The sequence below is a fragment of the Mesorhizobium sp. WSM4306 genome, from assembly GCF_007003975.1.
GTDB lineage: Bacteria > Pseudomonadota > Alphaproteobacteria > Rhizobiales > Rhizobiaceae > Mesorhizobium.
In genome coordinates this window covers 109,425-202,563 of sequence record NZ_VFTC01000009.1, presented here as the reverse complement: position 1 = coordinate 202,563, position 93,139 = coordinate 109,425, and the positions used below count along the sequence as shown (strand labels likewise).

The following is a 93,139-nucleotide window of genomic DNA, read 5'->3' as shown; positions in this document are numbered from 1 at the left end:
AACTGTGGATGTCGCTCAGGCACGAAAAGACAGGCATCTGGCACAAGCTGATAGCGAGTGGGTATTGCCTACTCACTATTCCCTACTGCCTAATCCCTAACCCAGCTTCTCGAATAACGTGCGTTTTGCCGACCTGGTGGTTATGGCGGAGCGGCTGCACCCGATCCCATTCCGAACTCGGCCGTGAAACGCTCCAGCGCTGATGGTACTTCGTCTCAAGACGCGGGAGAGTAGGTCGCTGCCAGGTCTGCCAAACGCACGTTGAACTCACATCCAGAAATTGGATGAAGTGAAATCTTCTCATTACGATTTTTGTGATGCATGTCGTCGTCCCAAAACCGCTACCCACTTTTGGGCGACATGCATAAGGCCCGCCAACGGGAACCCGGGCCGCGCAAGCGGCCCTTTCATTTGGTGAGCCATCTACATATCTATAGGGCCATCCTATTTGTAGGCATCGGCCTACACAAAGTTGACGCGGGGTGGAGCAGCCCGGTAGCTCGTCAGGCTCATAACCTGAAGGTCACAGGTTCAAATCCTGTCCCCGCAACCAACATCAAAAAAGCCCGCCACAAGCGGGCTTTTTTGTATTTTGCTGTGGGGGCCGGCCGGGTTGGTTCAACCACCGCCGCCTGCTCGAGCCTGTCGGTAACATTCCGTCTGGCGGAAGATCCATGCTGCGCCATGCTCGACGCGGAGTGCATGGCAGCCTAACTTAACCCTTGGGTTCCGACGAACCTAGGGCGGTTCAGTGCGCGGCGATGCTCACATGCGGACGCTTGCGGTTGTATAAGTGAGTTTGTGACGGAGCGCTCGCTTCGGCGACAATGCCGTAGATCCGCAAATAGACCCTCGTATTTTGATCTGCGCGAAGCAACCCGTCAGTCATAGCAGGAGACCTATTCAATGCCGCTCGAATGCATAAATCCCAGTGATCTGCCGATTCCGGAAATGTACAGCCAGGTCGTCGTCGCGACAGGAACCAAGCTGGTGTTCGTCTCGGGCCAGCAGCCGGAAGACATACACGGCAAGCTCGTTGGCCATGGTGATTTCGCAGCCCAGGCGCGCCTGGCATTCGGGAATCTTGGCCGTGCGCTTGCTGCCGCCGGCGCTCGGCCTGAGCAGGTCTGCAAGATCACAATTTACATCGTCGATTACAAACGCGACGAACACGTGCCGATCATCGAACAGGCCCAGATCGAGCTGTTCGGGGATCACAAGCCAGCAAACGTCGTGGTCGGGATAGCTGTGATGTCTCCCGGCTACCTGATAGAGATCGATGCGATCGCAGTCATCGGCTAAGCGAGGACGAGCCAAGTCGCCAAACCAATCCCGGACCCCTGATTTCTTGACCGAGATCGGGTCGGTCTACTCTCTCGATGAAATTGGCGCGATCAGCGAGATCTGCCGGCCCGGCCAGCTGATATCGGAGGGGTCAGGTACTCAGGTCGTTGGGCCAAGCGGCTGCAAACTTCGGCGATAGCGATCAGGCGGGTGAAAGCCTGCGACAACGAAGGCGCCGATTCATAGCCGACCGCTCGTCCGATCTCGTCAATAGTGCGATTGGTTTCCCTGAGCGCCTTGGCCGCGAGATTCATCCGCCATCGCGCGACATAGGCCAGCGGTGGCTCTCCAACCAGTCGCGTGAACCGCCGCGCGAACGTAGCCCGTGATTGGCTGGCAAGGCAGTCCATTCAAGGCGAGCGAGCGGCGTCGGCTGACGCAAAGCTCTGCCGGATCATCTCATACGTGCTTGCGGCCGCCGGTCTCGCGGAACCAGCTGTCGGAGTAGGGGTACCACCAGTCCTGGATCGCCGGCTTGTGGTCGATGATGACCATCTTCGAGCGCCGGAAGGCGTCGAGCCCCTGCCGGCCGAGCTCGCGGCCAAGGCCTGATGCCTTCCAGCCGCCGAAGGGCAGGGCGTCATTGTCGATCAGCGGATTGTTGACCCAGACCATGCCGGCTTCGAGCCGCTCGGCAGCCTCATGCGCTTCGGCGAGGTCTGTGGTGAACACCGACGCGCCAAGCCCGAACGGGCTGTCATTGGCAAGCCGGATCGCCTCGTCGAAATCCCTCACGCGGCAGATCGCGGCGACCGGCCCGAAACACTCTTCGCGCACGATCGCCATATCGGGGGTGACGTCGGTCAGGATCGTCGGTTCGTAGAACCAGCCGGTATTGTGCGCCGGCGGGATGCGCCCTCCCGTCACTGCCTTGGCGCCGCTACGGATAGCATCGTTGACCAGCCGCATCACCTTTGCCCTCGCGGCCTCGCTGACCAGCGGGCCGATCTCGGTCTTGTCCATGCCGTTGCCGATGCGCAGCGCTCGCGTCTTCTCGGCGAACAGCTCAACGAAGCGATCGTGCACCGAGTCCACGACAAAGAAGCGCTCGGCCGAGGTGCAGACCTGGCCGGTCAGGTGAAAGGCAGCGGTGACGCTGCCGGCCGCCGCCACGTCGAGCGGCGCGTGTTCGCTGATGATCAGCGGATCGCTGCCGCCGGCCTCGATGACGCAAGGCTTCATGCGTTCGGCGCAGGCGACCGCCACTGCCTTGCCGGCAGCGACCGAGCCGGTGAAGGCCACCGCATGGGTGCGGTCTGACGCGATCAGCGCCTGCGCGGTGGCGGCTGCGCCGGGCAGGCAGGAGACAAGCCCCTCCGGCAGCGAGCGGAATACGCTCATATAGTCGAGCGTCGACAGCGTCGTCGCCTCGGCCGGCTTGATGATGCAGGCATTGCCGGCGGCAAGCGAAGCCGCCACCGTCCAGCACATTAGCAGGATCGGGAAATTGTAGGGCATGATGTGGACCGAGACGCCGTACGGCTCGTAGCGCGCATATTGGAACGAGCCGGCCTGCGTCGTGCCGGCCACCTTGCCGGCATCATCACGCGCCATCTCGGCATAGTAGCGGAAGATCGGCGCACAATTGGCGATCTCGCCGATCGCCTCCGGATAAGGCTTGCCCATCTCGCGGACCATCACTTCGGCGCATCGGGTGAAGTCGGCCGCCTCGATGGCATTGGCGACCGCATGCAGGTGCTTGGCCCGGCTCTTGGCGTCGAGTTTTTTCCAGGCGGCCTGCGCCTTGGTTGCAGCACGCAGCACGGCATCGATCTCGCTATCGCTGGCCGCAGCGATCGCGCCGACCGTTTCCAACGTCGCCGGATCGATCACCGGTTTTGCCGCCCCGGTCATCGGCCGGTAGTCCGGGTTGACGAAGAAGGTCGGCCGGTCGGCGGAGAAATGCATGGACATCCTCTCAGATCCGCTCAGCGAATCATGTAGACCTTCTTGATCGTCTCATGGACGGTGCAGACGCCTTTCCAGTCCTGCGGGAAGAAGGCAGCCGTGTCCGGCTCGATCTCGATGACCTCGCCGGATTCATGGACATAGGTGCAGCGTCCCTCGAGGAAGTGGCAGAACTCGTCGCGGGTGACGTGGCAATGCCATTTGCCCGGGGTGCAGACCCACAGCCCGCATTCGGAGCGGCCTTCCGGCCCCTTGTAGAGCAGCTTGCCCGAGGTGCGGGACTCACCCTCGATCATCGTCGGGATGACGCCCCAGTCGACCAGGTCGGTAATGGCAAGCGGGGATTGCATGGTGGGCGTGGTCATAGCGATTTCCTTGGAGGTCAGCGGCACATGAAGGCCTTGGTCAGGGTATCAGTGATTCTGGAAGTACCGGTCCAGCCGGCGGGGAAGAACACTAGCGTGCCGGCCTCGACCGGGATCTCTTCGCCATGATCGTGGATATAGCTGCCGTGGCCCGACAGGAAATGGCAGAACTCGTCGGCGGCAAAGATGACTTTTCGCGAGCCCGGCGTGCACGACCACAGGCCGCATTCGCTCGAACCGTCAGGGTTCTGCGACAGGATCTTGCCCGAAGCGCGCGGCGATCCCGATATCGTGTTGCTGCCCACGCCCCAATCCTCCAAGTCCACGGCCGAGGCCTTTGGCCAGTGCGGTGTCGACATGTCGTGTAGCTCCGTTGCTGTGGTCTTGCTTGAGCATGATCTCTGGACAAAACGGTTCCCGTTTGTCGGAGAAAACCGGCTTCCACTTTTCGGGATCATGCTTTCAGGCCAGCATATAGACGTTGCGCATAGTCTCATGCACCGTGCATTCGCCCGTCCAGCCGGCGGGGAACATGACCACGGTCCCGGCCGCGATTTCTATCACCTCGCCGACATCCGAGCGGTAGGTCGCGCGGCCGGAAACGAAATGGCACAATTCGTCGCGCGGAATGCTCAGGCGCCAACGGCCGGGCGTGCACACCCAGATGCCGGATTCCGGCTGGTTGTTCGGCCCTTTGTGCACCAGCCTGCCGGTCGAGTGCGAAGCACCGTCCAGCGCATCGGCTTGCGTGCCCCAGTCGACGAGATCAGTGCGGGTGGAGGCCTGGTAGAGGTGCGGGGCAGACGAGGTCACAACAGCGCCTCCAGCAAGCCGGCAGCCTTCTCCGGGCCGTTCTGCGCCTGCATCTGCGCCGAGGTCTTCGCCAGCTTGGCCCTCATCTTCGGGTCGGTCAGGCACGTCTCGATCCTGCTGATCAGCTGGGCATCGCTCCAGTCGTAGCGCGGCATGCCGAAGCCATGGCCGGTTTCCTGGACCCGGGTGGCATTGTCGTGGCCGTCCCAGACATAGGGCATGATGATTGCCGGCTTGCCGAAATAGAGGCACTCGGTGAACGAGTTGTTGCCGCCATGGTGGATGACGGCATCGACCTGCGGAATGACCGACGGCTGCGGGAACCAGCTCTCGACGATGACGTTGCGCGGCACATCCGTATACTGGTCCTTGTAGCCGCCGACATTGACCAGTGCGCGGTAGCGGGTCTTGGCCAGCGTTGCGATGATGCGCTTCAACAGATCGACATCGCCGGCGCCCAGGCTGCCGAAAGAGACATAGAGCAGCGGCCCGTCATTGCTCTCGGCAAAGGTCGGCACGGTGTACGGCTTTTCCTGCCGCACGCAGCCTTCGAGATACTGGAACTTCGCCGGGTCGAGTGGATGGCGGCGCTTGAATTTCGCCGCCTCGGGATAGAGCAGCAGATTGAGATAGGGCGAGGCCTCGAAGAACTGGCCGATCGGATAGGGCGCCTCATTGTTGGCGGTAAGGAAAGCGTTGAAGTCGTCATGGATCGGCTTGATCACCGCGTTGAAGTGATCGCGGTAGCGCTGGTGGCCGACGTGGTCGTTCTCGCCGCAGCCTGAGAGATGCGGCGGGATGTCCTCATCCTCGATCTCGTTTTCCGAGCAGGAGATGACGCGCACCCACGGCTTGCCATACTGCTTGATCGCCGGGAACAGGATGACGTTGTCGACGCAGATCACATCCGGCTTGATCGCGGCCAGCACGCGCGGCAGATCCTTCTGCGCCCACTTGGCGCTATCGACGATCGCGGTCCAGCAATCCTTCACATAATTGTCGACCTGATCGTAGGGCGATTTGCGGAAGTTCGGGATGTGGCCGTTGATGAAGTCTTCCCAGAACTTCGCCATTTGCTCTGGCGGCATCGGCTCGGACAGGTTTACCGGATGCGCTTCGAAGCCATAACCCTTGTAGACCTCGACGAAGCCGGGATCGGACAGGAACACGGCCTTGTGGCCGCGTGCCTCGACGGCCTGGGCGATGCCGACGGAATTGAGCGCCGGGCCGTAGGCGGCTTCCGGAAAAAACGCGATCGTCTTCTGCGCCATCAGGCTTCTCCTCTATTCCCCAAAAATTCTGACATCGGCTGCATCCCAGCCGAGCTCGACCTCGTCGCCCGCCGAGACCGGCCGACGGTCGGCGGCATCGGCGGTGACGCGTACCAGAAACGGTTTCGGCGACAGCGGCGTGCGGACATGCAACTGCAGGTCGAGGCCCTGATAGGCCAGCGCCTCGACCGTGCCGGTGGTGCGGTTGGCGGCGTCGGCCGACGGAAACAGCCGGATGCGTTCGGGCCGCACCGAAGCGACGGCGGAAGCGCCAGGCGCAAGCGTGGCGGGTACCTTGCCGGCGATGCGCACGCCGTTCGCCGCGATCACGCCATCGGCTGATACCTTGCCCGGCACGAAATTCATGACGCCGATGAAGTCGGCAACGAAACGGCCGGCGGGGTGTTCATAGATCGCATGCGGCGTGTCGCATTGCAGCAGCCTGCCGTCCTTCAGCACCGCCATGCGGTCGGCCATGACCAGCGATTCTTCCTGGTCGTGGGTGACGATGACGAAGGTGATGCCGACTTCGTGCTGCAGGCGCTTCAGTTCCAGCTGCATGGCGCCGCGCAGCTTCTTGTCGAGGGCGCCGAGCGGTTCGTCGAGCAACAGCAGCCGCGGCCGCTTGACCAGCGCGCGGGCGAGCGCCACGCGTTGCTTCTGGCCGCCCGACAATTGCTCCGGCTTGCGGTCGGCGAAGGGGCCGAGCTCGGTGGTGGCCAGGATGGCATCGACGCGGGAGCGAATCTCAGCCTTCTGCAGATGCTCCATCTCCAGCCCATAGGAGACGTTGGCGCGCACGCTCATATGCGGGAACAGCGCGTAGGACTGGAACATCAGATTGACCGGGCGCTTGTTGGGCGGGGTTCTCGCGATGTCGCGGCCGTCGAGCAGGATGCGCCCGTCCGTGGGCGTCTCGAAGCCGGCGAGCATGCGCAGCAGCGTGGTCTTGCCGCAGCCGGAAGGGCCGAGCAGCGCGAAGAATTCGTTTTCCCGGATGTCGAGCGAGATGCCGTCGACTGCGGTGACGCGGCCGAAATTCTTCGACACATGATCAATGGCCAGCAGCGTGCGCGGTTCGCTCATTGGCCGATGATCCCACGGTTGAGCCGCTGCGACAGGGTGAGCGCAGTGATCGAGACCGCCATGACGATGGTCGCCAGCGCATTGATCTCCGGCGTGATGCCGAAGCGGATCATGGCGTAGATCTGCATCGGCAGCGTGGTCGAGGCGCGGCCGGCGCCGGCGGTGAAGAAGGCGATGATGAATTCGTCGACCGATAGCGTGAAGGCAAGCAGCGCGCCGGCGATCACTGCTGGCGCGATCACCGGCAAGGTCACGCGCCGGAAAGTGGTGACGGCCGAGGCGCCGAGATCGGCGGAAGCCTCGACGATCGACCAGTCGAAACTCTTCAGCCTGGCGCGCACCACCGAGCAGACGAAGGCGAGGTTGAAGACGACATGGGCGAGGATGATGGTGTGCAGGCCCATGGTCAAATTGAGCATGGAGAAGAACGACAAGAGCGCGATCGCCAGCACGATGTCGGGGATGATCATCGGTGCGAAGATCAGGGCCTCCAGGCCCTTGCCGTATTGCCGGCGCATTTCGACGCCGATCGCCAGCAACGTGCCGAGCAGCGTAGCGATGGCGGTCGAGACCAGCGCCACGATCAGCGTGTTGAGCGCGGCGGACAGGATGGCGGAATTGCCGGCCAGCGAGGCATACCATTTCAGCGAAAAGCCCGACCATGCCGTCGGCAAGCCGCCTTCGTTGAAGGACAACGCTACGAGCACGGCGATCGGGATGTATAGGAAGGCGAAGACGAGAACGAGGATCGTCCGCATGCCGAGAGTGCGGGTCAAGGATTGGTTCATCGCGAGCCTCCGATAGTTTGGAGCCGCGTGAACGGGGAGAAGGCAAGGAAGGTGTACTTAGCCATCGGCGCCACCGTTTGCCTCAGCTGCCCGCCCCGCGGCGCGGTCGGCGGCGAGCGCCTGCGCCATCAGCACCAGCAGCATGATGGCGATCAGCGCCATGGCCAGCGCTGCGCCGAACGGCCAGTCATTGGCGGTCAGGAACTGGTCGTAGACGAGGTTGCCGATCATCTGGAAACGGCCGCCGCCCAGCAGCGCCGGGGTGACAAAATTGCCGATCGACAGCACGAAGACGAAGACAGCACCCGCCGCGATGCCCGGCACCGTCAACGGCAGGATGACTCGGCGAAATGTCGTGGCGGCCGAAGCGCCGAGGTCGCGCGAGGCCTCGGCGAGCTCCGGGTTGAGGCGTGACAGCGGCGCGTAGCAGGCGAGGATGACAAAGGGCAGATAGTTGTAGACCAGGCCGGCGATGACGGCGCCTTCGGTGTAGAGCATCGACGGCGGCTCGCCTGTGTAACCGAACCAGCGCAAGAGCTGCGTGATCAGCCCTTCGCGGTTGAGCAGCACGATCCAGGCATAGGTGCGGATCAGATAGTTGGACCAAAACGGCAGCACGGCGAAGAACAGGAACACCGGCTGCCACCGGCGCGGCGCGGCCGCGATGGCGTAGGCAGCGGCATAGCCGATCACCACGGCAATCAGCGTCGCCGTGCCGGCGATGCGCGCCGATTTGAGGAAGATGCCGGCATAGAGCGGGTCGAAGACCAGTCCGAAATTTTCCAGCGTGAAGGTGTAGTCGATGCCGCCATAGATGCCGCGCCGGAAAAAGGCGAGCGCCAGCACCAGTGCGCACGGCACCACCATCAGCGCGGTCAGCCAGACCAGCGCCGGAGCCATCAGCAACGAAGAGCGAAGTCGGGTCTGGGACAATTTCTCGGGTACCGCTCAAGGCCGGCAGCAGAAGCGCCGCCGGCCGTGATGTCTGGGCTTACTGCGCTGCCTTGATCTCGCTGACGATCTTGGAATAGTCGCGCTGGGCTTCGCCGACGTCGCGCAACTGCTCGAACTTGACGAGGTCGGCCACCGGCATCGCCATGTTGGGGAATTTGGCCAGGAAATCGGCCGGCAGGCTTTCCATCGCCGGCTTGTTCGGCACCTTGTAATCGATGTTCTGTGCCGCCCAGGCGTGGTTCTTGGCGTCGAGCATGAAGTTGATGAACTTGAAGGCGTCGTCCTTGTGCTCGGAAGCCTTCATTACCACCATCGTGTCGACCCAGAGGTCCGAGCCTTCCTTGGGGATGACGTATTTGATCTCGGGCTTGTCGGCGATGCCGTAATTGCACCAGCCGTCCCAGGCCTGCACCATCAGCGCCTCGCCGGAAACCAGCTTGGAGTAGAAGGTGGTGTCGTCATAGGCGAGCAGGGTCTTCTTGGCCGAGATCAAGAGGTCCTTGACCTCGGCCATCTTGGCCGGGTCGGTCTCGTTGACCGAATAGCCCTTGTCGAGCTGCCCGGCCGCCAGCAGCCAGCGATCCGTCGCCAGCATGGTGGTCTTGCCCTTCAACTCGTCGGCGGGCGCGAGCAGGTCGCTCCAGCTTGTGGGCGCCGTCTTGACCAGGTCGGAGCGGTAGCACAGGCCCGTCGTGCCCCAGGTGTAGGGGACGGAAAAAGTGTTGCCGACATCATGCGGCAGCTTTGTCGCTTCGGGGTAGAGGTTGGCAAGGTTGGGGATCTTGGCGGGATCGACCGGCTCGGTCAGGCCGAGCTTGTTCAGCACTTCGGCGAAGGGCGAGGAGACGAAGACCACGTCATAGCCCTTGCCGCCGGCGGCAATCAGCTTGCCCATGATCTCTTCATTGGTGGCGTGCACCACCACTTCGCCGGAAACGCCGGTCGCGGTCTTGAAGGCGGCCATGGCGTCGGGCGCCATGTAGCCGTCCCAGTTGGAGATGACGAGGTTGGCGGCGGCAGCCGGCGCCGACAGCGCCAGAGCAAGGCCGAGAGCGATTGAGGATATTTTGAGCGCACGGCGCCGCAGGCTGGTAGCGGTCATGGCAGACTCCCATTCGGTTTGATCGTCGAATTTCATTCGCCGGACCAAGGCCGGCGACCCGTGCCGCTGGCTCGATCCTGTTCCCTCGGTCTTTTCTCGCCGATTGTGCTGACAGTACTATTGCAGAAAAAAGTACGTCAATCCATAATCTGCCAACCGACCGAGGAATCTGACCGATTGCGTTCGCTCGGCGATCGGCCAAACCAAATGCAGTCACTTCCGTCCGCCGGGACCAGTCATGCAAGCCGCAGCCAGACGACCTCGCACCAACCATCTCGATCTGGCGCAGCGCATCCTCGATGTCGCGCGCCAGCGCGGCTTCGAGCCCGGCGCCCGCCTGCCCGAGCAGCAGATCGCCTCGCTGTGCAATGTCTCGCGCACACCGGTGCGCGCCGCACTCAGCCTGCTTGCCGGGCAGGGCGTGGTGCGCTGGGAGGCCGACACGGGTTATCACCTGGCGATCGATCTCGCCGCGCAGCCGGCGATCGCCGCCGAGCTTCCCAGTGCCGAGGAAGACGAGCTTGCCGAAGCGATCCTGCGCGATCGCTCGGCGCGAAGGCTGGACCAGACTGTGACCGTCGCGGGGCTGATGCGACGATACGATGCCGATCGCAAGACGGTACTAAAAGCGCTGAATAAACTGACGGACGAGAATCTGCTCGACCGTGCGCCCGGCCAGTCCTGGCTGTTCCGTCGCACACCGGACGATCCGGAAGCGCAAGGCGAAAGCTATGAATTCCGGCTGCTGATGGAGCCGGCGGCGATCCTGGCGCCTGGCTTCCGGCTGGATGGTGCGCGGGCGGCGGCGTTGCGCCAGGGTATGGAGGTGCTGTCGGCGTTGCCAGACGCAAACTTCGACACGCGCGAGTTCCAGCGACTGGACATGGATTTCCACGGCATGATCGCCGAGGGCTGCGCCAACCGCTTTGTCTCAGATGCGCTGGCCGATCATCTCCGGTTGCGCCGGCTGCCGGGCATCTATGCCGGCGTCAACGTCTTCCGGCTGCGGCAATCGCTGCGCGAACACTTAGGCATACTCGACTATCTTGAAAGCCGGCAGTATGAGGTGGCTGCCGATCTGCTTCGCATCCACCTGCGGCTCTCCCGCAACCAGCGACCGCAAGCGGCCAGCCGCGGAGCTCCCGCACTGTTCGGCATGATCCGCCGGCCGGACTGAAGAGGAATAATTGACGCGTAAAGCCAGCCCGACCATCGCGCTGTTTCCCGAAGCCAGTTTCGGCGCCGCGTTGAATTGCGTCGGTATCGCACAGGCATTGCGCGCACGGGGCGCCCGGCCCGTCTTCATCTGCCATGCCGGTTTCTCCGGTGTCTTTGCCGACTACGGGTTCCAGGAATACCAGCTGCCGACCAACGAGCCGCTGAGCGACAGTGACCGCCAGAGCTACTGGCAGGCGTTCGTGCGCCGGCATCTGCCGCATTTCCGGCTGAGCCCGATCGACCAGCTCGAAACCTATGTCGCGCCGACCTGGCAGGCGATCGTCGACACCGCGGTTAATGCCGAGGCGCCGCTGCGCCAATTGCTGGCGCGGCTGAAGCCCGACGCGGTGGTGCTCGACAACGTCATCATGTTCCCGGCGATCGCAGCGGCCGGCTGTCCGTGGGTGCGTGTCGTCTCCTGCGCCGAGACGGAACTGCCTGATGCCGAAGTGCCGCCTTATCTCTCGGGGATGGCTGCCGACGACCCGCAACGCGAGGCGTTCGAGGCGCGCTATCTGTCGGCCTCGGCGCCGGCGCATGATCGCTTCAACCGTTTTCGCGCGGATTCCGGTCTCGCGCCTTTGCCCAAAGGCCTTTTTCTCGAGACGTCACCCGATCTCAACCTGCTGCTGACGCCGACGATCGTGCGGCGCGAGCGCGCTGAGCCGCTCGACCCGGATCGCTTCGTTTATCTCGAAGGCTGTGTGCGGTCGGAAGGGCCGTTCGAGGTGCCGGTGTTTCCGCGCAATGGCGGGCCGCTGGTCTATGTCAGCTTCGGCAGCCTCGGCGCCATGGATGTCGGGCTGATCGAGCGCATGCTCGCCGTCTTCGACAGGATGCAGGCGCGCTTCATCGTCAATGCCGGCGGACTGCGCGACGCCTATCGCGCGGTGCCGGACAATGTCTATCTCGACGCCTGGTTTCCGCAGCCTTCGGTGGTGGCGAAGTCCGACCTGTTTATTCATCACGGAGGAAACAACAGCTTTTGCGAGGCGCTGCGCTTCGGCGTGCCGTCGCTGATCATGCCCTATTGCTGGGACGGACATGACAATGCGCAACGCGCGGGAGAGACGGGCGTCGGCGACCATATCGGCCGCGACGCCTGGACCGAAGGGGGATTGGAGAGAGCCATTCTCGGCCTGCTGGCCGACGATGTGATGCGCGCCCGCCTCAGGGAGAATGCAGCCCGGATGGCGCTGACCCCTGGAACGAATGTGGCCGCGCAAGCCATACTCTCTCTCATAGGTACGTGAACCAAAATGCAGGACAAAAATACCAACACCACTCTCTTCACCGGCAACGATCCCAAGAGCTGGCTTAACCAGCACGGCATCACGGAAGTCGAGTGTCTTGTGCCCGACATGAACGGCGTGCTGCGCGGCAAGGCGCTGCCGACGGCCAAATTCCTCAAGGCGCTGGAGGACCGCGCGCTCTATCTGCCGAGCAGCGCTTTCCTGGTCAGCATCGACGGCCGCTATTCCGGCTCGATCGATGAGGGCTTTGCCTATCAGGATCCGGACATGCGCATGGTGCCTGACGTCGAGACGCTGTGCTTGGCGCCGGGTGGCGGCGCCGGCAAAGCCTATGTCTTTGCCGACGCCTTCCACATGGACGGCAGGCCATGGATGGCCTCGCCGCGCCACGTGCTGCGCGCCGTGCTCGATCTCTACCGGAAGCGCGGCTGGCGCGCGGTGGTGGCGCCGGAGGTCGAATTCTATCTGACCGCGCCCAACCCCAACCCCGACCAGCCGCTGGTCGCACCGCTTGGCGCCAATGGCCGTGCCGAAGGCTCACAGCATCCTTATGACATGGTGGCGCTGGAGGAATTCGAGCCGGTGATCCGCCGCGTCTATGACTATGCCGCGGCCGCCGGCCTGCCGCTCGACACGCTGATCCATGAATCGGGACCGGGGCAACTGGAGATCAATCTCCTGCATGGCGACGCGGTGTCGCTCGCCGACCAGGTGCTGCTGTTCAAAAGGCTGACGCGCCAGGCCGCGCAACAGAGCGGCATCCATGCCACCTTCATGGCCAAGCCGATCGCCGCGCAAGCCGGCAGCTCGATGCATCTGCACATGTCTGTCATCGATGAGAAGACGGGCACCGCGCTGTTTGCCGACAGCGATGATGCCGACACCGAAATGTTCGGCCATTTCATTGGCGGCCTGCAGAAATACGTCCCGGAAATCATGCCGCTGTTTGCGCCGAACGTGAATTCGTATCGTCGCATCAGGCCGAACCACAGCGCGCCGGCCAACATCGAATGGTCGCATGACAACCGCTCCTGCGGCCTGCGGGTGCCGGCCGGTGGCCGCGCCGCAAGGCGGGTGGAAAACCGGCTGCCGGGTGCGGATTGCAATCCCTATCTGGCGATCGCCGGTTCGCTGCTTGCCGGCTATCTCGGCGTCGTGCAGAAACTGGCGCGCTCGGTGGAAGCATCGGGCAATGCCTACAAGATCAAAAGCACGCTGCCGAAAACCATGGAGGAGGCGCTTGATCGTTTCACCGCTTGCGAGCCGGTGCGGGCATTGCTCGGCGAGGATTTCTTCCAGACCTATCTGCGCGTAAAGAGCGTTGAACTCGACCTGTTCCAGAGCGTGGTGACGAGTTGGGAACGCGACCATTTGTTGCTGAAGGTGTGATCATGGCCTCCAGCTCAACGGGTTTCAATTCCGGTCTCGATATCGGCAAATCCTACTATGTCGCCACCGCCAATCCGGCGCCGGACCATCCGGCGCTGGTGGGCGACGTCGACGCCGATCTGGTGGTGGTCGGCGGCGGCTGCACCGGCCTGTCGGCCGCCCTTCATGCCGCCGAGCGCGGCCTGAAGGTGGTGTTGCTCGAAGGCGGCAAGATCGGCTGGGGGGCATCGGGCCGCAATGGCGGCCAGATGATCCCCGGCCTGCGCAAGGGCGCCAAGGGGCTGGTCAAGCTCTACGGCCCCGAGCGGGCGAAGGCGCTGTTCGACCTCGCCTTCGAGGCGCGCGGCCTGGTGCTCGACGTCATCGAGCGCCATACCATCGATTGCGACCTGAGACTGACCGGTCATCTGGTCGGTGCGATCAACGGCTCCGATCTTAGAGATCTCGAAGAAGAGGCGAAATGCCTCGAAAGCGTGATGAAGTTTCGCGACGTCGAGATCCTGTCGGCGGCGGAAGCGCGGGCCAAGGTCGACACGCCTTACCACGGGGCCATGTATGAGCCGCTTGGCGGCCACATGCACCCACTGAACTACACGCTCGGGCTTGCCCGTGCCGCTGTGGCGGCAGGCGTCACCATCCATGAGAATTCGGTGGCGGTGAAGCTGGAGCGCGAGCCTTCGATCCGGGTCTCGACATCAAAGGGATCAGTGCGGGCCAAACATGTCGTGTTGGCCGGCGATGCGTTGCTGCATGGGCTGGAGCCGCGCGTCAACAGCCGCATCATGCCGGTCGGCAACTACATCGTCGCCACCGAGCCGCTGGAGGGCAAGCGCAACGTCATCCCGGCCAATGTCGCGGTGTCCGACACGCGTTTCGTCGTCAACTACTACCGCATGTCGGCCGACGGACGGTTGCTGTTCGGTGGCGGCGAGCGCTACACGCCGTCGCCGCCGGCCGACATTGCCGGCTTCGTGCGGCCGCATATGGAGGCCACTTTCCCGCAACTGAAGAGCTGCCGCATCGACCATGCCTGGGGCGGGCTGGTCTCAGTGACGACGTCGCGGCTGCCGCATGTCGGGCACTATGGCGAGGTCTATTTCGCGCATGGCTATTCCGGCAAGGGCGTCATCCTGTCGACGCTGTCGGGCAAGCTGCTCGCCGAAGCAATCACCGGCGATGCCTCGCGGCTCGATCTGTTCTCGACGCTGACCCCGATGCCGTTCCCGGGCGGCACGGCGCTGCGTGGTCCGCTCTATGTGCTCGGCATGTTGTGGTACGCCATGCGCGACCGCATCAAGCATTGAGGTTGCTGCTGGCGGGCGGGGACTGGTCTGCGTATTCAGAACCAGATTAGCCAGACAAGCTGTAGGATGACCAGTGCGATGGCGTCCCAGAAAACCAGCTCGCCGGTCGAGAACCAGCGCCGCGACTGGTTGAAGCTGTAGAACAGCCGCCAGACTACTGCGGCGGCCGCCAGCGGCACCAGAGCGAGCAGCGTGCTCACGGCAGCCGTGCTCCCGACATCGCATCGAACACATGCAGCGCTGCCGGCGGAAAGCGCAGGTGCAGCGGCTGGCCGGGATCGTAGGCGCGATCGTCATTCACTGTCCTGACGATCAGTGCGTTTGCCTCGCTCTTGGCGAAGATCAGCACATCGGGTTCGACCGGTTCGACGACGTCGATGGCAAACCGGATCGCATCGCCGGCAGAGGCGTCGACGAGCTGGATCTGCTCCGGGCGGATGCCGAGCACGATGGGACCGTCAGGCTTTCCCGGCAGCGGGCAGCTAAAGCCGTTGGCGTGGAAGACGCCGTTGCGGACATCGCCGTCGAAGGTGTTCATCGCCGGACGGCCGATGAATTCGGCGATGAAGCGGTTGGCCGGCCGCCGATAGATCTCGCGCGGATCGTCATACTGGATCAGCGCGCCTTCGCGCAGCACCGCGACCCTGGTCGCCAGCGTCATCGCCTCCTCCTGGTCGTGGGTGACGAAGACGAAGGTCTTCTTCAGCTCGCGATGCAGCCGCTTCAGCTCGGTGCGCATGTGCAGGCGCAGCAAGGCGTCGAGATTGGACAGCGGCTCGTCCATCAGGCACAGGCTCGGCTGCCAGACCAGGGCGCGGGCGACCGCTACGCGCTGCGCCTGGCCGCCCGACAATTGCGAGGGCCGGCGATCGAGATAGCGGGTGATTTCGAGCAGCCCGGCCATGGCGCGCACGCAACGGTCGAGTTCGGCTGCCGGCATCTTCCGGATGCGCAAGGGATAGGCGATGTTCTCGTAGACGCTCTTGTGGCTGTAAAGCGCGTAGTTCTGGAACACCATGCCCATGCCGCGCAGGCGAGGCGGCAGATCGGTGACATCGCGACCCTCGACCATGATGCGGCCGGCGGTCGGACGTTCGAGGCCGGCAAGCAGCCGGCAGGCTGTCGTCTTGCCGGAGCCCGAGGGGCCGAGCAGGACGAGGAATTCGCCGGGCTCGAAAGCAAGGTCGAGCGCCTGCAGCGCCACCGTCCCGTCCGGGAAGGCCTTGGTGACGCCGTCGAAAACAATTGCCATGCAAGATCCCTTCAACCCTTGACCGCGCCGAAGGTGAGGCCACGGACAAGCTGTTTCTGGACAAGGAACGTGAAAAGCACGATCGGCAGCGTCGCCACGATGGCGACCGCCGCAACCTGTCCCCACAGCGTGCCGTGCGGCGTCACCAGCCCGGGTATGCCGACGGTCAGCGGTCGCCCGTCGAAGGCGACGAGGATGAAAGCGTAGAGGAATTCGTTCCACGACAGGATGAAGCAGAGCACGGCAGTCGCGCCAATACCGGGTGCGGCGAGCGGCGCGACGACGAAGAAGAACGCACCGAGCCGCGAGCGGCCGTCCATCATCGCCGCCTCGTCGATCTCCCGGGGAATTTCGGCGAAGAAACCGCGCATCATCCAGACGACGAGCGACAGGTTGAAGGAGGTGTGGGCGATCACAACGGCATAGATGGTGTCGATCAGGCCGAGCGAGGTGAAGAACAGGAACAGCGGCACGGCAATCGAGATCGGCGGCGCCATGCGCGTGGTCAGGAAGAAGAAGAACAGGTCTTCCTTCCCCGGAAAATCGGAGCGGGCAAAGCCATAGGCGGCCGGCGCACCGATAACGATGCACAGCACCGTTGACGACACCGAGATCAGCACCGAATTGATCGCCAGCGGCCAGTATTCCTTGTCGATGAAGACAGCTGGATAGTTGGCGAGCGTCGGCGCGAAGCTCCATTTCGGCACCGACGACAACAGGTCGACACGGTTCTTGAATGATGCCAGCACCATCCAGACGTAAGGCGTCAAGGCGACCACGACGGCGACCAGCAGCACGGCCCAGGCAAGGCTTTTCCAGGCGCGGTTTGTGGACTGGTCGATCATCGCCGCGCCCTCAAAACGCAGCCGCCGGTTTGCGGCTCGACCAGTACACAGCTTTGTAGAAGACCGAGCACAGGATCAGCACCACAAGATAGATCATGAAGGCGACCGCCGCGCCGTAGCCGAGGTCCCAGTTGCGAAAGTTGACGCGGTAGGCATAGATCGAGACCAGCTCGGTCAGCGTTCCCGGGCCGCCGCCGGTCATCAGGAAGACCTTGTCGAATTCCTTGAAGGCGTCGATGCCGCGCAAGAGCAGCACCAGCGCGATGACGGGCCGCAGCAGCGGCAGCATGACATCGCGAAAGATCTGGAACGGTTTGGCGCCATCCATCATCGCCGCCTCGAACGGCGCGCGCGGCAAGCTCATCATGCCGGCCAGCATGATCAGGGTGACGAAAGGCGTCCACTGCCAAACGTCGATGGCGATTATGGTCGGAAAGACCAGGTCGGGCGCCGAAAGCACCGCCGCATTCTGCGCCAGCAGGCCGACCTTGCGCATGTAGAAGGTGAGCATGCCGAAATCGCCCTGCAAGAGCAGACGCCAGATCAGCCCGACGGCGACCGGCGCGATCATCATCGGGATGAGCAGCAGCGTGGTCAAAAGCCGCTGGCTGGCGACGAAGCGGAAGATCAGGAAGGCCAGCGCAAAGCCGAGCAGGAATTCGAGGCCCACGGCGATGACGACGAATTTCAGCGTCAGCAGGAACGACGCCCAGAAAAACGGATCGTTGCGCATCAGCTTGCGGAAATTGTCGAAGCCGACAAAGGCGCCGGAGTGGCTGGCGTCGGCGAAGCTGAGGTCGGTCAGCGCGGTATAGACCATGTAGTAGAACGGACCGACCAGGAAGACGACGACAAGCAGCGTCGCCGGCAGCATCACCAGCGGTCCCACCCCACGGTCGAGAAGCGGCATTCCGCGCTGCGATGGAGGGCGGTTCGTCACGGGCGTTTCCTGCGGACAAGAACGGCTACCCGCTTTTGCGGGTAGCCTCTGCGCGACATTCGAGACCTATCGTGCCGGATAGGTCATGGGTGCGCAAGAACCGAGCAATGTCGAGATGTCGGTGGCGGCGGTGTCGAGGGCAGCCTGCGCTTCCTTCTCGCCGGCGAGGTAGGACGACAGCTCTCGCACCAGTATGTCGGTCATCTCGGCCGATTGCGGCAGCGTCGCCTTCGGCACCGCATGCTCGTTGGCCTCCATCGAGGCCTTGGCGTAGGGCAGTTTCTGCACCTCCGCCGAGGCATAGACATCGGGCCGGCCCGAGGCGCCGCCATTGAGATGCTGTTCGAGCTGGCGATCATAGCCCATCATCCACTGGACGAAGAGGAAGGCCGCCTGCTGGTTCTTCGAATAGACGGGGATCAGGTAGGTCCAGCCCTCGACCTGGCCGATCTTGCCGCCTTCGCCTTGCGGCACGAGGTCGAAGCCGACCTTGCCGACGACGGTGGAGGCGGTGGTGTCGACCGACACGGCATAGGTGGCGTCGTTCCACATGATCAGCTCGGCGACCTTGGCCTGCTGCATCAGCGCCATGACGTCGTCCCAGAAATAGTTGAGGCTGTCCGGCGGCGAGAATTGCAGCAGGCTCTTGTAGAATTCGAGGGAGGCGACGGCCTTGGGGCTGTTGACGATGACCGGGCCGCAGGCCGAGCCGCTCTTGACGTCGAGCACGTCGCCGCCGAAGGAATAGAGGAAGTTGAGCCACTCATACCACAGCGCCTCGTGGCGCTTGCCCTGCAGGGCGGTGCCGTAAAAGCCCTGGTCGGGTCGGTAGAACCATTCGGCGATGTCGCGATACTGCTTCCAGTCCCTGGCAGGCGCCAGATCGTAGCCATACTTGGCCTTGAAGCCGGCCTGCTCCTTGGGATCGGCGAGCAGGTCCGAGCGATACCACATGAACATATTGAGCACGGTGAAGGGGAAGCCGTACTCCTTGCCGTCATACCAGGAGATTTCGTGCCAGGCGGTCTGGTAGAGCTGCTTCTCCGGCTCGAAGGTCGGATCGCGCAAAGCCGGATCAGCCATCGTCTTGGCGATTTCGACCAGATGGTTGTTGGTGGCGAATTTGCCGAGTTCGCGATGCGGCTGGATGATGACGTCGTAGCGGCCGCGGTGCGAATTGAGATCGAGCTGGACCTTGTTGACGGCTTCGGAATGCTCGTACATCTCGACTTCGACATGGATGCCGGTCTGCTTTTCGAACTCCGGCGCCATCTTCTTCAACGCTTCGAGCGGCGGCAGCGCCTCGCCGACCATGCGGATGGTCTGACCGCTGTAAGGCTTCGACGCCTCCTTCAGGTCCCACGCAGCAGCCTGTGTGATTTGCCACATAAGGGCGGCGATGACGAGCAGCCCGGATGCGGCACTCTCACGTCTCAGCGGCTTGAGCATTCTTCCCTCTCCCTAGAAGTCGTGCCTGGCGGGCCGGCGCCCGTTCTGTCATAAAATGTGTGGTACTGCAAATTAAAATGTGGCACCTTGCAACAATTGGTTGGGAGATGTTAACAGACCGGCAGTAAACCGGCTTTCCCGAGGCGAGGGACCTTTCGGATGGACTTCATCTTCATGCTGACGCGTAACGATCGCACGGTCGAGGACTGTCTCGACCTGGTCGAGCTGATCGAGCCGGTCGGGCTGAAGCATGTCGGCTTCAAGGACATCGGCGTGGCGCCGAATGTACTGCGTAAGCTCGCCGGCGCCATCCGCCGGACAGGCGCCACCACTTACATGGAAGTTGTCTCGACGACAGCAGAAGCCTGCCTCAATTCGGCGCGCATCGCCAGGGATCTCGGCATCCAGCGGCTGCTTGGCGGCACGCAGGTCGACGAGATCATGGGGCTGCTGGAGGGGAGCGATACCGAATACTACCCTTTTCCGGGACGGCCGGTCGGCCATCCGACCAAGCTCGGCGGCTCGCCTGGAGATGTCGAGGCCGACTGCCGATCCTTTGTGGAAAAGGGTTGTGCGGGATGCGACATCCTCGCCTATCGCGCCACCGAGGCCGACCCGGCCGAACTGGTTCGCGCCGCCCGGCGCGGCCTTGGTCCGTTGCGGCATCTGATCGTAGCCGGCGCGGTGGCTTCGGCCGATCGGATCAAGGCAATCAAGCAGGCTGGCGCAGACGCTTTTACCATTGGCACAGCGGTTTTCGACGGCTCCTATTCGCCGACGAAAGGTTCTATCCTCTCGCAACTGCGGGATGTCCTCGCGGATTGCGAGCGTGTCTAATGCCAGTCGTCGGCATCGATCTCGGCACACAAAGCCTGAAGGCGATCGTCGTCGATGACGAATTGCGGCTGCGTGGCGAGGCTGCTGTGCTTTATCAGCCGGCCTTCCCGGCGCCGGGTTGGGCCGAACAGAATCCGGCGCTGTGGCTGGCGGCGCTCAGGCCAGCCATTGCCGGCGCGCTCGACAAGGCTGGGCGTGCACCGTCCGACATCAAGGGCATTGCCATTGCCGGCCAGCTCGACGGCTGCGTCGCAGTCGACGGCAGCGGCCAGGCAGTGGCGCCTTGCATTATCTGGATGGATCGGCGGGCGTCGGGAGAGATCGCCGGTATAGATCCCGGCTTCATCCGCGAACGCACCGGTCTCGTCCTCGACGCCACCCATTTGGCGGCGAAAATCCGCTGGGCAGCGCGCAACTTGCCCGAAGCGCGCCGCGTGGCGCTCTGGCACCAGCCGGTTTCGTTCGTTGTCGCTGCGTTGTGCGGTCGTGCCGTCATCGACCACGCACTTGCCTCGACGACCATGCTCTATGGGCTGAAGGAGCGCGACTATGCCGGCGATCTGCTGGCGGCCTTCGACATCGATGCCGATAAGCTGCCCGGCATCGACGATGCATCGGCGGTCGCCGGCGCCTTGACTGCGGCCGGCGCCGAGCTGACCGGCCTGCCTGTGGGCACCCCGCTGGCAGTTGGCACCGGTGATGATTTTTCCGCCGCCATCGGCGCCGGCGTTGTTGTGCCCGATATCGTTGCCTGCAACCTCGGCACGGCCGAAGTGGTCGGTGCAGTGTCTGACACATTTCGCCTCGATCCCGGCGGCCTGGTCGAGACGCATGGTTTTCTCGGTGACCGCTATTTCGTCTCCAATCCCGGATGGCTTTCGGGCGGCGCAGTGACCTGGTTCCAGTCTACCTTCGGCGTGGATTCGCCGGCGGCGATGTCGGAGCTGGCGGCGACGGTCGTTGCCGGCAGCGACGATTTGCTGTTCGTCCCGGCACTGTCCGGCGCCATGGCACCGCGTTGGATCGCCGAGGCGCGGGGCGCTTTCTACGGCCTGACATCCTTCCACGGCAAAGCGACTTGCGCCCGCGCTGTGCTGGAGGGCTGCGCCTTTGCCATGCGTGACGTGGTCGACCGGCTGGACCAGCTCGGCATCGCCACTGGGCGCATCAGGCTCTCCGGCGGCGGCGCCCGTAGCCGGGTGTGGGCGCAGATCCGCGCCGATGTCAGTGGCAGGCCGGTCGAGATGGCAAGCGCCGCCGATGCCTCGCTGATCGGTGCGGCAATCCTTGCTGCCACCGCCATTGGCCTTTCGTCCTCAGTGCAGCAGGCGGCCGAAAGGCTGAGCGGTAGCATCGAGACGATCGACCCCAATCCTTCGGCCAAGGCCGGGTACGACAGAAGTTACCGTCGGTATCGGACCTTGTTCGATGCCCTGATCCCGCTTCATGCTGACTGATTGGACGGCTCCCGATGTCCAAGGAAATGCTCGATCGTCTCATTGCCGGTACCCTGCCTGACCCGGATGGCGAGGGAATGCTATCGTTGCCGCTGAAGACCATCGTGATCGGGCGCGGTCTCGGCGACGAAGCGGATGCGCTGGTCAAGCCGTTGCCGCTCGGTCGCAAGCTCGCTGTGGTCATGGATCCCGACACAAGGCTGGCGCTGGGCGAGAGGGTGTCGATCGCGCTGCGTGGCAGCAGCGATGTCGACAAGATCATCTTGCCGCGCCATCCGCATCCGGACATGGACGCCGTGCGATTGGTGATCGCCCGCACGAAAGACGCCAGCGGCCTGGTCGCGGTCGGATCGGGCTCGATCAACGACATCGCCAAATACGCCGCACATCTGACCCAGAAACCCTATGTGGTCTTCGGTACAGCGCCGTCGATGAACGGCTACACCTCTGTGTCGGCGGCAATCACCGAGGATGGCCTGAAGAAATCGCTGACGGCGAGCCTGCCGGTCGGCGTGTTCCTTGATCTCGACGTCATGGCGCGGGCACCGCACCGGCTGATCGCCGCCGGCTTCGGCGACTCGATGGCGCGACCGACCGCCCAGACGGACTGGCTGATGGCGCATCTGTTGATCGGCACGCCCTACAGGCAGGCGCCGTTCATGCTTCTGGCCGGGGACGAGAAGACGCTGATCGCCAAGGCCGGCGAACTCAGGACCGGCGACCTCGCGGCGATGGAAGTGCTGGTGCGCACGCTGGTCATGTCGGGTCTCGGCATGACTTTGTGCGGCGGCTCCTATCCTGCCAGCCAAGGCGAACATCTGATCGCCCACTATATCGACATGCGGGGCCAGGGGCTGCCCGAGACGCATCACGGCGAACACATAGCGGTGACGACATTGACGATGGCGCGGCTGCAGGAACAAGTGCTGGCGCTGCCGGGCCTGCAGCTTGCGCCGTCCGCCGATACACAGGACCGCTTCATCGAGATCTTTGGCGAAACGCTTGGACACTCCTGCTGGGCAGCGTTCAAGCCCAAGCTGCTCGACCATGAGCGGGCGACCGCCATCAACACCATGCTGGCCGAGCAATGGCGCTCGTATCGCGAAAGGCTTTCCCGCGTGGCCCGTCCGGCGCGCGAGATCGCGGCAGCACTGCGTGCCGCTGGCGCGCCGACCACGCCGCAGGAGGTCGCCATACCGGCTGCCTTCTACGACGAGGCGGTTGCCAATGCGAGGCTGATCCGCGACAGGTTCACCATGCTCGACGTCGCCGCTGCCTCGCTCGAAACGGTCGCGGCGGGAGCCTGAACGGGTGCTGCGCCCGCTCGCCGACTTCACCGCCCTGGACCGGCGCAAGATCGCCGTCGTGCTGACCGACATAGACGACACCTTGACCGACAAGGGGCGGCTGCCGGCAAAGGCCTATGCGGCGCTGGAGCGGCTGAAGCAGGCTGGGTTCATCGTCGCGCCGGTCACCGGCCGGCCGGCTGGCTGGTGCGACCTGATCGCCCGGCAATGGCCGGTGGACGGTGTGATCGGTGAGAACGGCGCCTTCTATTTTCGCTACGACGACGCCAGCAAGCGGATGGTCCGCCACTACTCCAAAAGCGCCGCCGAACGGCAGGCCGACGCGGCGCGGCTGCGCGAGATCGAACGCGCCGTGCTCGCGGAAATTCCGGGTGCGGCGGTCGCTGCCGACCAGTCCTATCGCGAGGCCGACCTGGCGATCGATTTCTGCGAGGACGTCGCGCCGCTGCCCAAAACCGACGTGCTGAAGATCGTCGGTATCTTCCAGCGCTTCGGTGCGACGGCGAAAATCTCGTCCATCCATGTCAATGGCTGGTTCGGCACATACGACAAACTGTCGACAAGCCGGCTATTCTTGCGCGACTGTTTCGGTATAGATATTGACCACGACAAGGACAGCATTGTCTTCGTCGGCGATAGTCCAAACGATGCACCAATGTTCGGCTTCTTCCCCAACAGCGTCGGCGTCGCTAATGTGCTGGACTTCGCCGGCGAACTTCCGGCATCTCCTGCCTTCGTCACAACCGGGCGCGGCGCGCACGGATTTGCCGAGCTTGCCGACGCGTTGATTGCTGCAAAGGGAATGGAATAATCATGGACCATGGCCGACTGACGAAGAAGGAGCGGCACGCGCTTATCCTTTCGGAAGTGCGCCGGTCGGCGTCCATTCGCATCTCCAAGCTTGCGCGCCGCATCGGCGTCGCCGGCGAAACGATCCGCCGCGATCTCATCGAACTCGGCGATGCCGGGCTGATCAACCGCACCTATGGCGGCGCGACGATCTCGCTGGTGACGACCGAACCGGTGATTTCCGAGCGCGGCCTGACCCTGGTCGACGAGCGCGCCCGCATCGGCCGCGGCGCGGCCGGCCTGGTCGAGAAGGGCCAGATCGTGATGATCGACGGCGGTTCGACCACTTATGAGGTGGCACGCAACCTTTCGCAGCTGAAGCGCGACCTTACCATCATCACCAATTCCACCGGCGTGGCCTCGGTGGCCGGCGCCAATCCGACCTTCCGGGTGCTGCTCTGCCCCGGGACCTATGACAGCCGCGAAGGCAGCGTGCTGGGCGAAGACACGGTCGAGTTCGTGCGCCGCTACAACGCTGACGTCGCCATCATCGGGGCGTCGGGACTAAGTGCCGACGGCCCGAGCGACATGATCTCCGGCGCCGCGGCAGTCAAGCGCGCGATGATATCGCGGTCCCTGTCGACGGTGCTGGTGGTGACCCACGACAAGTTCGGGCGCTCCAGCCTTGAGCGCATCTGCGGACTGGACGACATTGCCGATATCGTCACCGACAGCGAACCCAAGGCCGACCTGCGCACTGCTGCCGAACAGGCGGGCACGGAGCTGCATGTGTTTCCCGCCGACTGATTGGGCGGCGCCGCTGGCTATCCGGCAGCATCCCGGTTGGTCAGCGCGATGTGGCAGCAGCCTGAGCCGTGTCCCGGCGTCCAGGTGACGTTGTCGAAGCGCACGCCCGTCGCCTCGAACAGGCCGCGGTCGAAGGCGCCGGCGATGCGGCAGAGCGTGGCGAGCTTTTCATCGCCGACACCCGCCTCGATCCAGGCATCCTTCAGTGGGCAGCGTTTCACCTTGAAGGCGATATGGTCCGGTCCGCGCTCGATATCGGTTGGATACATCAGGCCGCCGTCCGGGCTGACGGCCAGGAACGCTTCGCCGATGGCTGGCGCGTCGTTGGGTCCGAAGCGGGCAAAGGCAGCTGCCGCCACCTCCTTGCCGCGCTGCTCGATGGTGCGGACCATGATCGCCTCGGCTTTCTCCGCGCCCAGTTCGCCGGTCAGTTCATCGAGGAACAGGCGATAGAGATCGGCGCGGTTGCGGAAGGCGAAATCGAGTTCGCGCGAGAGCTTTTCGGCTCTGGCTTCGGCGTCTGTCATGATGCGTCCTGTAGATGTGTTCGATTGAGTGTTGGTGCCGCCGCCACCAGTGCCTTGCCGATGGCCGATTGCGGCACGTCGATAACGGCGCGGGCGTCGCCGCTCTCGGCGATCCGCCCGGCGTCGAGAAGGACGACGCGGTGGGCGATCGCACGAACAACGCCGAGATCATGCGAAATGAACAGATAGGCGATCCGTTCCCTGGCTTGCAGGTCGAGCAGCAGCTCGAGGATCTGTCCGCGCACCGAAACATCGAGCGCCGACACCGCTTCGTCGAGTACGATCAGTGACGGGTTCGTTGCGATGGCGCGGGCAATCGCTACGCGCTGGCGCTGGCCGCCGGAGATTTCATGGATGGAGCGTGGAGCGAGATCGGCCGTCAGCCCAACACGCTCAAGCAAGGCAGCGATGCGGGCAGGCCGTTCGACGCGGGAGGCGATGGCATGGATGCGCAAGGGGTCGTCAAGCACACGCGCCACCGTCGCGCGCGGGTTGAAGGCGGCGAGCGGATCCTGAAACACCATTTGCAGGCGTGCGCGGCGTGCACGCAGCGCGGCACCGTTCAAGGCCAGGAAGTCATCGCCTTTGAATTGTATGTTTCCGGCGTCAGGCTCGATCAGCCTGAGCACCAGCCGCGCGATCGTCGACTTGCCGCTGCCGGAGGGGCCGGCCAGCGCCAGCGTTTCGCCGGGTTCGATGGTGAAGGAGACGCCGTCGACGGCGGCGATGGTCGTGCCGCCGCGGCGGTAGTGTTTGGTCAGGTTGGAGACGCTGAGCAGGCTCATGTCGAAGCCCGTCGCAGCAGCGGCTCGGCGTCGAGGCCGAGATGGGCGTCGAGCAGCGCGCGCGTATAGTCCTGGCGCGGGGCGTTGACGATTTGCTCCGTCGCGCCGATCTCGACCAGTCCCCCCTGCCGGAAGACGGCGATGCGCTCGGCGAGTTCGGCGGCCAGCGCGATGTCGTGGCTGATGAACAACAACGTCATGCCATCCTCCGCCGCCAATTGCCGGATCAGCGCGACGATCTCGGCCTGCACGATGGTGTCCAGCGCGCTGGTCGCCTCGTCGGCGATCAGCAGTTTGGGTCCGGCCGCAATCGCGGCGGCAATTGCCACGCGCTGCTTCTGGCCACCGGAGAGTTGGTGCGGGAAGGCGCGCATGGCCGAGGCTGGGTCTGGCAGGCGGACGCGTTCGAGCAGGGTTTTGGCTTTGGCGTAGGCTTGTGGCCAGTCGAGGCCGAGTTGGGTGCGGGCGACTTCGGCGATTTGTTTGCCGACGGGCATCACGGGGTCGAGGCTGGCGGATGGGTCCTGGAAGACGAAGCCGATGTCGCGGCCGGGGAGGGGGGACTTGTCGCCAGGACGGGAAGGGTGGAGCTCTACGGCGCCCCCCTCTGTCCTGCCGGACATCTCCCCCACTTGGGGGGAGATTAGGCCGTCACTTCCGCTCTCGCCAATCTCTGAGGCCGCTGGGAAGGTGCCGGCGACGTAGCTGCCAATCTCCCCCCTTGTGGGGGAGATGTCCGGCAGGACAGAGGGGGGCGCGAAGGAATGAGACGATTCCGATATGTACCAATCGATGCGACCTTCGACCTTGGCGCTTGCCGGCAGCAACCCCGCAATCGCCAGCGCCAGTGTGCTCTTGCCTGAACCGCTCTCGCCGATGATCGCCAGGCGCTCGCCAGCAACGACATCAAGGCTGATGCCGTCCAGTGCCGCCACCTCGGTCCCATCCCGCCGATAGTGCACCGAGAGGTTGCGGATTTCAGCCAGCGCGGTCACGACAGGCTCCTCCTCACGGCCGCCGTCTCGACCACACCTTCGCCGGCGAGATAGACGCCGAGCACAGTCAATACCAAAGCGATGCCCGGAACGATCGACAAGAACGGCGCAGTGCGCAGCACGGTGCGGCCTTCGGCGATCATGCCGCCCCAGGTGACGCGGTTGGGGTCGCCGAGACCGAGGAAGGAAAGTGCTGCTTCGGTGAGGATCGCGGCGGCGACGATTACCGAGGACAGCGCCAGCACCGGCGGCAAGGCGTTGGGCAACACTTCGCGGAAAGCGATTTCGAGCGGATGCATGCCGATGACGCGGGCGCCGGCGACATAGTCGCGCTCGCGGATCGACAGCACTTCCGCGCGGGCGACACGAGCGGGGCCGGTCCAGGCGCCGAGCGCGATGGCTGCGACCACGACCCCGAGCGACGGGCCGACAACGCTGACGAAAGCAAGCGCCAGAAGAAAACTCGGCACGGTCTGGAAGGCATCGGTGATGCGCATCAGCACTTCGTCGACGACCCCGCCGGCAAAGCCGGCCAGCGTGCCGACGACCGCGCCGATGAGGAGTGCTGCCGCAGCAGCCGCCAGCCCGACCGCCAGCGAGGTGCGGGCGCCGTGGAACAATTCGGCCAGCACATCGCGGCCGAGTCGGTCAGTGCCGAGCGGCAGCGACCAGTCATGGAACGGCGGCAGCAGCGCCGGACCGGCGATGGCTTGAGGGTCGCCGGGGAAAAGCAGCGACGCAAACAGCGCCATGGCGAAAAGCACGCCCAGGATGATCGCGCCGGCGAGCGTTTCCGGCCGGTGCAGGAACCGGTTGAGCGGGCTCACGCGCCGGCCTCGCTGGCGCCGACGCGCGGGTCGAGAAAGGCGTACGCGATGTCGACGGCAAGATTGATGGCAATGACCAGCACGGCGCTGGTGAGGATTATGCCGAGGAGCAGCGGTGTGTCGCGCGAAGCCACCGCTTCCTGCGCCAACCGGCCAAGGCCGGGCACGGCAAAGACACTCTCGATGACGACGCTGCCGCCCAGCATCTGCGCTGATTGCAGGCCGAGCATGGTGATGAGCGGTAAGAGCGCGTTGCGGGCGACATGGGCAAACACGACGCGGCGGCGCGACAGCCCCCTGGCGCGGGCGGCGAGGACAAAATCCTGCCGCCAGGCCTCGGCCATGCCGGCGCGCATCATGCGCAGATACAGCGCGAAATAAATGAAGCCGAGCGCGGAAACCGGCAGTACGAGATGGACAGCGATGTCGGCGGCGCGGGCGAAGCCGGTCTTTTCGGAGGCCAGGCTCTCGATGCCACCGATCGGCAACCAGCGCAGGTCGACGGCAAAGACGACGATGAGCACCAGGCCGAGCCAGAAGCCTGGCACCGCATAGAGCGCGAGTGAGCCGATGGACAGGAAGCGGTCGCGCAGACTGCCGGGTTTCGCGCCGGCATAGATGCCGAGCGCCGAGCCCAAGCCGAAGGAGAGCGCGGTGGCGCTGACCATCAGGAGGAGCGTGGTGGGCAGACGCTCGAGAATGACGTCGCGGATCGGCCTGGAGAAAGTAACGGACTGGCCGAGATCGAGGTGCAGCAGCGCCCAGATATAGTTGGCGAGCCGTGTCAGTTCCGACTGGTCGAGGCCCCAGCGATGACGCAGCAATTCGATCATGCCGGCATCGCCGCCGGTCGAGACGATATAGGCGTCGACGGCGTCACCGGGGGCGGCTTCGAGCAAAAGGAAGGTGCCGATGATGACGATCAGCAGCACGAAGATGCTGCCGACGAGACGGCGGCGAATGAGGGTGAGGGCGCGGGTCATGGGGAAAGGGCGCCGCCCGCAAGCATTTGAAGTTGCGCTCTACGGCGCCCCCCTCTGTCCTGCCGGACATCTCCCCCACAAGGGGGGAGATCAGCTGTCATCGCTGCCTTCGCCAATCTCCAACGTTGCAGGACTGAGCGGGCGGCAGAAACTGCCAATCTCCCCCCTCGTGGGGGAGATGTCCGGCAGGACAGAGGGGGGCGCGAAGGAACTCTCATCCCTGATGATGAGCACTCGCTCAAACGATGCGCAAGCATCGCGTGCGGCTCGCGCTAGCCCGCCAGATACGTGTCCGCCCAGTTCGAAACCGCCCAGCGCGGATTGTTGGCTATGTTGCCCACCGTATCGCGCGCGACGCTGATGAAACTCCACTCCGCGACGTTGATCAGCGGCAGGTCGGCGGCCACCTCCTTCTGGAATTCCTTGTAGAGGTCGGTGCGCGCTGCGGTGTCGAGCGTTTCCGATGCCTTGGCGATCAGCGCATCGAGCGCATCGTTCTTGTAGCCGCCCTGGTTGGAGAACGGCACGCCGTCGGGAATGCCGCTTTGCACCAGGATGGTGGTCGAGATCGCCGGGTCGCCGCGGAACACTGGCGGACCGACGGCGAGGTCGAAGGCGTGGTCGGTGTAGACCGCCTTGATGTGCGCGGGCGCATCGTTGTTGACGATCTCGGCATCGATGCCGATCACCGCCAGCGCCTGGCGCAGATAGTCGCCGAACTGCTTGGTCTCGTTGAAATAGGGCGCCGGCAGGAGCTTCACCGCAAACCGCTTGCCATCATCGGCTTTGGCGTAGCCGGCCTCGTCGAGCAGCGCGTTGGCCTTGGCGACGTCGAACGGATAGGTCGGCACGTCGGCGGTGTAGAATTGCGGATCGTTCTTCGGCACCGGGCCGGTGGCGGTCGCGGCATAGCCGAGGAATACCGTCTTGACGACGAAATCCTTGTCGATGGCATGCGCGATCGCCTGGCGCACCTTCACGTCGGCGAGTTCCTTGCGGCGATGGTTGATCTCGACGACCAGCTGATAGGTGAGCCCCTCATAGCCCTTGGAGATGACCTTCAGGCCCGGCACTTTCGAGATACGATCGAGGTCGGCTAGCGGCACGGCGGAGAAGGCGGCGAGCTGGATCTCTTCGGCCTCGAGCGCGGCCGCCGCCGACGTGCGGTCGGGCAGCACCTGATAGATGATTTCGTCGAGATAGGGCTCGTCCTTGCCCCAGTAGTCCGCATTCCTGGTCAGCTTGTAATACTGGCCGGCCTTGTACTCGCCGAACTTGAACGGGCCGGTGCCGATCGGCGCGTTGTTGGCCGGGTTGTCCTCGATCTTGCCGACCTCATAGATGTGCTTCGGCACCACGCTCGACAGCGCCGGCAAGGCATTGCGGATCAGCTGGAATGGCGTCGGCTTGGCGAATTTGAACACGGCGGTGAAGTCGTCCGGGGTGTCGACGGCGGCCAGATCCTTGAACACTATGCGGCCGAGATTTTGCAGCGGCTTCCAGACCTGCAGCGCCGAGAAGGCGACGTCCGCCGAGGTAAACGGCTTGCCGTCATGCCATTTGACGCCGTCGCGCAGTTTGAAGGTTACGGACAGCCCGTCGGCGGCGCCTTCCCAGGAGAGCGCCAGGCGCGGCTCGAGCCCATCCTTGCCGTCAAACGAGGCTTCGGCCAGGGTCTCGACGATCTTGCTGGAGATGAAGAAAACGCCGTTGGAGGCGACAATCGCCGGATTGAGATTGCGCGGTTCGGAATCGGCGGCAAGCACGAGCCGGCCGCCCTTCTTCGGCGTCTGTGCCCAGCCAAATGCCGGCATGGCGGTGGAGGCCAGCAACAGGGCTGAGCCCGAAAGCAGCGTGCGTCTGGAAATATCTGACATGATCGAACTCCGTCCTCTCCGCGACCCTGCCGGGCGCGCCAATCCCCCTCGGATACCAGCGGGTCCGCCAGCCTCCTTGTAGCGCCGATTATGGGCCTTGTCCGGGGTTTCGCCAGAGACGGAATTGGCGCATCCTTGCTTGGCTTTGAAATTTTCATCCGCTGGACCAGTTACAAGCAGTGGCTCCAACTGATCATCCTGGTAGGACCAGATAGGCTGGGTAGCCGACGAATGACGGCTTGGTGACTGGCCCGGTGACGCCATTTCCCTGTTTCTGGCTGGACCAGAGTGAGCAAAATGGTGCAGATTTGATCGACAGCCAAGGGATCGGGCGCAACGCGACCGACGATCCCAAGCAATCAGGGAGAGAGATATGAACATTGCCCCGGGCAAGAGCGCCGTCAGCAACATCCCGTTCGACCAGGCGAGGGTCGACCGGCTGATGGAGGAGGCTGGCATCGATGTGCTGCTGGCGACGTCCAAACACAACACGCAATATCTGCTCGGCGGCTACAAGTTCATCTTCTTCGCTGCCATGGATGCGATCGGCCACAGCCGCTATCTGCCTGTCGTCGTCTACGAGAAGGGCGGGCCGGAGCACGCGGCCTATATCGGCAACCGGATGGAAGGCGCCGAGCATCAGAACAATCCGTTCTGGACGCCGACGCTGCATGCGGCCTGCTGGGGCACGCTCGACGCCGCCAATCTTGCGGTCGAGCATATCGGCAAGATCGGCAAGGCCGGCGCCCGCATAGGCATCGAGCCGGCATTCCTGCCGTCCGATGCCTATGCGCTGATACGCAAGGCGCTGCCGGACGCCAAGCTGATCGACGCGACCGACATGCTGGAGCGGATGCGCGCCATCAAGACAGAGGCCGAGCTGGAGAAGCTGCGCATCGCTTCAGAGCTGATCACCGATTCCATGCTGGCGACCATCCAATGGGCGCGCGAAGGCACGACCAAGGCCGAGATGATCGAGCAGCTGCGGCGCGAGGAGACCAATCGCGGCGCGCATTTCGAATATTGCCTGCTGACGCTGGGCGCCAGCCACAACCGCGCCGCCTCGCCGCAGGCGTGGAAAAAGGGCGAGGTGCTGTCGATCGATTCCGGTGGCAATTATCACGGCTACATCGGCGACCTCTGCCGCATGGGCATTCTGGGCGAGCCGGACGCCGAACTTGAGGACCTGCTGGCCGAGGTCGAGACAGTGCAGCAGGCGGCCTTTTCGAAGGTCAGAGCCGGTACTATCGGCGGTGACATGATTTCGCATGCGGAGGGCGTGCTGAAGGCGTCTAAGGTCGCTTCCTATACGGATTTCTTCGCCCACGGCATGGGCCTGATCACGCATGAAGCGCCGTTCCTGATGACCAATCATCCGGTCACCTATGAAGGCACCTATGCTGCCAAGCCGCTGGAGACGAACATGGTGCTGTCGGTGGAGACGACCATGCTCCACCCGACGCGGGGGTTCATCAAGCTGGAGGACACGGTTGCGGTGACGGATGCGGGGTATGTGATGTTTGGTGATCGGGCCAGGGGGTGGAACCGAGGTGGGGTTTCATAGGGCCGAAAGTCGGCGCCGCCCCTCATCCGCCTGCCGGCACCTTCTCCCCGTAGAACGGGGAGAAGAAGGCAGCTTCGGCGATTGATGAAAGTGTCTTTCTCCCCGTCACTATACGGGGAGAAATGTCCGGCAGGACAATGAGGGGCAGCGCTACCCCACGAGGGCTACTTCCCCGGTGCAATCAGCCTGAAATCCGGCAACTCCCGCAACACCAGTTCCGGTCCGGCTGGTGAATACACGACGAACAGCTGCATCGGCGCATCGCCCGTGTTCAGCGTCGAATGGAAGCGGCTTTCCGGTACATAGATGGTGCAGCCGGGACCGACCTTGGCGACGACCGGATTGCCTTGGTCGTCCTCGACCATCTGCTCGCCATTCCCCGAAATGACAAAGATGATTTCTTCCGCGCCGGGGTGATTGTGGCGGGTGTGGCCCTTGCCTGAGGGCAGGTCGACGACGCCGCCGGAAAAGCGCGTCGCGCCATTCACTTCCGGAGCGACCGTCAGCGCCAGTTTGCCCCAGTCGAAGCCGAAGGCGCTGACGTCCTTCGGGTAGACAAACACCTTGCTCTTGTCGGTCATCTCTCATCCCTTCTTTTTCTTCTGGTCGTGCAGCGTGACGGCTTTGAAATCTGCCGTCTGCCTGGCGATCGCGGCTTCGGCCGGCAGCCGTTCCATCGAGCTTGCGCCATAGAAGCCATGCAGGCCTTTGCAGCGGTCGAGTATGTAGCGGGCGTCGTCTGGCATCGAGATCGGTCCGCCATGGCAAAGCAGGACGACATCCTTGCGCACCGAACGCGCGGCGTTGGCGATGGCGTCGATCTGGACAACGCAGTCGTCGAGCGACTTGGCCGACGTCGCGCCAATCGAGCCGCCGGTCGTCACCCCCATGTGGGCGACGATGATGTCGGCGCCGGCTCGTGCCATGGCGCGGGCCTCATCGGGGTTGAAGACGTAGGGCGTGGTCAACAGGTCGAGCTTGTGCGCCTCGGCGATCATGTCGACCTCGAGGCCGAAGCCCATGCCGGTCTCCTCGAAGCTCTGCCGCATGCTGCCGTCGAACAGGCCGATGGTGGGGAAATTCTGCACGCCGGAAAAGCCCATCGTCTTCAGCTCAGCTAGGAGCAGCGGCATGATGACGAAGGGATCGGTGCCGTTGACGCCGGCCAGCACCGGCGTCTTCTTGACCACCGGCAGCACCTCATAGGCCATTTCCTTGACGATCTCGTTGGCGTTGCCATAGGCAAGCAGGCCAGCGGCCGAGCCGCGCCCCGCCATGCGGTAGCGGCCGGAATTGTAGATGATGATCAGGTCGATGCCGCCGGCTTCCTCGGCCTTGGCCGACAGGCCGGTGCCGGCGCCGCCGCCGACGATCGGCACGCCGTCGGCGATCATCGCCCTGAACTTCTTCAATATGTCTTTGCGCGGTATGGCAGCCATGTCTGGGCTCTCACTGTCTGGCGATGTCGAGGAAGGCCGCGGTTGCGGCCTTGGCAAATTTCGGGTCGTTGATGTGCAGCGGCAGCCGCGTGACGCGGCGCGTGGCATTCGGCTTGATGGTGCGCTCTATGACATCGAACAGGACGGCGTCGGCTTGCGGGTCGAAAAAGGCGCCGCCCTCGATGTCGAGCGCCGAGACGCCTTTTTCCGGGATCAGGAAATGCACCGGTCCCGCGCAGCGGCTCAGCTTCTCGCCAATCCATTCGCCGATGCTGCGGCATTCATCGGCTGTGGTCCGCATCAGCGTGACGTTGGGGTTGTGCTCGTAAAACAGCCGGCCCCGATATTTCTCAGGAATGGTCGGCGGCGCCCAGAAGTTGACCATGTCGAGCGCGCCGACCGAGCCGACATAGGGCAGCTTGGTGCGGGCGATGGCGCCGAAGCGATCCTCCGTCGCCGGCAGTACGCCGCCGAACAGCAGGTCGCAGACTTCCGTCGTGGTGATGTCGATGACACCGGCGAGCAGGCCGCTGTCGGCCAGCTTCTCCATCGAGCGGCCGCCGGTGCCGGTGGCGTGGAAGACCATGCAGTCGTAGTCTGCCCGCAGCTGGTCGGCTATGGCTGTCACGCACGGGGTGGTGACGCCGAACATGGTGAGCCCGAGCGCCGGCTTGCCGGTCGCGGCCGGCGCGGGGCTCGCAGCCATACCCGCTATGGCCTGCGCCGCATTGTGCAACACGACACGCGACAGCCGGTTGAGGCCGGCCATGTCGGTCACCGAGGGCATCATGATGATGTCGGAGACGTCGACATAGGGTGCGGTGTCGCCGGAGGCGAGCGTCGAGACCATGATCTTCGGAACGCCCAGCGGCAGTGCGCGCATGCCGGATGTGATGATCGATGTGCCGCCACCGCCACCGATACCGATGATGCCGGCTACGTCGTTGCGCGACTGGATGAAGCTGGTGAAAGCGGCGCCCATGCCGGCCACTGCCGTGCCGCGATCGTCGATGCCGAGCACGCTGCCGGCTCCGCCCGGGTGATGCGCGGCGACCTCGCTGGCTGGAACATCGACCGGCACGGTGGCGCCGCGCGTGCCGATGTCGACGCGGGCAACCGAACTGCCGGTGGCGGCAATCGTGTCGGCCAGGAAGGCAAGTTCCTCGCCCTTGGTGTCGGCGGTGCCCACCACATAGATGCGGTTCATCGCGTTCCCCGTCTTCGGTGTGCTGGGTCTGGCCGCGAAGGCCATTGCAATTTTTTGAGACGCGCGTATCGTATTGACATGAATGTCTCACGTCAACAAGCCGCAGTGAACGACGACGCCAGTGAGGCGGTCGAACGCGGCCCACGTGCCCGCACAAAACGACTGATGCTGGAGACGGCGACGCGGCTGATGCAGGCGGGCGTCACGCCCTCGGTCAGCGAAGTCGCGGAGGCGGCTGAAGTCTCGCGCGCCACCGCTTATCGCTATTTCCCGAGCCAGGCAGCCCTGGTGCAGGCCGTGGTCGACGAGGGGCTCGGGCCGATCCTGACCTGGCAATCGGCTTCGAAAGATCCGCAACGCCGCGTCGCCGAATTGTTCGACACCGCCATGCCGCGCATCGAGGCTTTCGAGGCAACCTTCAAGGCAGCGTTGAAACTGTCGCTCGACCAGTGGGCGCAGCGCCAGGCGGGCACGCTGGGGGGCGAACCGCAGTTCACACGCGGTCATCGCGTCCAGCTGTTGAAGGATGCCATCACTCCGCTCAAGGGCCAGTTGTCGCCGCGCGAATTCAAGCGCCTGGCGCAGGCGCTGTCGATGATGTTCGGCGTCGAATTGCTGATCGTGCTAAAGGACATATGGGGGCTCGACAGCCGCGGCATGCGGTCAGTCGCGCAATGGGCGGCGGGCGCCCTGGTGCGCGCCGCGATAGTGGAATCGATGACAGAAGCGGATGCGGTTCGGCCGGCGGCAGCGACGAAATAGCGCCAATCTGGTTCGACCAGATTTGCGCGACCACTACTGATGGTAACCAGGATGTAGGTGCCGAAACAAGGCTCTCCTATATCAAGGAGTAGGAAAATTAAGGGAAAACAGTCAGATACATGGGGAATCCGGTTATACAAGCTCCGGCTGTGGTCCAAGAAAGAGCTTGACGGCTATCCAAAATTGGTAATACCAGATCAGGACAGAAAAAGCGGATCGAAAGTGAGAGCTGCGGTCCATTTTCCGGCGAAGCGAGGAGGCTTGGAACCGGAAAGGTGCGATCTCGGAGGAACTACCAGGGCCGGCCCCGTTGCCGGCTCGCATGATACGGTAGAATGCGCACAAGGGAGGAAACATTATGCGCAAGACAATGACCAGCCTGCTTGCTGGTATCGGCTTAGTGCTTGCCTGCGGAACGTCCGTTTACGCGCAGGATAAATCACTCACCATCTTCTGGGCGGAATGGGATCCGGCCAATTACCTGCAGGAACTCGGCAACGAGTACGAGAAGGAAACCGGCGTCAAGATTACGGTGGAAACCACACCGTGGCCCGACTTCCAGACCAAGGCCTTCACCGAGTTCAACGCCCATGGCGACGCCTATGATATGGTCGTCGGCGATTCGCAATGGCTCGGCGCCGGCTCGACTGGTGGCCACTATGTCGACCTGACCGACTTCTTCAACAAGCACAAGGTCGGCGAAGTAATGGCGCCGGCTACGGTGAAATACTATGCCGAATATCCGGGCGGCAGCAGCAAGTACTGGGCCATTCCGCTCGAAGGCGACGCCGTCGGCTGGTCCTATCGCAAGGACTGGTTCGAAGACCCCAAGGAAAAGGAAGCCTTCAAGGCCAAATATGGCTACGATCTCGACGTGCCGAAGGATTTCAAGGCGCTGCGCGACATCGCCGAATTCTTCCACCGGCCGGATCAGAAGCGATACGGCATCGCCATCTACACCGACAATTCCTATGACGCGATGGCGATGGGTTTTGAGAACGCGTTGTTCTCCTTTGGCGGCGAGCTGGGTGACTATAAGACCTACAAGGTCGATGGCTTCATCAACTCCGACAAGGCGATCGCGGCGCTCGACGCCTACAAGGAACTCTACAAGTTCACCCCTCCGGGCTGGGCCAAGTCGTTTTTCGTCGAGGACAACCAGGCCATCACTGAAAACCTGGCCGCGATGAGCATGAACTACTTCGCGTTCTTCCCCTCGCTGATTAACGAGGCGTCGAACCCGAACGCCAAGAACACCGGCTTCTTCGCCAATCCCCCGGGCCCGAACGGCGATCAGTTCGCCGCACTCGGCGGCCAGGGTATCTCCATCGTCTCCTACTCGCAGAAGCAGGAAGAGGCGACGAAGTTCCTTGAATGGTTCATCAAGGACGAGACCCAGAAGAAGTGGGCAGCGCTTGGCGGCTACACCTGCAGTGCCGCCGTGCTCAAGTCGGACGAATTCCAGAACGCCACGCCGTACAACAAGGCCTTCTACGAGACCATGTTCAAGGTGAAGGATTTCTGGGCGGTGCCGGAATATGCAGAACTGCTGCAGCAGCTCAACCAGCGCGTCTACCCCTACATGATCGGCGGCGAAGGCACCGCCAAGGAAACGCTGGACGCGCTCGCAGGCGACTGGAACGCGACGTTCAAGAAATACGGCCGCGGGCAGTAACCGACATCTTCACGGAGGGGGCGATTGGTGCCTCCTCCGTTTTCTTTTTTGAACCGGGAGCAGGGTCTTGGCGACCACGATGATCACCACGCTAGACAGGTCCTCACGAGCCGCCGCACGCGGCCTCAGCGACATGTCGATCCGCAATCTCTTCATCATTCCGACGATCCTGTTCCTGATCGTCTTCAACATCTTCCCGCTGATCTATTCGCTGGGTTATTCCTTCACCGATTTCCGCGCGTCGACCAATGCGGCGGCGAATTTCGTTGGGCTGCAGAATTATCGCGACCTGCTCAACGACCCGTATGTGTGGTCCAATTTCGCCATCACCGCGAAATACGTCATCATCTCGGTCGCCGGTCAGCTGCTGGTCGGCTTTGGCGTCGCCATGCTGCTCAACCGCGACATTCCGCTGAAGGGCTTGCTGACGACGCTGCTTCTGTTGCCGATGATGCTGTCGATGGCGGTCGTCGGCCTGTTCTGGAAACTGCTCTACGATCCGTCTTTCGGCATCATCAACTATGCGCTCGGCCTCGGCACCTTCGAATGGCTATCGAATCCGAAAATGGCGCTCTATGCGGTTGCGCTTACCGACATCTGGATGTGGTCGCCCTTCGTCATGCTGCTGTCGCTGGCCGGCCTCTCGGCGGTGCCGAAGCATCTCTACGAGGCGGCGGCGATCGACCGCGCCGGGCCGTTCTACACCTTCTTTCGCATCACGCTGCCGCTGGTCGCGCCGATCCTGATGATCGCGGTCATCTTCCGCACCATGGAGGCATTTAAGACCTTCGATCTCGCCTACATCCTGACCAGCCAGCCGACGGCCGAACTGATTTCGATCCGGCTCTACAAGATGGCGTTCCAGGAATGGCAGACCGGGCGGTCCTGCGCACTCGCCTACATCGTGCTGATCATGGTGCTGGCGATTACCAACATCTACGTCAAATACCTCAACAAGGTGAAGGAGCGCTGAGATGGCCGCCGTCCGCACTTCTTCCGAAATCGGCTTCAACCGCGTTGCAATCGTCGCCGTCCTGTTGGTGACGATCATCTTTCTGGCGCCGATCTACTGGATTGCCTCGACGGCATTCAAGCCGCGCAACCTTGCCACCACCATTCCGCCGACGGTCGTCTTCCAGCCGGAAATATCGCCCTTCGTCAAGCTGTTCACCAAGCGCTCGCAACTGCGCAACCCAGCGTCGCCGGAGGAGTATGCAGCCGCGCCCTGGTGGGAGCGCGTCGTCTTCGACGGCGGCGAAAAGATCGTGCGTGACGGCAAGGGCCAGGTGCAGTGGTCCGGCTATCCGAGTCGCTTCATGAACTCGTTGATCGTGGCCATAACCTCGACGGTACTGGCGGTCGGCATGGGCACCTTCACCGCCTACGGCTTCTCGCGCTTCAAGGTGAAGGGAGAGGCGGATCTGCTCTTCTTCATCCTGTCGACGCGCATGCTGCCGCCGGTGGTCGTCGCCATCCCCATGTTCCTGATGTACCGGGCGGTCGGCCTCAACGATTCCCACCTCGGCCTGATAATCCTCTACACCGCTTTCAACCTGTCCTTCTCGGTCTGGCTGATGAAAGGCTTCATGGACGAGATCCCGAAGGAATACGAGGAGGCCGCCCTGGTCGACGGCTATACGCGCATGGAAGCCTTCTTCAAGATCGTGCTACCCGAGGCCGCAACCGGCATCGCCGCCACCGCCGTCTTCTGCTTTATCACGGCGTGGAACGAATATGCCTTCGCGCTGATCATGACCAGCCGCCGCGCGCAGACCGCGCCGCCTTTCATCCCCAGCCAGGTCGGCTCCGGCCTGCCGGACTGGACGGTGATTGCGGCAGGCACTTTCCTGTTCCTGCTGCCGGTTGCCATTTTCACCTTCCTGCTCCGCAATCATCTGTTGCGCGGCATGTCCTTCGGAGCGATCCGCAAATGAGCTTTCGAGCCATCAACCAGAAATATCTCGAACCCGGCTCGCAGATCCTGATGGTGCTCGGCATCGTCGCGCTCTGCCAGCCCTGGAACATGCTGCTGCACACCTATGGTCTGACCATCATCCTGATCGGCCTGATCGGCTTCAACATCACCTCGAAGATCGCGCCGGAAGAGAAGGCCGGCACTGGCCACGGCGCGGACGAACCGGCGCGAAATCCGGGAGCACCGCATTGACCCAGATCGAGCTTCGCGGCGTCCAGAAATTCTTCGGCGCCGTCCAGGTCATCAAGGACCTCAACCTCAAAATCGACGACAACGAGTTCATCGTGCTGCTCGGCCAGTCCGGCTGCGGCAAGACGACGACGCTGCGCGCCATTGCCGGGCTGGAGACGATCGATGGCGGCGATATACTGATCGACGGCAAGCCGGTGCAGCACCTCAAGGCCGCCGACCGCGACATCGCCATGGTGTTCCAGTCATTCTCGCTCTATCCGCATATGAGCGTCTACGAGAATGTTGCTTTCCCACTCAGGGCAACGCGAAAGAGCAAGGCTGAGATCGACCAGGAAGTGCGCTCGGTCGCCAAGACGCTGCAGATCACCGACCTCCTGGCCAAGAAGCCGTCGGCGCTGTCGGGCGGCGACATGCAGCGCGTCGCTATCGGCAGGGCGCTGGTGCGGCGCCCGAAGGCGATGCTGATGGACGAACCGATCGGCGCGCTCGACGCCAAATTGCGCGAAGAGATGCGCGCCGAGATCAAGCGGCTGCACATCAAGCAGGGCTCGACCACCATCTATGTCACGCATGACCAGATCGAGGCGATGAGCCTCGCCGATCGCATTGTCATCATGCATGAGGGCGTGTTGCAGCAGGTTGGCTCGCCAGACGAGGTCTATTCGCATCCGGCCAATCTGTTCGTGGCGCAGTTCGTCGGCAGCCCGGTGATGAATGTCGCCGATGCGTCGGTCGCAGAAACGGCTTCCTCGGCCTCGGTCACGGTCGGCGGCGCTGCCGCCGGTTTCGAATTCCCGCGCGCGCTTTTGTCCAAGCTCAACGGACATGCCGGCGGCCAGCTGGCGCTCGGCATCCGGCCCGAAGGCGTGCTGGTGCGCCATGAAGCGGCGGAAGGCTTCCTGCCGGTCGAGACGCAGATCGTCGAGCCGCTCGGCTCCTTCGACATCGTCGACCTCATGGTCGGCACAAAGATGCTGCGCGCCCGCACCAAGAGCGGCTTCGTCGGCGGTCCCGGCGAAAAGGTCTTCGCCAGGATCGATCCGACGCAGGCGCATTTCTTCGACACAGCAAGCGGCAAGTCGCTCGAGGTGAGGCTCTGATGGCGCATATCCAGCTCAAGAATATCTCGAAGAGCTTCGGCAATCACACCGCGCTGACCGGGCTCAATCTCGAGATCGCCGATGGCGAGTTCTTCGTGCTGCTCGGCGAGACAGGCGCGGGCAAGACGACGACGCTGCGCATGGTCGCCGGTTTGGAAAAGCCGACTGAGGGCCAGGTATTCATCGACGGCGTCGATGTCGCCGACTGGGGCGCTGCCGAGCGCGACGTGGCGCTGGTGCTGCAGCAATATTCGCTCTACCCGCGCTACACCGTGCGCGAGAACCTTGAATTCCCACTGAAGCCGAAGATCCGCCGGCTGCCGGATGCCGAGATCAAGGACCGCGTTGCGCGGGCCGCCAAGACACTGCGGATCGAGCATCTGCTCGACCGCAAGACCGATCGCCTTTCGGGCGGCGAGATGCAGCGCGTCTCGATCGGCCGCGCCATTGTGCGCAAGCCGCGCGTGTTCCTGATGGACGAGCCGCTGTCGGCGCTCGACGCCAAATTGCGCGAGGCGCTGCGCACGGAACTGAAGAACCTGCAGATACAGCTCGGCGCCACCTTCCTGTTCGTCACCCACGACCAGATCGAGGCGATGTCGATGGGCGACAAGGTCGGCGTGTTGAACCACGGCCGCATCGTGCAGACCGGCACGCCGCACGAGATCTACAACAATCCGCGCGATACCTATGTGGCGAGCTTCGTCGGCTCGCCGCCGATGAACCTCATCGACGGCCGGCTGGTGGATAATCGCGCGGTGATGGCGCCGATGAATTTCGAGCTGCCGCTTACCAAGACGGCCGCGGCGACGGAGGGGCGCCCGCTCGTCTTCGGCATCCGTCCGGAAGACGTCTATCTCGAGAGCGGCGCGCCGGTCGAGGCACGCGTCCATGATGTCGAGAACCATGGCGTCGAAAAGATCCTGACGCTCAGGGTCGGCGACACGACGCTGCGCGCCACCGTGCCGGCCAGGACCGATGTGGCGATCGAGCAATCGGTGCGCTTCGCGTGGAATGCGGACAAGGTCGTGCTGTTCGACAAGGGCAGCGGCGTAAGCCTGCGGCACGCCAGCTAGGCTCCCCTGCAGACTTAAGCCGGCGCCAATCCGCTGGCGAAAATCTGCAGGCGCCTTCTATTTCTGGAAATAGGTCGCGTAGGGCGTGTCGTTGATCAGCAGGATCACGCACTCCGTCTCCGACAGGCAGGCGTCGTCGTGCATCTCATTGGCCTTTTGGGTCCAGTAGGACCCTGGCGGCAGTTCGACCTTGGTCGCTCTTCGCCGCCCTCCATCTGCCAATGCGCCCACAGCCCCTTGATGACCACCGCGCGGTAGTCGGCGGTGTGCGCATGGACCGGCGCGCGCCAGCAACGGCCCGACTGCCATCACGGTTGTCGGGCCGTTGTCATGATGAGAGGTAACCAACTGTTCAGACCGCGCGGCCGTCAAAATCGAAGATCGACAGGCCGGCAGGATCGATATCCACGACACAGTTGAGGTTGACATAGGCGCTGCGTTCGCTGCCCCGACGGACGTCCTCGGCAAAAGGATGGATGCCGCAGGTGCGGCAGAAGCGATGCGACATTGCGTGATTGCCGAAGGTATAGGTGCCGAGATCGTCGCCCCACGCCAGCACCGTCAGGCTGTCATGCGGGATGGCGGCCAACAGCGCACCCTTGCGCGAGCAGATCGAGCAATTGCACCGCACCGCGCCGGTCAGCTCCGCCTTGAATTCGAACGCAACCTTGCCGCAATGGCAGCTGCCTTTGTACAGCATCAGTCTCTTCCTATCGCTGGCAGGTGCAAAGGCACGCTGGCCGGGTTATCCCTTCCGCGGGCCCAACCGGCCGCTTGAACTCTCTGTGCTTGCTTTAAAGACGTTGCATCCTGGCGGAGTCCGACATCGACATGCAATCAATCCGCGATCATCTCGAAATCATCCTGTCACGTCTTGCCAATCGTGCGGCAGACGAGAGGGTCTACACAAAGCTCTATGCCGAGGCCGCGCGGGCCGCGGCCGATGCCAGCGATGCCCGCAAACGGGCCGGTGTGAGCCTCGGGCCGCTCGACGGCACCATTGTCTCGATCAAGGATCTGTTCGATGTCGCTGGCGAGTCGACCACGGCCGGTTCGCTGATGCTGAAGAACGCAGCATCTCCCCTGTGGGACGCGGCAATCGTCAGCCGGCTGCGGCAGGCCGGCGCGGTCATCATCGGCAAGACCAACATGACCGAATTCGCCTTCACCGCGATCGGCGACAACCTGCACTACGGCACACCCGGCAATGCGGCCGACGCCAGCCGCGTTCCCGGCGGCTCGTCCTCGGGCGCCGGCGTTTCCGTGGCCGAGGGCACATGCGACATCGCCATCGGCTCCGACACCGGCGGCTCGGTGCGCATCCCGGCATCGCTGAATGGCGTCGTCGGCTTCAAGCCGACGGCGCGGCGGGTGCCGCTGACCGGCGCCTTTCCCCTGTCCGCGACGCTGGATTCGATCGGGCCGCTGGCGCTGAGCGTCGCCGCCTGCGCGGTCGCCGATGCCGTCATGTCAGGGGACGAACTCCCGCCGCTGCATCTGCCGCTGTCACTTGCCGGCCTCCGCGTTGGCGTTCCGCGCGGTGTGCTGTTCGACGAGACGGAACCGGAAGTCGCGGCAGGCTTCGAGCGATGCCTGCGCGCGCTGGAGCAAAGCGGCGTGCGCATCGTCGACCTGTTGATCGACGATCTGATTGCCGAGATGCGCACAGCAACCAAACGTGCTTCGATCGCGTCGATGGAAGGTGCGGAGGTTCATGCCGACTGGCTGTCCATCGGTGCATCGGTGCCGGTTGACCCGCATGTCAGCGGCCCGCTTTCGCGGGCACTCGCCATCCCTGCTTCGGTCTATATCAGGACCATCCGCCGCCGCGGCGAGCTAGCCGCCGCCATGGCCGAGCGCCTCGCGTCGATCGATATGCTTGCCCTCCCGACCGTGCCGATCGTCGCGCCCTCGATCGCCACCATGGCCGGCGACGAAGCGCTGCGCAACAAGGCCGAAGGCCTGCTGTTGCGCAACACCCAGGTCGCCAACCAGTTCGACCTCTGCGCCATCTCGCTGCCGATGCCCGGCATGACGTTGCCGGCCGGGCTGATGCTGGTGGCGCGCAACGGCCAGGACCATTATTTGCTGCGCATCGCGGCTGAAGTGGAGCGGTTGTTCTGACCGGCGTCCAGTATCAGCGCGACGAGCAGTGCTTGCGTTCGCTGTCCTTGGCGGTGCGCAGGATGCCGGTCGCGACCAATGTCGGCAGGCTGTGCTGCTTGCCGTTCAAGCTGCGCGGCCGGTTCTCGATGGAACCTGCGACAACGAGCTTGCCGGCGTAGAGTTTGTCGGGAAGGTCGAGCGCCTTGTCCTGCTGCGGCAGGCCGTCAATATCGACCCACACGCCCTTGACGACCTTGCCAGTGGTGAGGTCAAGCGCACTAGTCGAAGGGCAGGGCGCCATCAGGCACCGCAGGCCGTTGTCGCAAGGCACGTAGCTGCCTTGCCCATCGGCCCGAGCCTCGGTAGCTGCCATGCAGATGCCGGCAATCAGAATAAGAATTCGGGTAGCGCTTTGGGCCATGTCGGCGAAGCTCGTCGCCAAATCCGGGAATATTGAGGCGGGTCGCAGAACCGTCAGTCTGCCGGAAACCGCCGGCGGTAGTGCTCGACCACATCGGGGTTGCGCAAATTGACCGGCAGCCGGTTGGCCAGCACCAGCAAGGTCTCGCCGGCAGCACCCACACCCATGCGCATCATCGACTGCTCGGTAATGCCAGCCATATGCGGGGTGACGATGACATTGTCGAAGCCGAAGTAAGGATGATTTGCCGGCAGCGGCTGCGTGGCAAAGACGTCGAGTGCGGCGCCGCCAATGCGGTCCTTGCGCAAGGCCTCGATCAGCGCCTCGTCTTCGATCACGGGCCCGCGCGAAATGTTGATCAAAAGCGCGTCGGGCTTCATGCGGGCAATGCGTTCGCGGTTGATCAGGCCGCGGGTTTCCGGCGTCAGCGGGCAGCACAAAACGATGATGTCGCTCTGTTCGACCAGCGCGTCGATCGACAGGAAGCCGATCCTGTCAGGCGCCGGCTGCATGCTGCGCGTCGTCGCCACCACGTTGAGACCGAAGCCGTGTGCGGCGATATGGGCGACCGCCTGACCGATAGCGCCGAAACCTATGATGCCGATGGTCTTGCCGGCGAGTTCGCTGGCATGGCTGGCGTGGTCGCGGCCGGCATTCCAGCCCCTGGCGCGCAGGTCGCGGTCGACCGAGCGGAAGCGGCGAAGCAGCGCCAGGGCTGCAAACATCACATATTCGGCGACCGAGCGCGCATTGACCGCCGGCACGTTGGCGACCAGGACGCCGGCTGCGGCCGCGGCCTCCATCGGCACCATATCGAGGCCGGCGCCGTGACGGACTGCTGCCCTAAGTTTGGTCGCGTTTTCGAACAGCGCCGGCGGCAGTGGCGCTCGCACAATGATGACGTCCGCGTTCTTCGCCTCGCTGGTCAGCGTGGCGGCATCGAGCGCTGAGGCGACGACGAGTTCGCCGGCGCCTACCAGCATGGCGGAGGCACGCGGATGCAGCGTGTGCGTCGACAGGATTCTGGGCATGGGGCACCTGTTTTTTGTCGCAATTCTCAAGGGAAAGCGCCACGCGCTTTTCCCGGGAAAAAGCGTTTTCACACTTTTCCTGGAATTGCTCTAGACCTTTTCGAGGGCGGTGGTTTTCTGCTCCATGCCGCGGCCCTCGATGATGCCCTTCCAGTAGCTTTCCGCGCCTTGCAGATGGGCGCTCATCAGCGCCTGGGCGAGGTTGCCGTCGCGGCGCAGCAACGCTTCGTAGATCTGGATATGCTCGGCATGCGAGCGCACTGAGCGCTCGGGATCGTTGAAGTAGATCGGCAGCCGTTGCTCGCCCATCAGATAATAGACGCTGCAGATGTTGTGGAAGACGCCGTTCTTGGTCGCCCGCACGATCTCGAGATGGAATTCGCGGTCCTCCTTGGCAAGGCCTTCGCCGGCGGCGATGCGCTCCTCGGAAGCTTTCAGGATTTCGCGCAGGCGCTCGAAATTCTCTTCGGTGGCGCGCGAACATGCGAGTTCGGCGGCCTTGATCTCGTGGATCTTGCGCAGCTCCACGGTTTCGTAGATCTGGACCGGATCGAGCGGCAGGCCCGCGCGGGCGAAAAGGGCCAAGGCTTCCACGCTGGCCTGCCGGGTGTCGACATAGATGCCGGATTTGGCGCGACGTTCGACGATGCGCATGGCTTCAAGAATGGCCAGCGCCTCGCGGATCTGGCCGCGGCTGACGCTGAAGTGCTCGGCCAGTTCGCGCTCCGAGGGCGTGCGGCCGGTCTCGTTGTCCGAATGGGAGAACAGATAGGCGGCGAGTTCGGCGAGAAGGTTCTTTTCTTTCATCGTCAACCGCGTTGCGCGTACGCCTCCAGGAACCGCTCCGAAATGGTGAATCCCAGACCCGGCTTTTCAGGGATCGCTATCATACCGTCCTTTGCTTCGACAGTCTCTTCGATAAGATCATGGATCATCGGGTTGGCGCCGAGCGAATATTCGACGGTGAAGCTAGCCGGCGAAGCAGCACAGACATGCAGGCCGGCAAAGAAGCAGGGCGCGCCGGCCCACAGATGCGGGGCAAAGCGAAGGTTGAAGGCGCTGGCGATGGTGCCGATCTTCATCGCCTCGCTGATGCCGCCGCAAAAGGCCGGATCGGGCTGGAAGATATCGGCCGATTTTAACACCGCGAGATCGCGGAAGGCGTAGCGTGTCGCCTCGCTTTCGCCGGTGGCGATCGGGATCGAACCCGAAGCGCGCACCTCGGCCATGCCTGCTTTGTCGTCGGCGATGACCGGCTCCTCGAACCAGGCGAGATCGAGATCGCCGGCGAGGCTGATGAAGCGTTTGGCCTCGGCCACCGTATAGGTGCCGTGAGCGTCGACCATCAGTTCCACATTCGGACCGACCGCCTGCCGTGCGGCGCGGACGCGGGCGGCGGAGATGTGCGGGGCGCCGTCCATGGCGCCAATGCGCATCTTCAGCGCCTTGAAGCCGCCCTTGGCGATGTACGATTTGAGTTGCTCGCCAATGGCGTCGGCGGCGGCCCAGCCGCCGGAGGCGTAGGCCTGCATGCGGTCGAGCTTGCGGCCGCCGATAAGCCGCCACACGGGCTGTCCGAGCGACTTGCCGAGGATATCCCACAACGCAATGTCGACGGCGCTGATCGCCGCAACGCTCATGCCGCGCCGTGCCAGTTGCGGCATGGCGTGGCCGGCATGCGCGGCGGTCTCGTGGCGCACGCCATTGTAGAGCATCTCCCAGATGATCCCGATATCGGCCGGGTCGCGGCCGATCAGCTGCGGCCCGACCTCATGGTTCAGCATGTGGACCAGCGCACCATAGCTGCCGGCGCTGCCGGCGGCGTTCTTGCCTTCGCCCCAGCCGACCAGCCCATCATCGGTCTCGATGCGCAGGATGGCGGCGTCGAAGGTCGTCACCTGGCCGAAGTCGCTGCGATGCTGCTTCGCGACTTCGATCGGTATGCGGACCCACCAGGCCTGGACGTTTCTGATGCGCATGGTCATCCCCGGCCCCGCCGCCGACAGGCGGAAGGGCGCATTCCAAGTCGGATCGGCTACTTGATCAGTGGCAGCAGCGTTTCGGCCGTGATGCGCATCTGGTCGGTGTAGAATTTCTCCGTCAGCACGCTGGAGCCGTGGTCCTGGATGAACTTCAGCTGTTCGGGCGAGATGTCGACCGGGTGGCGCTCGACCATGTCGGGATAGGGTGCTGCCGGCGTGCGGTCGACGGGCGCGACGAACTCGTTGGTCAGCGCGCCGTCATAGCCGACTTCCTTCAGCGTCTGCACGATCCGTGGCCAGTCGATCTGGCCGAGGCCGGCGGCGAAGCGGTTGTTGTCGGCGACGTGGAAATCGAACAGACGTTTGCCGACCTGGCGGATGGCGTCATGGACGTTAAATTCTTCCATGTGGATGTGGTAGGCGTCGAGACAGACGCCGCATTCGGGGCTGACCGCATCGGCGAGCGCGAGCGCCTGCGCGCCGCGGTTGAACAGATAGGTCTCGAAGCGGTTGAGCGGCTCGACGGCGATCTTGACGCCGACTTTCTTGGCATGGGTGAAGCACTCGCGGGTGGCGTCGACCACCCACTTCCATTCCTCGTCCTCGGTGCCGTCCGGCACCACCTTGCCGACGGTGGCGGGCACCAGCGTGATGATCTCGCCGTCGAGCTCGCTGATCATGGTCAGCACGTCCTTGACGTACTGCACCGAGCGTTCGCGCTGACCCTGGTCCCTGGCGGCCAGGTTGCGTTCGCCAAGCATCAGCGTCACCGCACCCCAGCAGCGGATGCCGTGTTCTTTCAGCAGCGCGCGGGTCTCTTTGGTCTTGTATTGCTCGGGCTCGCCGGAAATCTCGATCGACTCGTAGCCGAATTTCTTGATGCGTTTCAGCGTCACCTCCAACGGCTCCGCGCGCATCCAGTTGTGCGTCGAAAGATGCATGGTCTATCCTTCCCAGAATTCGTCTGCGCCAGTTCGCCTGCGACGCGCCTCGCCGAAGCGCGTCTCATGAATCCTCCCCAAGGCGCTCCAGCATTTTTACGCAAACTGGTTCGACCAATTGGGCCTGAATGGAGGTCTACAGCAAATTTTGTCGCGCGGCAAGAACTGCCGATGTGCGATCGCGATATCCATTTACTACATTGATTATGCTTGCATATGTTCTCTATTTTGGGGTGAGCCGGCTGCTGCGCTCATGAGTCAAATGGCTTGACCCATTTTCGGCATTTGGTAATACCAGAATGGCAAGTTGAGAATGCACATCACAAAAGACCAAAGAGGCTGGCCCTGCTTTCATCAGGCGCTATGCTTGGTTCTTGGAAAAATGAATTGGGAGGATGCCGATGCCGTCGACAATGAAGGGTCCGGGGCTGTTTCTGGCGCAGTTCGCGGGCGATGCCGCGCCATTCAATTCGCTGGCTTCGATCACCAAATGGGCGGCCGGTCTCGGCTACAAGGGCGTGCAGATCCCGACCTGGGATGCGCGCCTGTTCGACCTTGAGAAGGCGTCGTCTTCCAAGACCTATTGCGACGAGGTGAAAGGCATCTGTGCCGACGCAGGCGTCGAGATCACCGAACTGTCGACGCATCTTCAGGGGCAGTTGGTGGCGGTGCACCCCGCCTATGACGCGCAGATGGATGGCTTCGCGCCGCCGTCGGTGCACAACAATCCCAAGGCGCGGCAGAAATGGGCGGTCGAGCAGATGAAGTTCGGCGCCAAGGCATCGCGCAATCTCGGGCTGAATGCTTCGGTGTCATTCACCGGCTCGCTGGCTTTCCCTTACCTCTACCCCTTCCCGCAGCGGCCCGCCGGACTGATCGAGGAAGCATTCGGTGAGCTCGGCAAACGCTGGAAGCCGATCCTCGATGTCTACGAGGACAATGGTGTCGATGTCGGCTACGAGATTCATCCTTCCGAGGACGTGTTCGACGGCGCGACCTTCGAGATGTTCCTCGACGCGGTCGGCGGCCACAAGCGCTGCAACATCAATTACGACCCGTCGCACTTCCTCTTGCAGCAACTCGACTATCTCGAATTCATCGACATCTATCACGAGCGCATCAAGGCCTTCCACGTGAAGGACGCCGAGTTCAATCCGACCGGGCGGCAAGGCGTCTATTCCGGCTATCAGAGCTGGACCAACCGCGCCGGCCGTTTCCGTTCGCTGGGCGACGGGCAGGTGGATTTCGGCGGCATCTTCTCCAAGCTGACGCAGTACAATTATGATTCGTGGGCGGTGCTGGAATGGGAATGCTGCCTGAAGCATCCGGAGGACGGCGCGGCGGAGGGCGCGCCCTTCATCCAGCACCACATCATACGAGTGACCGAGAAAGCATTCGACGATTTCGCCGCCGGCACCACGGACAAGAAAGTGCTGCGCGCGATGATGGGAATCTAGCGCGATTTCCCCTCCCTTGAGGGGAGGGTGGCCCGAAGGGCCGGGTGGGGTCGGTTCGTACTGGGCTCTACTTTTCCACGACCCCACCCGATCCGCTGCGCGGATCGACCTCCCCTCGAGGGGGAGGTGAACCAACAAGGAGAAAAATATGGTCGGCGCATCGAAAGCTGAAACGGGAGGCGGCCCGATCCGCTATGGCATGGTCGGTGGCGGCCAGGGCGCTTTCATCGGCGCGGTGCACCGGATCGCGGCGCGCATGGACAACGACTTCGTGCTGGTTGCCGGCGCGCTGTCGGCCAACCCCGAACGCGCCAAGGCTTCCGCCGCCGAACTCGGACTCGATCCCTCGCGCAGCTATGCGTCCTATGCCGAGATGGCCAAGGCCGAGGCCAAGCGCCCGGACGGCATGGAGGCAGTGGCCATCGTCACCCCCAACAATGTGCACGTGCCGGCGGCGAAAGCCTTCCTTGAAGCCGGCATCCACGTGATCTGCGACAAGCCTTTGGCCACGACATTGGCTGAAGCGAAGAAGCTTGCGGCGATAGTCGAAAAGACCGGCAAGGTGTTCGTGCTGACGCACAATTACACCGCCTATCCGATGATCCGCCAGGCGCGCGAGATGGTGGCCAAGGGCCAGCTTGGCGATATCCGCATCGTGCAGTCGGAATATCCGCAGGACTGGCTGACGGAAGACCTTGCCGCCACCGGGCAGAAGCAGGCGGCTTGGCGTTCCGATCCCAAGCAGGCAGGGGCGGGCGGCGCGCTCGGCGACATCGGTACGCATGCCTACAATCTCGCCCGCTTCGTTTCCGGACTGGAGCTCGATTCCTTGTCGGCCGATCTCGATGCCTTCGTGCCGGGGCGGCAGCTCGACGACAACGTCAACGTCATGCTGCGCTTCAAGCCGGTCGGCAAAATGCACCCGGCCAAGGGCATGATCTGGGCGAGCCAGGTGGCGCCCGGCCATGAGAATGGGCTGAAGTTGCGCATCTATGGCTCGAAGGGCGGGCTGGAATGGGTACAGGCCGACCCGAACTATCTCTGGTACACGCCGTTCGGCCAGCCCAAGCAGCTGCTGACCCGCAATGGCGCCGGCGCGCTGCCGGTCGCCGGCCGCGTCAGCCGCGTGCCGTCGGGCCATCCCGAGGGCTATCTCGAAGGCTTCGCCAACATTTATCAGGAAGCCGCGCGGGCGATCCGGGCTGCACGCAAGAAGGGCGGCAAGCCGGGCAAGGATGTGGTGTTCCCGACCATCGAGGACGGCGTCGAAGGCATGGCGTTCATCGAAGCCTGCGTGAGGTCGTCGAAAAAGAATGGGGCGTGGACGAAACTTTAGGCGGCGGGCGATCGCCTCTTCTCCACGACGGAGAGAAGGTGGCCGCGAAGCGGCCGGATGAGGGGCAAGGCGAAGCTGGCGAGTGAGACCAGCGCGCCGTCACATGGGGAGGGAATGTCGATGAAAATCGGCATGTGTATGTTCTTGTGGACGACCAGCGTCTCGAAGAAGCATGAGGCGCTGCTCAGGGACATCAAGGCGACAGGCTTCGACGGCGTCGAAATCCCGGTCTTTGCCGGTGTGCCTGACGACTACAAGAAGCTTGGCGAGCTGCTCGACCGCATCGGGCTGGAACGCACCGCTGTGACGGCGATGGGCGATCCGGCGATGAATCTGATCTCGCCGGATGCGGCGACCCGCAAGGCTGGCATCGACTATATGAAATGGGCGATCGACTGCAGCGTGGCACTCGGTTCCGACAAGCTGAGCGGTCCGCTGCATTCGACGCTCGGCGCCTTTTCCGGCAGAGGGCCGACGGCGGCCGAGAAAAAACGCTCGGTCGGCTCGCAGCGCGCCATTGGCGACCATGCCGGCAAGCGGGGTGTCACGATCGGGCTGGAGGCGCTCAACCGTTTCGAGTGCTACCTGCTCAACACGATGGCCGACCTCTCCGAGCACATCGACGCCATCGACAGGCCGCACATCAAGGCGATGTACGACACGTTCCACGCCAATATCGAGGAAGCCGACCCGATCGGCGCCTATACCAAGCACCGACGGAATGTCGTGCACATCCATATTTCCGAGAACGATCGCGGCGTTCCAGGGCGCGGCAACATTCCGTGGAAAGAGACGTTCTCGGCGATCCGCAAGAGCGGCTATGACGACTGGCTGACGATCGAGGCATTCGGACGCTCGCTGAAGGATCTGGCGGCGGCGACCAAGGTGTGGCGGGATTTTGCCGAGACGCCGGAGGCGGTTTATCGCGAGGGGTACAGGCATATCAAGGACGGGTGGAGGAGGGCGGCCTAAGGCTCTTCGCCCTGGTCCACTTTCTATTTGCGTTCGCGGCGGTTGCCAGGTGGTTCCCCCACTCCGTCTCGGCTTCGCCGAGCCACCTCTCCCCCCGCCGGAGGGAGAGGAAAGGATGCCAAGCCCGTCTAACGCTCTTCTCGTCGGAACGGCTTCAGCAGCGCGGACGGCGCCACCGCGTTGCGCGACATCACCGCCATCGCCACAATGGTGAAGATGAAGGGCAGCATCAGGAACGCCTCATAGGGGATATGCCCAAGCCCGCTCGCCTGCATGCGCAGTTGCAAGGCATCGACGAAGGCGAACAGCAGCGCCGCACCGGCCGAGCGCCACGGGTCCCAGCGGCCGAACACGACCAGCGCGATCGCCACCCAGCCGCGGCCGGAGACGACGCCGAAGGTGAAGGCGTTGAACTGCGCCATGGTAAGGAAGGCACCGGCCAGCCCCATCAGCGCGCCGCCGAGGATGACCGCCTGGAAGCGCGTGGCAATGACGCTGACCCCGGCGGAATCCGCGGCACGCGGATTCTCGCCCACCATGCGCACGGACAGGCCCCATGGCGTGCGGTAGAGCACGAAGGCGGCGAGCGGGATGGCGATGATGGCCATGTAGACCAGTGCAAACTGGTTGAACACGGCGGGGCCGAGTACCGGTATGTCCGAGAGCAGAGGGATCGGTAGGGTGGCGAATCCCTTGATGCTTGGCGGCACCGATTGCTGGCCGAAGATCAGCCGGTAGAGGAAATAGGCAAGGCCCGACGAGAACAGTGTAACGCCGATGCCGCAGACATGCTGGCTGAGGCCGAGCGCCACCGTGAACAGCGCATGCAGCGCCCCCATCAGCATGCCGGTCAATACAGCCGCCAGCACGCCGAGCCACAGGCTGCCGCTGAGGCTGGCGGCGGTGAAGCCGGCCATCGCCGAGAGCAGCATGATGCCTTCAATGCCGAGATTGAGCACACCGGCCCGCTCGGAAAACATTTCGCCAAGCGTCGCGAAAGCCAGCGGCGTGGCGATGCGGATAATGGCGGCGAGAAAACCGACCTGAAAGATCTGTTCGAACACCGCGCTCATTGGGCGGCTCCGACGCGGCGGATGCGATAGGCTGTGAACAGCAGCGCCACCAGCATGGCCAGCAGCGCCGTGCCCTGGATGACGTCACTGAGGAAAGCCGGAACGCCGGTTGCGCGCGACATCGCCTCGGCCCCGGTCATGACGGCGGCGAGGAAGATCGCCGCCGGCACGACGCCGAGCGGATTGAGCCTGGCCAGCATGGCAACGACGATGCCGGAATAGCCGTAGCCCGGCGAGATGTCGCTCATCACCTGAAAATGCACGCCGCCGACCTCGCCGACGCCGGCGAGCCCGGCCAGCGCGCCCGACAGCAGCGCCGTCGAGATCAGCACCCGTTCGACATGGATGCCGCCATAGCGGGCGGCCTCCGGGCTTTCGCCGGTGACCCGGATGCGAAAGCCGAGCGTGGTGCGCACGATCAGGAACCAGATCAAGGGTGCTGCGACCAGCGCCGCGACGACGCCGAGATGCAGCCTTGTGCCTTCGAGCAGCACCGGGAAATTCGCCGAATCCTCGATCGGCGGCGAGATCGGATAGCCGCTGAAGGAGTCCTTCCACGGCCCCTCGATCAGTGCCATCAGCGCGTAGTAGATGACCGAATTGAGCAGCAGCGAGCTGACGACGTCGTCGACCTTGAATTTTACGCGCAGCGTCGCTGGCACCAGCGCGACAGCGGCACCGGCAGCAGCGCCCGCCAGCGCCATCAACAGGATTGCGAGCGCCCCCGGCATCGGGATAGCGCCGACAAAGCAGCTGGCGACGGCGCCGGCCAGCAATTGGCCTTCCGCGCCGATGTTCCAGAATTTGGCCCGGAAAGCGACGGCGACCGCCAGCCCGGTGAAGATCATGGGCGCTGCGCGCACCAGCGTTTCGGTGATGGCGTAGCTGTCGCCGAACGAGGCCGACAGCATCACGCCATAAGCTTCCAGCACCCCGGCGCCGGCCAGAGTGATCAGGCCGCTACACAGGACAAGCGTGGCGCCGATGGCCAAAAGCGGCAGAGCGAGATTGAACCAGGCCGGCGTCGAGGTTCGGACTTCGAGGCGAAACATCAGCTATGGCCCTCCGTCCTCGGCGCAGTAGTCGAACCGATATATTTGGCGTTGGTGCTGCCCCTCATCCGCCTGCCGGCACCTTCTCCCCGTATAGAGACGGGGAGAAGGGGGCCGTTTGCGGCCTCGGCACTTTTCCTGCAACGCCGGTGGTTGGCGAAGGCGGCGATGAGAGCGCCCCTCTCCCCGTCTGTATACGGGGAGAGGATGCCGGCAGGCAGGTGAGGGGCAGCGCTGACGCCCAAAGTCAGCCAATAGCGAGCACGATCATTTGGGGTTTCTGCCAAGAACCGAGGGAGAAATTCCATGCTAAGCCCTCCCCTCCGCCCCGGTCATCAACAGCCCCAGCCGCGCAATGGTCGCATCGGCGCTGTCCAGCGTGCCGGCGATGCGGCCCTCATACATCACCGCGATGCGATCGCAGAGCCCCAGCAGTTCTTCCAGATCCTCGCCGATGACGACAATGCCGCAGCCCCTGGCGCGCATGTCGAGGAACTTTTCGTGGATGAAACGGGCCGCCCCGATGTCGAGGCCGCGCGTCGGCTGCGAGACGATCAGAACCTTCGGGTCGAAGGCCAGCTCGCGCGCCAGCAGCGCCTTTTGCAGATTGCCGCCCGACAGCGCGCCGGCCCGAGTCATCGGCCCGGGGCAACGTATATCATAGGCCTTGATCTGTTCTTCCGCGAAGGCGCGGATCGCATCCGGCTTGAGCAGTCCCTTGCGGCTGAAGGCTTCGGTGCCGATGCGCGGCAGCACCATGGAATCGGCGAGCGGCAGATTGGTCACCAGCCCGGTCGTCATGCGATCTTCCGGGATGCGGCCAAGGCCGAGCCCCTGCACCTCGCGCGGCGAGAACCGTGTCACTGCTTTGCCGGCTATCGTCATCGCGCCAGCATCGGGCGCGCGCGTGCCGGAAATCACCTCGGCCAGCGCCCGCTGACCATTGCCGGAAACGCCAGCTATGCCGAGGATTTCGCCGGCGCGGACCGACAGCGATACTTCGCGCAGCGGCGTGCCCGAATGCCGTGAGGTGGAAATACCGTCGAGCGTCAGCACATTAGCGCCCGGCGTCGACGGACCTCTCGCCGGCGGCACGATTTCGTGGCCGCACATCAGCTGCGCCATTTCAGCCGATGTCGTGTTGCCCGGATCGTCGACACGGCCGGCGACACGGCCATGCCGCAGCACGGTGCAGCGATGCGTAAGCGCCCGCACCTCGTTCAGCTTGTGCGAGATGAAGATGATGCCGAGGCCTTGCGCCGCCATCGAGCGCAATGCCGAAAACAGCCCGTCGACCTCGCTCGGCGCCAGCACCGCCGTCGGCTCGTCGAGGATCAACAGCCTCGCGCCGCGAAACAGCGCCTTGACGATTTCAAGCCGCTGCTGCTCGCCGACCGACAGCGCCGAGACCGGCAAATCAGGGTCCAGCGTCAGCCCATGCTGTCGGCTGATGCCGGACAACCGGGCAAGTCCACCCGCGCGGTCGATGCGGCCGGATTTGCCGGGAATGCCGATCAACAGGTTTTCCAGCACCATCAGCCGCGGCGCGAGATGAAAATGCTGGTGCACCATGCCGATGCCGGCAGCCAGCGCATCGGCCGAACTGGTGATCCGAACAGGCTCGCCCTGGATGAGGATCTCGCCGGCATCCGGCGCATAGGCGCCGAACAGCACGTTCATCAGCGTCGTCTTGCCGGCGCCGTTCTCCCCCAGCAGCCCGAGGATTTCACCCGGGGCCACGCTGAGGTCGACACCCTCGTTCGCCTTGACGGCGCCGAAGCTCTTGGTGATGCCGCGCATTTCGATGAGAGGGGCGGACAAGGATGCTCCTGCGCTGATACCCCTCCCCCTCGAGGGGAGGGTGCCGAGCGAAGCGAGGCGGGTGGGGTCCCCTCAACCGCCTCGACCTATGACTCAACAAGATGGAGCACTTCGCAGAGGACCCCACCCGGCCCTTCGGGCCACCCTCCCCTCGAGGGAGGGGGGAAGCCGGCGCTCAATCCGAGACCGGCGTGTTCTCATCCACATCCACGCGGAAGTTGCCTTCCAGGATCTCGGCCTTCTTCTTCTCGACCAGATCCTTGACGTCCGCCGGCAGCGTCTTGTCGAATTTGTGGTACGGCGCCAGGAACGAACCGCCCTTGGCCATGCGCGAGAAGTCGCCATAGTCCTGCGCGGTGAAGACACCGGCCTTGACCAGTTTGATCGCCTGCTCGACCGTCGGATACATGTCCCAGACCGGGCCGGTGATGACCGTGTCGGGGCCGAGGCTCGACTGGTCGGACATGTTGGAAATGGCGTAGATCTTCTTCTCCACCGCCGCCTCGATGACGCCGAAGCGCTCGGCATAGATGACGTCGACGCCGGCGTCGATCTGGGCGACCGCCGCTTCCTTGGCCTTCGGCGGGTCGAAGAAGGAACCGATGAAGGCGACCTTCTTCTTGATGTTCGGGTTGACCTCCTTGGCGCCGGCAAAGAAGGCGTTGACCAGCCGGTTCACTTCGGGAATGCCCATCGCCGCGACGGCGCCGATCGTGCCCGATTTCGACATCTTGCCGGCGATCATGCCGGAGAGATAGGCCGGCTCGTGGATCCAGTTGTCGAAGACGCCGAAATTGGGTTCGGCCGGTCCGGCGCCGGAGCCGAACAGGAAGGCGGTCTTCGGGAACTGTTTTGCCGTGCGGCGCGATTCACGCTCGGCGGCGAAGGCATCGCCCAGGACCAGCTGGTAGCCGCCCTGCGCATATTCGCGCATGACGCGGCTGAAATCGGCGGTCTGCACCTTTTCCGACCATTTGTATTCGATGCCGAGTTCCTTCTCGGCCTTCTGCAAGGCGACGTGGATCTGGTTGTCCCACGGCTCCTCGATCGGCGTGGCGAAGATCGCCGCAACCTTGAGCTTCTTGTCCTTGGCGAAGGCGGCAGTCGGCAGCATGACCGCAGCCAGGCCGAGTGCGCCGAGTTCCAGCACGTCGCGCCGCGACAGGCCGGTCGATTGCAATTTGTCTTTCCGGTTTTCCATATGGTGCCCCTCTGTTTGACAGCCGTGTCGAGCCGGCTGTTCTGAAATCAGACACGGAACTATGGAACGGGTGCGGACTTTTGTCCACATGGTCAAATTTGGCGGCGTTTCCTGCGGGCTCGCCCTCCTACCGTATCGCCTTCTCGCCCCCAGCCACGGTGATGACGCCGACGATGATCAGGCCGGTCAGCAGCAACCGGACGCCGGCGCTGACGCCGAATGTGTTGAGCATGGTCAAAAGCAGCACCAGAAACAGCGCCGCGCCCCAGACGCCGGGAACATTGGCCTTGCCGCCGGCAACGGAGGTGCCGCCGATGACGACGACGGCGATCGAGGCCAAGAGGTACTCATTGCCGATATCGACATTGGCGCCGCGGAAATAGCCTGCAAGCAGAGCGCCGTCTATGCCGCCGAGCGCGCCCGACAGCGTGTAGGTGAGGAACCGGATGCGGCCGACATTGACGCCGGCCAGCCAAGCGGCGCGGATGTTCTGGCCAATGGCCAGCACCGAGCGGCCATAGATCATGCGCTGCAAAGCGATGGCAGCAGCAATGGTGAAAAGCACGGTCAGGATGGCCAGCACCGGAATGCCGAGTATTTGCCAGTTGGCGAAGTCGGCAAAGCCCGGCGGCGGCTTGATCTGCAGGCCGCGTCCGTAGCTGATGTCGATCGACTGGATGATGAAGCTGGCTGACAGCGTGGCGATGATCGGCGGAATCCTGAGCGCCCAGATCAAGAGATAGTTGACGGCGCCGATGGCCGCACCACAGGCGAGGGCTGCCAACAGCCCGACAACGATCATGGAATCGCTGCCGCCCATCACCTTCATGGCAACGGCGCTGGCGAGCCCGATATTGGCCGGCAGCGACAGGTCGACATTGCCTGGGCCAAGCGTGATGACGAACATCTGGCCGACGCCGACGATGACGGTGAAGACAGCGAGCGAAAGTGCGGCCGTCACCATGCCGCCGCCGCCGTAGCCGCCGGTGAAGGAGATGGTCGCCAGCCAGACCAGCAACGCGCCGAGGAAGGACCAGATCCAGGGTTTGGCAGCCAGCGATTTCACCAGCGTCATCGCTACCTCTCCCTGCGGCTGATCAGCACCCGAGCCGCCAGCACGATGATCAGGATGGCGCCGTTGGCGGCGACCTGCCAGTCCGGCGGGATGTGCATGAAGGTGAGCAGCGGCGACGCCGCCAGCGCCAGCGTCAGTGCGCCGAGCACGGCGCCGATCGGCGACACCCGGCCGCCGACGAATTCGCCGCCGCCGAGGATGACGCCGGCAATCGCCAGCAGCGTGTAGCCATTGCCGATATTGGCATCGGCCGAAGTGGTGATGCCGATCAGCGCCATGCCGGACAGCACGCCGAACAGGCCGGTCAGCGCAAACAGCACGATCTTGGTTCGAAGCAGCGACCAGCCGGCTCGCCGCAGCGCCGCCGGATTGCCGCCGGAGCCGCGCAGGATGACGCCGTAGGACGTGCGCATCAGGCCGAAATGCACCACTGCCGCGATCACCAGCGCGGCGATGATCGGGAACGGAATGAAGGGCGGCTTGAAGGACATCAGCGCCAGCAGCCAGTCCGGCGCCTTGCCGCCCGGCTTGGGCAGAACCAGGATGGCCAGGCCCTGCCAGACGAAGCTCATGCCCAGCGTCACCACAATCGACGGCAGATTGCGCAGATGGATCAGCGCACCGAGCAGCGCGTAGACGCCGATGGAGCCGAGCAGGACGATCACGCCAAGCAGCGGCGCATCCTTCAGCCATGTCGCGGTAACGCAGCCGACGAAACCGACAAAGGTGCCGATCGACAGATCGAGCTCATTACCGGCGATGACGAACATCTGCGCGATCGTCGCCAGCGCGATCGGGATCGCCAGATTGAGCATCAGGCTGAAGCCGAAATAGCTGATGGCGCGCGGGTTGAGCCAGGCAATGGCGATCAGCACCAGCGCCAGCGACAGCGCCGGCAAAAGACTGCGCAGCAGGCGGGCGCGAGCTGCACTGCCGCGAGGCGAAGATCGTGGGATCGTGCCGGGAGCGATTGCCGTCATCTCAGGCCGCATCGCCGAATGAGGACTGGATGATCTTTTCCTCCGTCAGCTCGTCGCGCGTCAGATTGGCGACGATGCGGCCATTCTTGAAGACGTGGACGTGGTCGCAATTGTCGAGCTCTTCGGTCTCGGTGGTGTACCAGAGGAAGGTCCGGCCCTTGGCCGCTTCCTCGCGCACGAGATCGTAGACTTCGAGCTTGGTGCCGATATCGACGCCGCGCATCGGGTCGTCCATCAGCACGATCTGCGCATCCGAGCCCAGCGCCCGGGCAAACAGCGCCTTCTGCTGGTTGCCGCCAGACAGTGAAAAGATGTTGTTGGTCATATCTGGTGTGCGGATGCCGATCTTCTGCTTCCAGAATTCGGCAAGTGCTGCCTCGCGCTGCGGCGAGATCAGCAGGCCTTTGCGCAGCTGCGCCAGCGAGCGGATGCCGATGTTTTCCGAGATCGACCATTGCGCAAAGATGCCGTCCGATTGCCGGTCGCCGGCCACCAGCGCCACCGGCGCCGTCACCTCGATGCCGGGCTTTCTGCGCGTAGCGGCGGCAAAGATCGCCAGCAACAGATCCGTCTGGCCATGGCCGGCAAGCCCGGCAAGGCCGATGATCTCGCCGGCCCGCGCGACAAGCTCCTTGCCGTCCTCTTGCCGGGCAGGCCGCGCCCGCACCCTGACAGGGCTGTCCGCAGGTCTGGCGGCAGCGATTTCCGCAGCGATCTTCTCGCGTGCCTCGGCGCCGCCCATGGTCGCCACCAGCCGGTCGCGGTCGAACGCCTTTGCCGCGTCCGTGGCGACCACTTTGCCGTCACGCATCACCACGATGCGATCGGCATTCTGCAGCACCTCGCCCAAGACATGCGAGATCAGGATGCAGCTGCCGCCGGCGGCGACGAAGCGGCGCACGAAGGCGAGCAGTTGGCCCGCCGTATGCGCGTCGAGCGAGGAGGTCGGCTCGTCGAGGATAACCAGGTCGAGCGGATCGCGCGTCACCGTGAAGGCACGCGCCACCTCGACCATCTGCCGCCGGCCGATGGAGAGATCCCCGGCAATATCGTCGGCCGAGATGCCGTGATCCGGAAAGATTTCGTCGAGCTTGGCGGCGATGAGAGAAGCCGCCTTGCGCCGCCAGCCGAGGCCGGTCAGCGCCGGGTGATTGATGCGCGTATTCTCCGCAATGCTTAGGTTCGGGCACAGCGACAGTTCCTGGAACACGCAGCGTATGCCGAGCTTGAGCGCGCGCGCCACCGAGTAATCGATTTCCGCATTGCCGCGCACCGCGATCTCACCGCCATCCGGCCGCAGCGTGCCGGCCACCATATGCATCAGCGTCGACTTGCCGGCGCCGTTATGGCCGACCAGCCCGACGCATTCGCCTGTGACAACATGGAAGTCGACGCCGTTAAGGGCACGAACGGCGCCGAAATGTTTTTCGGCGCCGTTCAGCCTGATGATGTCGGTATTCGCCTTGAGCATGCTCAACGATATCCGGTTGGCAATGCGGACGGCAACCGGACTTGCATCACTTGATGTTGGCTTTGATCGCCGCGAGGGCGTCTTCCTGCGTGTATTCGTGCGTGGCGACGCCGCCCTCCTTGATCTTTGGCAGGGCTGCCTCGAAATCATCCTGGGTGAAAGCGAGATAAGGCACCAGCAGATCGTGCGGGATGTCGGTGCGGCCATCAAGCACCTGCTGCGCCACCCAGAAGGCCAGCGACGAGACGCCCGGCGCGATCGACGCCGACCAGGTCTGGTAGCCGTCCTTTTCCTTCTGTTCCTTCCACCATTTCAGCTCGTCCTGCCGGTTGCCCATGATGATAGTCGGGCGCGGCTTGCCGGCAGCGGCGAAGGCTTGTGCTGCGCCATAGCCGTCACCGCCCTGGTCGACGATGCCGACGATGTTGGGCAGCGACGGCAGGATGGTCGCGACCGCCTTTTGCGCCGTCGTCTGATCCCAATCGCCGGTCACCGAGCCGACAATCTTGAACTCCGGATGAGCGGCAACGCCTTCTAAGATACCTGCATGGATGGCATCGTCGATCGACGTGCCGGCCAGGCCGCGGATTTCGAGCAGATTGCCGCCCTTGGGCTGGAACTTGGCCATCTGTTCGACTTCCTGCTTGCCCATGTCCTTGAAGTCGACGACGACGCGATAGGCGCAGGGTTCGGTGACGGTGCCATCGAAGGAGACGACGACGATGCCGGCATCGCAGGCCTGCTTGATGGCGCCGTTCAGCGCATCCGGCGACGCGGCGTTGATGACGATGGCGTCATAGCCCTGCAGGATCAGGTTCTGCACCTGCGCTGCCTGGGTCGGCACTTCCTTGTCGGCCGTGGTGAAGATGTCGGCGGCGCCGACGATCTTGTCCTCGACCGCCTTCTTGGTGACGATGCCGTAGCTGTCGAGCATCGCCTGGCGCCACGAATTGCCGGCATAATTATTGGAGAAGGCGATCTTCTTGCCGCTGGTGTCGGCAAGCGCCGTGCCCGAGGCGAGCATTGCCGCCAGCGCGCTCAGAACGAGCAGTTTCTTCATATGATATTCCTCCCGTGGATTGTCGGCCCCGCCGACTGTTGCTGATGATTTAGGCGTTGGCTGCCTGTTTTTTATCTATTGTCAGACAAATGCAGATGCGGCCGCTTGTCAACTGCGATCGGTCACGCTTGGGCGATCAACTTCAGGTGCGATGATTGAAAAGCCTTCGTGTGCTGGTCTAGGGAAGGGTCAGGAGACCATGCATGGCAGCGACGCCGCCGACCCCAGCCCCCAGTGCATTCGAAAGAATGGGCGCACCCGGAATTCCGGCGCGCTGGACGTCGAGCGCCAAGAGCGGCGTTGGTGCGGCACTGTCGCCCGCGAGCCGCGTCTGGTTCACACTCAGCCACGGCATCGTCAACGAGGTCTATTATCCCGGCCTCGACAGCGCCTGCACGCGCGACATGGGGCTGCTGGTCACCGGCCCCGGCGGCTGGTTCTCCGAGGAGAAGCGCGACGCCATGCATATCATCGAGCCGTTCGAGGACGGCGTGCCCGCCTACCGGCTGGTCAACACCACGCTCCGCTACCGCATCGAAAAGCGCATCCTGGCCGATCCGGCGCGCCCGGCCCTTTTACAGGAAACCAGTTTCACGGCGCTCGAAGGTAATGCCGCTGACTACCGGGTCTACGCGCTTTTGGCGCCGCATCTGGTCAATGCCGGCATGGGCAACACCGCTTGGGTCGGCGAGCACAAGGGCAAGCCGATGCTGTTCGCCTCCGGGCGCGGCACCTGCCTGGCGCTGGCCTCGTCGCTACCTTGGGGCGATTGCTCGGCCGGCTATGTCGGCTTTTCCGACGGCTGGCAGCAACTCAGCCGCGACGGCCGGCTCGGCCTATCCGGCCAAAGAGCCGAGGACGGCAATGTCGCGCTGACCGGCGAGATCGGTTTTTCCTCAGGCAACAACACGGCCCTGCTGGCGCTCGGCTTCGGTTCGACCCCGGACGAAGCCGCCGAAAACGCCACCGCCAGCCTGAAGCGCGGGTTTGAGCCGGCGGCAAAGGCCTATGTTGCGAAATGGCAGAAATGGCAGGCTGGGCGGCTGCCGCTCGACCACCATGATGCATCCGGCCTCAACACCTACCGCGTCAGCACAGCGGTGCTGGCGACGCACCTATCGCTGGCCAAGCCAGGTGCTGCCGTCGCCAGCCTGTCGATCCCGTGGGGGGCGAGCAAGGGCGATGACGACCTTGGCGGCTATCACCTTGTCTGGCCGCGCGACCTGGTCGAGACCGCGGGCGGCTTCCTCGCCGCCGGCGATCCGAGCCAGGCGCTGGAGATTCTCGCCTATCTTCGCTCCATCCAGCAGCCGGACGGCCACTGGCCGCAGAATGTCTGGCTCGACGGCTCGCCCTATTGGCCGGGCATCCAGATGGACGAATGCGCCTTCCCGCTGCTGCTGGCCGATGCGCTGCACCGTGCCGGACATCTGCCGCGCGCCAAACTCGCCGCTTTCATGCCGATGATCGAGAAGGCGGCGTCCTATGTCGTGCGCAACGGCCCTGTCACTGGGCAGGACCGCTGGGAAGAGGATGCCGGCTACAGCCCGTTCACGCTCGCTGTTGAGATCTCGGCGCTGCTTGGCGCCGCCGATCTGGTCGAAGTCTCCGGCAAACCGGAGCCGGCTAACTATTTGCGCGAGGTCGCCGACTGCTGGAACGACCAGATCGAGCGCTGGACCTACGTCAGCGGCACGCCGGAGTGCCAGAAGGCCGGCGTCGACGGCCACTATGTCCGCATCGCGCCGGCCGACGATGCCGGCGCCGCATCGCCGAAGGACGGTTTCGTGCCGATCAAGAACCGGCCGCCAGGCGATACCGACAAGCCCGCCGAGGCGATCGTCAGCCCGGACGCGCTGGCACTGGTCCGCTTTGGCCTCAGAGCCGCGGATGATCCGCGCATCCTCGACACGGTCAAGGTCATCGACGTGCACTTGCGCTGCGAGCTGCCGCAAGGAACGCTGTGGTACCGCTACACAAGTGATGGTTACGGCGAGCATACCGACGGGGCGCCCTTCGATGGCACCGGCGAGGGCCGCCCCTGGCCGCTGCTCGCCGGCGAACGCGCCCACTACGAATTGGCCGCCGGCAACAAGGGCAAAGCGGCAAGCCTGCTCAAGACATTCGAGGCGTCCGCCGGCCAAGGTGGCCTGCTGCCGGAACAGGTCTGGGACGGCGCCGATTTGCCGGAACGCGAATTGTGGTTGGGCAAGCCGTCGGGCAGCGCCATGCCGCTGGTCTGGGCGCATTCCGAACACATCAAGCTGTTGCGGTCGCTGCGCGACGGCGCCGTCTTCGACATGCCGCCGCAAGGCGTCAAACGCTACATCGAGGGCAAGACCGGTTCGCTGCTGAGGATATGGCGCTTCAACAACAAGCTGCGCACCATGGATCCCGGCAAGAGCCTACGCATCGAATTGCTGCAGCCGGCGCTGATCCGCTGGAGCGGCGACCATTGGCAGACCATCCACGAAATCGACACAGCCGAAAACGCTCTGGGCGTTCATATGGCTGACTTGCCGGTGGCCGATATCCCGCCAGGTAACACGATCATCTTCACTTTTTTCTGGCCCGACGGCGACCGTTGGGAGAATGTCGACTTCACCGTCGGCATTGAAGAACTAATTCGCCAGTAATTTTCTTCCCTCCAGCGACTAGGACAACACCATGCAGATCGGAATGATGGGACTGGGCAGGATGGGCGCCAACATGGTGCGCCGCCTGATGCGCGACGGCCATGAATGCGTCGTCTACGACATCAACCCGGCAAGCGTTGCCGCCCTGGTCGCCGACGGCGCCATCGGCGCCGCCTCGATGGAGGAGTTCGTCGGCAAACTGTCCAAGCCGCGCAGCGCCTGGCTGATGCTGCCGGCGGCGATCACCGGCAAGATCGCCGACCAGGTCGCGGCACTGATGGAACCCGGCGACATCATCATCGACGGCGGCAATTCCTACTATCACGACGCCGTCGACCAGGCGGCCGAGCTCGCGGCCAAGGGCCTGCACTATGTCGATGTCGGCACCAGCGGCGGCGTCTGGGGCCTGGAGCGCGGCTACTGCCTGATGATCGGTGGCCCCGACGTTGCGGTCAAACATCTGGATCCGATCTTCGCCACGCTGGCGCCCGGCGCCGATGCCGGCGCCACGCCGGACAAGGCGGGCGGAACCGCACCCTTCGGCTATCTGCATTGCGGACCGAGCGGCGCCGGCCATTTCGTCAAGATGATCCACAACGGCATCGAATATGGCGTCATGGCCGCCTACGCCGAAGGCATGAACATCCTGAAATCGGCCAATGCCGGCAAACGGCAGCGCACAGCAGACGCCGAAACCAGCCCGCTGGAAAATCCGCAATACTACCAGTTCGACATCGACCTGCCGCAAGTCGCCGAAGTCTGGCGCCATGGCAGCGTGATCGGCTCCTGGCTGCTCGACCTCACCGCCGGCGCGCTGAAGAGCGACCCGGGGCTGGCCCAGTTCGGCGGCCGCGTCTCGGATTCCGGCGAGGGACGCTGGACACTGAAGGCGGCGATCGACACCGGCGTGCCGGCGCCGGTGCTGTCCTCGGCGCTGTTCGACCGCTTCTCCTCGCAAGGCGAATCCGAATTCTCTGACAAGCTTTTGTCGGCCATGCGCTATGCCTTCGGCGGCCATGTCGAAAAGCCGAAGGCCGGCAAGTGAAGCCGACACGGGAGACGAACGCATGAGCCAGGAACGGTCCGACACGCTGGTGCTATTCGGAGCAACCGGCGACCTCGCCCACAAGAAGATTTTTCCGGCCCTTTACCAGATGGTCGCCAAGGGGACGCTGACCGAGCCGGTGATCGGCGTTGCCTTCGACGCCTGGGACATCAAGCAGTTGCAAGCACGCGCCCGCGACGGCATCGTCAACGCCGTCGGCAAGATCGACGAAAAGATCTTCGCCAAATTCGCCAATCTGCTGCGCTATGTCAGCGGCGACTATCGCGACCCGGCAACGTTCGAGAAGCTGAAAACCGCGCTCGGCTCGGCGCAGCGGCCGCTGCACTACATGGCGGTGCCGCCGACCATGTTCGAGACCGTGGTCCAGGGCCTGGAGCAGTCGGGCACCGCGCACGGCGCGCGGCTGATGGTGGAAAAGCCGTTCGGCCACGATCTGCAATCGGCGCGCTGGCTGAACCGGGTGCTGCATCTGGTGTTCGACGAGCAGTCGATCTTCCGCATCGATCATTATCTCGGCAAGGAAGCGATCCAGAACCTGCTCTATTTCCGCTTCGCCAATTCCTTCCTCGAGCCGATCTGGAACCGCAACTTCGTCGAAAGCGTGCAGATCACCATGGCCGAGGATTTCGGTATCGAGGGCCGCGGCAAATTCTATGACGACGTCGGCGCCATCCGCGACGTGATCGAGAACCATCTGCTCAACATCCTTTTGCTGCTGGCCATGGAGCCGCCGGTCGGCCGCTCAGCCGACGATCTGATCGACGAGAAGGTTCAGGTGCTGCGCGCCATCCGCACGCTGACCAAGGACGACGTCGTGCGCGGGCAGTTCACAGGCTATCTCGCCGAGCCCGGCGTGAAGCCGAACTCGCCGGTCGAGACCTTTGCCGCGGTGCGCTTCATGGTCGACACCTGGCGCTGGCAGGACGTGCCATTCTTCATCCGCGCCGGCAAGAACATGCCGGTGCATGTGACCGAAGTGATCGTGCGGATGAAGCGGCCGCCGCTCGACGTCTTCGATCCGATCAAACCGGGAGACGCCAACTATGTGCGCTTCCGTATCGACCCGCAGGTGGCGATCTCGATCGGGGCGCAGCGCAAGGCCCCCGGAGACGACATGGTCGGCGAGCAGGTCGAGCTCACCGCGCTCGACGACTCGAAAGGCGACATGCCGCCCTATGAGCGGCTGATCGGCGACGCCATGAACGGCAATGGCCAGCTGTTCACCCGCCAGGACGCCAGCGAACTGGCCTGGCGCATCGTCGGCCCGGTGCTTGGCGACATCACGCCGCCGCACATCTACGAGCCGAAAACCTGGGGCCCGGCCGATGCCATGGCCAGCTTCGGCCCGCCCAATGGCTGGATCAATCCGACCTAGAGCCGGATGATTTCAAGTCGTATCGACCTGAAATCTGAATCCGGCTCTACATCAAGAGATAGAGCATGATGTCGTCCGAAAACCGCTTCACACTTTTCGGCATCATGCTCTGGTGAGCGGAGGAAACGACATGGCCAAGGCAGCCGAGCCCGCGACGGCCGCGGCCGAACCGATCGTGCTGACGATCGATGTCGGCGGCTCGCATGTAAAAATCCTCACCAGCGCCGGTGGCGAGCCGCGCCGCGCCGATTCCGGACCGGACCTGACGCCGCAGCAGATGGTGGCTACGGTGAAGACGCTGGCCGAGGGACTGGCCTATGATTTGATCTCGATGGGTTATCCCGGCCCTGTCAGGAACAACAAACCGTCGCTCGATCCTGCCAATCTCGGCAAGGGCTGGGACGGCTATGACTTCGCAGCCGCCTTCGGCAAGCCGGTCAAGGTCGTCAACGATGCGCTGCTGCAGGCGATCGGCAGCTACGATCGCGGACGCATGCTGTTTCTCGGCCTCGGCACTGGCCTCGGTGCGGCGATGATCCTCGACAATGTCGGCCAGCCGATGGAACTGGCGCATCTGCCCTACCGCAAGGGCCGCAGTTTCGAGGACTATGTCGGCGAGCGCGGCCTGGAGAAATACGGCAAGAAGAAATGGCGCAAATACGTCTTCGACGTCGTCGAGCGGCTGCGTGCGGCCCTGCAGCCGGACTACATCGTCATCGGCGGCGGCAATGTCGACAGACTGGATGAATTGCCCGCCAAATCCAGGCGCGGCGACAATACGCGCGCCTTCGAGGGCGGCTTTCGACTATGGCGCGACCGGGCGCTGATCGTATGATAGTATTCAGATTCAGTATAGTTGTTCAAAATAACGTGTGACGCGACACGAAGTCATTGCGTTACGCAGATTTGGCGATTAGAGCGGTTGCACCGGATGGAATCATCTGGCGCAACCGTACAAATGCGGCAAGACAAATGACTAGAGCGGATTTCCGGCTCCGCAGGGACAGCTCTGGAAGTTTCCGCCACCCCCCTAGCGACGGAGAGATAAATTGGCCGACGACAGCAACGACTCTGACAAGGACATCGACCTGCTCGAACTAACCGCTCATATCGTGTCCGCTTACGTCGAGAAGAACCGCTTGCCCGTTGCCGGCCTGAGCGATCTCATCGCCAGCGTTGCGGCGTCGATCGGTGGGCTCAGCCAGCCGCCGGCTCCGGTGGCGCCGCCGCAGATCCCGGCCGTCAATCCCAAGCGGTCGGTGACGGCGGACTACATCATCTGCCTCGAAGACGGCAAGAAGTTCAAATCGCTGAAGCGCCATCTCGGCGTCCATTTCAACCTGACGCCGGAAGCCTATCGCACCAAGTGGGGTCTGCCGGCCGATTATCCGATGGTTGCCCCCAACTATGCGGCGTCGCGCTCCGAACTGGCCAAGTCGATCGGCCTCGGCCGCAAAGCCGCCGCAGCAGCACCGGCAAAGGCCAAGGGCCGCAAGGCCAAGGTTCCGGCCTGATCCTCAACTGGTCGGCGCTGAGCCAACAGTTTGGATGACTGGAACAGAAGCCTGCCGGCGAATGAGCTAGAGCATGATGCCGAAAAGTGCGAAGCGGTTTTCGGACGACATCATGCTCTCTCTTTGATTTAGAGACGGATTCAGATTTCAGGTCGAACAGACCTGAAATCATCCGGCTCTGGCAGGCTTCATGCTTTTGTGGCTTGGATATCAGCGCAAGCCAGGGGGAGCGGCCATGAACTACGCCAGAATGGTGATCGAGAAAGAGGCGCCGGAGGAATACGGCTACGACCGCATTCGGTTCAATCTCTCGGAAAGCTCGATCGCCGACCAGAAACTCTCCGACATAGGCCTGTCGCTGCCGGACCTCACGCTGTTTTATGGCGAGCATCGCGGCGACAAGGGACTGCGGGCGTTGATCGCGGCACAGGATTCCGGCATTTCGCCTGACGATGTTCTGGTCACGGCCGGTGCGGCGGGCGCGCTGTTCATCATCTCGACCTCGCTTCTGTCGGAGCGCGACCACCTCGTCGTCGTCCGGCCGAACTACGCCACCAACATTGAAACCCCCAAGGCGATCGGCTGCGCCATCTCCTATGTCGACCTCGACTTCGACAGAGGTTTTGCCGTCGATGTCGGCCGCGTCGCGGCCCAGTTGCAGCCGAACACCAAGCTGATCAGCGTCACCTGCCCGCACAACCCGACCGGCACGATGATGGGCCGGGCCGATCTCGATGCGCTGATTGCGCTCGCCGAAGCGAGCGGCTGCCATCTGCTGGTCGACGAGACTTATCGCGACCTGTCCTATGGGCAGCGCCTGCCGGCGGCGGCTTCGCTCAGCCCCAAGGCCATCAGCGTCTCGTCGCTGTCGAAGGCCTTCGGCGTTCCCGGCATCCGCATCGGCTGGCTGATCACCAGGGATGCCGAACTGCAGGAACGGTTCCTCGCCGCCAAGGAGCAGATCGGCATTTGCGGCAGCGTCATCGACGAAGGCATTGCGCGCGGCATGCTGGAGCGCCGCGACGCTTTCCTGGCCGCACTGCTGCCCGAGATGGCCAGGCGCCGCGACATCGTCCAGGCCTGGATCGACCACGAGCCGCTGGTCGACTGGGTGCGGCCGCAAGGCGGCGTCGTCGGCTTTCCCAGGCTGAATGTCGACGCAAGCTTCGACCTCGATCGCTTCTACGTCAATTTGCTGGAAAGCCACGGCACCTATGTCGGCCCGGGCCACTGGTTCGACATGCCGAAGCGGTTTTTCCGGGTCGGTTTCGGCTGGCCGAAGGAGGCGGAATTGCAGGGCGGTTTGCAGGCAATCTCCGCCGCACTGAGGGAATGATTTTCCATTCCATTCCGTCAAACGGACCGGAAATCCCTTGATCCCAGATTGATTCGGGCGCACATGCCCCGGCGAACTTAGTTCCCTGGCCGGAACAGCGCCCATCGTGGAAGTGCCCCGCCGGCCAAGTCTTTGCAACGGGGCCTCTCTCCATGACAGCAGAACAAACGTCGCCGGATCAGCGCTACGCCGCTTTCCGTCACCGCTCCTTCCTGAGTTACTGGGCGGCGCGTTTCCTCACCACCTTCGCCACCATGATCGTGTCGGTCGCCGTCGGCTGGCAGGTCTACGATCTGACGCGCGACCCGTTCGATCTGGGCATTGTCGGCATCGTTCAGTTCCTGCCGTCGCTGCTCTTGGTACTGGTCACCGGCGTCGTCGCCGACCGTTTTGGCCGCCGCCTGATCATGGCGCTGGCGACCGTGACCGAGGCCGGCTGTGCGCTTGTTCTGTTGTATTTCACGCTGCGCGGCCTCGTCAGCCCGCTACCTATCTTCGTCGTGCTGGCGCTGTTTGGCATGGCGCGCGCCTTTTACGGACCGGCCTCGTCGTCGCTGTTCGCCAATCTGGTGCCGCCGGAGGATTTCGGCAACGCTATCGCCTGGAATTCATCGGCCTGGCAGACCGCGACGATCGTCGGCCCGGTCGCCGGCGGCCTGCTCTATGGCGTCTCCGCCGAAGCCGCTTACGCCGTCGCCTCCGTGCTGATGCTGATCGCCGGCCTGCTGATCTTCACCATCCCCAAGCCGGCCCAGCGGAGCGCCACCGACAAGCCGACGATGGAGACACTGTTTGCCGGCTTCCGTTATATCTGGAGCGAGAAGATCGTGCTCGGCGCCATCTCGCTCGACCTCTTTGCCGTGCTTCTGTCGGGCGCCTCGGCGCTGCTGCCGGTCTATGCCCGCGATATTCTCGAGCTCGGTCCCTGGGGCTTGGGCCTGCTGCGCTCGGCGCCCGGCATTGGCGCCATCTGTGTCGCGGTCTGGCTCGCCGGACATCCGCTGCGCGACAATGCCGGCAAGATCATGCTCGGCTTCGTCGCAGGCTTTGGTGCCTTCACCGTGCTGTTCGGCGTATCCACCATTACCTGGCTGTCGATCCTGGCCCTTGCCGGCCTCGGCGCCACTGACATGTTCAGCGTCTATATCAGGGAAACGCTGATCCAGCTGTGGACGCCGGACGAGGTGCGCGGCCGCGTCAACGCCGTCAACCAGGTCTTCGTCGGCGCCTCCAACGAAGTCGGCGAATTCCGCGCCGGCACCATGGCAGCGCTGATCGGAACCGTGCCGGCCGTGGTGATCGGCGGCATCGGCGCGATTGCCGTCGCTGGTCTATGGGCGGTGCTGTTTCCGCAGCTGCGCCGGGTGCGGCATCTCAACAGCCGCAACTGATCGAGCGCCTCTCCAGGACCCGATGTCCTGCGTTGACCCGCCATTGCGGGTAGCCGGCGAGGACGGCGCGAAGGGGTGGCAAAGCCCCCAGAGGGTCGCCAAGCAAAATCAGTCAGTAGGCTTCGATTGTCAGAATTGTGTTCTGGAATCGCTTGGCCGCAAGGTCCTCTGGCGTAATCCAATATTGAAGCGGCCCCATCTCCCCGACGGTCCAGTTGAGCGCCATATCCGGCCCAAGTTGGAGCAACAGCAGGTAGCGGTCCTTCATCTCGTCGGCGGCGACCTGGACGACTTTACCTTTGCCAAGCATCTGATGGGTACGGGACACGTGGCGGTGAGACAGGGCGGTTACGACGTCAGGACCGATGAGCGCCGCACCGGCCGGATCTGTCAGTCCCCCCTCGGCGCCTTTGATGGCCGCGATTGAAAGCCAATCATTAATCACCTGCGGAAGCTGCCGATGATGCGGCCGCCGCACCGAGGATGACGGCATACCGTTGACATGCAAGTCTTCCAGAAAGGCAAGGATTTGCTGCTTCACCTCGGCAGGCGGTGCGTCATAGTCCTTCAGTCCGACATTGACCGTCGGAAAGAATGCCTTGAACATCTTCGAACCGAACGCCGACAGTTCGCGCTGCACCGTCCGTAGCCGCTTGGCCTCCGGATCATCTTCGGCAACATCACCACGCGCCTTCAGTTGGGCCGCGACATCGGCCGCCTCTTCGCGGTGATATGCCTCCACAAGCTTCCGAACGGTCCGCGCCGAATGCCAATTGGCCGGAAATCCTGGATACGGCGTCCAAAACGTGTCTTTCGGCGCATGATGAGCGGAAAGCAGCGGATCAGGGACGACCGGCGGACCGTAGAAGGCGTCGACCCTTTCGGTCCGAATTTTGTCGGCGACCTCGAAAGCATGACCTTCGTCCGCACGCGCCGCGACTTCGGCGTCGGTCGGCTCCTCTATCCAGGCAGACTCGACCTCGACCCGATCATAGTGAGTTCGCTTGCCCCGCAAGATTTCGTCCATAGGATCCGATCCCTGGATCTTGGCGGTGGCCGGCATGTCAAGCGGCGCCCACTTCTGTGTCACCTGACGTGGCTCGTACCGCGTCACGAAGTGCATCGCGTCCGTCCCAAACGTGTCGGACATCGGCGCGAAGAAATAGAGATAGCCCTTTTCGGGCAGCAGATCCCGTCCTGGTCCCGGCGGCAGATCCGAACAGTCAATTTGCGCCATGAAATTGAGGCGCTCGAGCAATCCCTTCCGATTGTGAACCGTTGGCCAGTCGAATTCATCGGGGACAATCGGCAGCCCACCGAAATAGCTCATGCTTCGTTGGGGAAGACGCGGCGGAAAGACGTGCTTGATCGCAATACGCGCGGCTTGCCCACGTTCGATCGCTTCACGGCCATCGACGGAAATCGGCGGGATCTTGCGCTCGACATGCGCTTTGAACGCCGCCTTGCGCTGATCGTCGTTGTTCTTGGCCTGCTGCTGCATTTCGGCGATCAGCTTTTCTGCCGCAGAGTTAGGTTTGGGCGATATAGCTTGGGCTGCTTCAGAGGTTCGCGCACGGCTTGGCTGTGGCTTGTCTTTTTCTTTTGAAGACGAGCCGGAAAACAGGCCGGCAATGCCTTTTGCCCCGCTGTAGACCAGGCTGCCAACGATCAGGAGCATCGCCCCGACCACAAACAGCGGCATCAACTTTTCCATGACGCTACCCCCCGTCGTCAGCTACGCACTCCGTCCCGCAACCAAATTATTGCCGTGATATGAGGCGTTGCGCAAGCAAGGGGCCAACCGATCCGCGATTCGCGGCAATGCCGGGCGCAGCTCACGGCAGAGGCGAAAATCGGAGACGGCCGCCGAGTAGGACTGTGGGCGGTGCTGTTCCCGCAGCTGCGCAAGGTGCGGCACCTCAACAGCCGCAACTGATCGATCGCCGGATCCAAGCCGCTGGATCCGGCGCTCGGGACAATCAGCTTGCGCGGCTGAGATGGGACCGGAAGCGGACTGGCGGCTACTGGTTGGCGAGCGCGAGAAGGCGGGTCATCGCACGCGTGACAAGCGGGACCTCTCCCATACGTGAGATAAACGTGCTCATGTCGCATGCGGATCCTCTGACCGGCTGGTGACGAGAAAATCGCAGTCGATGAGTAGGGCTTCATTAAGAACCCGGCCGCCGAGTCATAGGCGCGCTGTCTCGCTCTGTCGGCCCTAGCATATTTACGCGCATTCCGTCATTCGGTAGTCCTACGTGCAGGCGCCGATCCGACGCCTATTCAACGAGCAAGGGGCTGCATGTGGCATTAGGATTGACGTCAGGGGAATGCGGGGAAAGACAGGTGAAGCACTCCATCGCCGTCTTTGTGCCGAAGGTGGAACCCTTTTGATTCACGTGGGTGTGATGGGCGGCGGCCTGCAAGGCTGCTGCATAGCGATGGCTCTTGCCGACCGCGGCGCGCGCGTCACGATTTTCGACCGCAACCCGGCGTTGCTGACCCGCGCCGCAGTGGCGAACGAGGGTAAGGTTCACCTCGGCTATATGTATGGGGGAGATCCGTCTCTGCGGACGGCCAGGATGATGATGCGGGGTGCGCTTGCATTCGCGCCGCTGCTCAGCGAGCGGCTCGGGCTCAAAATCGCCGCCTTCGAGACGTCGGACCCCGCCGCCTATGTCGTCCATCGAGAATCCCAGCAGGAGCCCGACCAAATCCATGCATATCTGCAGGCCGTCCACACGCTCATTCAGGAGGCCGGCGGTGGCCGACGCGGCGCCTACTTCAACGCGGATCTGGCCAGTCCGATACGGCGTTGGACCAAGAGCGAGTTCGAGCGCGAGCTAACGGGCGAGGCGTTGGCCGCATTTCAATCGCCAGAGGTCGCGATCGATCCGGTAGCGCTTGCCGAACTGATCAGGGAACGAATCGCGACAACGCCGAGCATAGAGATCCGGACGAACCGCTTGGTGACCTCGGTCGATCCAGACCGGCGGGAAATCACGACGACATCGGATGGGATCATTCAGAGAGATCAGTTCGACCACGTCGTCAATGCGCTATGGGACGGGCGTATAGCGATCGACAATTCAGCAGGGATGCGGCCGCGACGAACTTGGATTCATCGACTGAAATACGGCGTCAGCTTCCGGCCACCTCCTGGGACAAGGCCGGCCAGGTCGATGACGATCGTGCTCGGGCCATTCGGCGAAGTTGTCCGCTACCGCAATGGCACCGTCTATCTCACCTGGTATCCAAGCTGTCTGACGGCGCGCACGTTCGAGGCCGAGCCGCCCTTCTGGCCTATCGTTCCCGGCGAACCTTCCCGCTCGTCCATACTAGCGGGGACATATTCCGGTCTTGCCGCCATCCATTCTGTTCTTTCCGACTACGCCATCGACGAGCTTTCGGATGTCATGGTGCGTGGCGGGCCGATCGTCGCCTGGGGCGAGACAGATATCGACGACCCCGCAAGCGAATTGCACCATCGCTTTGAGATCGGCGTCACCTCGGTTGGTGCCTATCACAGCGTTGATCCGGGGAAGCTGACCATGGCCCCCTATTTTGCCGAGGAGTGCGCCCGTCGCATCGTCGCGGAGACGTCGACGCACCCGGTTTCCGGACGTTTTGCAGAGCGACGAAGAGTATGACGAAAGCGCGGATCCTAATCGCGATGCCCCTGTTCGAGGGATGGGAGCACGTTGAGCACACGTTGCTGTCGGTGCAGGCGCAGACGTTTCGCGATTATCGCGTCCTTATCTCCGTGGACGGCGCCGACAAGCGATCATACGAGGCCTGCAAGAGATTTTCTGACGACCCTCGGTTTGAGATTGTGGTGCACGAGCGTCGGCTGCACTGGAACGGCAACATTAACTGGCTCGCCAGCCAATTGCGTGAGGATTATTTCTGCTACTGGCAGCACGATGACCATTGCGCGCCGGATTATCTGCAGGTGCTCATAGACTATGCTGATCGCCATCCGGAAGCCGCAAGCGTCTATTGCGACATGCAGCATTTCGGCACCCGCAACGATGTCGTCCGTCACAGATCGGTTGTCGGCTTCGCCCTAGAGCGCGTTCTCGAGCAGGCGCGGCGCGCCAACCCGGCGGCCATCAGGTGTTTGGTCCGCCGCGCAGCGATGGTGTCGGCGCTGCCTATAACTTCTGCCACCACATGGACGGTGGCCGTGGCGCGAGCGGGCGAGTTGCATAGGATTCCCCGCATCCTCTACTTCCGGCGCAACCGGCCTGATTCACTCGGCATGCAGATGCTGACGATGCCGGAAGAGGAGATGCTGGCATTCACGCTCGAATACGGTCTTGGCGTCTTCAAATACGCATTTCCGCTGGTCCAAAAGGAGGAAATCGGGCCGCTCCTGAGCATGATCGCCGATCAGCTTGTGAATGCGCAAATACGCAAGCGGTGGCAGGTGGATTTTGCATCAGCCGCGCCTCAACTCCGCGAGAAGTTTCTCGCGCGTTTCTTCGAAACCGCCGCCAGGGAATTCGGTGTTTCTCCGGCGGCTGTCCAAGAAGGCCGAGAGAGGCTGGCGCTGATTTCATCCGAGATGCAGCGCGCGACGCGTGACGGCGGCGTCAAGGTTCGGCCTGGATTCTGGTCGAAGGCCATCGCCGCTCTTTCGCATCCAACCAAGTCGAACCGACGCGGACGGGGCTGATGGCGCGAGAGCAGGATGTCGCCGACCTGCGCCGCGCTTTCGACGCGGCTCGAGAGGCCAAGACCAAGGGCCGTTTCGACCACGCGCTGCGGCTGGTCGAAGGGTTTACGGAGCGGGTTGCCGAAATGTCGGCGCGACATCTTTTCGGTCAACCGCCTACCCGACCGGGACTCAGCATCGTCGTGCTCAGCCACCGCGACCACCCCGACGTGGACCGTGCGCTCGAGGCCCTCGCAGCGGATTGCGCGGGCCAGACACATGAATTGATCCTGGTCGACGACGGAAATTCTGCGCTTTTTGAGAGCGCCAAGCGGCATTTTCCATCATTCCTGGGGCTAGAGCCGCCGTTCAGCATAGGCTGCGCCGCTGGCCGGAATCTTGGCGCGTTGTTGGCGCGCGGTCCCGCCGTGGCCTTTCTCGACGACGACGGCATCATCGAACAGGGCTGCCTCGCGGCTCTGCAACGATGCATGGCGGAGACTGGCGCGGTCGCTGTGCGCGGGAAGGTCGTCCCGCATACGGGAGGTATAGGCGAAAGGCACTACGACCTCGGCGCCGTACGAAGACCGACGTTCATCAATTGCGAAGGCGTATCGATCTGGCAGCGCGATTGTTTCCTGCAGGCCGGTGGGTTTAACCCGCTACTTGCCGGCCATGAGGGCAACGATCTCTGCGCGCGGCTGTGGCGGTTCCACGGGCCTTTGGCATTTGTCTACGAGCCTGACGCTATCCTCCGTCACGACTATGCAAGCGACATCGCCCATGTGGACCTTAAGCGCGCTGCCATCGCGGACAATCGCGCATTTGTCGAATTCTCCAGTCGCGAGCCTTTCCGCGTCGCGTCCGGCATTGGCAATCTGTTGCGACGCAAACATGCAAGTCGCCTCGTCACAAGGATCTGGGATCGCGGCAGCACGGCGGCAAGCAAGTTGGACGACAGGGTCTCGATACTGGTCGTGACGAGCGATGGCCGGGCCCACCTCGAAGCTTTCAGCGAATCGCTCCGGCGGCAGGAGAACCAGAGGTTTGAACTCGTGTTTGTCGACCAGTCTCCCGGCAATCGCAACGCCGCTGCGATGCGGCAGGTGTGGTCAGATGACGACCGCCTGATCTGCCTGGACGGCAGCTCCATGACGGCTGGAGCCGCCCTGAATCTCGCGATGTCGCATGCGCGGCATGACATCTGCCTGCTGTCCTATGTCGAGGACATCAGCACCGTCCGCAGGATAGACCTAACGCTTGCGCATCTAGCGGCAGATCCCGGTGCTGCATGCGTATCGTTTCTCACTTTCAACGAGGCGGAAGTCTTCGGCCGGATGGCCGGCAGCGATAAGGACGGCCTGAATGACGTCAATCTGAGGATTTTGCCCGGAAGCGAACCCGAATGGTCGACTTTCGCATTTCGCAAAACTCTTTTCACCGTGCCGTTCGAAGCGGCGGCTGAAGTTGATCTTCACCGAACTTGGCTTTGGCGGAATCTTGAGTCAACGGTTATCGGTGGTTTGGTCGATCCTACGCCACTCGTATATTCGCCGAGGCCGCACCCTGACGCAGCGGCGCGACTGCAGCCGATGGAGTCGGCCCGCCGCACCATCTCGATCCTCTCCGGGACCTCTGCCGACGGCGGCGGAGCCGAGTTGCTGCGCGTCTTTTCGCAGCGCGTGCTGCTGCGGAACGCTTCGGCGGACCTCTACGACCAGCGCATTCTGCGTCGGTTTCTGTCAAGGCAGTTGAAGCGACTAGGAGAAGCGCTCAGCCCGCCGTGCAAAGGCGAAAAAATGCAAGCGGGCGGCTGGTCGCTGGTGCGCTGGCTGAGGCGGCGATTCCGGTGATCGGTCCGACTATAGATGTCAGGCAACAGGCGGACCACTGTCACAGCTTTTAGGAACAGCGCCGCGCGTGATCTGCTGCATCGCCGGATCGATCGTCCCGATGCAGACCTAAGTTTTCTTGGGATCAAGCTCAGCTGTTCAGAGTAACGAGATTCTACTCTAGACCTTGGTAGGCCTGCCAAAAATCAGCCCCAGAAACTCGCTCAGCCAGCGCTTGAGGTGCATGTCCCAGATCAGCCGGCCGCCGAGATGGTCGCGGCCGGGCTGCGCGCCGGGCAATTCGAAACGGTGCGCGCCGCGCACCACCCACCGCTGCATCATCATCCTGGTCAGTTCGCCATGGAACTGAATGCCCCAGGCATTGTCGCCATAGCGGAAGGCCTGGTTGGGGTAGGTCTCGGCGGTCGCCAGCAGCGTCGCGTCTTTCGGCAGTGAAAAGCCTTCGCGGTGGAACTGGTAGACCATGTCGGGCCAAGGCAGCAGCTTTTTGCCGGCTTCGGTCGGCTTCAGCGGATACCAGCCGATCTCGACCAGCCCCTCGCCATGACCCTCGACCTTGCCGCCGAGATGATTGGCCAGCATCTGCGCGCCAAGGCAGATGCCGAGGAACGGCCGGTTCTCCCTGAGCGGAACATCGAGCCAGTTGGTCTCGCGGCGGACGAACTCGTCCTCGTCATTGGCGCTCATCGGCCCGCCGAACACGACGGCGCCGGCATGCCCTTCCAGCGTTTCCGGCAGGCTGTCGCCGAGCGGCGGCCGACGGATGTCGAGATCGAAACCTTCCTCGAGCAGCATGTGGCCGACCCGGCCGGGGCTCGAAGTCTCCTGATGCAGCACGATCAGGATTTTCGGTTTCGAGCTCGGTCTAGGCGGCATGGAGAGCTGGGATCCTATTCGTCGCTCGACGTTCCGCTGGCGCCGGGCGCGGCGGCCGCCGCCTTGCGGCGCGCCTCGACGCGGTCCTGACGCTCGACGCCGATCAGTTCGGCAACGCGCCAGACCGTGTTGTCTTCCAGCTCATGCAGTTCGCCGTCGGCATAGACGATTTCCCACATCAGGCCGATGAAGGCCTTGCGAGCATCGGCGTCGAGATGGCGCTTCAAAACGCTGGTGAAGGCATAGAGGTCGATCGCCTCATTGTCGGCGCGCTCGCCCGCCGCAGCCAGCGCATCGAGCTCATCGCCGCTGATCGAATAGCTCTGCGCCAGCACCTGCTTGAACCGCTCCCACTCGACATCCTGGCGCACGCCATCGGCATTCATCACGTGATAGAGCAAAGCCGACGCCGCAACGCGCGGATCGTCGGCATTGGCGCGAGCCCCCGCGCCGGCCGGCAGGTCTTTCAGAAAGGACAGAACGCGTTCGAACATGGTGCTCACATCAGGTCAGGGTTCAAAACAGGCGGAACCGGCGCGGTGATTTCTCCGCTTCGTCGTCAGGGTCGACGCCGGGGTCGTCCGGCAACCGGATAACCTCCTCGGCCGGCTCGACCGCTTCGCTATCCGTCGGCACGGCGGCAAAGGCGGCGGCAGTGACCGGCGTGACATAGTCGTCGCTTACAGCAGGCTTCAGTTCCGTCGGCGCCTCGCTGATCGTTCTGGCGACGGCCGGATGGTCGACAACCTCAGCTTCCTTTGCCGGCTTGGCGGGTGCCGCAAGCACCGGCACCTCGACCCCAGGTGCTTCCTCATGGCTGTCGATGAGATGGCCGAGCCGTTCCATCGGTGCGCGCCAGGTGAAGGCGTCGAGCTTGCCGCTGACCGGAGACACCGGCGCCCAGCGTTCGGAGACCACGCCGTCGGCGACCCAGGCCGGATCGCGCGGCGCCCTGACCGCCTTGGACAGCAATTGCCTGATCTTGCCCTGGTCGCCGGTCTCCGCCTCCTCGATGTCGGCCAGAAGCAGGTAGGCGCCTTCGCGACGGTCCATGCGCAGCGCCGCCTCGGCCTCGCGGCGGGCGGTGGAAAAATCCTGCGCGTCGAGCGCGGCACGCGCCACCGTCATCGACGATTCGGCGTTGTTACGCTTCAGCTCCTGCAGCTTCTTCGCCCGGTTCAGGCGGTCGACCACCGCATCGCCCGGCCTTGCATGCGTGTAGAGCTCGGCGATCTCCGGATGCGGCTCCGCTTTCCAGGCGGTTTCGAGGATCTTGGAGCCTTTGCGGACGTCATTTTGCTTGAACAGAAGATTGGCCGCCGCAACCGCGGCCGGTGCGAAATCCGGCGCCAGCTTGTTGGCCTCGACCGCGGCTGTCTTGGCCGCGTTGGGATCGCTGTCGGTCAGCGCCTGCGCCTTGGCGGTCAACAGCACGGCGCGGCGGCGATTGGCGGCGTCGCGTTCGATCTGCCGGGCCGACTTCTGCGCCTCGACCAGCTTCAGCGCGCCGTCCCAGTCGCCGCGCCCGGTCAAATCTTCCAGCGTCGATTCGGCCGCCCAGGCCAGTTGCGGCGCCACGGCAGCGGCGCGGCCGGCATAGTGGCGCGCCGCGTTGCGGTCGCCCAGCCGCTCGGCTTCGAGGTAGAGCCCGCGCAGGCCGAGCAGCCGCATTTCGGGATCGTCGAGCATCGCCTCGAATTTCTCGCGCGCGCCCTCATGGTCGCCTTCGAGCAGCGAGGCTTGCGCCTCGAGCAGATGGATCAGCGGTTCCTGGTCGGAGCGGATCAGCTTGGCCGCTTCCTTGGTCTTCTTGCGCGCCAGCGCGCCATCGCCGGCGCCGGCGGCGATCATGCCGGTCGACAGCGCCTGGTAGCCGCGGTCGCGGCGTCGCACGCGGAAATAGCGCGAGATCGTATAGGGGCTGTTCCACAGCGACTTGATCAGCCACCAGACGATCATCACCGCGGCAACGACGGCAACCACCGCCACCGCCGCCACCATCAGGGAGACCTTGTAGTAATAGCCGTTGAAGGTGACGACCATCTCGCCGGGCCGGTCGGCGAGCCAGGCAAAGCCGAGGCCGAGCGCAAAGACGACGGCGAGGAAGATGAGAATGCGGATCATCGTGTCGTCCTCATGCCTTCATTGCGCCTGCAATCAGCGCGTCGACCTGCGTCTCGACCTCGATGCGCGCCTTCAGTTTGCCGGCAAAGACCGCGCCCGCAGCCTTGACCGCATCCGGCAGCGTTGCATATTCGCTGAGCGCCTTGGCGTAGTCGCCCTGGTTGACCGCCACCTCCATGCGCGCCACGGTTTCGGGCGCGCCGGCGCCTTCGACGGCGCCGATCGGCCTCACCTCGACCAGCGATTCGGCGCTCGACAAAAGGTTCTGGAAGAAGCCGGCATTTTCGTCGACCGGCGTCGCTGCGGCGACCATCGCATTGGCTGCGGCGTCAGCCTCGCCGGCGATTTCGGTGCGGGTCGGCACCCCCTTTTCGGCATAGGGGCGCAGCGCCGCAATCTGCGGCGCATCGGGCGAGATCGCCGCGAAGGTTTCCAGCTCGGCGGCAAACGGCGCGCCACGGTCGAGCGCCGCCTTGAGCGCCGAAGCGGCAATGGCCATAGCGATCTTCGGCTGCGACGCCTGCGCATCGACCTTGCCGGAGAGCTGCGTCACTGACTGTTCCAGTGCGGCGAGCCGGCCTTCCTGCGCCTTGGCCGTCTCGCCGGCCGATTTCACCAGGGTGTCCAGACTCGAAAGCTTTTCGTTGAGCGGCGCGAGATCGACCGGACCGCCGGCCTGGCCGAGGGCCGCGACCGCCGTCTCGATCTGCTTGACCTTGTCGCCAAGCGCCGCAAGCCCGGCATTGTCGCCGGCGCCGCCTTGCTCGACCGCCGATTTCAGCGATGCGACATCGGCCTTCACCTGATCCAGAGCCGACGACAGCCCGTCCACCTTGGCCGTTGCGGCGCCACTGCCGCCGGCCTCCCTGAGGTCGGCGATTTCGCTCTTCAGCGAGGCGATCTCGCTATTGACGCCGTCGAGCGAGACCATGCCACCGCCCGACCCCGGAGCGCCGAGCACGCCGGCAAACTGCAGCCCGCCGGCGGCGGCCAACGCGATGACACCGCCAATGATGCCGGCGGCAATGCCGTTGGAACGCTTCGGCTGCGCGGCCATGGGCTGGTTCCTCACTTCGGCTGTATCAGGCGTTTCCTTGGATGCACCCGGCTTGGGCGAGGCATCCTCGAAACTGTACTCGGAGGCCCTGGCGCGCGACGGCGCGTCGGAGGCGCCGGGATAAGGCCTTTCCGGTTCGCCGGACACCTTGGCACCGGTGCTCTCCGGCGCGGCTTGCGCCGCGGCGTCGGAATGCTCCCACGGCTCGAGATCGGCCTGATCGGCATGCACGGGCTCGTCTGGCGTCTCCGTCGGGGCCGCAGCCACGGCAGCCGCCTCCTCGTGCATGACCGATTCGGCCGGGGTCTCGACCGCATCCGGGCTGGAGGCATCCGCCAAGTCGGCATCAGGCTTGGCGGCATCCGCATCGACGATGCGCGAGACGGCGCCGGGTTCGAGCTCGATGGTCACCGGCTCGCGGCGGCTTTTCGAATGTCGCATCTTCGGCGTCTTGACCATGCCTGGGCTCCGCAAATCCTGCTTCGTCTCAACGCCTGACGGCGCGTGATGGTTTAAAAATGGTCTAGCACATCACCAAGCGGTGAAAAGGGGCGGCGTGATGACACGGGGGTCAGGGGGCCGCACGCAATCGCTCAAGCAACGCCTCCTCCTGCGGTTCCCGGGCAACCACTATTTTTTTGCCGGCGACATCGCCGAACGCAGCTGCTATGCGCTCGGACAGGGCAAAAACCCGCGCGTTTTCAAAAAGATCACGCAGCTCTGGCCGATTGACCAAGGTCTGCAACGCTGCCGCCGCCTTGGCCGAATAAAGCAGCATCGCATCGACTGCCTGACCGGACAGGCGCGCACGGATTTCATCGTCGGAATAGTTCAGCGAGACGGTGTCATAGGTTTCTATGGCGCGGACCTCCACGCCGCCCTGCCGCAGCCGCGTCTCGAAAGCCGAAAACCGCACGCGTCCCGTGAGATAGACGATCGCCTTGCCGGAAAGGCCGGCGGCAATCGTATCAGCCAGTTTCTCGGCATCCCCCGGCCCTTCACTAACCGACAAAAACCCAACCGCGCGCGCCGCTTCAGCCGTCCTTGCGCCGACGGCATGGCAAGGCATGTCGGCAAGCGCGGCGATGAGCCCTTTCGGCCCACGGCGCACGGCATTGGCGCTGGTGATCGCGACGGCCACGGCATTGTCGCCTGCTGCGCTGGCATCGACCGGCAGCGCTACGGTTTCGGTCAATGGCAGAAGGATCGGCTCAAATCCCAGCTCCTGCAACCGCCGCTCGGTGCGCGATGCCCCGGGTTGCGGCCGCGTCACCAGGACACGCATATCAGACCCAGCCGTCGAAGAAGGTTTCGCCGGCCTTGGTTCGCACCGTTTTGGCGGCGTCCATGCCGATACGGACGGCATCTTGCGCCGGACCCTCGGCCTTAACCTCATGCGACTGCGTGCCGTCGGGCGAAATGATCAGCCCGGCGAAGGTCAGCGTGCCGCCTGCTATCGTCGCATAGCCTGCGATCGGCGTGCGGCAGGAGCCGTCGAGTGCCGCCAGAAAGGCGCGCTCGCAGGCCAGTGCCTGGCCCGTCGGCACATCATGGATGGCAGTCAGCATCTGTTCCACAACGCTGTCGCCGATGCGGGTCTCGATGCCGATCGCGCCTTGCCCCGGCGCCGGCGGAAAGGCGTCGAGCGGCATCAGATCGGTGACGACATGGCCGAGCCCCAGCCGTTTCAGCCCGGCATGGGCGAGGATGGTGCCTTCGGCGACGCCCTCCTCCAGCTTGCGCAGCCTGGTCTGCACATTGCCGCGGAACATCACCACATCGAGGTCCGGCCGCATGCGCCGGATCAGCGCCTGGCGCCGCAGTGATGACGAGCCGACCTTGGCGCCTTGCGGTAGGTCGATGATGCGCTTTACCGCCTTGCCGATGAAGGCGTCGCGCGCGTCCTCGCGCGGCAGGAAAGCCGAGAGTTCGAGCCCGTCCGGCAGCACCGTCGGCATGTCCTTGGAGGAATGCACGGCGAGGTCGATCGTGCCGGCCAGCAGCGCCTCTTCGATTTCCTTGGTGAACAGGCCCTTGCCGCCGGCTTCCGACAGCGGCCGGTCCTGGATGCGGTCGCCGCTGGTCGAGATGACGACGACCTCAAACGCTTCGGCCGGCATGCCGTGCGCCGCCATCAGCCGCGCCTGCGTTTCATGCGCCTGCGCGAGGGCGAGCGGGCTGCCGCGTGTTCCGATTTTCAAAGTTTGCATGGCGCGCGGTCCGTGATAACCCCCAGCTGGCTTTGCGTTTCCGGCACTCTCCTAACGAGGCCCGCCTCTCCTAACGAGGAAAGTCCGGCGACACAATCTCTGGAGACAGCGACGAATTGATCCGCGTTCTGGGCATTGAGACGAGTTGCGACGAGACCGCAGCCAGCGTGGTGACGCTGGATGGCGCCGCCGCGCCGGTCATTGCGTCCAACATCGTGCTCAGCCAGATCGAGGAGCATGCCGCCTTTGGCGGCGTCGTGCCGGAGATCGCCGCGCGCGCGCATGTCGAGGCGCTGGACGGCATCGTCGAGGCAGCCCTTGCCGATTCGGGCGTTGCCCTCACCGACATCGACGCCATTGCCGCCACCGCCGGCCCCGGCCTAGTTGGCGGGCTGATCGTCGGCCTGATGACGGCCAAGGCAATTGCCGCGGCTGTCGGCAAGCCGCTGATCGCCATCAACCACCTCGAAGGCCATGCGTTGACCGCAAGGCTGACCGACGGGCTCGACTTTCCCTATCTGCTGCTGCTGGTCTCCGGCGGCCACACCCAGATCGTCGCCGTGCGCGGCGTCGGCGACTATCAGCGCTGGGCGACGACCATCGACGACGCACTGGGCGAAGCTTTCGACAAGACTGCGAAAATGCTCGGCCTGCCCTATCCCGGCGGCCCGAATGTTGAAAAGGCTGCGGCAGCGGGCGATGCGACCCGCTTTGCCTTTCCACGGCCGATGAAAGGCTCGGCGCAACCCGATTTCTCCTTCTCCGGCCTCAAGACCGCCGTGCGCCAGGCGGCAACCGCCATCCAGCCGCTGAGCGAGCAGGACGTCGCCGACATCTGCGCCTCGTTCCAGGCGGCGGTGGCCGACGCACTGGGTGACCGGGTGGCCCGCGCGCTTGCCCGCTTCCGCCAGGAATTTCCGGACAAGACCACGCCCTCACTGGTCGTTGCCGGCGGCGTCGCCGCCAACAGCACGATCAAGGCGACGCTGCAGAAGCAGTGCGCCGAGGCCGGCTTTGCCTTCGTCGCACCGCCGCTGAAATTGTGCACCGACAATGCGGCGATGATCGCCTGGGCCGGCATCGAGCGGCTACGCGCCGGCATTGCCGATGAAAACGCCGGAGATTTCGTGCCGCGTTCGCGCTGGCCGTTGGACTCGATCTCGGCGCCGATGGTCGGCTCCGGCCGGCGCGGAGCGAAAGCATGAGCGCCCGGGAGACGACCGGCTGGCGTGTTGCCGTGCTTGGCGGCGGCGCCTGGGGCACTGCACTGGCGCTGGCCATGCTGCGCGCCGGTCACGATGTCCGGCTCTATGCACGCGACGAAGAGACGGTCGCCGCGCTTCATAACGGCGAGAACCCGCGCTATCTCCCCGGCATCGCCATCGAGCCCGGCATCGCGGCGACGAGCGATATCGGCGCTGCGCTGACTGACGCCAATTGCGTGCTGGCCGTGGCGCCGGCGCAAGCGCTGCGCGCCATGCTGACGACGACAAAGCCCCATATGCCGAAAGGCGTTCCGCTGGTTCTTTGCGCCAAGGGCATTGAGCGCGACACCGGCGCGCTGTTGTCGGCAATCGTCGCGGACATTTTGCCGGAAACCCCTGTCGCAGCCTTGTCTGGCCCAAGCTTCGCCGCCGACGTCGCCAGAGGCCTGCCGACCGCTGTCGTCGTCGCCGCTCGCGACGAGACTTTGGCGGCCGCGCTTGCCGCCCGGTTTTCGGCGCAGAATCTGCGCTGCTATTCCAGCGACGATTTGATCGGCGTCGAGATCGGCGGCGCGCTGAAGAATGTCTTTGCCATCGCAGCCGGTGCGGTCACCGGCGCCGGGCTCGGCGCCAGTGCGCAGGCCGCCATGGTGACGCGCGGTTTCGTCGAACTGCGCCGCATCGGCGCGTCCTTCGGTGCAAAACCGGAGACGCTGATGGGGCTTTCCGGCCTCGGCGATTTGCTGCTCACCTGCTCGTCCGCCCAGTCGCGTAATTTCGCCTACGGGTTGGCACTGGGCCAAGGCAAACCGCTGGCCGGCCTGCCGCTCGCCGAAGGCGTGCCGACGGCTGCGATCGCTGCCCGCATCGCCACCGAGCGCGACATCGACGCGCCGATCATTACTGCGGTGTCGGCGATACTGGACGGCACGATCACCATACGGCAGGCTGTGACTGCCCTGATGACGCGGCCGCTGAAGACCGAAGCTGATATCTAATTGTATACACCTCGGAACAACTCGGCATTGTCATCACCGGCGACGATGAGGTTTTCGTAATCACCTTCCGGAAGCAGCAGTGCCTCGGCCGGACCGCTGCGCAGAACAACGTCGCTGACACCGGCCTCCAACGACAAAGGCAAGGAACGCGGGGTGCCATTGATCTCGACGTTGCCATCTGCTGGCTGCCCGTTCGCCGTATACAGGTTGTACCGTCCGGCGACCGGCACCTTGAAAACGCCCAGACGACCGGAGCGAAGGCGACGGCCGGCCATTCTGATGTTGGGAGCGATCTGGACGTAGCTGTCGCGGATAAAAGGGGCAATCACAGGATCGATCATATCCATGCGATATGACCAGATAATCACCTTTGGCGGAGTGTTCGAGAGGATTTTGTACGCTTCCGATTCGCTGCCTTCCCGCAGTGTTTTCAAGATATAGTACTGGTCGAGCCAGAGGGTGGAGGGCTCCTGTCGATTGGGCAGCATTCCGATGCCGTCGAAATAGAACTCGTCCGGTTTGACCATCGCCTCGGCGCGGGCGATCAGCGCAAGCTGCGCCGGATTGTCGATACGCAGATACAGTCCGTTGCTGATGTAGCTGATCGCTCCGGCAATCACGAGCAACGCCCGCGCAAAACGCATGGGCAATGCATCAGCCGCATTGCGATCGAGCACTCCAAGCGACCACAGCGCCATGAATGGCAAGGCCATGATGAAGACATAAGGCCAAGGCTGATCATGAACAAAAACCAGGGCCGTGATGACGGCGGTGAACGCCAGCGCAATCCGCTGTCTCTCTTCCAACGCTCCGATACGTACCAACCCAAGAACGATTCCGCCGAAGCAGAATGCATAGAGAATTGCGTTGTGAACGAGCGTCTGGAGCACAAAACGTCGCAAGCCGCCATATTCGACACCGCCGCGGCTCGCGACTTCAACTGGGCCGAATATCAGGCCTCGGGCGATCGGGAGCGGGTCGACGCCGCCAAATATGACGCAATACGCGGCGATGGGCACAATCCAGCCCAGCACCAGGGCTGCGCCACGCTTGATCCCGGCTCCGTATTGTCGTGCAATGAAAGCGTTGACGAGCAATCCCGTGCCCAGCGCGACATTGAAATAGATGGATTTCTGGGTCGTCAGGAAGGCGAGGCCGCTAAGGATGCCAGCGAAGACAATCCGTCTCGCGCTTGCCGAATTCCCGCTGATGACCACCAACAGCGCCGCGACGGCGAAGAACAGCGCCAGCGGTTCCGAGATCGTGCGGAAAATTCGCTCCATGATGTTGGAAAAGCACAGCAGGATCAGGACAATCGCCAAGGCACGCGGCTTGTCCTGGCTGAGCACTCGCGCGCATGCATAAATCATGGCGATGGTCGCGCAGGCGAGCAGCGCCATCTGGAAGCGCCCCACGATCATAATGGAGGTCGCATCCCAGCCGATGAGATTGGCCAGCTTAGAAAAAATCGTGAAACCTACCGCCTTGGCCGGTTGGACAGTGTCAAACAGGCCGTTCCCGAGATATTTCGCGTAACCGAGCTGGCCGAACTCATCCATGACGAACCGGCTGCGATAGGCCAGCGCGAAGAGAAGGATGATCTTAAGTGCGATCAGAACGCTCAGGCCGATTATGGCCGGGCGCTCGGCAATGCCGAAAAAGTCCTTATTGCTGATGTGGGTTTTCACAGCGGACCGGTCATTCATCGGCAACGTTCTCTTGCCGGTTCTCTGTCGGTGCCACCGCTTGGCTATTGCACGCCAAGGCGATCACGCTGCGGGCCATCTTTTCCCAATCATAGTGCGCCAGGGCATGGGCCGCCATCGCATCACGTTCGGCCGCAGTCAGGGCAAGACCATCGATCGCGTCAGCGCAACGATGCGCTGACCCTTGGGGATCTCTAAGGTCGATGTTCACACCACGCAGCCAGACCGCTGCATCGGGGTCGGCAAGATGGACCGGAGCGCCGCAGATCACCGGGAGGCCGCAGGCCATCGCCTCTTGTATGACAAGCGGATACCCTTCACCGACGCTTGGCAGCAGCAAGAGATCCGCCGTGCGATAGAGGTCCGCCAACTCCATGGGCGTCCGGGTGCCCAGGTCACGAACATTGCCAAGTCCCCAGGCGCTGGGTCTGATCGAGCCGGCGCCCGCCAGCGAAAATTCGAGATCGGGTCGCAAGGTCGCCAGCGCGCGGATCACCGACAGTCCCTTTTTCTCGACGTAACGGCCAACGAAAAGAACGCGACGTCCTCGCGCCGGAGAGCCCCCATCGCCGGTCGAGTCCCGCGACGGATGGAAAATGCTGCGGTCAACCCCGTTGAAAAGCAGCCTGTAAGAGTGCCGCGGGGGGGTTCCCAGCAACTCATGGCGCACCGTGTCACTGATAAAGACGCGGGCATCCGCCGCCCTTAGCATAGGCCGCGTCACCAGACGGTTTGCGAGCGCCATCGCGAAGCGCAGGATACGAGAAGAGAACGGAACGCTGGCAATGTGTTGAACAAGCACTGTTCGCTTGCGGTAAATTTTGGCCGCCACCATTGCCAGGATCGACGTGGCGTAGAGCGCGTCATGCAGCACCACTGAATCGCTGCCGCGCACTGCGCGCGCCAATGCCGCTATTCCTCGCATACGAGGTATGGGCATCGGCAGGCCGTTGCGTTTTTCCATCACCTGGAGGCAGGCAATCGGCACCACATCCACTTTTCCCTCGGGCGGCAGGTCGGCATCGCTTGCAGCCCAGGACGCTTCGATGCCGTTATCCGCGAACCGGCGGCAAAGATGCCCGGCGACGCGTTCTATGCCGCCGCCATGCGCCTCGAAGAAGTGGCTTACCGTCAAAATCCGCAATGGCTTGCCCGTCAAACCCGCTCCAGACGGAGCGTAATCTCAAGGCGGTTCGGAAACAGCCATCCGTACAGGCCTTTGCGATATCGCAACGGCGCTGCGCGTGCGGCTATGCGATAGCCGCTCTCGGCGGCGAGCCTCTCCCATTCGGCACGATCAAGGTAACGCGCCCATACCATTCCGCCGAACGGGATGTTTCCAATGGCGTCCATTGCCGTGAGGCGTAGACGATCCACCGCATGGAGGCTTTCATGGTCCTTGATGTAGAGCGGTCCATCCACCACCCGCCGGATCTCTCTGAGAAGCGCTGCTCGCGCCGCAAGCGGCACGTGATGCATGACGTTGTTGAGCGTTGCCGCGTCGAACGCATCGTCCCTGAAGGGCAACGTCTTGCCGTCATACTGGCGCGTGGGCACGCTTAGCGAAGGGCAGAAACGGTCTACAAGATCCACCGTTTGCACTTCTTCCAGCGGAAACAGCTCAGACATGGCTTGCGCAATCACGCCTGTACCGCCACCGACATCCAGCAGCCTGCGATGATCGCCAGCCCACACTTGACGCAAGCTGTCGAGCATCGTGGCTTGATAGAACGGCACTTTGCTCCGGTACATGGCGAGATGGCGCGACATGATACCCTGCAGGAGGTGCGGATCGATGGAGGGCATCGTCATCTGGAAATTCATGGGTTTCTGACGGAGGTGGATTTTGGCGCGCCGATCGCCCAGCGGCTAAGCGCAAAGTTGATCGCCAGCATGCAGATCGACGCAAGCGGCGCCGCGACAGGCATCGCCAGACCTGTCCAGTCGCGCCAGAACCAGGTGAAGATGAACGCCAGCGGAACATTGGCCGACATCGCCAGCAGATATCTTGCAAAACCGGGCAGAGCCAGGGGCTGGCGGAACGTGAAGACGCCATGCAGGGCGTAGCCGGTTGCCGCTACAATCCCGAAGGACAACAGGACCGCCAGCCACAAAGGCGAGCCAGCACGGTCCGAAAGAATCATCACCGCGTTGTGGAGCGCGAGACACAGCGCCGCCACAACGACGTAAGTGGAAGGCGCACGCATGTTCATGCGATTGCCTTATGTGCCCGAACGAGGAATACGCATCCATTGTCGTCGCGTATCGACGCTGGCGTGATGGCGTCCTCCAGCAGCGCGCGCAGGTTCATGAGCACGGCCAGCAGCGACGCGAAAGCGCCCCCAAAAACAGGGATGCGGCGCAGGAAGAAGGCAAAGCCTGTCAGACGGATCAGCGTGGTCGTGGCCAGCGGTCCGGCGATAGCCTTGACATCCTCGACAATCAGGCCGCGATCCCCGAGATCGGCAATCAGGCCTGTTCGTGTCCAGCGGCGATGATCTTCCGGGTGAGGATGATACAGCCAGGTGCCATGCGTGGATAGCAACAGGACACCGTCATCGCGCAGCAGCCGGCTGATCTCGGCGCAATAAGCGTCTAGGTCGCGTACATGTTCCAGGACCTGGACTGAGAGGACCGCGCCTGCGGCGCCATCGGCAAGCGGCACCCGGCCACGCTCATCGATCCGCAGCGATCCGCCATCGTCGATATCCGCACCACGATAGTCGATCCGCATCTCCCGCATCATTCGGGCATAGGGCATGTCTCCGCAACCCAGATCGACCATCAGTGTTTCCGGCCTGACATGGGCGCGTGCCTGCTCCTCGAGCAGCCTGGCGAGCCCGCGCAATATCAGCCAGTCGGTATCCCAGATACGCGGAGAAGCCCTGCTTGCTTTCATGTTGCGAGCTTACCTTCGGAAGGAGGTGGGATCGCCAAGACTATCAAGCAGCAGCTTCAGCACAAAACCGGACAGAGTCATCAAGACGCCGGCCACGCACGCAGTGCTGCTGGTGAATATGAGGTGCACGGACTGTTCCATCGGTTCGTCGACAAGCAACCATTGAAGAGCGAGGAGCAGGTTTACCGCGAACCCGCCGGCAAAAATCAAGACACCTCCGCCAACCAGCCATTCCAGAGGGCGTCCTCGTTTAAGCCAGGGGACAACGCGTCCTTTCTGAACCGGGTGATAGATGGCGATGGCCACTTTAGCCAACATGCCCAGCAGTGTTGCGGACAGTCCAATGAGAGTTGCCATGGACGCAAGTGCGACAAAGTGGATGCCGAAATAATGCCCGTTAAACACAATCGGGCCGGACGAAAGCAAAGCCAGGCCGACAATGCCCGTCGCCAGCAAGGTAAGACCAGGTATCAGGTAAAGCGTGTCCGGCGCGTGAGCAATAATGAGCCGCAAATGGCGCCAACCGTCGCGGAAGGAACGCAGATGCGGGGCGCGGTTTCGCTTGTCGGGGTAGAGCTTGATCGGCACTTCACGAATGCTCAGTCCAGCGCGATGCGCATTGATGATCATTTCCGAGGCGAATTCCATTCCCGGCGAGCGTGCGCCGATTTTCTGAAATGCCTCTCGAGTGAAGCCGCGCATGCCGCAATGGAAGTCGCGGATCGGAGATTTGTGCAGCCAGCGAGCGATGGTGGACAGGACGGGATTGCCCAGGTAGCGATGCAATAGCGGCATGGCGCCCGGCTCGATACCGCCGGCGAACCGATTGCCCATGACAAAGTCCGCACCCAATTCCAACGCATCGATGAAATCGCCGAGCTGGCTCCAGTCGTAGGAATCATCGGCATCGGCCATGATGAGATATTTGCCTTCGGCTGCTTCAGCCGCGGCGCTGATTGCCGCGCCATAGCCCTTTACCGGCTGATGGACGACGCGCGCTCCCAACTTTTGCGCAATCTCCACCGACCTGTCCGTGGAGCCATTGTCGCCGACGACGACTTCCCCCTTGACGCCGCGCCTCGAGAAGGCATCGAAGGCTTTGCGGATGCAGATGCCGATCGTCAATTCTTCGTTCAGGCAAGGAATGATTGCAGAAACGAGAACACGATCGGTCTCCGTGCTGGCCGTGAAAGCAGGCGTGGCGTCGTCGATCCTGCCTGTCATGTCCCCCGCGATGCTCTCCATTGCGTCCTCCATTCAGGCGTTCTGGAAGAACCAGCCCCATTCCCACAACTGACCCGCTGGGAGCGTAGCATATCGAAAATTGATTATCTTTGACTTACGAAATATCCAGTCGCGTCCTATAAGCAGTAATCGCAAAGGCCAGGTGTTGCCTGTGTCTGCTCTTTCAGGCGAAGCGATATCGTCTGTGACTTTCATCAAACTCAAGTGGATCAATCATTTCAATGCCTTGGCCTTGAGCGGGGCGGAGATCCAACGCGACAGATCGTCATTTGGCATTGACCCGAAGGCACCATAAAAGCGAAAACGCGGTTTCGGCAGTTCAAGGCGAACTGTAGTCGCAATCCCAACCCGGAGTTTTCAAAGCATGCTGTTTGCGTTGATTTGCAAGGACAAGCCCGGCAGCCTGCAGGTGCGCGTCGACACCCGGCCCGCCCACGTCGCCTTTCTCGAGGGCCTGAACGCCGACAGGACACTGGCCTTTGCCGGTCCGTTCCTCGATGCCGACGGCAAGCCGAACGGTACCCTCGCCGTGGTCGAGGCGCCGGACCTGGCCGGCGCGCAGGCGCTGTCGGCCGCCGACCCCTATGCCAAGGCCGGGCTGTTCGAAAGCGTCGAAATCCGCCAGTGGAACTGGATCTTCAACAAGCCGGCGGCTAGTTAATTCCTGGCCAAGCCAAGGAGGAGCAAAGACATGAACTACTGGCTGTTCAAATCCGAACCCTCGGTCTTTTCCTTCGAGGCGCTGAAGGCCAAGGGCAAGGCCGGCACGCAATGGGACGGCGTGCGCAACTATGCGGCGCGCAACAACATGAAGGCGATGCAGATCGGCGATCTGGGCTTTTTCTACCATTCCAATGAGGGGCTGAACGTCGTCGGCATCGCCGAAGTCTGCGGGCTTGCCCATCCGGATAGCACCACCGACGATCCGCGCTGGGAATGCGTCGACATCCGCGCTTTCAAGGACATGCCGAACCCGCCGACGCTGGAACAGGTCAAAGCCAATCCCAAGCTGGCCGAGATGGCGCTGGTGCGGCTCGGGCGGCTTTCCGTACAGCCGGTCACGCCGGCCGAATGGAAGGAAGTCTGCCGCATGGGCGGCCTGACGCCGGCTCCGTGACGGTCCTCACTCCGAACAGCGCGAAAAAGTTCATTCTCGACAACACGGCGCTGATGGCGCCGCCGCATGTGCCGGAGATTTTTCTGCGGCTTGCCGACGAGGCGCACGACCTCTGGCAGCGGACCGAGGACGAGCTGACCGAGATCGGCCTGCCGCCGCCCTTCTGGGCCTTTGCCTGGGCGGGCGGGCAAGGCCTTGCCCGCTATATCCTCGACAATCCGTCTGAAGTGCGCGGCAAACGCGTGCTCGACTTCGCCTCAGGCTCCGGGCTTGTCGCCATCGCCGCCGCGAAGGCAGGTGCCGCGCAAGTGATTGCCACCGACATCGACCCGTTCTGCGAAACGGCGATCCGCCTCAATGCCGAGGCCAATGGCGTGGCAATCGAGTTTTGCGGCACCGACTGCATCGGCACCGATGCCGGCTGGGACGTTGT

At 63.5% G+C, this 93,139-nt stretch carries 87 protein-coding genes, 1 tRNA gene, 1 rRNA gene and 1 pseudogene (1 of these 90 running past the window's edge); 39 read left to right on the top strand and 51 right to left on the bottom strand.

Annotation, left to right across the window (positions count from 1 at the left end; genetic code table 11):
* Positions 1-132 precede the first annotated feature (132 nt).
* The 3 genes from rrf to FJV77_RS13830 all read left to right on the top strand — a co-directional run bounded on the left by rrf (position 133) and on the right by FJV77_RS13830 (position 1,302).
* Positions 133-247 (top strand): 5S ribosomal RNA (gene rrf / locus FJV77_RS13840).
* A gap of 229 nt (positions 248-476) precedes the next feature.
* Positions 477-553, top strand: a tRNA-Met gene (locus FJV77_RS13835).
* 353 nt (positions 554-906) lie between these two features.
* Complete coding sequence (locus tag FJV77_RS13830; RefSeq protein WP_142867351.1) at positions 907-1,302, top strand: RidA family protein; 396 nt, start codon at positions 907-909, stop codon at positions 1,300-1,302.
* Between the two features lie 441 nt (positions 1,303-1,743).
* Here FJV77_RS13830 and FJV77_RS13820 read toward each other — a convergent pair whose 3' ends face one another.
* The 9 genes from FJV77_RS13820 to FJV77_RS13780 all read right to left on the bottom strand — a co-directional run bounded on the left by FJV77_RS13820 (position 1,744) and on the right by FJV77_RS13780 (position 9,631).
* Positions 1,744-3,252, bottom strand: coding sequence for an aldehyde dehydrogenase family protein (locus FJV77_RS13820; protein WP_142867362.1), 1,509 nt, complete (start codon positions 3,250-3,252; stop codon positions 1,744-1,746).
* Positions 3,253-3,272: 20 nt separating this feature from the next.
* Positions 3,273-3,617 carry a cupin domain-containing protein gene (locus FJV77_RS13815; RefSeq protein WP_142867349.1) on the bottom strand — a complete coding sequence of 115 codons (345 nt, stop codon included), beginning with the start codon at positions 3,615-3,617 and terminating at the stop codon, positions 3,273-3,275.
* A gap of 17 nt (positions 3,618-3,634) precedes the next feature.
* Entirely contained in the window at positions 3,635-3,976 is a 342-nt protein-coding gene (locus FJV77_RS13810) for a cupin domain-containing protein (RefSeq protein WP_142867348.1), read from the bottom strand.
* A gap of 103 nt (positions 3,977-4,079) precedes the next feature.
* Positions 4,080-4,430 (bottom strand): cupin domain-containing protein, encoded by a 351-nt coding sequence (locus FJV77_RS13805; RefSeq protein ID WP_142867347.1) that lies wholly within the window; start codon positions 4,428-4,430, stop codon positions 4,080-4,082.
* Complete coding sequence (locus FJV77_RS13800) at positions 4,427-5,701, bottom strand: glycosyltransferase (protein WP_142867346.1); 1,275 nt, start codon at positions 5,699-5,701, stop codon at positions 4,427-4,429. The genes FJV77_RS13805 and FJV77_RS13800 overlap by 4 nt, the downstream gene beginning before the upstream one ends.
* Before the next feature lie 12 nt (positions 5,702-5,713).
* Positions 5,714-6,787 carry an ABC transporter ATP-binding protein gene (locus FJV77_RS13795; protein WP_142867345.1) on the bottom strand — a complete coding sequence of 358 codons (1,074 nt, stop codon included), beginning with the start codon at positions 6,785-6,787 and terminating at the stop codon, positions 5,714-5,716.
* Complete coding sequence (locus FJV77_RS13790) at positions 6,784-7,575, bottom strand: ABC transporter permease (RefSeq protein ID WP_142867344.1); 792 nt, start codon at positions 7,573-7,575, stop codon at positions 6,784-6,786. The genes FJV77_RS13795 and FJV77_RS13790 overlap by 4 nt, the downstream gene beginning before the upstream one ends.
* A 57-nt stretch (positions 7,576-7,632) precedes the next feature.
* A complete protein-coding gene (locus FJV77_RS13785) occupies positions 7,633-8,475 on the bottom strand; it encodes an ABC transporter permease (RefSeq protein WP_142867361.1) in 843 nt (280 codons plus the stop codon).
* Positions 8,476-8,566: 91 nt separating this feature from the next.
* A complete protein-coding gene (locus FJV77_RS13780; RefSeq protein ID WP_142867343.1) occupies positions 8,567-9,631 on the bottom strand; it encodes a spermidine/putrescine ABC transporter substrate-binding protein in 1,065 nt (354 codons plus the stop codon).
* A 238-nt stretch (positions 9,632-9,869) separates the two neighbouring features.
* Here FJV77_RS13780 and FJV77_RS13775 point away from each other — a divergent pair, with 238 nt between their 5' ends.
* The 4 genes from FJV77_RS13775 to FJV77_RS13760 are packed head-to-tail and all read left to right on the top strand — an operon-like array spanning position 9,870 to position 14,795.
* Entirely contained in the window at positions 9,870-10,808 is a 939-nt protein-coding gene (locus FJV77_RS13775; RefSeq protein WP_142867342.1) for a GntR family transcriptional regulator, read from the top strand.
* A 10-nt stretch (positions 10,809-10,818) separates the two neighbouring features.
* Complete coding sequence (locus tag FJV77_RS13770; RefSeq protein ID WP_142867341.1) at positions 10,819-12,102, top strand: glycosyltransferase; 1,284 nt, start codon at positions 10,819-10,821, stop codon at positions 12,100-12,102.
* Positions 12,103-12,108: 6 nt separating this feature from the next.
* Positions 12,109-13,491, top strand: a complete 1,383-nt coding sequence (locus tag FJV77_RS13765) for a glutamine synthetase family protein (protein WP_142867340.1) — start codon at positions 12,109-12,111, stop codon at positions 13,489-13,491.
* A 2-nt stretch (positions 13,492-13,493) separates the two neighbouring features.
* Positions 13,494-14,795 (top strand): FAD-binding oxidoreductase, encoded by a 1,302-nt coding sequence (locus FJV77_RS13760; RefSeq protein ID WP_142867339.1) that lies wholly within the window; start codon positions 13,494-13,496, stop codon positions 14,793-14,795.
* A gap of 35 nt (positions 14,796-14,830) precedes the next feature.
* Here FJV77_RS13760 and FJV77_RS32350 read toward each other — a convergent pair whose 3' ends face one another.
* The 5 genes from FJV77_RS32350 to FJV77_RS13740 all read right to left on the bottom strand — a co-directional run bounded on the left by FJV77_RS32350 (position 14,831) and on the right by FJV77_RS13740 (position 19,281).
* Positions 14,831-14,995, bottom strand: coding sequence for a hypothetical protein (locus FJV77_RS32350; RefSeq protein ID WP_185970307.1), 165 nt, complete (start codon positions 14,993-14,995; stop codon positions 14,831-14,833).
* On the bottom strand, positions 14,992-16,047 hold the full coding sequence (locus tag FJV77_RS13755) for an ABC transporter ATP-binding protein (RefSeq protein WP_142867338.1): 1,056 nt from the start codon (positions 16,045-16,047) through the stop codon (positions 14,992-14,994). The genes FJV77_RS32350 and FJV77_RS13755 overlap by 4 nt, the downstream gene beginning before the upstream one ends.
* 11 nt (positions 16,048-16,058) lie before the next feature.
* Positions 16,059-16,892 (bottom strand): carbohydrate ABC transporter permease, encoded by an 834-nt coding sequence (locus FJV77_RS13750; RefSeq protein ID WP_142867337.1) that lies wholly within the window; start codon positions 16,890-16,892, stop codon positions 16,059-16,061.
* Between the two features lie 10 nt (positions 16,893-16,902).
* Positions 16,903-17,832 (bottom strand): sugar ABC transporter permease, encoded by a 930-nt coding sequence (locus tag FJV77_RS13745; RefSeq protein WP_142867336.1) that lies wholly within the window; start codon positions 17,830-17,832, stop codon positions 16,903-16,905.
* Between the two features lie 66 nt (positions 17,833-17,898).
* Entirely contained in the window at positions 17,899-19,281 is a 1,383-nt protein-coding gene (locus FJV77_RS13740; protein ID WP_142867335.1) for a sugar ABC transporter substrate-binding protein, read from the bottom strand.
* 159 nt (positions 19,282-19,440) lie between these two features.
* Here FJV77_RS13740 and FJV77_RS13735 point away from each other — a divergent pair, with 159 nt between their 5' ends.
* Genes FJV77_RS13735 through FJV77_RS13715 form a run of 5 tightly spaced genes read left to right on the top strand, consistent with a single transcriptional unit; the run spans position 19,441 to position 24,478 of the window.
* Entirely contained in the window at positions 19,441-20,118 is a 678-nt protein-coding gene (locus FJV77_RS13735; protein WP_142867334.1) for a hypothetical protein, read from the top strand.
* A complete protein-coding gene (locus FJV77_RS13730; RefSeq protein WP_142867333.1) occupies positions 20,118-21,575 on the top strand; it encodes an FGGY family carbohydrate kinase in 1,458 nt (485 codons plus the stop codon). Before FJV77_RS13735 ends, FJV77_RS13730 begins: the two co-directional genes overlap by 1 nt.
* Before the next feature lie 14 nt (positions 21,576-21,589).
* Positions 21,590-22,882: an iron-containing alcohol dehydrogenase gene (locus tag FJV77_RS13725; protein WP_142867332.1), complete on the top strand. Its 1,293-nt coding sequence runs from the start codon at positions 21,590-21,592 to the stop codon at positions 22,880-22,882.
* 7 nt (positions 22,883-22,889) lie between these two features.
* Complete coding sequence (locus FJV77_RS13720; RefSeq protein ID WP_142867360.1) at positions 22,890-23,693, top strand: HAD-IIB family hydrolase; 804 nt, start codon at positions 22,890-22,892, stop codon at positions 23,691-23,693.
* 2 nt (positions 23,694-23,695) lie between these two features.
* Positions 23,696-24,478, top strand: coding sequence for a DeoR/GlpR family DNA-binding transcription regulator (locus tag FJV77_RS13715; protein WP_142867331.1), 783 nt, complete (start codon positions 23,696-23,698; stop codon positions 24,476-24,478).
* Positions 24,479-24,495: 17 nt separating this feature from the next.
* Here FJV77_RS13715 and FJV77_RS13710 read toward each other — a convergent pair whose 3' ends face one another.
* From FJV77_RS13710 to FJV77_RS13680, 6 genes are all read right to left on the bottom strand, one after another.
* A complete protein-coding gene (locus FJV77_RS13710) occupies positions 24,496-25,005 on the bottom strand; it encodes an L-2-amino-thiazoline-4-carboxylic acid hydrolase (protein ID WP_142867330.1) in 510 nt (169 codons plus the stop codon).
* Positions 25,002-25,790: an ATP-binding cassette domain-containing protein gene (locus FJV77_RS13705; protein WP_142867329.1), complete on the bottom strand. Its 789-nt coding sequence runs from the start codon at positions 25,788-25,790 to the stop codon at positions 25,002-25,004. Before FJV77_RS13705 ends, FJV77_RS13710 begins: the two co-directional genes overlap by 4 nt.
* On the bottom strand, positions 25,787-26,785 hold the full coding sequence (locus tag FJV77_RS13700) for an ABC transporter ATP-binding protein (RefSeq protein WP_185970306.1): 999 nt from the start codon (positions 26,783-26,785) through the stop codon (positions 25,787-25,789). The genes FJV77_RS13705 and FJV77_RS13700 overlap by 4 nt, the downstream gene beginning before the upstream one ends.
* A complete protein-coding gene (locus tag FJV77_RS13695; RefSeq protein WP_142867328.1) occupies positions 26,782-27,612 on the bottom strand; it encodes an ABC transporter permease in 831 nt (276 codons plus the stop codon). The genes FJV77_RS13700 and FJV77_RS13695 overlap by 4 nt, the downstream gene beginning before the upstream one ends.
* A complete protein-coding gene (locus FJV77_RS13690) occupies positions 27,609-28,595 on the bottom strand; it encodes an ABC transporter permease (RefSeq protein ID WP_142867327.1) in 987 nt (328 codons plus the stop codon). Before FJV77_RS13690 ends, FJV77_RS13695 begins: the two co-directional genes overlap by 4 nt.
* 272 nt (positions 28,596-28,867) lie before the next feature.
* Positions 28,868-30,472: an ABC transporter substrate-binding protein gene (locus FJV77_RS13680; protein ID WP_142867326.1), complete on the bottom strand. Its 1,605-nt coding sequence runs from the start codon at positions 30,470-30,472 to the stop codon at positions 28,868-28,870.
* Positions 30,473-30,845: 373 nt separating this feature from the next.
* Here FJV77_RS13680 and FJV77_RS13675 point away from each other — a divergent pair, with 373 nt between their 5' ends.
* Positions 30,846-32,036, top strand: a complete 1,191-nt coding sequence (locus FJV77_RS13675; RefSeq protein ID WP_142867325.1) for a Xaa-Pro peptidase family protein — start codon at positions 30,846-30,848, stop codon at positions 32,034-32,036.
* Between the two features lie 164 nt (positions 32,037-32,200).
* Here FJV77_RS13675 and FJV77_RS13670 read toward each other — a convergent pair whose 3' ends face one another.
* From FJV77_RS13670 to FJV77_RS13660, 3 genes are read right to left on the bottom strand one after another with little or no spacing between them, the layout of a single operon-like run.
* Entirely contained in the window at positions 32,201-32,617 is a 417-nt protein-coding gene (locus FJV77_RS13670) for a cupin domain-containing protein (protein ID WP_142867324.1), read from the bottom strand.
* A 3-nt stretch (positions 32,618-32,620) separates the two neighbouring features.
* Positions 32,621-33,475 (bottom strand): phosphoenolpyruvate hydrolase family protein, encoded by an 855-nt coding sequence (locus FJV77_RS13665; RefSeq protein ID WP_142867323.1) that lies wholly within the window; start codon positions 33,473-33,475, stop codon positions 32,621-32,623.
* A gap of 10 nt (positions 33,476-33,485) precedes the next feature.
* Positions 33,486-34,682: a Tm-1-like ATP-binding domain-containing protein gene (locus FJV77_RS13660; RefSeq protein WP_142867322.1), complete on the bottom strand. Its 1,197-nt coding sequence runs from the start codon at positions 34,680-34,682 to the stop codon at positions 33,486-33,488.
* A gap of 78 nt (positions 34,683-34,760) precedes the next feature.
* Between FJV77_RS13660 and FJV77_RS13655 the strand changes: the two genes are divergently transcribed.
* The 7 genes from FJV77_RS13655 (at position 34,761) to FJV77_RS13625 (ending at position 41,462) form a co-directional block, all read left to right on the top strand.
* Positions 34,761-35,444: a TetR/AcrR family transcriptional regulator gene (locus tag FJV77_RS13655; RefSeq protein WP_142867321.1), complete on the top strand. Its 684-nt coding sequence runs from the start codon at positions 34,761-34,763 to the stop codon at positions 35,442-35,444.
* 358 nt (positions 35,445-35,802) lie between these two features.
* Entirely contained in the window at positions 35,803-37,119 is a 1,317-nt protein-coding gene (locus FJV77_RS13650) for an ABC transporter substrate-binding protein (RefSeq protein WP_142867320.1), read from the top strand.
* A gap of 67 nt (positions 37,120-37,186) precedes the next feature.
* Complete coding sequence (locus FJV77_RS13645; RefSeq protein WP_142867319.1) at positions 37,187-38,092, top strand: sugar ABC transporter permease; 906 nt, start codon at positions 37,187-37,189, stop codon at positions 38,090-38,092.
* 1 nt (position 38,093) lies between these two features.
* Positions 38,094-39,053 carry a carbohydrate ABC transporter permease gene (locus FJV77_RS13640; RefSeq protein ID WP_142867318.1) on the top strand — a complete coding sequence of 320 codons (960 nt, stop codon included), beginning with the start codon at positions 38,094-38,096 and terminating at the stop codon, positions 39,051-39,053.
* Complete coding sequence (locus FJV77_RS13635) at positions 39,050-39,286, top strand: hypothetical protein (RefSeq protein ID WP_142867317.1); 237 nt, start codon at positions 39,050-39,052, stop codon at positions 39,284-39,286. The genes FJV77_RS13640 and FJV77_RS13635 overlap by 4 nt, the downstream gene beginning before the upstream one ends.
* On the top strand, positions 39,283-40,386 hold the full coding sequence (locus FJV77_RS13630; RefSeq protein ID WP_142867316.1) for an ABC transporter ATP-binding protein: 1,104 nt from the start codon (positions 39,283-39,285) through the stop codon (positions 40,384-40,386). Before FJV77_RS13635 ends, FJV77_RS13630 begins: the two co-directional genes overlap by 4 nt.
* Positions 40,386-41,462 (top strand): ABC transporter ATP-binding protein, encoded by a 1,077-nt coding sequence (locus FJV77_RS13625; RefSeq protein ID WP_142867315.1) that lies wholly within the window; start codon positions 40,386-40,388, stop codon positions 41,460-41,462. Before FJV77_RS13630 ends, FJV77_RS13625 begins: the two co-directional genes overlap by 1 nt.
* A gap of 57 nt (positions 41,463-41,519) precedes the next feature.
* Here the strand turns inward: FJV77_RS13625 and FJV77_RS13620 are convergent.
* Positions 41,520-41,752 (bottom strand): annotated as a pseudogene (locus tag FJV77_RS13620) (DUF4437 domain-containing protein); the annotation flags it as partial.
* A gap of 62 nt (positions 41,753-41,814) precedes the next feature.
* Entirely contained in the window at positions 41,815-42,162 is a 348-nt protein-coding gene (locus tag FJV77_RS13615) for a GFA family protein (protein WP_142867314.1), read from the bottom strand.
* Between the two features lie 131 nt (positions 42,163-42,293).
* On the opposite strand from FJV77_RS13615, the gene FJV77_RS13610 reads away from it, so the two are divergent.
* On the top strand, positions 42,294-43,586 hold the full coding sequence (locus FJV77_RS13610) for an amidase (protein WP_142867313.1): 1,293 nt from the start codon (positions 42,294-42,296) through the stop codon (positions 43,584-43,586).
* 13 nt (positions 43,587-43,599) lie between these two features.
* On the opposite strand, the gene FJV77_RS13605 is transcribed toward FJV77_RS13610, so the two are convergent.
* The 5 genes from FJV77_RS13605 to FJV77_RS13585 all read right to left on the bottom strand — a co-directional run bounded on the left by FJV77_RS13605 (position 43,600) and on the right by FJV77_RS13585 (position 47,943).
* Positions 43,600-43,941 (bottom strand): hypothetical protein, encoded by a 342-nt coding sequence (locus FJV77_RS13605; RefSeq protein ID WP_185970305.1) that lies wholly within the window; start codon positions 43,939-43,941, stop codon positions 43,600-43,602.
* A 101-nt stretch (positions 43,942-44,042) separates the two neighbouring features.
* Positions 44,043-45,020 (bottom strand): NAD(P)-dependent oxidoreductase, encoded by a 978-nt coding sequence (locus tag FJV77_RS13600; protein WP_142867312.1) that lies wholly within the window; start codon positions 45,018-45,020, stop codon positions 44,043-44,045.
* Positions 45,021-45,110: 90 nt separating this feature from the next.
* Positions 45,111-45,827 carry a FadR/GntR family transcriptional regulator gene (locus FJV77_RS13595; RefSeq protein ID WP_142867311.1) on the bottom strand — a complete coding sequence of 239 codons (717 nt, stop codon included), beginning with the start codon at positions 45,825-45,827 and terminating at the stop codon, positions 45,111-45,113.
* A 2-nt stretch (positions 45,828-45,829) separates the two neighbouring features.
* Positions 45,830-46,999 carry a mandelate racemase/muconate lactonizing enzyme family protein gene (locus tag FJV77_RS13590; protein ID WP_142867310.1) on the bottom strand — a complete coding sequence of 390 codons (1,170 nt, stop codon included), beginning with the start codon at positions 46,997-46,999 and terminating at the stop codon, positions 45,830-45,832.
* 56 nt (positions 47,000-47,055) lie between these two features.
* A complete protein-coding gene (locus tag FJV77_RS13585) occupies positions 47,056-47,943 on the bottom strand; it encodes a sugar phosphate isomerase/epimerase (RefSeq protein WP_142867309.1) in 888 nt (295 codons plus the stop codon).
* 401 nt (positions 47,944-48,344) lie between these two features.
* Here FJV77_RS13585 and FJV77_RS13580 point away from each other — a divergent pair, with 401 nt between their 5' ends.
* From FJV77_RS13580 to FJV77_RS13570, 3 genes are all read left to right on the top strand, one after another.
* Positions 48,345-49,400: a sugar phosphate isomerase/epimerase gene (locus FJV77_RS13580; protein ID WP_142867308.1), complete on the top strand. Its 1,056-nt coding sequence runs from the start codon at positions 48,345-48,347 to the stop codon at positions 49,398-49,400.
* Positions 49,401-49,548: 148 nt separating this feature from the next.
* The gene (locus FJV77_RS13575) at positions 49,549-50,736 is read left to right on the top strand and encodes a Gfo/Idh/MocA family oxidoreductase (protein WP_142867307.1); all 1,188 of its coding nucleotides are present in this window, start codon (positions 49,549-49,551) and stop codon (positions 50,734-50,736) included.
* Between the two features lie 120 nt (positions 50,737-50,856).
* Positions 50,857-51,708 (top strand): sugar phosphate isomerase/epimerase, encoded by an 852-nt coding sequence (locus tag FJV77_RS13570; RefSeq protein ID WP_142867306.1) that lies wholly within the window; start codon positions 50,857-50,859, stop codon positions 51,706-51,708.
* Between the two features lie 128 nt (positions 51,709-51,836).
* On the opposite strand, the gene FJV77_RS13565 is transcribed toward FJV77_RS13570, so the two are convergent.
* From FJV77_RS13565 to FJV77_RS13525, 8 genes are all read right to left on the bottom strand, one after another.
* Positions 51,837-52,781 (bottom strand): ABC transporter permease, encoded by a 945-nt coding sequence (locus tag FJV77_RS13565; RefSeq protein WP_142867305.1) that lies wholly within the window; start codon positions 52,779-52,781, stop codon positions 51,837-51,839.
* Complete coding sequence (locus FJV77_RS13560; protein ID WP_142867304.1) at positions 52,778-53,833, bottom strand: ABC transporter permease; 1,056 nt, start codon at positions 53,831-53,833, stop codon at positions 52,778-52,780. The genes FJV77_RS13565 and FJV77_RS13560 overlap by 4 nt, the downstream gene beginning before the upstream one ends.
* A gap of 309 nt (positions 53,834-54,142) precedes the next feature.
* The gene (locus FJV77_RS13550; protein ID WP_142867303.1) at positions 54,143-55,654 is read right to left on the bottom strand and encodes an ABC transporter ATP-binding protein; all 1,512 of its coding nucleotides are present in this window, start codon (positions 55,652-55,654) and stop codon (positions 54,143-54,145) included.
* Between the two features lie 175 nt (positions 55,655-55,829).
* Positions 55,830-56,855: a BMP family protein gene (locus FJV77_RS13545; RefSeq protein WP_142867302.1), complete on the bottom strand. Its 1,026-nt coding sequence runs from the start codon at positions 56,853-56,855 to the stop codon at positions 55,830-55,832.
* Between the two features lie 127 nt (positions 56,856-56,982).
* Positions 56,983-57,930, bottom strand: a complete 948-nt coding sequence (locus tag FJV77_RS13540; RefSeq protein ID WP_142867301.1) for an ABC transporter permease — start codon at positions 57,928-57,930, stop codon at positions 56,983-56,985.
* Between the two features lie 2 nt (positions 57,931-57,932).
* A complete protein-coding gene (locus tag FJV77_RS13535) occupies positions 57,933-58,910 on the bottom strand; it encodes an ABC transporter permease (RefSeq protein ID WP_185970304.1) in 978 nt (325 codons plus the stop codon).
* 1 nt (position 58,911) lies between these two features.
* Complete coding sequence (locus FJV77_RS13530; RefSeq protein WP_142867299.1) at positions 58,912-60,381, bottom strand: sugar ABC transporter ATP-binding protein; 1,470 nt, start codon at positions 60,379-60,381, stop codon at positions 58,912-58,914.
* 46 nt (positions 60,382-60,427) lie between these two features.
* Positions 60,428-61,441: an ABC transporter substrate-binding protein gene (locus tag FJV77_RS13525; protein WP_142867298.1), complete on the bottom strand. Its 1,014-nt coding sequence runs from the start codon at positions 61,439-61,441 to the stop codon at positions 60,428-60,430.
* Positions 61,442-61,644: 203 nt separating this feature from the next.
* Between FJV77_RS13525 and FJV77_RS13520 the strand changes: the two genes are divergently transcribed.
* The 7 genes from FJV77_RS13520 to FJV77_RS13490 all read left to right on the top strand — a co-directional run bounded on the left by FJV77_RS13520 (position 61,645) and on the right by FJV77_RS13490 (position 70,759).
* Entirely contained in the window at positions 61,645-64,077 is a 2,433-nt protein-coding gene (locus FJV77_RS13520) for a glucan 1,4-alpha-glucosidase (protein WP_142867297.1), read from the top strand.
* Positions 64,078-64,108: 31 nt separating this feature from the next.
* Complete coding sequence (gene gnd, locus FJV77_RS13515; protein ID WP_142867296.1) at positions 64,109-65,122, top strand: phosphogluconate dehydrogenase (NAD(+)-dependent, decarboxylating); 1,014 nt, start codon at positions 64,109-64,111, stop codon at positions 65,120-65,122.
* 22 nt (positions 65,123-65,144) lie between these two features.
* The gene (gene zwf / locus FJV77_RS13510) at positions 65,145-66,518 is read left to right on the top strand and encodes a glucose-6-phosphate dehydrogenase (protein ID WP_142867295.1); all 1,374 of its coding nucleotides are present in this window, start codon (positions 65,145-65,147) and stop codon (positions 66,516-66,518) included.
* 130 nt (positions 66,519-66,648) lie between these two features.
* A complete protein-coding gene (locus tag FJV77_RS13505) occupies positions 66,649-67,353 on the top strand; it encodes an ROK family protein (RefSeq protein WP_142867294.1) in 705 nt (234 codons plus the stop codon).
* 214 nt (positions 67,354-67,567) lie between these two features.
* A complete protein-coding gene (locus FJV77_RS13500) occupies positions 67,568-68,032 on the top strand; it encodes a MucR family transcriptional regulator (RefSeq protein ID WP_142867293.1) in 465 nt (154 codons plus the stop codon).
* Between the two features lie 235 nt (positions 68,033-68,267).
* On the top strand, positions 68,268-69,368 hold the full coding sequence (locus FJV77_RS13495; protein ID WP_142867292.1) for an aminotransferase class I/II-fold pyridoxal phosphate-dependent enzyme: 1,101 nt from the start codon (positions 68,268-68,270) through the stop codon (positions 69,366-69,368).
* Between the two features lie 152 nt (positions 69,369-69,520).
* Positions 69,521-70,759, top strand: a complete 1,239-nt coding sequence (locus FJV77_RS13490; RefSeq protein WP_142867291.1) for an MFS transporter — start codon at positions 69,521-69,523, stop codon at positions 70,757-70,759.
* Between the two features lie 112 nt (positions 70,760-70,871).
* On the opposite strand, the gene FJV77_RS13485 is transcribed toward FJV77_RS13490, so the two are convergent.
* Positions 70,872-72,473, bottom strand: a complete 1,602-nt coding sequence (locus FJV77_RS13485; RefSeq protein WP_142867290.1) for a DUF1963 domain-containing protein — start codon at positions 72,471-72,473, stop codon at positions 70,872-70,874.
* A 694-nt stretch (positions 72,474-73,167) separates the two neighbouring features.
* Between FJV77_RS13485 and FJV77_RS13480 the strand changes: the two genes are divergently transcribed.
* The 3 genes from FJV77_RS13480 to FJV77_RS13470 are packed head-to-tail and all read left to right on the top strand — an operon-like array spanning position 73,168 to position 77,269.
* Positions 73,168-74,409 carry an FAD-dependent oxidoreductase gene (locus FJV77_RS13480; RefSeq protein ID WP_185970303.1) on the top strand — a complete coding sequence of 414 codons (1,242 nt, stop codon included), beginning with the start codon at positions 73,168-73,170 and terminating at the stop codon, positions 74,407-74,409.
* A 23-nt stretch (positions 74,410-74,432) separates the two neighbouring features.
* The gene (locus FJV77_RS13475) at positions 74,433-75,437 is read left to right on the top strand and encodes a glycosyltransferase family A protein (RefSeq protein WP_185970302.1); all 1,005 of its coding nucleotides are present in this window, start codon (positions 74,433-74,435) and stop codon (positions 75,435-75,437) included.
* Positions 75,437-77,269, top strand: coding sequence for a glycosyltransferase (locus tag FJV77_RS13470; RefSeq protein ID WP_142867287.1), 1,833 nt, complete (start codon positions 75,437-75,439; stop codon positions 77,267-77,269). Before FJV77_RS13475 ends, FJV77_RS13470 begins: the two co-directional genes overlap by 1 nt.
* A gap of 159 nt (positions 77,270-77,428) precedes the next feature.
* On the opposite strand, the gene FJV77_RS13465 is transcribed toward FJV77_RS13470, so the two are convergent.
* The 6 genes from FJV77_RS13465 to hemC form a co-directional block, all read right to left on the bottom strand.
* Positions 77,429-78,145 carry a glutamine amidotransferase gene (locus tag FJV77_RS13465; protein ID WP_142867286.1) on the bottom strand — a complete coding sequence of 239 codons (717 nt, stop codon included), beginning with the start codon at positions 78,143-78,145 and terminating at the stop codon, positions 77,429-77,431.
* 14 nt (positions 78,146-78,159) lie between these two features.
* The gene (locus tag FJV77_RS13460; RefSeq protein WP_142867285.1) at positions 78,160-78,639 is read right to left on the bottom strand and encodes a TerB family tellurite resistance protein; all 480 of its coding nucleotides are present in this window, start codon (positions 78,637-78,639) and stop codon (positions 78,160-78,162) included.
* 22 nt (positions 78,640-78,661) lie between these two features.
* On the bottom strand, positions 78,662-80,269 hold the full coding sequence (locus FJV77_RS13455; RefSeq protein ID WP_142867284.1) for a heme biosynthesis protein HemY: 1,608 nt from the start codon (positions 80,267-80,269) through the stop codon (positions 78,662-78,664).
* A 10-nt stretch (positions 80,270-80,279) separates the two neighbouring features.
* Positions 80,280-81,785, bottom strand: a complete 1,506-nt coding sequence (locus tag FJV77_RS13450) for a COG4223 family protein (protein ID WP_142867283.1) — start codon at positions 81,783-81,785, stop codon at positions 80,280-80,282.
* Positions 81,786-81,897: 112 nt separating this feature from the next.
* Positions 81,898-82,611 carry a uroporphyrinogen-III synthase gene (locus FJV77_RS13445; protein ID WP_142867282.1) on the bottom strand — a complete coding sequence of 238 codons (714 nt, stop codon included), beginning with the start codon at positions 82,609-82,611 and terminating at the stop codon, positions 81,898-81,900.
* Position 82,612: 1 nt separating this feature from the next.
* On the bottom strand, positions 82,613-83,536 hold the full coding sequence (hemC, locus tag FJV77_RS13440) for a hydroxymethylbilane synthase (RefSeq protein ID WP_142867281.1): 924 nt from the start codon (positions 83,534-83,536) through the stop codon (positions 82,613-82,615).
* 119 nt (positions 83,537-83,655) lie between these two features.
* Here hemC and tsaD point away from each other — a divergent pair, with 119 nt between their 5' ends.
* Positions 83,656-84,741: a tRNA (adenosine(37)-N6)-threonylcarbamoyltransferase complex transferase subunit TsaD gene (gene tsaD / locus FJV77_RS13435; protein ID WP_185970309.1), complete on the top strand. Its 1,086-nt coding sequence runs from the start codon at positions 83,656-83,658 to the stop codon at positions 84,739-84,741.
* Positions 84,738-85,739 (top strand): NAD(P)H-dependent glycerol-3-phosphate dehydrogenase, encoded by a 1,002-nt coding sequence (locus FJV77_RS13430; RefSeq protein WP_142867279.1) that lies wholly within the window; start codon positions 84,738-84,740, stop codon positions 85,737-85,739. Before tsaD ends, FJV77_RS13430 begins: the two co-directional genes overlap by 4 nt.
* On the opposite strand, the gene FJV77_RS13425 is transcribed toward FJV77_RS13430, so the two are convergent.
* The 6 genes from FJV77_RS13425 to FJV77_RS13400 are packed head-to-tail and all read right to left on the bottom strand — an operon-like array spanning position 85,736 to position 91,589.
* Positions 85,736-87,445, bottom strand: a complete 1,710-nt coding sequence (locus tag FJV77_RS13425) for a hypothetical protein (RefSeq protein ID WP_142867278.1) — start codon at positions 87,443-87,445, stop codon at positions 85,736-85,738. The two genes, FJV77_RS13430 and FJV77_RS13425, sit on opposite strands and share 4 nt — an antisense overlap.
* The gene (locus FJV77_RS13420) at positions 87,438-88,604 is read right to left on the bottom strand and encodes a glycosyltransferase family 4 protein (RefSeq protein ID WP_142867277.1); all 1,167 of its coding nucleotides are present in this window, start codon (positions 88,602-88,604) and stop codon (positions 87,438-87,440) included. Before FJV77_RS13420 ends, FJV77_RS13425 begins: the two co-directional genes overlap by 8 nt.
* Positions 88,601-89,269 (bottom strand): methyltransferase domain-containing protein, encoded by a 669-nt coding sequence (locus FJV77_RS13415; protein WP_142867276.1) that lies wholly within the window; start codon positions 89,267-89,269, stop codon positions 88,601-88,603. The genes FJV77_RS13420 and FJV77_RS13415 overlap by 4 nt, the downstream gene beginning before the upstream one ends.
* A complete protein-coding gene (locus tag FJV77_RS13410) occupies positions 89,266-89,658 on the bottom strand; it encodes a GtrA family protein (RefSeq protein WP_142867275.1) in 393 nt (130 codons plus the stop codon). Before FJV77_RS13410 ends, FJV77_RS13415 begins: the two co-directional genes overlap by 4 nt.
* Positions 89,655-90,344, bottom strand: coding sequence for a methyltransferase domain-containing protein (locus FJV77_RS13405; RefSeq protein ID WP_142867274.1), 690 nt, complete (start codon positions 90,342-90,344; stop codon positions 89,655-89,657). Before FJV77_RS13405 ends, FJV77_RS13410 begins: the two co-directional genes overlap by 4 nt.
* Before the next feature lie 9 nt (positions 90,345-90,353).
* Positions 90,354-91,589 carry a glycosyltransferase family 2 protein gene (locus tag FJV77_RS13400; protein WP_246691253.1) on the bottom strand — a complete coding sequence of 412 codons (1,236 nt, stop codon included), beginning with the start codon at positions 91,587-91,589 and terminating at the stop codon, positions 90,354-90,356.
* A 364-nt stretch (positions 91,590-91,953) separates the two neighbouring features.
* Between FJV77_RS13400 and FJV77_RS13395 the strand changes: the two genes are divergently transcribed.
* The 3 genes in view from FJV77_RS13395 to FJV77_RS13385 are tightly spaced (at most 30 nt apart) and all read left to right on the top strand, a layout consistent with a single transcriptional unit that may run on beyond the window.
* On the top strand, positions 91,954-92,250 hold the full coding sequence (locus tag FJV77_RS13395; protein WP_142867273.1) for a YciI-like protein: 297 nt from the start codon (positions 91,954-91,956) through the stop codon (positions 92,248-92,250).
* 30 nt (positions 92,251-92,280) lie between these two features.
* On the top strand, positions 92,281-92,706 hold the full coding sequence (locus tag FJV77_RS13390) for an EVE domain-containing protein (protein ID WP_142867272.1): 426 nt from the start codon (positions 92,281-92,283) through the stop codon (positions 92,704-92,706).
* Positions 92,661-93,139, top strand: the 5' portion of a protein-coding gene (locus FJV77_RS13385) for a methyltransferase (RefSeq protein WP_185970300.1). The gene runs 220 nt beyond the window's last position; 479 of the gene's 699 nt are visible here — the first part of the coding sequence; its start codon is at positions 92,661-92,663; its stop codon lies off the right edge, out of view. The genes FJV77_RS13390 and FJV77_RS13385 overlap by 46 nt, the downstream gene beginning before the upstream one ends.

Excerpts from the sequence above, each read along its gene's own strand:
- FJV77_RS13830 (WP_142867351.1), top strand. The coding sequence starts at position 907 with ATGCCGCTCGAATGCATAAATCCCAGTGATCTGCCGATTCCGGAAATG.
- FJV77_RS13820 (WP_142867362.1), bottom strand. The coding sequence starts at position 3,252 with ATGCATTTCTCCGCCGACCGGCCGACCTTCTTCGTCAACCCGGACTAC.
- FJV77_RS13815 (WP_142867349.1), bottom strand. The coding sequence starts at position 3,617 with ATGACCACGCCCACCATGCAATCCCCGCTTGCCATTACCGACCTGGTC.
- FJV77_RS13810 (WP_142867348.1), bottom strand. The coding sequence starts at position 3,976 with ATGTCGACACCGCACTGGCCAAAGGCCTCGGCCGTGGACTTGGAGGAT.
- FJV77_RS13800 (WP_142867346.1), bottom strand. The coding sequence starts at position 5,701 with ATGGCGCAGAAGACGATCGCGTTTTTTCCGGAAGCCGCCTACGGCCCG.
- FJV77_RS13795 (WP_142867345.1), bottom strand. The coding sequence starts at position 6,787 with ATGAGCGAACCGCGCACGCTGCTGGCCATTGATCATGTGTCGAAGAAT.
- FJV77_RS13790 (WP_142867344.1), bottom strand. The coding sequence starts at position 7,575 with ATGAACCAATCCTTGACCCGCACTCTCGGCATGCGGACGATCCTCGTT.
- FJV77_RS13785 (WP_142867361.1), bottom strand. The coding sequence starts at position 8,475 with ATGGCTCCGGCGCTGGTCTGGCTGACCGCGCTGATGGTGGTGCCGTGC.
- FJV77_RS13780 (WP_142867343.1), bottom strand. The coding sequence starts at position 9,631 with ATGACCGCTACCAGCCTGCGGCGCCGTGCGCTCAAAATATCCTCAATC.
- FJV77_RS13775 (WP_142867342.1), top strand. The coding sequence starts at position 9,870 with ATGCAAGCCGCAGCCAGACGACCTCGCACCAACCATCTCGATCTGGCG.
- FJV77_RS13765 (WP_142867340.1), top strand. The coding sequence starts at position 12,109 with ATGCAGGACAAAAATACCAACACCACTCTCTTCACCGGCAACGATCCC.
- FJV77_RS13760 (WP_142867339.1), top strand. The coding sequence starts at position 13,494 with ATGGCCTCCAGCTCAACGGGTTTCAATTCCGGTCTCGATATCGGCAAA.
- FJV77_RS13755 (WP_142867338.1), bottom strand. The coding sequence starts at position 16,047 with ATGGCAATTGTTTTCGACGGCGTCACCAAGGCCTTCCCGGACGGGACG.
- FJV77_RS13750 (WP_142867337.1), bottom strand. The coding sequence starts at position 16,892 with ATGATCGACCAGTCCACAAACCGCGCCTGGAAAAGCCTTGCCTGGGCC.
- FJV77_RS13740 (WP_142867335.1), bottom strand. The coding sequence starts at position 19,281 with ATGCTCAAGCCGCTGAGACGTGAGAGTGCCGCATCCGGGCTGCTCGTC.
- FJV77_RS13735 (WP_142867334.1), top strand. The coding sequence starts at position 19,441 with ATGGACTTCATCTTCATGCTGACGCGTAACGATCGCACGGTCGAGGAC.
- FJV77_RS13730 (WP_142867333.1), top strand. The coding sequence starts at position 20,118 with ATGCCAGTCGTCGGCATCGATCTCGGCACACAAAGCCTGAAGGCGATC.
- FJV77_RS13725 (WP_142867332.1), top strand. The coding sequence starts at position 21,590 with ATGTCCAAGGAAATGCTCGATCGTCTCATTGCCGGTACCCTGCCTGAC.
- FJV77_RS13715 (WP_142867331.1), top strand. The coding sequence starts at position 23,696 with ATGGACCATGGCCGACTGACGAAGAAGGAGCGGCACGCGCTTATCCTT.
- FJV77_RS13710 (WP_142867330.1), bottom strand. The coding sequence starts at position 25,005 with ATGACAGACGCCGAAGCCAGAGCCGAAAAGCTCTCGCGCGAACTCGAT.
- FJV77_RS13705 (WP_142867329.1), bottom strand. The coding sequence starts at position 25,790 with ATGAGCCTGCTCAGCGTCTCCAACCTGACCAAACACTACCGCCGCGGC.
- FJV77_RS13690 (WP_142867327.1), bottom strand. The coding sequence starts at position 28,595 with ATGACCCGCGCCCTCACCCTCATTCGCCGCCGTCTCGTCGGCAGCATC.
- FJV77_RS13680 (WP_142867326.1), bottom strand. The coding sequence starts at position 30,472 with ATGTCAGATATTTCCAGACGCACGCTGCTTTCGGGCTCAGCCCTGTTG.
- FJV77_RS13675 (WP_142867325.1), top strand. The coding sequence starts at position 30,846 with ATGAACATTGCCCCGGGCAAGAGCGCCGTCAGCAACATCCCGTTCGAC.
- FJV77_RS13670 (WP_142867324.1), bottom strand. The coding sequence starts at position 32,617 with ATGACCGACAAGAGCAAGGTGTTTGTCTACCCGAAGGACGTCAGCGCC.
- FJV77_RS13665 (WP_142867323.1), bottom strand. The coding sequence starts at position 33,475 with ATGGCTGCCATACCGCGCAAAGACATATTGAAGAAGTTCAGGGCGATG.
- FJV77_RS13660 (WP_142867322.1), bottom strand. The coding sequence starts at position 34,682 with ATGAACCGCATCTATGTGGTGGGCACCGCCGACACCAAGGGCGAGGAA.
- FJV77_RS13655 (WP_142867321.1), top strand. The coding sequence starts at position 34,761 with ATGAATGTCTCACGTCAACAAGCCGCAGTGAACGACGACGCCAGTGAG.
- FJV77_RS13650 (WP_142867320.1), top strand. The coding sequence starts at position 35,803 with ATGCGCAAGACAATGACCAGCCTGCTTGCTGGTATCGGCTTAGTGCTT.
- FJV77_RS13640 (WP_142867318.1), top strand. The coding sequence starts at position 38,094 with ATGGCCGCCGTCCGCACTTCTTCCGAAATCGGCTTCAACCGCGTTGCA.
- FJV77_RS13635 (WP_142867317.1), top strand. The coding sequence starts at position 39,050 with ATGAGCTTTCGAGCCATCAACCAGAAATATCTCGAACCCGGCTCGCAG.
- FJV77_RS13625 (WP_142867315.1), top strand. The coding sequence starts at position 40,386 with ATGGCGCATATCCAGCTCAAGAATATCTCGAAGAGCTTCGGCAATCAC.
- FJV77_RS13615 (WP_142867314.1), bottom strand. The coding sequence starts at position 42,162 with ATGCTGTACAAAGGCAGCTGCCATTGCGGCAAGGTTGCGTTCGAATTC.
- FJV77_RS13610 (WP_142867313.1), top strand. The coding sequence starts at position 42,294 with ATGCAATCAATCCGCGATCATCTCGAAATCATCCTGTCACGTCTTGCC.
- FJV77_RS13605 (WP_185970305.1), bottom strand. The coding sequence starts at position 43,941 with ATGGCAGCTACCGAGGCTCGGGCCGATGGGCAAGGCAGCTACGTGCCT.
- FJV77_RS13600 (WP_142867312.1), bottom strand. The coding sequence starts at position 45,020 with ATGCCCAGAATCCTGTCGACGCACACGCTGCATCCGCGTGCCTCCGCC.
- FJV77_RS13595 (WP_142867311.1), bottom strand. The coding sequence starts at position 45,827 with ATGAAAGAAAAGAACCTTCTCGCCGAACTCGCCGCCTATCTGTTCTCC.
- FJV77_RS13590 (WP_142867310.1), bottom strand. The coding sequence starts at position 46,999 with ATGCGCATCAGAAACGTCCAGGCCTGGTGGGTCCGCATACCGATCGAA.
- FJV77_RS13585 (WP_142867309.1), bottom strand. The coding sequence starts at position 47,943 with ATGCATCTTTCGACGCACAACTGGATGCGCGCGGAGCCGTTGGAGGTG.
- FJV77_RS13580 (WP_142867308.1), top strand. The coding sequence starts at position 48,345 with ATGCCGTCGACAATGAAGGGTCCGGGGCTGTTTCTGGCGCAGTTCGCG.
- FJV77_RS13575 (WP_142867307.1), top strand. The coding sequence starts at position 49,549 with ATGGTCGGCGCATCGAAAGCTGAAACGGGAGGCGGCCCGATCCGCTAT.
- FJV77_RS13570 (WP_142867306.1), top strand. The coding sequence starts at position 50,857 with ATGAAAATCGGCATGTGTATGTTCTTGTGGACGACCAGCGTCTCGAAG.
- FJV77_RS13565 (WP_142867305.1), bottom strand. The coding sequence starts at position 52,781 with ATGAGCGCGGTGTTCGAACAGATCTTTCAGGTCGGTTTTCTCGCCGCC.
- FJV77_RS13560 (WP_142867304.1), bottom strand. The coding sequence starts at position 53,833 with ATGTTTCGCCTCGAAGTCCGAACCTCGACGCCGGCCTGGTTCAATCTC.
- FJV77_RS13545 (WP_142867302.1), bottom strand. The coding sequence starts at position 56,855 with ATGGAAAACCGGAAAGACAAATTGCAATCGACCGGCCTGTCGCGGCGC.
- FJV77_RS13540 (WP_142867301.1), bottom strand. The coding sequence starts at position 57,930 with ATGACGCTGGTGAAATCGCTGGCTGCCAAACCCTGGATCTGGTCCTTC.
- FJV77_RS13535 (WP_185970304.1), bottom strand. The coding sequence starts at position 58,910 with ATGACGGCAATCGCTCCCGGCACGATCCCACGATCTTCGCCTCGCGGC.
- FJV77_RS13530 (WP_142867299.1), bottom strand. The coding sequence starts at position 60,381 with ATGCTCAAGGCGAATACCGACATCATCAGGCTGAACGGCGCCGAAAAA.
- FJV77_RS13525 (WP_142867298.1), bottom strand. The coding sequence starts at position 61,441 with ATGAAGAAACTGCTCGTTCTGAGCGCGCTGGCGGCAATGCTCGCCTCG.
- FJV77_RS13520 (WP_142867297.1), top strand. The coding sequence starts at position 61,645 with ATGGCAGCGACGCCGCCGACCCCAGCCCCCAGTGCATTCGAAAGAATG.
- gnd (WP_142867296.1), top strand. The coding sequence starts at position 64,109 with ATGCAGATCGGAATGATGGGACTGGGCAGGATGGGCGCCAACATGGTG.
- zwf (WP_142867295.1), top strand. The coding sequence starts at position 65,145 with ATGAGCCAGGAACGGTCCGACACGCTGGTGCTATTCGGAGCAACCGGC.
- FJV77_RS13505 (WP_142867294.1), top strand. The coding sequence starts at position 66,649 with ATGGCCAAGGCAGCCGAGCCCGCGACGGCCGCGGCCGAACCGATCGTG.
- FJV77_RS13495 (WP_142867292.1), top strand. The coding sequence starts at position 68,268 with ATGAACTACGCCAGAATGGTGATCGAGAAAGAGGCGCCGGAGGAATAC.
- FJV77_RS13490 (WP_142867291.1), top strand. The coding sequence starts at position 69,521 with ATGACAGCAGAACAAACGTCGCCGGATCAGCGCTACGCCGCTTTCCGT.
- FJV77_RS13485 (WP_142867290.1), bottom strand. The coding sequence starts at position 72,473 with ATGGAAAAGTTGATGCCGCTGTTTGTGGTCGGGGCGATGCTCCTGATC.
- FJV77_RS13480 (WP_185970303.1), top strand. The coding sequence starts at position 73,168 with ATGGGCGGCGGCCTGCAAGGCTGCTGCATAGCGATGGCTCTTGCCGAC.
- FJV77_RS13475 (WP_185970302.1), top strand. The coding sequence starts at position 74,433 with ATGCCCCTGTTCGAGGGATGGGAGCACGTTGAGCACACGTTGCTGTCG.
- FJV77_RS13470 (WP_142867287.1), top strand. The coding sequence starts at position 75,437 with ATGGCGCGAGAGCAGGATGTCGCCGACCTGCGCCGCGCTTTCGACGCG.
- FJV77_RS13465 (WP_142867286.1), bottom strand. The coding sequence starts at position 78,145 with ATGCCGCCTAGACCGAGCTCGAAACCGAAAATCCTGATCGTGCTGCAT.
- FJV77_RS13460 (WP_142867285.1), bottom strand. The coding sequence starts at position 78,639 with ATGTTCGAACGCGTTCTGTCCTTTCTGAAAGACCTGCCGGCCGGCGCG.
- FJV77_RS13455 (WP_142867284.1), bottom strand. The coding sequence starts at position 80,269 with ATGATCCGCATTCTCATCTTCCTCGCCGTCGTCTTTGCGCTCGGCCTC.
- FJV77_RS13450 (WP_142867283.1), bottom strand. The coding sequence starts at position 81,785 with ATGGTCAAGACGCCGAAGATGCGACATTCGAAAAGCCGCCGCGAGCCG.
- FJV77_RS13445 (WP_142867282.1), bottom strand. The coding sequence starts at position 82,611 with ATGCGTGTCCTGGTGACGCGGCCGCAACCCGGGGCATCGCGCACCGAG.
- hemC (WP_142867281.1), bottom strand. The coding sequence starts at position 83,536 with ATGCAAACTTTGAAAATCGGAACACGCGGCAGCCCGCTCGCCCTCGCG.
- FJV77_RS13430 (WP_142867279.1), top strand. The coding sequence starts at position 84,738 with ATGAGCGCCCGGGAGACGACCGGCTGGCGTGTTGCCGTGCTTGGCGGC.
- FJV77_RS13425 (WP_142867278.1), bottom strand. The coding sequence starts at position 87,445 with ATGAATGACCGGTCCGCTGTGAAAACCCACATCAGCAATAAGGACTTT.
- FJV77_RS13415 (WP_142867276.1), bottom strand. The coding sequence starts at position 89,269 with ATGAATTTCCAGATGACGATGCCCTCCATCGATCCGCACCTCCTGCAG.
- FJV77_RS13410 (WP_142867275.1), bottom strand. The coding sequence starts at position 89,658 with ATGAACATGCGTGCGCCTTCCACTTACGTCGTTGTGGCGGCGCTGTGT.
- FJV77_RS13405 (WP_142867274.1), bottom strand. The coding sequence starts at position 90,344 with ATGAAAGCAAGCAGGGCTTCTCCGCGTATCTGGGATACCGACTGGCTG.
- FJV77_RS13400 (WP_246691253.1), bottom strand. The coding sequence starts at position 91,589 with ATGGAGAGCATCGCGGGGGACATGACAGGCAGGATCGACGACGCCACG.
- FJV77_RS13395 (WP_142867273.1), top strand. The coding sequence starts at position 91,954 with ATGCTGTTTGCGTTGATTTGCAAGGACAAGCCCGGCAGCCTGCAGGTG.
- FJV77_RS13390 (WP_142867272.1), top strand. The coding sequence starts at position 92,281 with ATGAACTACTGGCTGTTCAAATCCGAACCCTCGGTCTTTTCCTTCGAG.